Annotated in this window: 100 protein-coding genes and 1 pseudogene; 53 read left to right on the top strand and 48 right to left on the bottom strand. The window is 68.7% G+C overall.

Annotation, left to right across the window (positions count from 1 at the left end; translation table 11 throughout):
• Window positions 1–909 precede the first annotated feature (909 nt).
• From NE2_RS18295 to NE2_RS18285, 3 genes are all read left to right on the top strand, one after another.
• Window positions 910–1,755: an SDR family NAD(P)-dependent oxidoreductase gene (locus tag NE2_RS18295; protein WP_063027775.1), complete on the top strand. Its 846-nt coding sequence runs from the start codon at window positions 910–912 to the stop codon at window positions 1,753–1,755.
• Window positions 1,756–1,954: 199 nt separating this feature from the next.
• A complete protein-coding gene (locus tag NE2_RS18290; RefSeq protein WP_063027773.1) occupies window positions 1,955–2,533 on the top strand; it encodes a hemerythrin domain-containing protein in 579 nt (192 codons plus the stop codon).
• 108 nt (window positions 2,534–2,641) lie between these two features.
• Window positions 2,642–3,628: an FAD-dependent oxidoreductase gene (locus NE2_RS18285; protein ID WP_063027771.1), complete on the top strand. Its 987-nt coding sequence runs from the start codon at window positions 2,642–2,644 to the stop codon at window positions 3,626–3,628.
• Between the two features lie 65 nt (window positions 3,629–3,693).
• Here NE2_RS18285 and NE2_RS18280 read toward each other — a convergent pair whose 3' ends face one another.
• Window positions 3,694–4,110: a YkvA family protein gene (locus NE2_RS18280; protein WP_063027769.1), complete on the bottom strand. Its 417-nt coding sequence runs from the start codon at window positions 4,108–4,110 to the stop codon at window positions 3,694–3,696.
• 106 nt (window positions 4,111–4,216) lie between these two features.
• Window positions 4,217–5,158, bottom strand: a complete 942-nt coding sequence (locus NE2_RS18275) for an alpha/beta hydrolase (protein ID WP_146165321.1) — start codon at window positions 5,156–5,158, stop codon at window positions 4,217–4,219.
• Between the two features lie 177 nt (window positions 5,159–5,335).
• On the opposite strand from NE2_RS18275, the gene NE2_RS18270 reads away from it, so the two are divergent.
• Window positions 5,336–6,178, top strand: coding sequence for an HpcH/HpaI aldolase/citrate lyase family protein (locus NE2_RS18270; protein ID WP_063027765.1), 843 nt, complete (start codon window positions 5,336–5,338; stop codon window positions 6,176–6,178).
• Here NE2_RS18270 and NE2_RS18265 read toward each other — a convergent pair.
• Window positions 6,161–6,904 carry a maleate cis-trans isomerase family protein gene (locus tag NE2_RS18265; RefSeq protein WP_063027763.1) on the bottom strand — a complete coding sequence of 248 codons (744 nt, stop codon included), beginning with the start codon at window positions 6,902–6,904 and terminating at the stop codon, window positions 6,161–6,163. The genes NE2_RS18270 and NE2_RS18265 overlap by 18 nt on opposite strands.
• Window positions 6,905–6,938: 34 nt before the next feature.
• Window positions 6,939–7,505, bottom strand: a complete 567-nt coding sequence (locus tag NE2_RS18260; RefSeq protein WP_063027761.1) for a TetR/AcrR family transcriptional regulator — start codon at window positions 7,503–7,505, stop codon at window positions 6,939–6,941.
• A gap of 81 nt (window positions 7,506–7,586) precedes the next feature.
• Here NE2_RS18260 and NE2_RS18255 point away from each other — a divergent pair, with 81 nt between their 5' ends.
• Window positions 7,587–8,480 (top strand): DUF4437 domain-containing protein, encoded by an 894-nt coding sequence (locus NE2_RS18255; RefSeq protein WP_063027759.1) that lies wholly within the window; start codon window positions 7,587–7,589, stop codon window positions 8,478–8,480.
• A 46-nt stretch (window positions 8,481–8,526) separates the two neighbouring features.
• Here the strand turns inward: NE2_RS18255 and NE2_RS18250 are convergent, their stop codons facing one another.
• The 8 genes from NE2_RS18250 to NE2_RS18215 are packed head-to-tail and all read right to left on the bottom strand — an operon-like array spanning window position 8,527 to window position 16,205.
• The gene (locus NE2_RS18250; RefSeq protein WP_063027757.1) at window positions 8,527–9,270 is read right to left on the bottom strand and encodes a maleate cis-trans isomerase family protein; all 744 of its coding nucleotides are present in this window, start codon (window positions 9,268–9,270) and stop codon (window positions 8,527–8,529) included.
• A 24-nt stretch (window positions 9,271–9,294) separates the two neighbouring features.
• Entirely contained in the window at window positions 9,295–10,062 is a 768-nt protein-coding gene (locus NE2_RS18245; RefSeq protein ID WP_063027755.1) for an SDR family oxidoreductase, read from the bottom strand.
• Window positions 10,059–10,973 (bottom strand): hypothetical protein, encoded by a 915-nt coding sequence (locus tag NE2_RS18240; RefSeq protein ID WP_063027753.1) that lies wholly within the window; start codon window positions 10,971–10,973, stop codon window positions 10,059–10,061. Before NE2_RS18240 ends, NE2_RS18245 begins: the two co-directional genes overlap by 4 nt.
• A complete protein-coding gene (locus NE2_RS18235; RefSeq protein WP_063027751.1) occupies window positions 10,970–11,659 on the bottom strand; it encodes a hypothetical protein in 690 nt (229 codons plus the stop codon). The genes NE2_RS18240 and NE2_RS18235 overlap by 4 nt, the downstream gene beginning before the upstream one ends.
• Complete coding sequence (locus NE2_RS18230) at window positions 11,656–12,777, bottom strand: aromatic ring-hydroxylating dioxygenase subunit alpha (protein WP_063027749.1); 1,122 nt, start codon at window positions 12,775–12,777, stop codon at window positions 11,656–11,658. The genes NE2_RS18235 and NE2_RS18230 overlap by 4 nt, the downstream gene beginning before the upstream one ends.
• 10 nt (window positions 12,778–12,787) lie before the next feature.
• Window positions 12,788–13,729, bottom strand: a complete 942-nt coding sequence (locus NE2_RS18225; RefSeq protein ID WP_063027747.1) for an alpha/beta hydrolase family protein — start codon at window positions 13,727–13,729, stop codon at window positions 12,788–12,790.
• 2 nt (window positions 13,730–13,731) lie between these two features.
• Window positions 13,732–14,541 (bottom strand): oxidoreductase, encoded by an 810-nt coding sequence (locus NE2_RS18220; RefSeq protein WP_063027745.1) that lies wholly within the window; start codon window positions 14,539–14,541, stop codon window positions 13,732–13,734.
• Window positions 14,538–16,205: a carbon-nitrogen hydrolase family protein gene (locus NE2_RS18215; RefSeq protein ID WP_063027743.1), complete on the bottom strand. Its 1,668-nt coding sequence runs from the start codon at window positions 16,203–16,205 to the stop codon at window positions 14,538–14,540. Before NE2_RS18215 ends, NE2_RS18220 begins: the two co-directional genes overlap by 4 nt.
• Window positions 16,206–16,459: 254 nt before the next feature.
• Here NE2_RS18215 and NE2_RS18210 point away from each other — a divergent pair, with 254 nt between their 5' ends.
• From NE2_RS18210 to NE2_RS18195, 4 genes are read left to right on the top strand one after another with little or no spacing between them, the layout of a single operon-like run.
• Window positions 16,460–17,674 (top strand): hypothetical protein, encoded by a 1,215-nt coding sequence (locus NE2_RS18210; protein ID WP_146165322.1) that lies wholly within the window; start codon window positions 16,460–16,462, stop codon window positions 17,672–17,674.
• The gene (locus NE2_RS18205; RefSeq protein ID WP_063027738.1) at window positions 17,671–18,249 is read left to right on the top strand and encodes a neocarzinostatin apoprotein domain-containing protein; all 579 of its coding nucleotides are present in this window, start codon (window positions 17,671–17,673) and stop codon (window positions 18,247–18,249) included. The genes NE2_RS18210 and NE2_RS18205 overlap by 4 nt, the downstream gene beginning before the upstream one ends.
• An 18-nt stretch (window positions 18,250–18,267) precedes the next feature.
• Window positions 18,268–18,675 (top strand): neocarzinostatin apoprotein domain-containing protein, encoded by a 408-nt coding sequence (locus NE2_RS18200; protein WP_084494132.1) that lies wholly within the window; start codon window positions 18,268–18,270, stop codon window positions 18,673–18,675.
• Window positions 18,676–18,684: 9 nt separating this feature from the next.
• On the top strand, window positions 18,685–19,263 hold the full coding sequence (locus tag NE2_RS18195; protein ID WP_063027734.1) for a neocarzinostatin apoprotein domain-containing protein: 579 nt from the start codon (window positions 18,685–18,687) through the stop codon (window positions 19,261–19,263).
• 58 nt (window positions 19,264–19,321) lie between these two features.
• On the opposite strand, the gene NE2_RS18190 is transcribed toward NE2_RS18195, so the two are convergent.
• The 5 genes from NE2_RS18190 to NE2_RS18170 are packed head-to-tail and all read right to left on the bottom strand — an operon-like array spanning window position 19,322 to window position 24,999.
• Complete coding sequence (locus tag NE2_RS18190) at window positions 19,322–20,728, bottom strand: aldehyde dehydrogenase family protein (RefSeq protein ID WP_063027732.1); 1,407 nt, start codon at window positions 20,726–20,728, stop codon at window positions 19,322–19,324.
• Window positions 20,725–21,867: an FAD-dependent oxidoreductase gene (locus tag NE2_RS18185; protein ID WP_063027730.1), complete on the bottom strand. Its 1,143-nt coding sequence runs from the start codon at window positions 21,865–21,867 to the stop codon at window positions 20,725–20,727. The genes NE2_RS18190 and NE2_RS18185 overlap by 4 nt, the downstream gene beginning before the upstream one ends.
• A complete protein-coding gene (locus NE2_RS18180; RefSeq protein WP_063027728.1) occupies window positions 21,864–23,252 on the bottom strand; it encodes an aldehyde dehydrogenase family protein in 1,389 nt (462 codons plus the stop codon). Before NE2_RS18180 ends, NE2_RS18185 begins: the two co-directional genes overlap by 4 nt.
• Window positions 23,249–24,523, bottom strand: coding sequence for an acyl-CoA dehydrogenase family protein (locus tag NE2_RS18175; protein WP_228797469.1), 1,275 nt, complete (start codon window positions 24,521–24,523; stop codon window positions 23,249–23,251). Before NE2_RS18175 ends, NE2_RS18180 begins: the two co-directional genes overlap by 4 nt.
• Window positions 24,520–24,999: a flavin reductase family protein gene (locus NE2_RS18170; RefSeq protein ID WP_063027726.1), complete on the bottom strand. Its 480-nt coding sequence runs from the start codon at window positions 24,997–24,999 to the stop codon at window positions 24,520–24,522. Before NE2_RS18170 ends, NE2_RS18175 begins: the two co-directional genes overlap by 4 nt.
• A 124-nt stretch (window positions 25,000–25,123) precedes the next feature.
• On the opposite strand from NE2_RS18170, the gene NE2_RS18165 reads away from it, so the two are divergent.
• Complete coding sequence (locus NE2_RS18165; protein ID WP_063027724.1) at window positions 25,124–25,909, top strand: IclR family transcriptional regulator; 786 nt, start codon at window positions 25,124–25,126, stop codon at window positions 25,907–25,909.
• Here the strand turns inward: NE2_RS18165 and NE2_RS18160 are convergent.
• Genes NE2_RS18160 through NE2_RS18150 form a run of 3 tightly spaced genes read right to left on the bottom strand, consistent with a single transcriptional unit; the run spans window position 25,906 to window position 28,508 of the window.
• On the bottom strand, window positions 25,906–26,613 hold the full coding sequence (locus tag NE2_RS18160) for a hypothetical protein (protein ID WP_063027722.1): 708 nt from the start codon (window positions 26,611–26,613) through the stop codon (window positions 25,906–25,908). The two genes, NE2_RS18165 and NE2_RS18160, sit on opposite strands and share 4 nt — an antisense overlap.
• A 45-nt stretch (window positions 26,614–26,658) precedes the next feature.
• Window positions 26,659–27,285, bottom strand: coding sequence for an isochorismatase family protein (locus tag NE2_RS18155; protein ID WP_063027720.1), 627 nt, complete (start codon window positions 27,283–27,285; stop codon window positions 26,659–26,661).
• Between the two features lie 11 nt (window positions 27,286–27,296).
• The gene (locus NE2_RS18150; RefSeq protein WP_063027718.1) at window positions 27,297–28,508 is read right to left on the bottom strand and encodes a CaiB/BaiF CoA transferase family protein; all 1,212 of its coding nucleotides are present in this window, start codon (window positions 28,506–28,508) and stop codon (window positions 27,297–27,299) included.
• Between the two features lie 71 nt (window positions 28,509–28,579).
• Here NE2_RS18150 and NE2_RS18145 point away from each other — a divergent pair, with 71 nt between their 5' ends.
• Complete coding sequence (locus NE2_RS18145; protein WP_063027716.1) at window positions 28,580–29,533, top strand: hydroxymethylglutaryl-CoA lyase; 954 nt, start codon at window positions 28,580–28,582, stop codon at window positions 29,531–29,533.
• Window positions 29,534–29,587: 54 nt separating this feature from the next.
• Here NE2_RS18145 and NE2_RS18140 read toward each other — a convergent pair whose 3' ends face one another.
• From NE2_RS18140 to NE2_RS18130, 3 genes are read right to left on the bottom strand one after another with little or no spacing between them, the layout of a single operon-like run.
• Window positions 29,588–31,018, bottom strand: coding sequence for an MmgE/PrpD family protein (locus tag NE2_RS18140; protein ID WP_063027714.1), 1,431 nt, complete (start codon window positions 31,016–31,018; stop codon window positions 29,588–29,590).
• The gene (locus NE2_RS18135; protein ID WP_063027712.1) at window positions 31,015–31,833 is read right to left on the bottom strand and encodes a cyclase family protein; all 819 of its coding nucleotides are present in this window, start codon (window positions 31,831–31,833) and stop codon (window positions 31,015–31,017) included. Before NE2_RS18135 ends, NE2_RS18140 begins: the two co-directional genes overlap by 4 nt.
• A complete protein-coding gene (locus tag NE2_RS18130) occupies window positions 31,830–33,017 on the bottom strand; it encodes a CaiB/BaiF CoA transferase family protein (RefSeq protein WP_063027710.1) in 1,188 nt (395 codons plus the stop codon). The genes NE2_RS18135 and NE2_RS18130 overlap by 4 nt, the downstream gene beginning before the upstream one ends.
• A gap of 137 nt (window positions 33,018–33,154) precedes the next feature.
• Between NE2_RS18130 and NE2_RS18125 the strand changes: the two genes are divergently transcribed.
• Window positions 33,155–34,627, top strand: coding sequence for a dihydroorotase (locus tag NE2_RS18125; protein WP_063027791.1), 1,473 nt, complete (start codon window positions 33,155–33,157; stop codon window positions 34,625–34,627).
• Between the two features lie 121 nt (window positions 34,628–34,748).
• Window positions 34,749–35,300 (top strand): dihydrofolate reductase family protein, encoded by a 552-nt coding sequence (locus tag NE2_RS18120; protein ID WP_063027708.1) that lies wholly within the window; start codon window positions 34,749–34,751, stop codon window positions 35,298–35,300.
• A gap of 28 nt (window positions 35,301–35,328) precedes the next feature.
• Here the strand turns inward: NE2_RS18120 and NE2_RS18115 are convergent, their stop codons facing one another.
• Window positions 35,329–35,706: a VOC family protein gene (locus NE2_RS18115; protein ID WP_228831202.1), complete on the bottom strand. Its 378-nt coding sequence runs from the start codon at window positions 35,704–35,706 to the stop codon at window positions 35,329–35,331.
• 201 nt (window positions 35,707–35,907) lie between these two features.
• Here NE2_RS18115 and NE2_RS18110 point away from each other — a divergent pair, with 201 nt between their 5' ends.
• Window positions 35,908–36,759 carry an SDR family oxidoreductase gene (locus NE2_RS18110; protein WP_063027704.1) on the top strand — a complete coding sequence of 284 codons (852 nt, stop codon included), beginning with the start codon at window positions 35,908–35,910 and terminating at the stop codon, window positions 36,757–36,759.
• Window positions 36,760–36,783: 24 nt separating this feature from the next.
• Here the strand turns inward: NE2_RS18110 and NE2_RS18105 are convergent, their stop codons facing one another.
• From NE2_RS18105 to NE2_RS18060, 10 genes are all read right to left on the bottom strand, one after another.
• Window positions 36,784–38,145: a flavin monoamine oxidase family protein gene (locus NE2_RS18105; RefSeq protein ID WP_063027702.1), complete on the bottom strand. Its 1,362-nt coding sequence runs from the start codon at window positions 38,143–38,145 to the stop codon at window positions 36,784–36,786.
• A 101-nt stretch (window positions 38,146–38,246) separates the two neighbouring features.
• The gene (locus tag NE2_RS18100; RefSeq protein WP_233429818.1) at window positions 38,247–39,617 is read right to left on the bottom strand and encodes an MFS transporter; all 1,371 of its coding nucleotides are present in this window, start codon (window positions 39,615–39,617) and stop codon (window positions 38,247–38,249) included.
• A gap of 258 nt (window positions 39,618–39,875) precedes the next feature.
• Window positions 39,876–41,411, bottom strand: coding sequence for a flavin-containing monooxygenase (locus NE2_RS18095; RefSeq protein WP_063027789.1), 1,536 nt, complete (start codon window positions 41,409–41,411; stop codon window positions 39,876–39,878).
• Window positions 41,412–41,458: 47 nt separating this feature from the next.
• Window positions 41,459–42,313 carry an alpha/beta fold hydrolase gene (locus NE2_RS18090; protein WP_063027698.1) on the bottom strand — a complete coding sequence of 285 codons (855 nt, stop codon included), beginning with the start codon at window positions 42,311–42,313 and terminating at the stop codon, window positions 41,459–41,461.
• A 46-nt stretch (window positions 42,314–42,359) separates the two neighbouring features.
• Window positions 42,360–43,118 carry an aspartate/glutamate racemase family protein gene (locus tag NE2_RS18085; protein ID WP_063027696.1) on the bottom strand — a complete coding sequence of 253 codons (759 nt, stop codon included), beginning with the start codon at window positions 43,116–43,118 and terminating at the stop codon, window positions 42,360–42,362.
• Window positions 43,115–44,473 (bottom strand): M20 family metallopeptidase, encoded by a 1,359-nt coding sequence (locus tag NE2_RS18080; RefSeq protein ID WP_084494129.1) that lies wholly within the window; start codon window positions 44,471–44,473, stop codon window positions 43,115–43,117. The genes NE2_RS18085 and NE2_RS18080 overlap by 4 nt, the downstream gene beginning before the upstream one ends.
• A complete protein-coding gene (locus NE2_RS18075; RefSeq protein WP_063027694.1) occupies window positions 44,470–45,762 on the bottom strand; it encodes an amidase in 1,293 nt (430 codons plus the stop codon). The genes NE2_RS18080 and NE2_RS18075 overlap by 4 nt, the downstream gene beginning before the upstream one ends.
• A 1-nt stretch (window position 45,763) precedes the next feature.
• Window positions 45,764–46,636 (bottom strand): VOC family protein, encoded by an 873-nt coding sequence (locus tag NE2_RS18070; RefSeq protein ID WP_063027692.1) that lies wholly within the window; start codon window positions 46,634–46,636, stop codon window positions 45,764–45,766.
• Window positions 46,637–46,683: 47 nt separating this feature from the next.
• The gene (locus NE2_RS18065; RefSeq protein WP_063027690.1) at window positions 46,684–47,742 is read right to left on the bottom strand and encodes an FAD-binding oxidoreductase; all 1,059 of its coding nucleotides are present in this window, start codon (window positions 47,740–47,742) and stop codon (window positions 46,684–46,686) included.
• Window positions 47,743–47,746: 4 nt separating this feature from the next.
• Window positions 47,747–48,940: a Rieske 2Fe-2S domain-containing protein gene (locus tag NE2_RS18060; RefSeq protein WP_063027688.1), complete on the bottom strand. Its 1,194-nt coding sequence runs from the start codon at window positions 48,938–48,940 to the stop codon at window positions 47,747–47,749.
• Window positions 48,941–49,152: 212 nt separating this feature from the next.
• Between NE2_RS18060 and NE2_RS18055 the strand changes: the two genes are divergently transcribed.
• Complete coding sequence (locus tag NE2_RS18055) at window positions 49,153–49,785, top strand: winged helix DNA-binding protein (RefSeq protein ID WP_063017200.1); 633 nt, start codon at window positions 49,153–49,155, stop codon at window positions 49,783–49,785.
• Window positions 49,786–49,796: 11 nt separating this feature from the next.
• Here the strand turns inward: NE2_RS18055 and NE2_RS18050 are convergent, their stop codons facing one another.
• A complete protein-coding gene (locus NE2_RS18050) occupies window positions 49,797–51,209 on the bottom strand; it encodes an acyl-CoA synthetase (RefSeq protein ID WP_084494134.1) in 1,413 nt (470 codons plus the stop codon).
• 132 nt (window positions 51,210–51,341) lie between these two features.
• On the opposite strand from NE2_RS18050, the gene NE2_RS18045 reads away from it, so the two are divergent.
• Both NE2_RS18045 and NE2_RS18040 read left to right on the top strand, forming a co-directional pair.
• Window positions 51,342–52,076 (top strand): IclR family transcriptional regulator, encoded by a 735-nt coding sequence (locus NE2_RS18045; protein ID WP_063027785.1) that lies wholly within the window; start codon window positions 51,342–51,344, stop codon window positions 52,074–52,076.
• An 88-nt stretch (window positions 52,077–52,164) separates the two neighbouring features.
• Complete coding sequence (locus tag NE2_RS18040) at window positions 52,165–54,159, top strand: APC family permease (protein ID WP_063027684.1); 1,995 nt, start codon at window positions 52,165–52,167, stop codon at window positions 54,157–54,159.
• A 195-nt stretch (window positions 54,160–54,354) separates the two neighbouring features.
• On the opposite strand, the pseudogene NE2_RS37155 reads toward NE2_RS18040, so the two are convergent.
• Window positions 54,355–54,474 (bottom strand): annotated as a pseudogene (locus tag NE2_RS37155) (cytochrome P450); the annotation flags it as partial.
• Window positions 54,475–54,596: 122 nt separating this feature from the next.
• On the bottom strand, window positions 54,597–55,094 hold the full coding sequence (locus NE2_RS18030; RefSeq protein ID WP_063017208.1) for a MarR family winged helix-turn-helix transcriptional regulator: 498 nt from the start codon (window positions 55,092–55,094) through the stop codon (window positions 54,597–54,599).
• Window positions 55,095–55,214: 120 nt separating this feature from the next.
• Between NE2_RS18030 and NE2_RS18025 the strand changes: the two genes are divergently transcribed.
• The 4 genes from NE2_RS18025 (at window position 55,215) to NE2_RS18010 (ending at window position 60,700) form a co-directional block, all read left to right on the top strand.
• Complete coding sequence (locus NE2_RS18025) at window positions 55,215–56,159, top strand: NADP-dependent oxidoreductase (protein WP_063027680.1); 945 nt, start codon at window positions 55,215–55,217, stop codon at window positions 56,157–56,159.
• Window positions 56,160–56,254: 95 nt separating this feature from the next.
• Window positions 56,255–57,766 (top strand): aldehyde dehydrogenase family protein, encoded by a 1,512-nt coding sequence (locus NE2_RS18020; protein ID WP_063027678.1) that lies wholly within the window; start codon window positions 56,255–56,257, stop codon window positions 57,764–57,766.
• 21 nt (window positions 57,767–57,787) lie between these two features.
• Window positions 57,788–58,903, top strand: coding sequence for an NDMA-dependent alcohol dehydrogenase (locus NE2_RS18015; protein WP_063027676.1), 1,116 nt, complete (start codon window positions 57,788–57,790; stop codon window positions 58,901–58,903).
• Window positions 58,904–59,011: 108 nt separating this feature from the next.
• The gene (locus NE2_RS18010) at window positions 59,012–60,700 is read left to right on the top strand and encodes a sigma-54-dependent Fis family transcriptional regulator (RefSeq protein WP_063027674.1); all 1,689 of its coding nucleotides are present in this window, start codon (window positions 59,012–59,014) and stop codon (window positions 60,698–60,700) included.
• Between the two features lie 76 nt (window positions 60,701–60,776).
• Here the strand turns inward: NE2_RS18010 and NE2_RS18005 are convergent, their stop codons facing one another.
• Window positions 60,777–61,580 carry an SAM-dependent methyltransferase gene (locus NE2_RS18005; RefSeq protein WP_227463014.1) on the bottom strand — a complete coding sequence of 268 codons (804 nt, stop codon included), beginning with the start codon at window positions 61,578–61,580 and terminating at the stop codon, window positions 60,777–60,779.
• Window positions 61,581–61,929: 349 nt separating this feature from the next.
• Between NE2_RS18005 and NE2_RS18000 the strand changes: the two genes are divergently transcribed.
• The 8 genes from NE2_RS18000 to NE2_RS17965 all read left to right on the top strand — a co-directional run bounded on the left by NE2_RS18000 (window position 61,930) and on the right by NE2_RS17965 (window position 69,088).
• Entirely contained in the window at window positions 61,930–63,060 is a 1,131-nt protein-coding gene (locus NE2_RS18000) for a 4Fe-4S dicluster domain-containing protein (protein WP_063027783.1), read from the top strand.
• Entirely contained in the window at window positions 63,047–63,556 is a 510-nt protein-coding gene (locus NE2_RS37150; RefSeq protein ID WP_063027672.1) for a Crp/Fnr family transcriptional regulator, read from the top strand. The genes NE2_RS18000 and NE2_RS37150 overlap by 14 nt, the downstream gene beginning before the upstream one ends.
• Complete coding sequence (locus tag NE2_RS17990) at window positions 63,553–64,407, top strand: FAD/NAD(P)-binding protein (RefSeq protein WP_063027670.1); 855 nt, start codon at window positions 63,553–63,555, stop codon at window positions 64,405–64,407. The genes NE2_RS37150 and NE2_RS17990 overlap by 4 nt, the downstream gene beginning before the upstream one ends.
• A complete protein-coding gene (locus NE2_RS17985; protein ID WP_063017225.1) occupies window positions 64,407–65,180 on the top strand; it encodes an NADH-quinone oxidoreductase subunit B family protein in 774 nt (257 codons plus the stop codon). The genes NE2_RS17990 and NE2_RS17985 overlap by 1 nt, the downstream gene beginning before the upstream one ends.
• On the top strand, window positions 65,164–66,456 hold the full coding sequence (locus tag NE2_RS17980) for a Ni/Fe hydrogenase subunit alpha (RefSeq protein ID WP_063027668.1): 1,293 nt from the start codon (window positions 65,164–65,166) through the stop codon (window positions 66,454–66,456). Before NE2_RS17985 ends, NE2_RS17980 begins: the two co-directional genes overlap by 17 nt.
• The gene (locus tag NE2_RS17975) at window positions 66,453–66,944 is read left to right on the top strand and encodes a hydrogenase maturation protease (protein WP_063027666.1); all 492 of its coding nucleotides are present in this window, start codon (window positions 66,453–66,455) and stop codon (window positions 66,942–66,944) included. Before NE2_RS17980 ends, NE2_RS17975 begins: the two co-directional genes overlap by 4 nt.
• Before the next feature lie 90 nt (window positions 66,945–67,034).
• Window positions 67,035–67,847: an alpha/beta fold hydrolase gene (locus NE2_RS17970; protein ID WP_063027664.1), complete on the top strand. Its 813-nt coding sequence runs from the start codon at window positions 67,035–67,037 to the stop codon at window positions 67,845–67,847.
• A gap of 74 nt (window positions 67,848–67,921) precedes the next feature.
• On the top strand, window positions 67,922–69,088 hold the full coding sequence (locus NE2_RS17965; protein WP_063027781.1) for a PP2C family protein-serine/threonine phosphatase: 1,167 nt from the start codon (window positions 67,922–67,924) through the stop codon (window positions 69,086–69,088).
• Here the strand turns inward: NE2_RS17965 and NE2_RS17960 are convergent.
• The gene (locus NE2_RS17960) at window positions 69,075–69,932 is read right to left on the bottom strand and encodes an aldo/keto reductase (RefSeq protein ID WP_063027662.1); all 858 of its coding nucleotides are present in this window, start codon (window positions 69,930–69,932) and stop codon (window positions 69,075–69,077) included. The two genes, NE2_RS17965 and NE2_RS17960, sit on opposite strands and share 14 nt — an antisense overlap.
• A 261-nt stretch (window positions 69,933–70,193) precedes the next feature.
• On the opposite strand from NE2_RS17960, the gene NE2_RS17955 reads away from it, so the two are divergent.
• Both NE2_RS17955 and NE2_RS17950 read left to right on the top strand, forming a co-directional pair.
• Window positions 70,194–70,703 carry a DUF2231 domain-containing protein gene (locus tag NE2_RS17955; protein ID WP_063027660.1) on the top strand — a complete coding sequence of 170 codons (510 nt, stop codon included), beginning with the start codon at window positions 70,194–70,196 and terminating at the stop codon, window positions 70,701–70,703.
• Between the two features lie 87 nt (window positions 70,704–70,790).
• The gene (locus NE2_RS17950; protein ID WP_063909418.1) at window positions 70,791–72,992 is read left to right on the top strand and encodes an acyl-CoA dehydrogenase family protein; all 2,202 of its coding nucleotides are present in this window, start codon (window positions 70,791–70,793) and stop codon (window positions 72,990–72,992) included.
• A 9-nt stretch (window positions 72,993–73,001) separates the two neighbouring features.
• Here NE2_RS17950 and NE2_RS17945 read toward each other — a convergent pair whose 3' ends face one another.
• Window positions 73,002–74,345, bottom strand: a complete 1,344-nt coding sequence (locus tag NE2_RS17945; protein WP_063027656.1) for a cytochrome P450 — start codon at window positions 74,343–74,345, stop codon at window positions 73,002–73,004.
• A 99-nt stretch (window positions 74,346–74,444) separates the two neighbouring features.
• Here NE2_RS17945 and NE2_RS17940 point away from each other — a divergent pair, with 99 nt between their 5' ends.
• Window positions 74,445–75,056 (top strand): TetR/AcrR family transcriptional regulator, encoded by a 612-nt coding sequence (locus NE2_RS17940; RefSeq protein ID WP_063027654.1) that lies wholly within the window; start codon window positions 74,445–74,447, stop codon window positions 75,054–75,056.
• On the opposite strand, the gene NE2_RS17935 is transcribed toward NE2_RS17940, so the two are convergent.
• On the bottom strand, window positions 75,047–75,631 hold the full coding sequence (locus NE2_RS17935; protein ID WP_063027652.1) for a TetR/AcrR family transcriptional regulator: 585 nt from the start codon (window positions 75,629–75,631) through the stop codon (window positions 75,047–75,049). The genes NE2_RS17940 and NE2_RS17935 overlap by 10 nt on opposite strands.
• Window positions 75,632–75,730: 99 nt before the next feature.
• Between NE2_RS17935 and NE2_RS17930 the strand changes: the two genes are divergently transcribed.
• Entirely contained in the window at window positions 75,731–76,870 is a 1,140-nt protein-coding gene (locus NE2_RS17930) for an acyl-CoA dehydrogenase family protein (RefSeq protein WP_063027650.1), read from the top strand.
• 23 nt (window positions 76,871–76,893) lie between these two features.
• On the opposite strand, the gene NE2_RS17925 is transcribed toward NE2_RS17930, so the two are convergent.
• Window positions 76,894–77,841, bottom strand: coding sequence for an extracellular catalytic domain type 1 short-chain-length polyhydroxyalkanoate depolymerase (locus tag NE2_RS17925; RefSeq protein WP_063027779.1), 948 nt, complete (start codon window positions 77,839–77,841; stop codon window positions 76,894–76,896).
• A gap of 96 nt (window positions 77,842–77,937) precedes the next feature.
• Here NE2_RS17925 and NE2_RS37510 point away from each other — a divergent pair, with 96 nt between their 5' ends.
• Window positions 77,938–78,156 carry a DUF1345 domain-containing protein gene (locus NE2_RS37510; RefSeq protein WP_084494128.1) on the top strand — a complete coding sequence of 73 codons (219 nt, stop codon included), beginning with the start codon at window positions 77,938–77,940 and terminating at the stop codon, window positions 78,154–78,156.
• Here NE2_RS37510 and NE2_RS17920 read toward each other — a convergent pair.
• Window positions 78,087–78,830 (bottom strand): patatin-like phospholipase family protein, encoded by a 744-nt coding sequence (locus NE2_RS17920; protein ID WP_063027648.1) that lies wholly within the window; start codon window positions 78,828–78,830, stop codon window positions 78,087–78,089. The genes NE2_RS37510 and NE2_RS17920 overlap by 70 nt on opposite strands.
• A 292-nt stretch (window positions 78,831–79,122) precedes the next feature.
• Here NE2_RS17920 and NE2_RS17915 point away from each other — a divergent pair, with 292 nt between their 5' ends.
• The 17 genes from NE2_RS17915 (at window position 79,123) to NE2_RS17840 (ending at window position 94,486) form a co-directional block, all read left to right on the top strand.
• Window positions 79,123–79,500, top strand: a complete 378-nt coding sequence (locus tag NE2_RS17915; RefSeq protein ID WP_063027777.1) for a hydrogenase maturation nickel metallochaperone HypA/HybF — start codon at window positions 79,123–79,125, stop codon at window positions 79,498–79,500.
• Window positions 79,455–80,453 carry a hydrogenase nickel incorporation protein HypB gene (hypB, locus tag NE2_RS17910; RefSeq protein ID WP_063027646.1) on the top strand — a complete coding sequence of 333 codons (999 nt, stop codon included), beginning with the start codon at window positions 79,455–79,457 and terminating at the stop codon, window positions 80,451–80,453. The genes NE2_RS17915 and hypB overlap by 46 nt, the downstream gene beginning before the upstream one ends.
• An 82-nt stretch (window positions 80,454–80,535) precedes the next feature.
• Window positions 80,536–81,591 carry an NADH-quinone oxidoreductase subunit B family protein gene (locus tag NE2_RS17905; RefSeq protein ID WP_063027644.1) on the top strand — a complete coding sequence of 352 codons (1,056 nt, stop codon included), beginning with the start codon at window positions 80,536–80,538 and terminating at the stop codon, window positions 81,589–81,591.
• 12 nt (window positions 81,592–81,603) lie between these two features.
• Window positions 81,604–83,400 (top strand): nickel-dependent hydrogenase large subunit, encoded by a 1,797-nt coding sequence (locus NE2_RS17900; RefSeq protein ID WP_063027642.1) that lies wholly within the window; start codon window positions 81,604–81,606, stop codon window positions 83,398–83,400.
• Window positions 83,401–83,433: 33 nt separating this feature from the next.
• Complete coding sequence (locus NE2_RS17895) at window positions 83,434–84,333, top strand: NifU family protein (protein ID WP_084494127.1); 900 nt, start codon at window positions 83,434–83,436, stop codon at window positions 84,331–84,333.
• Window positions 84,330–84,971, top strand: a complete 642-nt coding sequence (locus NE2_RS17890) for a DUF5947 family protein (RefSeq protein WP_063027639.1) — start codon at window positions 84,330–84,332, stop codon at window positions 84,969–84,971. The genes NE2_RS17895 and NE2_RS17890 overlap by 4 nt, the downstream gene beginning before the upstream one ends.
• Window positions 84,968–85,615, top strand: coding sequence for a DUF6084 family protein (locus tag NE2_RS17885; RefSeq protein ID WP_063027637.1), 648 nt, complete (start codon window positions 84,968–84,970; stop codon window positions 85,613–85,615). Before NE2_RS17890 ends, NE2_RS17885 begins: the two co-directional genes overlap by 4 nt.
• Window positions 85,612–86,901 carry a hypothetical protein gene (locus NE2_RS17880; protein WP_063027635.1) on the top strand — a complete coding sequence of 430 codons (1,290 nt, stop codon included), beginning with the start codon at window positions 85,612–85,614 and terminating at the stop codon, window positions 86,899–86,901. The genes NE2_RS17885 and NE2_RS17880 overlap by 4 nt, the downstream gene beginning before the upstream one ends.
• 26 nt (window positions 86,902–86,927) lie before the next feature.
• Window positions 86,928–87,047 (top strand): DUF6893 family small protein, encoded by a 120-nt coding sequence (locus tag NE2_RS37685; protein WP_373862256.1) that lies wholly within the window; start codon window positions 86,928–86,930, stop codon window positions 87,045–87,047.
• Window positions 87,044–87,520, top strand: coding sequence for a hydrogenase maturation protease (locus tag NE2_RS17875; protein WP_063027633.1), 477 nt, complete (start codon window positions 87,044–87,046; stop codon window positions 87,518–87,520). The genes NE2_RS37685 and NE2_RS17875 overlap by 4 nt, the downstream gene beginning before the upstream one ends.
• 2 nt (window positions 87,521–87,522) lie before the next feature.
• Window positions 87,523–87,762 (top strand): HypC/HybG/HupF family hydrogenase formation chaperone, encoded by a 240-nt coding sequence (locus NE2_RS17870; RefSeq protein WP_063014200.1) that lies wholly within the window; start codon window positions 87,523–87,525, stop codon window positions 87,760–87,762.
• A complete protein-coding gene (gene hypF / locus NE2_RS17865) occupies window positions 87,759–90,056 on the top strand; it encodes a carbamoyltransferase HypF (protein WP_063027631.1) in 2,298 nt (765 codons plus the stop codon). Before NE2_RS17870 ends, hypF begins: the two co-directional genes overlap by 4 nt.
• 20 nt (window positions 90,057–90,076) lie before the next feature.
• Entirely contained in the window at window positions 90,077–90,412 is a 336-nt protein-coding gene (locus NE2_RS17860; RefSeq protein ID WP_063014128.1) for a HypC/HybG/HupF family hydrogenase formation chaperone, read from the top strand.
• A complete protein-coding gene (gene hypD, locus NE2_RS17855) occupies window positions 90,409–91,521 on the top strand; it encodes a hydrogenase formation protein HypD (RefSeq protein ID WP_063027629.1) in 1,113 nt (370 codons plus the stop codon). The genes NE2_RS17860 and hypD overlap by 4 nt, the downstream gene beginning before the upstream one ends.
• On the top strand, window positions 91,514–92,599 hold the full coding sequence (gene hypE, locus NE2_RS17850) for a hydrogenase expression/formation protein HypE (protein ID WP_063027627.1): 1,086 nt from the start codon (window positions 91,514–91,516) through the stop codon (window positions 92,597–92,599). Before hypD ends, hypE begins: the two co-directional genes overlap by 8 nt.
• A gap of 43 nt (window positions 92,600–92,642) precedes the next feature.
• On the top strand, window positions 92,643–93,731 hold the full coding sequence (gene nicT, locus NE2_RS17845; protein WP_218018623.1) for a Nickel transporter NicT: 1,089 nt from the start codon (window positions 92,643–92,645) through the stop codon (window positions 93,729–93,731).
• Entirely contained in the window at window positions 93,728–94,486 is a 759-nt protein-coding gene (locus NE2_RS17840) for a DUF6390 family protein (RefSeq protein WP_063027623.1), read from the top strand. Before nicT ends, NE2_RS17840 begins: the two co-directional genes overlap by 4 nt.
• Window positions 94,487–94,498: 12 nt before the next feature.
• Here the strand turns inward: NE2_RS17840 and NE2_RS17835 are convergent, their stop codons facing one another.
• Both NE2_RS17835 and NE2_RS17830 read right to left on the bottom strand, forming a co-directional pair.
• Window positions 94,499–95,329 (bottom strand): YihY/virulence factor BrkB family protein, encoded by an 831-nt coding sequence (locus NE2_RS17835; RefSeq protein ID WP_063014195.1) that lies wholly within the window; start codon window positions 95,327–95,329, stop codon window positions 94,499–94,501.
• Between the two features lie 190 nt (window positions 95,330–95,519).
• Window positions 95,520–97,454: a serine/threonine-protein kinase gene (locus tag NE2_RS17830; RefSeq protein ID WP_063027619.1), complete on the bottom strand. Its 1,935-nt coding sequence runs from the start codon at window positions 97,452–97,454 to the stop codon at window positions 95,520–95,522.
• A 274-nt stretch (window positions 97,455–97,728) separates the two neighbouring features.
• Here NE2_RS17830 and NE2_RS17825 point away from each other — a divergent pair, with 274 nt between their 5' ends.
• Window positions 97,729–98,670 (top strand): pentapeptide repeat-containing protein, encoded by a 942-nt coding sequence (locus tag NE2_RS17825; RefSeq protein ID WP_084494124.1) that lies wholly within the window; start codon window positions 97,729–97,731, stop codon window positions 98,668–98,670.
• Window positions 98,671–98,788: 118 nt separating this feature from the next.
• On the top strand, window positions 98,789–103,402 hold the full coding sequence (locus NE2_RS17820; protein WP_063027615.1) for a cation-translocating P-type ATPase: 4,614 nt from the start codon (window positions 98,789–98,791) through the stop codon (window positions 103,400–103,402).
• Window positions 103,403–103,408: 6 nt separating this feature from the next.
• Here NE2_RS17820 and dmpG read toward each other — a convergent pair whose 3' ends face one another.
• From dmpG to NE2_RS17805, 3 genes are all read right to left on the bottom strand, one after another.
• Window positions 103,409–104,434, bottom strand: a complete 1,026-nt coding sequence (gene dmpG, locus NE2_RS17815; protein ID WP_063027613.1) for a 4-hydroxy-2-oxovalerate aldolase — start codon at window positions 104,432–104,434, stop codon at window positions 103,409–103,411.
• Entirely contained in the window at window positions 104,431–105,411 is a 981-nt protein-coding gene (locus NE2_RS17810) for an acetaldehyde dehydrogenase (acetylating) (RefSeq protein ID WP_063027611.1), read from the bottom strand. The genes dmpG and NE2_RS17810 overlap by 4 nt, the downstream gene beginning before the upstream one ends.
• Window positions 105,412–105,416: 5 nt before the next feature.
• Window positions 105,417–106,050, bottom strand: a 634-nt coding sequence (locus NE2_RS17805; RefSeq protein WP_063027609.1) for a 2-keto-4-pentenoate hydratase, incomplete at its 5' end; no start/stop codon positions are given.

The raw sequence follows: 106,050 nt of genomic DNA, 5'->3' as shown, positions 1-106,050 counted from the left end.
TTGACCTGAGATTTCACCGCTCATGGCGTGCCCGCCGTAGCAGTAGGCGTGAACCCCAACGCTGCGGCGCGGCGGGCCTCCACCTTCGACAAGTTGCGTGCCGGACCCCACAGGCCGTATTCGACCGCGCGCGACGCACTGCGGGATGCTCGTCAGCACGACACACCGTGACGTGCAGCGCCACCTCACGCAGGCCGAGGACCGGGCCTGCGCAGCGAAATGCGGGAAGCCACTGCGAAATTCGAGTAGCGGTCTACTCGGGTCGGGCGCTCCGTCGGTGCATACGCTGACAGCAACGTAGAAAGTTGAATGTTCGGCGTGGCTGGATCGGATGAAAGTAACGACGTCACCGGCACCGCCCGAACCGGGGTTCGTTGCCGCAGCACATCGCGGCGACGGTCGGCGTGAACGGCGACCCGGGTTTCGTGGCGGCGGTGCGGCTCGGCTTATCGCCGCACAGCGTCGTCGGCGCTACACCACACCGGTACCGCTGTGGGCCGCCCCGGGGGTTCCTCGTTCGGTCGGTCGACACGATGTCCCCGGAGCCAGGTGGTGGACATCGCCGGTCTCGGTGGCATCGCGGTGGCCTATGTTGGGTTTGCGCTGACCCGGCCCGGGAGGTTCCGGGTGATGTTCGATCCGTCGATTCGCCGCGGTCGATGGCGCGATAGCAGGGGGCAAATACCTGAGGCGCGAGTAACGACCACGTCGGCTGGGTGCAGAGACGAGCGCCGATCGTCGACCGAATTCTAAGCTGGTGGCATACGGAAGTGCCGGGCGCTGACCCGGACACCCCGCCGAGGCAGGAGACGCCGATCGCGGTCACCGGCCGCGATCACGTCGGACGACCACACAATCGATGACAGCTCGCGCGGTTGTACGCCACGCATCCACCGACTGGAGACCCTGGTGACAGATAGCCGATCCTCGAACTCGCGACGCACGATCGTCATAACCGGTGCCAGCGACGGCATCGGAGCGGTGACCGCCCGGGCGCTGGCCGCCCCGGATGTCGACCTCGTCATCGTCGGCAGGTCGGCGCAGAAACTCGCCGCCGTGACCGCCGACACCGGTGCGACCGCCTTCACGGCCGATTTCGCCGTTCTCGACGACGTGCGCGGTCTCGCCGAGCAGATCGGTGACCATGTCGGCTCGATCGACGTGCTGCTCAACAACGCGGGCGGTCTCTTCGAGCCGCGACAGCGGACCGTCGACGGGCACGAACCCAATTTCCAGATCAACCATCTGGCCCCGTTTCTGCTGACCAATCTGCTGCACGACAAGCTCGCCGTCAACGGCGCGCTCGTGCTGAACACCGCGAGCGTCGGCAACCTGTTCGGGCACGTCGACATCTCCGACCTCGACTACCGGCGCCGCCGCGCCTTCGGATGGCGCGCCTACGGGACGAGCAAGCTGATGAACATCATGTTCACCCGCGGTATCGCGGAGCGGTGGTCGTCGGACGGAATTGTCTCCGCCGCAGTACATCCCGGGCCCGTGGCGTCGAGTTTCGGCCGCGACTCCCGCGCCGTCGGCCTGCTCTACCGCACCCCCCTGCGCCACGTCGGAACGATCACCCCCGCCCGCGGCGCCGAACCCCTGATCGAACTGGCCGGCCGCGGCGCCGACCCGGAAATCAACGGCGTCTACTTCCATCGGCACCGAGCGCGAGGCCCCGAGTCCCCGCAAGCACACAACCGCCGCCTCATCGACGAACTGTGGACTGCCTCGGCCGATCTCGTCGGCATCGGCTGAGCAAACATCGTCGAGAGTATCGCCGGCCCCGGTATCGAGGACTTGTTCGCCGCCGGGCGTTTTTTTCGGCGTGAACTGCAGGGAGATGTGAGCGTCGTCGGGTGCGTTATGGTCGGGTCCAGGGGACGTCCCGGCTACCTGCGCGGCAGCCGGTCCCCGGGTCCGGTACTTGCCTGCGATGCGGTGTCAGGGAGGAAATGTGGATATCACCCAGTTGATCCTCGATGACCATCACGAGCAGCGGCGGCTGTTCGCGATCCTGGAGCAGATCGATCGCGGGGACACCGGTGCGCTGGGCGCTATCTGGGACCGGCTGGCGGCGTTTCTCGAGCTGCATGCGCAGGCCGAGGAGGAGATCTTCTATCCCGCGCTGCTGCAGGTCGGGATCGCGGCGCGGCGTGCGAGCGGGGCGGAGGACGAGACACTCGATGCCATCCACGACCACAACGAGATCAGGGATGCGGTCGCCGACGTAGGGCGGCACCAGGTGGGCACCGACGAGTGGTATGCGGCTGTCGCGGCGGCGAACCTGGCCAACAGCGACCACATGGCCGAGGAGGAGCGCGAGGGGCTCACCGACTTTCGCCGCCTGGCCGGACTGCAGCGCCGCCATCAGCTCGCCGTGGCCTTCGCCGCGTACGAGGCGCGCAACTACGCGGGCGTCGTGCCCGTCGACAAAGATCCGGCCGGCTACGTCCGCGCGGCGGAGGCGGCGCTGCGCGGCGAGGGGAACGGATCGCTCGGTGTGGGCAGTTTGAAGCGAATTCCGCCCAGCTGAGGGGAGTCGATCAGTCCTCGGCGAATGTTCCGATGCGCGTGGCACTCTGGACAAGTGCCTCTTCCGGCGGATGGCCGCCGGCACGACAACGCCAGGAGGTCGCAGGACATGGTGAGCGTTATCGGTGGTGGGATCGCGGGCAGTTGCCTGGCCGGTGGTCTCGCGCGGCAAGGGCAGCGGGTCGCGCTCTACGAACAACAGCGCCCGGGTCCCGGAGCCGGGGCGTTTCTGTTCATCGACGGGCGCGGACACGAGGCGATGGAAGCGATGGGCGTCGATCGCTCGGCGCTGCACGAGGTGTCGTATCCGCTCGCGGGACTCGACTACGAGGACAGTCGCGGCCGTCGTAGCGAAATGCCCAGCCGCGGACATCGTTTCTGGTTGCGCCGCAACCTCATGGGCGTGCTGTCGGAGTTCGTCGCGGGCTCCGGCGCCGACCTGCGCTACGGCGAGCCGATCACCGACGTGACGGTGGGCGACGACGATCACGCGATCTGGCGGGGCTCCGACGTCGTCACCACCGAGGAGCTGCTGATCGGCGCCGACGGTATCGACTCCGTCGTCCGGGCCGCACTGGAACCCGCCCGCACACCGGTCTACGCCGGTGACGTCGTGCTGTACGGAATGACCGGCACGCCACTGGATCCGCCGCCGCCCACGACCCCCGCGGTTCTCCACTTCTTCGCCGAGGTCGCCGAAGACGGCAGTGCCGGAAGTACTTTCGGCCACATCTGGCGCCCCGAGGACCCCGCAGCCCTGTGGTTCGTGCGGATCCCGCGCGATCCCCTCCCCGGCACTCGCGACGATATCGGGATGCGTCCCGTCGACGAGTGGGCCGAAACCGTCCTGGCCGCAACGCCTTCCAGCCGGGCGCTGGTGTCGGCCTTCCTGTCGCGGACGGAACTCGTGCACGTCAGCAACGCCCGCAACGTCCCGCTGGAAGGCGCACGCGCACCGCAGGATTCGGTGATCCTCATCGGCGACGCCGACCACGCGATCACTCCGGCACCGGGGTGGGTGCCCGCGACGCGCTCGAGGACGCCCGTGCGGTCTTCGACGCGATCGTCGGCACCGCCTCTCCCGCCGAAGCGATGACACAACGCCGCAAGCAGATCGTCACCGACCGCGAAACCGCCCAGCGAGCGAGGCGCCGATGACTGTCACCGCGCCGGCAGGCCCGTGAGCCGGGCGAGCGCGGTATAGCCGTCGTCGGTGCCGGGCCAGTGGGCGCGGACGGCCTCCGGGCCCGCGGCCCGGACGACGCTGCGCAGGACCGCGGTGACGATGATGGCGTCGTCGGCGTAGCCGATGACGGGGATGATGTCGGGGATCAGGTCCAGGGGTGAGGCGAGGTAGGCCAGCACCAGCCAGAGCCGGATCCGCACACCGCGTGGCAGCGAGCGGTCGGCGGCCAGACGGCGAATCAGGCGCAGGGTGTCGGGCAGGATCCGCATCGCTTCCCGCAGCAGGTTGCCGCGTGGCCGGACGATGATCAACGCCGCGATCAGCGCAAACCAGCACACGATGAGCGCGGCGGCGACCGCGATCAGCAGATCCCACCACCACGACACGGTCACGATCGGTATCCCACCATCACGTGTCGTGTCGGTGGGCGGTGGGGTCCCCGGAGGTGGACGCCGACGGGGTCACGGGTCCGATCCAGCGGCGGTGACCTGTAGCCGCTTACGCCCCCGTGAGGGTCTCGACATGGAGACCGATGGTCGGCGAGGTCACCGAATAGTCGGTGGTGCCGGTGAAGTAGGCGCGTGTCCATGCCGTGGTGGTTCGTTCGAGCATATCCCAATTGGCGGGTTGCGGTGTGCCGCAGAGCAATTCGCCCAGTGCGTCGCTGGAGGGGCCTTCGGCGTCGGTGTGTTCGCCGGAGGTGAGGCGGATGCCGACGAACGGCCGGTGCAGGTGTGTTCGGAGGGCGGCGGTGCCGCCGGCGAAGTTGTTGCACAGGCCGGGCGGGCCGGAGATCGTGAGGATCGGCAGGGCGGTGGGGTCCAGATCGGCCAGAGCGGTGTCGGTATTGGTGCCGAGGAACGATTTCACCGGATCCAGCAGGATCAGTCCGCGCAGATCCGGCCAGGTCTGCGGCGCGCTGATGTGCAGGCGGTGGGCGACGTACTCGACTGCCTCGGCCCCGGCCGAATGGCCGATGAACACGAACGGCCGCGGCAGGGCGGGTGCGGTGACGCCGGCGTGCTCGGCGGCGGTGGCGAGGGCGGCGGCCAGCGGGCCGGCGGGATCGGTTGCGGTGGCGAACAATCGGGCCACCTGATCCAGGAACGGCGTATTGTCGCCGAGGTTCTGCAACGTGCAGCCCGAGAGGTTCATGAACGGCAGGCTCGGCGCGAAGACGAGGTTGCCGGCACCGGCCAAGCGAGCGGCGAGTGCGGCGACATTGCCGTCGGCGCGGGCGAACCCGTGCTGCAACCACACCAGTCCGCGCGGTGGGCCGGCGGGCAGATACCAGTCGGCATGCTGCTCGAGGGGCGCCCCGGCGCACGGTAGCGCGATCGTCCCCGGCACACCCGGCGAGTCGGCGGCCGCCGGGGCGAATCCGAGAGCGGCGACGCATGCCGCGGCCATGACGGTGAGGGCCGAAGTTCGACGGGCCATCGCGACTCCCTGTGCCGGGCAGCCGGTTTCGGCGCGGCGAGCCGACCGCGAGGGGATTCCTGAGGACCCCGATGGGTGGACAGCCCCGGGCCGAGACCGCTATGTTTCATTCACCGAAACGGTGTTTCTTCCAAGGAAATAGTACGGCGATTCCCGAGCCGGTGCGAGGGGTAGTTGATGAGATCGGCGCTCTATGTCCCGGGCAACCGTCCGGCACTGTTCGACAAGGCGTTGGCGGGACCCGCCGATGTGGTTCTGCTGGACCTCGAGGACTCCGTCCCGGCAGGGGAGAAGGCCCGCGCACGTGAACTGGTGTCGGCATGGCTGGCCCCGCTCCCGGCGGCGAGCCGCGAACGCATCTGGGTACGGGTGAATCCCGACGACGCCGACGATCTGCGCGCGGTGGCGGCCGCCGGACCCGCCGCGGTCTGCCTGGCGAAAACCGAATCGGCCGACCAGGTCCGCGCGGCGGCGGAACTCCTGAGCGGCTGTGAGCCGGCGCCGGGTGTCGTGGGAATCTGTCCGCTGCTCGAAAGCGCAACCGCGGTGCTCGCCGCCCGAGAGATCGCCACGGCCCCGCGGGTGCTGCGACTGCAGCTGGGTGAGGCTGATCTGTGCGCCGATATGGGGATGGCGCCAGGGCCGGACCGCGCCGAGCTGCTGGCGATTCGCACTCAGCTGGTGTTGGTGAGCGTGGCCGCTGGAATCGAACCGCCGCCGGCTCCCGTCAGCACCGACTTCCGTGATCTCGCCGCACTTCGCGAGAGCACCGAAGCGTTGGCGCGCTTGGGTTTTCGTGGACGGGCCTGTATCCATCCCGCGCAGCTGCCGGTTGTCAACGCGGTCTTCACTCCGTCCGCGGACGAACTGACGCGCGCCCGGGATCTGGTGGCACGCTTCGACGCCGCGGCCGGTGGCGTCGTGCTGGACGCCGACGGCCGAATGGTCGATCTGGCCGTCGTCCGCCGCGCCCGGCGACTGCTGGCGGACGCGGGCGACCGGTCACTGTTCGCGCAGTAGTCGGCCGGCTCCTTCGACGCGATCGTCGATCCCGTGCTCCCGCAACGCATGCCACAGCGTGGCGGCATTGATCGCGATCACCGGTTTGCCGAGTTCGCGTTCGAGTTCGTCGGCCGTGGCCACGAAGGACAGATTCGTGCCCACCTGCACGATCGCCTCCACGTGCGGCCCGTCCAGGCCCGCCGCCACCGTGCGCAGCCGGTCGGGCCGGACCTTGGCGATATCCATGGCGGTCGGGCAGCGCAGGCCGGTGATCGCGGCAACCTCGAAGCCGGCCTCGGTGAAGAACCGGCCCACCTCCCGGTCGGCGACCGGCTGATACGGCGAGAACACCGCGATCCGGCGGCATCCCAGGGCGTGCAGTGCCGCCCGGCACGAACTCGCCCCCGTCGTCACCGGCAGGCCGGTGCGTTCGCGCAGCCGCTGTTCGAAGGCCGCATTGCCCTCGATCCCGCCCCAGAACGTTTCCGCGGACATGCCCATGACCATGCGGTCCGGTTCGGCGGTGAGCACATCGCGCACCGCGGTATCGATGGAGGCGCGGATCTGGCCCAGGAGCGCGCGGAAGTCGTCGTCGTCGCCCATGACCGGGTCGGGAATGTACATCGAACCGGCCCGGTAGCTGATTCCCGGCAGCCCGGCCCGCCAATAGTCGTGTTCGACAACGGTATTCGTACTGGGCACGATGACGCCGAAGACGGCGCGGGTTCCCACGGCATTGGTCATCTCGAGGTCTCCTCGCTCGCTGCGATCGGCCGCCTCAACGACGACCGGAACTGGGTTCCATTGCCCGATCGACCGCGCGGTGTGCACGGTCACGGTCGACGGGGCCGTCCAGCAGCAGGACGTCCACGAGCAGCGGCGCCACGATGGACAGCGCGATCTCCTCGATCACCGCGTGCTCCCGCACTCCGGCCCGGCGCACCGCGGCGCGGAACGGCGCGAGCAGGTCGCTGACGTATCGGTGGCGCAATTCGGCGCATTCGGGGTCCGCGACCGAGGCGGTCACCAGGGCGCGAAGGAATGCCGCAACGGGCTTGTCGCGCAGTCGATCACAGAGCGAGTCGACCTCACCGTGCAGATCCGCGACCGGATCGCCGGTCGGCTCGGGGGAGGGGTGGGGTGCGACGGTGATGAGTGCGGCGAGGAAGTCCTTGGGCGCCGGCCAATGGCGATAGATGGTGGTGCGCGCGACGCCTGTCATGGCGTGCAGCCGCCGGGGTGTCAGGGCGGCCGCGCCCTCGGTGAGGACCAGTTCCAGCGCGGCGGTGAGCACGATCTCCGCGGTTTCGGTGGCCGGTCCGGAAGGACGTCCGGGTCTGTTCACGGTAATAAACGATACATCTTGTTTTGCTTATTGATAAGCACTACATTTCGTATCGGAAAGTCAGCTCCGGGAGGAGGACCCGTGCGTCCACATGTAGAGCTCATCGATGAAAAAGATCTGATCTGGCACCGCGCCGAGTTCCAGCGCGCCACAGGCAGTGCCGAACAACGCAACCTCAGTTACGACGAGGAGGACGGTTCGGCCTCGCTGAAGGTTCGGTTCACCAGCGACTGGTCCCGGCCTGCGGGCGTGCACGTGGCCGACACCGAATGGTTCGTGCTGTCCGGTCGAATAACCGTGGGCGACGACGAACTCGGCCCCGACGGCTACTGGACGGCGCCGGCCGGGGTGTGGACGCCGCCGATCCGGGCGGTGGGCGGCACGGAAATTCTGCTGTTCCGGGAGGGCGGCGGCTGGGGGTTCGACCTGGCGGACGGTGATCGCGACTTCGTGCGTCCCGACCAGGAACTCGTCGTCCTGGATACCGCGTCGATGCCGTGGATCGATGTGAAGGACGGCAGCCCGATGCGGTTCGATCTGGGCGGCACCCCCGTCCCCGGGCTCTACATCAAACTGCTGCACCGCGACGAGAAGACCGGCTTCTACACCCGTCTGATCAAGGCGAAGCCGGGATGGCGAGAGGTGCCGCTGGCGCATCATCCGTGCAGCGAGGAAGCCTATTGCCTCGATGGCGGTTTCGAGTACAACTTCGGCACCATGTGGCCGGGTACCTACTTCTGGCGCCCGCCGTACATCCGGCACGGTGACTTCACCGCCGACGCCGAGCGCGGCTGCACCTGGATCATCCGCTCGGACGCGGATCTGGTGGATTGGTACACCGAGAATGCGAGCGTGTCGATGGCGGGTGATGCCACCAATTGGGGACCGGACTTCCCGGAGACAGCGGCGCCGCGGTTCATCGAACCGGTCCGGTCGAAATCCATCGGCGCGTGGGCGAATCCGAGCTACCAGTAGGCCGCGACCCGTGCCCCTCCATGGCGCCGGAAGGGGCACGGGACCGTCAGTGGTCGCGCAGCAGTGATCCCGCGCCCTCGATCCGATCGGTGAACCCGTTGTCGCGCAACGCCATCCACCAGGTCGCCGCATTGATCGCCAGCACGGGTTTGCCCAGCCAGCGCTCGGCCTCGTCGGCCAACCGCACCATCGACAGGTTGGTTCCGCACTGCACCAGCGCGTCCACGCCGTCACCGTCGACCTCGCGCAGTGCGGACCGCAGCTCGTCCTCGGTGACGTGGGCGATGGAAACCGCTGTGGGGCAGCGCAATCCCTTGATCGCCTTCACCTCGAACCCCAGCTCGCCGAAGAACCGCACCACATTCTCGTCGCCCACCGGCTGATAGGGCGTGACCACACCGATACGGCGCGCTCCGTAGAGCGCCAATGCGCGCCGGCACGCCTCGGCGCCGGTGGCGACCTCGAGACCGGTCACCTCATGGATCTGGCGCACGAAGCGCCGGTTGCCCTCGACGCCGCCCCAGAACGTCTCGGCCGACATTCCCATGACCATGTAATCGGGTTCGCAGGTCAGCACCCGCTCACACGCGGCGACGATTTCGTCGCGAATCTGCTCGAGCAGCCGGCCCATTCCGGCGTCGTCGCTCATATCCTGGTCGCGGATGTGGATGCGGCCGAAATGCGCGGTCACCCCGGGCACACCCAGGCGGGCGAAATCGGGCTCGACCACGGTATTGGTGGACGGGGCGAGGACCCCGAATTTGGCTCGCCAGCCGAGGACGTCGGGCATCGAACCAACTCCTTCTGCAATCGGCTACGCGGCGAACGGGTCGCGGGTGCGAAACGGTGCCGCGGCGAAGCGGCGGATCACCTTGCTCGTGGTCAGCCACTCGACTCGCGCACCGTTGCGGGTGCGAGTGACGGCCCGCTCGGCCAGCCAGGGCGCGACGGTGTCCACCGGATCGGCGAGAATGGCGAAGATCCTGCGGGCCTTGGCCAACTCGTCCGGGTCGGTGTATCCGTGGGTGAGCAGATCGGTGGTGACCATGCCGGGGCTGAGTACTCCGACCGAGACGCCGGGCGGGACCTCCTTCGCCAGCGCCGCGGTGAGGTAGCCGACCGCACGCTTGCTGGCCCCGTAGACGCCGAGTCCGGGTACGGTGCGTCCGTCGCTGCCCAACCCCTCCATATTCCAGATGTGGCCGCCGTGCTCGGACATGCCGGCGACCGCGACCGCGCACCCGTTGAGGACGCCGATCAGGTTGGTGTCGATCACCTTTCGCACTACGGCGTCCGGCAGCTCCCACATCGGTGCGCGGGTCTGGGAGACGCCGGCGTTGTTGATCCAGATGTCCACGGCGCCGAATCGTCGCGCCGCCGCATCCCACAGCCGGCGCAGATCGTCGCGATCGGTGGTGTCGGCGGCCAGCACCACCGCCGCCTCCCCGAGTTCGGCGCGTGCCGAGTCGATCCGCTGCGGGTCGGTGCCGCAGACCGCGACGCGATGGCCGCGGGCCAGCAGCGCCCGGGCCATCCCCAATCCGATACCCCGGGTGCCGCCGGTGATGACCACGTTGCTCATTGTCGCTCCAGAACGCCGTGCATGATCATTGACAGCCGGTTGTGCTCGAACAGCTGATAGGCGACCGCGAGAGTGGACCCGGCGCCCATCCCCGGTTCGGCGTCCATCATGAATTCCCGGCCGATCAGCCGGCGGCCGTCTCGGTGGTGCAGCCGCACGAAATTGGCTCGGCCGCATGCTAATCCGTTACCGAACGCATCGGGGCCCTCGTGGAATGTGCGGGCACCGTCGCGACGGACGACGATATTGATCTCGGATTCGAGCGGTCCCGCGAGCTCGAGTCGATGCGCTGCGGTGAGCAGGTCGCGGGGCGCGACGGTGCGGGTCATGCGAGCGGTGCCGAGGGTGCGCTGCTCCACCGACCACAGTTCCAGATCGCCGGCATAGCGACTGTCGTCCTTGGTGGAAAAGGTGAATGTCACTCCGCCGCAGCGAGTTTCGGTATCCACTCGCTCCTCGGCGAGGCCCGGATCGCGGGTGTAGAGGCCGGTGAACACGCCGACCATCGCCGGGCCCTGATACAGCACCGACGAATACACCTGGGTGTCGTCGATCGTCTGATTCCACGTGTTCAGCGACACCTGCCAGCCGGGACCGTAGTAGTGGGCGTCGACGAATCCGCCGTAGGGCTGTCCGGAGCCGTAGAAGTCGGGCCCGGTGTAGATGCGATCGCCGTCGGAGTCCAGGACGCCGAATTCGAACGGGGCGCCCAGGGCGAACCGCCCGGCCAGCCGCCCGCCGCCGGTGAGCCCGCCGTCCATGTAGTAGGTGGTCGTGCCGTCCTCGAACACCGAGGACCGGCGGATATCCTCGAATCCCAGCCAGACGCCCTCGGCGTCGAACAGCGAGGGCCGCCCTACCCATTCGCCCGCGATGCGCTGCTGCCAGCGGCTCGGCTCGGCGCTGCTCATCCCCGCAACTCCCGGCGCACCTGTTCGGATTGCTCGGCGCCCAGCAGGCGGGTCACCTGATGCCACACCGGATCGACCTCGGGGCTGAACAGGTTGGCGCGGTTCGCGCGATCGCGGGCCGGCAGATCGGCATCCGGGGTCGGAACTCCTCTGTCCAGCAGGGTGAGCCAATGGTGGAGATACGCGTCGACGGTCTCGGTGAGCTGCTCGAATGCCGGTTCGCTCGCGCGGCACACCACCATCCACGGCGACATCAGCGCCCGCTGCCGGGGACCGATGGCGGCCGGTGAGACACCGTCGAGCTGCCAGGCCGCATCCAGCAACGGTGTCAACGGCACATAGGCGGCGTCCAGATAGTCCAGATTCACCGCCAGATCGGCACGCGGAATCAGGTCCAGATGCATGGCGTAGTACTCGCCGCCGTAGACCGCGTCGAGCGTGAAATGCGGCACCGCGGAATCAGCCGCGGTGAACGCGAAGATCATATGGCTGTCCAGGCCGATGGGCGGCACCACCAGATCGACGGTCACCACCTTGTCGATCGGACCGCCGCGCAACACCCGCAGCCTGCCCACCGGTTCGGGTGACATGGGGCTGGTCAGCGCTCTGTCCTCGACGACGGTCGAACCCGTTGCGCTGGAAAGTGTTTCGAGGACCCGCTTACTCAGCGTGGTGGGCAGGCTCATCGCTGATCTCCTCCCTGGCGGGCCTTGTGCACCCAGGCGGCGGCGAGTTCGGGATCGTCCAGGCGCGCCGGCGAGGCGATGACGGTGGCCCTGCGCCGCGGCGAGTCGCCGGTGATCACATCGTCGCCGCCGAGCCACCAGCCGTCCTTGATCAACTGGGCGCGGCGCCGGCGGTAGGCGACCTGCAGGGCATCACTGCGCACATGCAGCTCGTCGGACAAGTCGAACGGAAGCAGTTCCGGGCGTTGGGATTCCACCACCGGCCTGTCCTGCAGCAGGATTTTCTCGATGCGTTTGCGGGCGTTGCCGTCGGCCCAGGCGCCGGTGAAGAAGTTGCGGAAGCCGAGAATCTTGATCAGTGTGCGGTTCTGGGAGAGCGGAATGTTGAAGTCGTAGAGCATCAGATCGCCGATCGGCAGCCGCACATGCAGTTTCACGATATTCGGCAGATACCAGGCATTGGTGACGGTCACGTGCTCCGGCATCGGCTTGCCGCGAAACAGCAGGCCCCACAGCCCCTTCGGTGGTGGTGGGCTCAGCGGGATATCCGCCTCCGCCGACCAGTCCGTCTGCCGTATCCGGAAATCGGGGATCTGTGGCTTGTCCGGGTTGCCGAACGCGGTGCCGTGCACGAAGGGCGTGTGTGAGGCGTCCACCACGTTCTCGAAGGCCCGTTCGTAATTGGCGTCGATGACCATTTCGTACTGCACGGCCCGGAACGCCGGATCCTCCCACTGCGGAATCTCCGGAATCGGGGGGCGCTGCGCCTCGGGCAGATCGCCGAGGAACGCCCAGACCATGCCGTAGCGCTCCACCGCCGGATAGGCGTCGACTCGCGCCTTGCGGGGGATGGCCCGTTCGGGCGCGTTGGCGGGGATGCGGACGCACACGCCGCTGGAGTCGTATTGCCAGCCGTGGTACGGGCAGGTGACGCAGTCCCCGCTCACCGTTCCCAGCGACAGGGCGCCGCCGCGGTGCACGCACAGATCCGACAGGCAGACCGGCGCGCCGGACTCGGTGCGGTAGAGCACGAAGTCCTGGCCGAGGCAGGTCGCCCGGCGTGGTGTGCGCCCGACCTTGTCCGCGAATTCCAGTGCGTACCAGAAGTTCTTGAGCACCGTGATCTCCTCAGCGCCGCTTCAGCAGCAGTCCGTCGTCGAAACCCGACAGTTCGTCGTGGGCGGTCGCCGAATCCTTCAGGTGGGCGTTCAGGAACAGTGTGGTCAGCCGCGCGAACCGGGGCAGGGCATCGGACTCCGCGGGGCCGTCGAGGAATGCGCGGGCCGCGGTCGGATCGGCGTCGGCGATGCCGAAATGGTTCGCGCCGGGCACGATCGCGAGCAGATGATCGCCCTCGGGCAGTGCCTCGGCGAAGGTGCGGGCTACCGGATCCGGACGATCCTCGCCCTCGCCGTAGCGGTCGGCGCTGCTCTTGATCACTCCGTCGTTGCCGCCGACACCCAGCAGCACCGGGCAGTTCACCTGCGCGGGGAGCACCGTACCCGGGTCCCAGCCCAGCATGGTGGCGACCATGGTGTGCGCACCCCACGCGAAAACCGCTCGCACGCAAGGGAAGTATCGCGCCGACTGCAACACCACGGTGCCGCCCGCCGAATGCCCGCCCAGTGCGACGCGCTCCAGATCGAGTGCGCCGCGCAACGGTCCGGTGTCGTTCAGTTCGGTCAGCGCGTCCAGGACCGCCGGAATGGTCGGACAGGTGGGTCTGGTTCCGTAGGTGCCGGGGCGCGCCGCGGCCAGATCGACACCGGGCGTGAGCCCGCGCTGCCCACCGAACAGATCGGCGACGCGATCGAAGGTGACCACCACATAACCGGATTCGGCGATCGCGGTCGCGAATCGGCGATAGCTGTCCTGCCCGACATTGACGCCGGACAGGAAAACCACCACCGGATAGGGTGCGCCGGCCGGATCGGGGGCGAAGACCCCGGTGAGCCGCTCGGCATCGTCGCCGGAGGCGACGGCGGGGTAGTAGAGCTTGAGGTGGGCGGTGTCGAAGGGTGCGTCGCCGTCGGTGCGCGCGGACCACCACAGGGAGCGGATCAGGCTCATGTTCACCCCACCGGCCGCGGCAGCACCCGGTCGCCGCCCCAGAGGGCGCGTACCAGTCGCTGGGTGAGTTCGGGTCCGAACATGCGCTCGCCCATGACGTTCGCGGGATCGCGTTCGGCGATGTTGCGGCGGATCCGCAGATCCCGGGCCACGAGGTCGGCGCGCTCGTCGTCGGGCACCGGTTCGGCGGCGTCCACCCACCTCAGCCATCGGTCGACCTTGACGGTGAGCAGTTCGGCCACGGTGTCGAGATTGGGGCGGGTGGGCGGGAAGGAATAGCAGTAGGCGACCGGTGAGAGGCTGGTGCGGATGAATCCGGTGCGGCTGGTGAACCAGGTGAAGTCGGGATGGTCCGCCTTGAACGCCAGCCACGGCTCCTCGGCCTCGGCGTAGTAGCGGTCGTAATAGTCACCGTCGCCCACCAGATCACCGCGCGGCACCGCATCCACGTAGAACCAGCCCTGCGGCCACAGCAGCAGCGCCGACGCCAGATGCGGTACCCGTACCTGCGGCCCGAGCCACGCGGTGAGGTGCATATTCACGAAACCGGTGCGGGGATCGCCGATCCAGGAATGCACCAGCCAGTCGATCTCGGGTCCGGCGTAGGCGGCGAGGCGGCCGGACGGCCCTGTCGCCGCGTCACCGTAGGAGTCGAGGTCGGCGGTGCTGGGGTCGCGGGTCAGCTCGAACCGGCCGGCGATCTCGGCCTGCAGTCCGGCCAGCAGCTCCTGCCATTCCGAAAATGTCTCGGTGACATCGGTTCTGGGGTTCTCGTCGACCATCTGCTCGACATGTTGCACGGTTTCACTCATGGCAGCTCCGGTTCGGTTGTCGCGGTGGCGGGTTCGCGCAGGAGGGCGGACACGGCGGCAGCGGGACGTCCCGCGACCAGATCGGTGCCCCGGGATACGGCGCGGTTCACGGCTTGGGCCGGTCGGATGTCGGCCTGCACTCGGTCCGCGCCGGGCGGGGCGGAGGTCACCTGCGGGGTGCTGATCACGCCGGTGAACGGCCCGCTCCAGGCCGTCCACAAAGTGAAATCCGGGCTCAGCGCGTAGATCGAACCGGCCAACGCCCCGGTCGAATCCACGGCGGCGGCAACAATATTGAGCCGATTCTCGGCCGCCCTTTCCGGCAGGCCGAGCCGCGTTTCCCAGGGTTCGCCGAGAGCGTGCGGCACCGCCACCACATCGGCGTCCCGGACCGCGGCCAGGCGAAAGGTTTCGGGGAACAGCGCATCGTCACCGACCACGAGAGCCATTCGGCCCCAGGACATGTCGAATATCTCGAGCGCGTCGCCCAGATCCGACAGCCATGGATGGCGTTCGGTGCGGTGCAGCTGGCGCTGATATCCGACCACACCCTCCGCGTTCACCAGCACTCCGACATGGGCGTCGCCGTCGCGCAGGGACAGCACGACATGCGCCGCCGTCCCCCGCAGCGCCGCCGCCACCTCCGGAATCGACACCGTCGCGGGTGCAGGCTCGGCCGACGCCGTGCCGGTCAGCGCCGGCAGCACGATCAATGCGGCGCCGCTGTGGGCGATATCGCCGATGAGGCCGGGATCGGCGAGGGCCGCGGCCGCGGGGATGGTCTGCGCACCGGCAGGTGCGCGCCGGGGCGAGATGTCGAGCAACGGGGCGTAGAGCCGGGGGCGGCGGGCGGCGAGCACATCGGTTCCGTCCGGGCGCCGTTTGTCGTCGGCGAGACCGATATCGATATCCGCCACGATCACCGCCTCACCGCGTGCCGGTGCGCGCGCCACCGTTGTCCCGTCCGGTGCGACGATCTGGCTCTCGCCGGCGCCGTGCAACCGATCCGGCGGCACCCCCAGCCCGGCCGCGATCGAAGGCAGCTCGTCTTCGGGCAGCAACGGGCCGACCTTGTTGGCCGCCACCACCCAGACCTTGTTCTCCGCCGCGCGCACCGGAATGTGCAGGCTCGCCTCGTCGGTGGCGAAGGAATTGAGGCTGTTGAGCAACAGCTGCGCCCCGCGCACCGCGAGCGACCGGGTCACCTCGCAGATGACGCCCTCCATGCAGGCATACAGGCCGATGCGGCCCAGCGGGGTGTCGACGATCTCGGAATCGGAGTCGCCGGGGTCGAGGTGATCGTTCTCCGCGCCCATCAGAATCTGCTTGTCGGACTGTCCGAGCAGTGCGCCGTCGGGCCCGAACAGCAGGCTGGTGCCGGTGGTGCGGCCGTCCTCGCGGGCCAGTGTCACCCCGATCTTGACGTACATCCGATGCCGCGCGGCGCGTTCGGCGATCGCGCCCAGGAATCGATCACCGATCCGGCACGCCATTCGGTGCGCATGGTCGCGGTCGGCGTACCACGATAGGTGGTTACAGAACTCGGGCAGGACCACCAGGTCCGGCGCGTGGGCCGCGGCGTCGTCGATGAGGCGCAGGCAGGTGGCGAGGTTGACCGCGACATCGCTGCCGGCGGCGAGCTGGACGGCGGCCACTCGCGTCATGAGCGCGCACCTCCTTGTCGAACCCGTTTCGTACAACGAAACACTGTTTCCAGTAGTTGCGATTCTGTACCGGTGCCGCGCATCTGTCCAGTGGGCGATGGAGATTTCTGCCGCAATCCTTGCCGGATCGCGAAAATCGGCTGTTTCCACGCCGTTACGTGCTTGTTCTCGCTTGACAGCCATCGTTGCCGACGGTTCAATATGGCAACTGCGAAACCGTGTTTCTTTCTGCGAAACGCGGGCGGAGGTGAGGAATGACGACACCACCGGCGGGAGCGCGGCCCGGGTCCGGAGCCACGCAAGCTGAACTGCTCCCCGCGAGCCGGACCGGAATGTGGCTGCTCGCCCTCGCCGCGGCGGCGACCGGGCCGATGACGGGCATCGAGATCGTCTTGCTGAGCAAACCGCTCGGTGGTGTGGTCGGGCTGCCCGGCGTAGTCGTGGGGTATATCGCCCTGACCGCGGGTGTGCTCGGGGGACTGACGGTGGTGCCGGGTGTGCGGCTCCGGTTCACCGCATCGAGTCGCCGCGCCGGCGCGCTCGCCGTCCTCGGTGGCGTGGGAATACTTGTCGCAGCGCTGTTTTCGTCGGCGCCCGCGTTCCTGTGCGGTGTGCTCGTGGCCGGTGTGGCGGCGGGACCGCTGCTCGTGACCGCTCGGGCCGTCGCGGGTGTCCGAGTCTGCTACGCGGCAGTGACGGTCGCGTCGCTCGCCGGTGCGGTGCTGGCCGGCGCGTGCGGCGGACAACCGGGCATGGCGCTGTTCGTGTCCGGGAGTGTGGTGATCGCGGCCGGATCGCCGATGTCGGTGCGGAACACATCGTTCGGCGGTGTCGCGGGCGGCCTGCGCGTGGCCGGTACCGCGCTGGGCGGATGGACGGGATATGCCGCAGTCGGATTCGCACTGGGGGCGACGGTGCTGCCGGCCCTGCATCTGCTGCTGTTTCGCTGGAATGTGCTCGACGCCGATCACCCTGCGCGCCTGGCCGTCGCGATGGTCCCGGCGGTGCTCGTGGTCGCCGTGCGCGGATACCGGCTCCGTGCGGTGCCGCCGCTGCTGATACTCGCCGCCGGTGGCCCGGTGCTGGTAGCGACGGCACCGGGCGCATGGCAGTCGATGGCCGGTGTCGCGGTCACCGCCACGGCGGCGATCCGTTGCCTCTCGGTGATGGATCACGAGCTGCGACAGCGACTTCCGGGCAGTGAACAGTGGTGGAGTGCCGTGACCGGACTCGTCGTCGCGGTCGGTGGGATCTGTGGCCTGGGCGCCGCCGTCGCCTGCGGCCGGCTGTGGGGGACCGGCTCCGCGCTGACCTCGGCCGGCGTGCCGGTGCTGCTGGCGGCGCTCGCGATCGCGCGCACGCCGGCGGGCGGCAGCCGAACCGAGACCGTCGACCGCCGCGCCGATGCGGACGCGCGTCCCACCGCCCCACAGTCCAGCGAGATCGCCGTCGAAGGAGGCGCCCGATGAAACGCGCACTACTACGGGGCGGACTGAGCCTCGCGTTCGCTGCCGCGATCGCGGCACACGCCGCGGCCGATACGGTCGCCGCCTTGCACATCGACACCACCACGGACCTGCGGGAGGGGCAGCGAGTCACGGTGGGTGGCAGTGGTTTCCAGCCCGGCCTCGCGGCGGTGGCGGTGGGGCTGTGTAAACAGGGCTATACCAACGGGTTGAACGATTGCGATCTCGACGGCGGCGCCACCTTCGTCAATATCGCCTCCGACGGGACCTTTCCGACGCTCGTGCTCACTCTGCATCCGCAGTTCGAGAACATCGATTGTCTGCGCCAGCAGTGCGTGATCGCGGCCGCGCCGCTGCCCGGTACCGAACCCGCCGGAGTCATCGCCGCCAATTCCGCCGTGACCCCCGTGGTTTTCGCGGGCTCGAGCCTCCCACCGCCCGCGGCTGTGCCGGTGGCAGGCACGGTGGCGGCGGGCTCCACCGACACGCGCGGACCGTCCGCGGTGCTGTGGTCGCTGACGGCGGCACTGCTGGTCGTCGTCGCCGCAATCGCCCTCGCCGACCGGCGGCGGCTCTAGGAAATCCAGGAGGAGCACATGTTTCGAACCAGAAACCTGGTGAGCGCGGTCTTCGCGGGTCTCGCCGCCGTCGCGATGTTCGGTGGGGCGCCCGCTCAGGCTGCCACGATCGCGGTGAGCCAGTCCGGTGGTGTCGCGGTCGGACAGAGCATCAGCGTCTCGGTGAGCGGGCTGGCGCCCGATCTGGCCTCGGTCGCGGTCGGGCAGTGCACGGCGAACATCTCCGGCCCCTCGGACTGCAATCTCGCCGGCTCACTGCTGGGCACAGCCGACGGGCAGGGCAATTGGGAGGCGGGCAGTATCGCCCTGGTCGGCTCGGTCGGTGGCGTGGACTGCACGGCGGAGGCGGGAGCGTGCACGATCGCGGTCACCAGCCTGACCGATCCGACCAATATCCTCGCCTCGATTCCCCTCAGTTTCGGATGAGGTGAAACCATGAGACGCAACATCTTTCGCAGTGCCGTCGGCGCGGCGGCAACTGCCGTCGCGTTGCTGGCGACGGCCCCGCTCGCCGCGGCCGGACCCACCCTGCATCCCTCGCCGACCGGCGATGTCACCGTCGGTGAGGTCGTCACCGTCGCCGTGGACGGGCTGCCACCCAATCTGGCTCAGGTGGCGGTCGGCCAGTGTAAACCGCAGGTGGTCGCGCCCACCGACTGCAATCTCGGCGCCTCGCTGCTCGGCTCCGCCGACGCGCAGGGCGCCTGGCAGCCCGGAATGCGCGGCACCACCATCACACTGACCGCGTCGGTCGGTGCGGTGGACTGCACAGCGGCGCCCGGCGCCTGCACTCTGGCCGTTACCAGCCTTACCGACCCCGGCCATATCCTCGCCTCGGTGCCGCTGACGTTCGGCCATGCGCCCGCGGTTGCCGCGACGACACCGAAAGCCGCCGCAGCGGACAGTGATTCATCGGGTTCGCAGACGACGGCGATTGTCGTCGCGGTCGTGGTGATCGTCGTCGTGGTGCTCGCGGTGGCCGCGTTGCTGGTGCGGCGGCGACGTCGTACCTGAGCCGGGTGAGTGCTCGCCCCTGTGCGGGTGTCCGCGCAGGGGCGAGCACGTATGCGGATCAGTGCGGGTAGGCACGAGCGGACAGCCCCGCACCGCCGGCGCGGAACGCTGCGGGCAGGTGGGTGACGGTGGTCTGCACGTATTCACGTAGTCCCTCGTCGCCGTATTCCCGGCCGTATCCGCTGCGTTTGGTCCCGCCGAACGGGGCGCGCAGTGCCATTCCGGTGCGGTTGTGGGTGTTGACGAAGGTGAAGCCGGCTTCCAGTCGGGCGGCGAAGTCGAAGGCGCGCTCCTCGTCGGCCGACCACACCGACGCTGCCAATCCGAGCGCGGAATCGTTGGCGCGAGCTCGGACTTCGTCCTGGGTGCGGTAGGTGAGCAGCGGTACGGCGGGCCCGAACTGTTCGGTGCACACGAGCGGGGCATCGTCGGGCAGATCCAGGACGATCACGGGGTCGACGAAATAGCCTTCTCCCACCGGACCTGTCGCCAACGGGATCACACGTCCGCGGCTGCCCGCCTCCACGATCAGCCCCCGAAGTCGTTCGGCGGCGGCGCGCGTCACCACCGGGCCCATGGTGACCCCCTCGTCGACCGGATCGCCGACCCGCAGAATCCGCTGGGCCGCAGCGGTATACGCCTCCAGGAACTCCACCGCCCGCTGTTCGGGCACGTAGAGCCGCTTGGCGGCCATGCACACCTGTCCGGAGGTGGCGAAGGAGGCCAGCACCAGGCGCTCGTAATCGTCCGGTGAGAGCGCGAAATCATCGAGGAAGACCGCCGGATCGTTGCCGCCGAGTTCGAGCACCACCGGTGTCAGCGCCTGCCCGGCCGCGGCGGCGATACTGCGCCCAGCGCTCTCGCCGCCGGTGAAGGCGACCTTCCCGACCGCGGGATGGGCGATCAGCTCCCGCACCAGCTCCGGCCCGCCGTGCACCACGGTGGTCTCCGGCAGCGCGCCTGCGACCGCCGATACCGCGAGCGGCGCCAGCGGTGAAGGCTTGAGCAGCACCGTATTTCCGGCGGCCAAAGCGGGGCCGAGTTTCACCACCGCCAGAATGATCGGAGCGTTCCACGGTGTGATCGCGGCGATCACCCCGAACGGGCGCGATGCGATCCGCAACCGTCCTTGTGCATCGTCGATCTCGGTGTCGGCGAGGACCGTCGGGGCCCGACCGCAGAGCCAGCGCAGATACGTGACCGCGAAACCGATTTCGCCCCGGCAATCGGCGATGGGCTTGCCGGACTCCCGGGCGAGCAGGAGCGCCAGCGCCTCCCGGTTCGCCGCGACGTCGTCGGCGGCGGTGCGGAGGCGATCCAGCCGTTCGTTCAACGACCGCCGCGACCAGTCGCGAACCCTCCGTTCCGCTTGCCGCACAAGCGCATCCACCTGCTCCGGTTCGGTGACCGGTACGGATCCGACGATCTCGGCCGGATGAGCCGGATTCTCGCGTTCGATCCTCACGCCGTCGGCTCCAGGCTGTCCATCAGGCAGGCGCGGCGCAGATAGACGCGGGTCGCAGCGCGATCGGCCGCCAATTCTCGTAGACCACGGCGGTATTCGGCATCGTGGGTGCGCAAGCTCGTCCAGTTGGCCCGGCTGGTGCGCTGCACATGGTCGACCGCCACCCTCCGGCGCTGCAGAGCCGCCCGCTCCAGCAGCTCGTCGGGCGCGCCGGCCAGCACGTCGGCGAGAGCGGACGCCATCCGTACCGCGTCGTGAATGCCGCTGTTCATCCCCAGCCCACCGAGCGGATTGTTCACGTGCGCGGCGTCGCCCATCAGCAACACGCGGCCATAGCGGAACCGCGGCGCCACCCGCTCGTGCACGTGATACAGCGAGGCGTGCGCGATCCGCCACGGCCGGCCGAGGTCGGCCACCCGCGCCAAACGTTCGGGCAGACAGCGCAATTCGAGATCGTCGGCGGTATCCGCGGGCGTCGGCAGCAGCACTCGCCAGTGGTCGGGCGTGCGCAGCAGCACCAGCCACTCGTCGGGGTCGAACACGTAGTTGATCGGGGCGATACCCGGCAGCGCCCCGTCGAGTTGTTCGTCGACCGAGGCGACCAGGAACCGCTCCGGATAGGTACTGCCCTCGAACTCGGCGCCGATCCCACGCCGTACCGCCGAATGCGCCCCGTCGGCGCCGATCAGCCAGTCACACCGCACCGGACCGCCCGAGGTGGACACCCGCACGCCCTCGGTTCCCGCCTCGACGCCGTCGACGGTATGCCCGAATCGCACCCGCGCCGAGCCGGGCAGCGCGTCGAGCAGGATCGGGGTGAGTTTGCTCTGTTCACACTGCAGCCGGAACGGGAAATCGGTGTCACCGGCCAGCACCCCGAGATCGAGGGTGGCCACCGGGTCGCCGCCACGCTCGCGGTAGTGAAAGGTGGGCGCTACCAGTCCTTTTCGCAGCAGAGCGTCGACAACGCCGAGGTCGCGCAGCATCTCCAGCGTGGGCGGATGAAAGGTCGACGCGCGCGATTCGTGCGCCAGACCCGGACCCTGCTCGAGGACGGTGACCTCCACACCGCGGCGGGCCAGCACCAGGGCGGCGGTGAGCCCGACCGGACCGGCGCCGGCGATCGCCACCCTACTCATGACGTGTGCAGCGCGAAGCGCCCCTCGACGCCGACGACCCGTGCGCCGGTGAAGAACTGCAGGGTCTCGGACGTCCCCTCTTCGCCGAGTCCCGATATGCCCCAGGCAGGGCGTGGGGTCATCGGATGCAGGCTCATGATCGAGGAGCCGTTCACCTTCACCTCACCCGCTCGGATCCGGCGCGCGACCGCGAGCGCGAATTCGGTGTCCGTCCCGCAGACGTAGCCCTCCAAGCCGTAGGGCACGGCGTTCGCGATGTGCACCGCATCCTCGACTCGGTCGTAGGTGACGACCCCCGCGACCGGACCGAAGATCTCCTCGGGCGAGTCACCGTCCAGAAATGCTGGAGCGCAATAATTTCCAGACTCCGGCACCAGGCCGTACGCGTGGTGTCCGCTGCGGTCCAGCACGGCGCGGATCGCGGCCACATGCCGTGAGTGCACGAGCGGTCCCATGTCGGTGCCGGGATCCAGTGGGGGGCCGATGGACAGCGTCGCGAGCTCCTTACCGATGGCCTCCCTCAATTCGCCGGCGCGGGCGGCGGGCACGATCAGCCGTCCCAGCGCCCGGCACCATTGCCCGTTGAGGGTGGTGAGCAGTTCGGCGGCCATCCGCGCCGTGGTCCGGGTGTCGGCGTCGGGGAGGACGACCAAAGGATTGTTCCCGCCCAATTCCAGCTGGCACGGCCGCAACAGCGGCGCCGACGCGCCCGCCACTGCCCGCCCGCCCGCCACACCACCGGTGAACGACACCGCCTTGATCCGGGCATCGGCGGTGAGCCGGGCGCCGGTGTCCGCATCGCCGTGCACCAGCTGGAACATGCCCGCCGGTACCCGCTCGGCGATCACCTCGGCCAGTATCACAGCACTGTAGGGCGCCGATTCGCTCACCTTCAGGATCACCGGGCAGCCGGCGGCGAGGGCGTTGGCGACCTTGTGCGCGGCCATCGGCGCGGGCGCGTTCCACGGCACCAGGCACAGCGCCGGCCCCAGCGGCAGCCGATGCACTTCCACGCCGTCGCGATCGGCGCGCAGTGCGCCGGCGCGAATCCGGTCGGCGGCCAGGCGGAACGAACCGGCGACGATCGCCCCGAGCGGCCGGGTCTGCCGCAGCGGCACCCCCGTCGCGAAGGCATCCAGTTCGGCGATGCGTTCCAGACATGGTTCGAGGTCGTCGGCGATCGCCTCGAGGGTTTCGGGCTCGATGCGTCCGGCGGCGTGGTCGGACACCGCGAGAGCGCGCTCGAGCCGGTCGGCGGTGGTGGCGACCGCACGGCTCAGTACCTGCCCGGTGGCCGGATCTTCCAGCGTCCCATCGAGTTCCGTGCCGGGGGTTTCCCAGGCGTCGTCGATCAGATCGCGAATCGCGGGCAGGTGCATCGTCATTTCGCGGCCTCCGCCGGCGCGGTGGCGAACAGGTCGTTGGCGCGCGCGTCGGTGACGATCCGCGCCACCTCCAGGAGTCCGCGTTCGGCCGGGAAGGTCATGACCAGCCCCATGGCCAGATCGCGCAGTGCGCGGCCGGCGACACCGTTCATCGACGCCGCCGATGTCCCGCCCGCCTTCAACGCGCCCAGTGCCACCTGGAAGCACGCCTCGGTGACCGCGCCCTTACCCAGCCGCCACTGCGCGAACACCTCCTGCTTCGGCTTGAACGGCACCTCCGCGGTCTCCACCGCGAGCTGATAGCGCAACCACAGGTACGCGGTCTCCAGCTGGCGGGTCATCTCGCCGAACAGCACCTGATGCACCGGTGAGGAGGCGATCGGCTCGCCGGTATCGGCGAAGGTCTTCGTCGTTGTCGCGGTGAGGATTTCGTCGTACACCCGCTGCGCGCATCCGGTGTAGACCGCGGCGATGGCGAGCTGATTGCCGACGAAACTGCCGCGGCTCATGGTCAGCATCTTGGTGAAGGCCCCCGGCACACCGAGCGCTTCGTCGTCGGGGATGAACACGTTGTCGAGCCGGATGCCGTTGTTGGCGGTCGCGCGCATTCCCAGACCGTCCCACGGTGCCCGCACACTCACCCCGTCGGCGGCGCGTGGCACGAAGAAGGTGGCCAGACCCTCCGCGGTATCGTAACCGTCCAGTTTCGCGGAGGTCAGGTAGTAGTCGGCGACGCCGGTCGCGCAGCCGAAAGATTTCTCTCCGTTGAGAATCCAGCCGCCGTCGATCTTGGTCGCGGTCGTCGCGATGGTGATGTTGGCGGCGGAGGTCTTCACCGATTCGGAGGCGAAATTGGCCAGCCACACCCCGTCGGCCATCCGGGTGAGCACCTTCTCGGCGAAGGCGCGCACCACCGGAATCTCCGCGTCGTCGAACAGTCCCGCGTCGATGGCCTCCAACGGCAGCAGCCCGCGCGAGGCGCTGGTGTTGTGGAAGAAGTAGGCCAGTGCCGTGGACGGGCAGGCGGTGCCCATGGCGTAGGTGGCGGCGGCGAGATCGCGCAGTGTGCCGCCGAGGCCGCCGAATTTTTCCGGCACCACCAGCCCCAGCAGGCCGGCGTCGCGGAGCAGCGCGATATGCGAGACCGGGAAGGTGGCGGTGCGGTCGGCCTCCTCGGCCGCCGCGCGCAGCGCCGGTAGCACCGATTCGACGCGGCGGGCGCGGTCACGCTCCGCGGCGGTCATCTGTTCGACGAGTCGTTCTCCGATCATCGGGCAATCCCCTCGTGGTAGCAGCGGTCGTGGTAGATGAGCGGTGCGGCCGGACGTGGGGTGGCCGCATCCTGGACCAGGCCCAGGATGATGGTGTGGTCGCCGGCCGGATAGCACGCCGCGACAACGCAATCCACCCATGCGACCGCGTCGGCGAGCACGGCCGCACCGGTGGCCGCCGTCTGCCAGCGTCCGGTCGCGAAGCGGTCACCCGACGCCGGGGCGGAGAAACGGCGTCCGATCTCCTGGTGATCGCTGCCGAGCATGTTGACCGCGAAGACGCCGCTGTCGTGGATCATCCGGCAGGTGGTGCCCTGCGATACCACACAGATCGAGACGAGCGGCGGATCGAGCGCCACACTGGTGAAGGAACTGGCGGTCATGCCGTGTCGCCCACCGCCGGCGGCGGGGGTGGTGATCACCACGACCCCGCTCGCCCACTGGGCCAGCACCGTACGGAGATACTGCGAATCCATCTCTACTCCGTTTCGGTAGTGGAAACGCTGTAACGCACAAGGTAACGCTATGGACCTGGTCGCGCAAGGGGAACGCATGGGGATGGTGTTTCCCATGGGGAAATCCGCCGCCTAGACTGGCCCGGTGACCGTTACCGAATCCGACAGTCAGAGCCGGTCCATCGCCGCGGTCGAACGCGCTATGGACGTGCTGCTGCTCTTCGGCCGCAGCGGCCGGCCCGATCTCGGTGTCACCGAGATCGCCAACGAACTCGGCATCACCAAGGCGGCTGTCCACCGCATTCTCACCGCGCTGCGCAGCCGCGACCTGATCACGCTGGAGCCGACCACCCGCCGTTACGCGCTCGGGCATGCCGCGATGGCACTGGGGCGGGCGTATCTGGCGCGTACCGATCTGCGGGTGATGGCCGGTCCGGAATTGCGGCGGCTGGCGACGCTGACGGGGGAGACCGCGACCCTGTCGATCCGGCGTGGCGACACGCGCATGTACGTGGACCAGGTGGTGCCGGATCAGGAATTGCGGATGGAAGTGGCGCTGGGACAGCCGTATCCGCTGCATGCCGGCAGCTCCTCGAAGGTGATTCTGGCGCATCTGCGCAAGCAGGAGATCGACGACTATCTCGAACGGCACGAGTTGACCGCGCTCACCGACGCCACGGTGACCTCGCAGCGCAAACTGCGCGCCGAGCTGACCGCGATTCGCAAGCGCGGCTATGCGGTATCGCTGGGGGAGCGGCAGGTCGGGGCGGCCTCGATCGCCGCACCGATTCTCGACCACGACGGCGGGGTGGTCGCGGCCATCAGTGTGTGCGGGCCGCTGTCGCGCTTCGAGCCGCGTATGGACGAATGTGTTCCGTTGCTGCTCAAGGCATCCGGTGCGCTGTCGACCCAACTGGGGTATTCGGGTTAGAGATTCGCGCCCGGCTTGAGGACGCCGAGCGCCGCGGCGGCCAGCACGCTGCCCCAGATCACCCAGACGTAGGGCAGGCAGCCGTTCACGCTGCCGCGCAGGACCGACTCGATGTCCGGGCTCGAACCCTCGGATTGGAGCCGGCCGAAGGCGGGGCCGAAGGGTCGCAACGTCATTCGGATCCCGAGGCCCGCGGCGACGGCGGCGGTGTAGAGCAGGATCTTGCCACCCAGCCATCGGGGATCGGTGGTGACGCCGAACGGATCCTCGGCGACCAGGGTGTAGGCCCCGGCGGTGGCCGCCGCGGCGATCACCGCGATCCGGATGGTGAGATCGGCGCGGTGGACGACGACGATGCGGCCGTGAGTGCGGTGCGCGGTGATCGCCAGCACCAGCCATCCGGTCGCGAACACCCAGACCAGCACCACGAACCACCACGGGAACAGGGCGATTCCGAACAGGGTGGCGCCGTGCGGATCCAGCGCCATGAGGGTGATGCCGCTCGGCAGGAAGAGGATCAGGCAGATCTTCGGCCCCAGATCCAGACCGCTCATGATGGCGAGGGCGGTGGCGCGGGCGGGCGGCGTGCGCTCGGGGTCGATGACGAAACGGCTGGAGTAGAAGACGCCGAGATCACCGCCCAGCCAGAAGACGAACAGCACCAGATGCAACAGGATCCACCAGCCGTGCGGATGCGGGCCCATAGTCTTCCTCACGATCGAGTCGAACAATGATGTGGCAGTGAATGTTCAGCGGCCTGCGCCGAGGACCGACAGCGCGCCCGCGAGGTCGACGACGTCGGCGTACTTGGCATCCAGATCGAGCAGATTGGCCTCGTGCAGGCGCGGATCGCGATCACCGCAGGCATCGGCGACCACCAGCGGGCGGAAGCCGTGCTGCAGGGCATCGGTCGCGCTGGCGCGCACGCAGCCGCTCGTGGTCAGGCCGGTGATCACGACGGTGTCCACGCGCTGCGCGGTCAGGGTCGCCGCCAGCGAGGTGCCGTGGAAGGCGCTCGCATACTGTTTGGTGACGACCACCTCGCCGGGTTCGGGCGCCGGGCTGTCGAGGAATGCGGCGAGCGGATTACCTTCCTCGAAGGCGTCGAGCGCCGGCACTTTCCGGCGGAACAGGCCGCCGTCCGCGCTGCCGGGGCGATAGCGCACGCGGGTGAAGATGACGGGGTGCGCGGCGGCGCGAGCGTGCGTAACCACTCGGTCCGCGGCCGCCACGGCCGCTTCCACGGGGGCGCGCAGCGGCGAGCCGTCGGTCAGGTACGCCGCGCAGATGTCGACGACCAGCACGGCGAGCCGCTCGCCCGCACCCAGGCGTGCGGCGAATCCGTGCCGGAGATAGTCCTCGGCGAGGTCGGACATGGGAAAGCCCTTCAAACGATGCCGTTTTCGGCCAGCCGGCTCAATTCGTCCGAGCCGATGCCGAGCAGCCGCTCGTATATCTCGGCATTGTGCTCACCCAGTTCGGGCCCGGAATGGCGCACGCTGCCCGGGGTTTCGCTCAGCTTCGGGAAGACGTTCTGCATGGGAATCTCGCCCAGTTCGGGATGAGCCAGGCGCACGATCGCTTCGCGGGCGGCGAAGTGCGGGTCGGCGAACATGTCGCGGGCGGTGTAGATGCGCCCGGCGGGCACACCGGCGGCGTGCAGTCGGTCCAGAAGTTTGTTCGCCGGCACCGTGCGGGTCCACTCGCCGATGATGTCGTCGAGTTCGGCCATATTCTCTCCGCGCGTCGAATGCGTGGCGAACCGTTCGGTCGTGGCGAGTTCGGGGCGGCCCATCACCGTCGCCAGCCGTCCGAACACCGTGTCCTGATTGGCCGCGATGAGGACCAGATCGCCGCCGGCGGCGGGGTATACGTTGCTCGGCGCCACATTGGGCAGCACCGGACCGGTGCGTTCGCGTTGGTAGTGGGTGATATCCCATTCGGGCAGAAGCGATTCCATCATCGCCAGCACCGCCTCGTAGATCGCGGAATCCACCAGCTGGCCGCGTCCTGTGCGCTCACGGTGGTGCAGTGCGGCGAGCGTTCCGATGGTCGCGAAGACCGCGGCCAGGGAATCGCCGAGGGAGATGCCGGTTCTGGCGGGCGGATGGCCGGGATCGCCGGTGGTGTAGCGGATTCCGCCCATCGCCTCGCCGATGGAACCGTATCCGGCGCGCGGTGCGTAGGGGCCGGTCTGGCCGTAGCCGGTGACCCGGGTGAGGATCAGGCCGGGATTGCCGGCGCGCAGGGTCTCGAAGTCCAGGCCCCACCGCTCGAGGGTGCCGGGGCGGAAATTCTCGACGACGATATCGGCCTGCGCGATGAGTTCGCGGGCCAGCGCCTGCCCGCGCGCCGTGCGCAGATTGCAGGTCACCGACTTCTTGTTGCGCGCCACCACCGGCCACCACAGCGATCGGCCATAGGGCTTTTCCCGGCCCCACTCCCGCATCGGATCGCCGCGGCCCGGGGCTTCGAGTTTGATCACCTCGGCCCCGAAATCGCCCAGCAGTTGACCGCAGAACGGGCCCGCCAGCAACTGACCCATTTCGACAACCCGCAGGTCGGCCAGCGGACCCGCCGCGGCGTGATGGTCTGGCATCGGGCCAACTCCGTTCTGTCGCAGCGCCCGCGGCCGGAATCCGGCCGCGCGGCTACCTGAGAATGGATACAATGTATCCCGTAGCGAAACGCTCGGCAAGATCGGGAAACGGAGGAGCCGTGGACATCACGCTGGTCGAAGTCGCGCCGCGGGACGGACTGCAGAATGAGCCGGAGCCGATCGCGACGGCCGACAAGATCGAGCTCATTCGCCGGTCGGCCGACGCCGGGCTGCGCCGGATCGAGGCGGTGAGTTTCGTGCATCCCGACCGGGTGCCTCGCATGGCCGATGCCGAAGCGGTACTGGCCGGTGTGCCGCGCGACGGCGAAACATTCTATGCCGGACTGGTTTTCAATGACCGCGGACTGGATCGTGCGCTTGCCGCGGGCGTCGACGAGATCAATGTGGTGGTGGTCGCGACCGATACCTTCAGTCGTCGCAATCAGGGCTGCGACACCGGCGAGGGAATTGCTCGCTGGGCGCGACTGGCCGCCCGCGCCGCGGAGGCCGGCCTGTGGCGCACCGTCACCATCGCCGCTGCCTTCGGCTGCCCGTTCGAGGGGGAGGTGCCGGAGGCGCACGTGCTGGACCTCGTCTCCCGCGTCGCCGAATCTCGCCCCGACGAGATAGCGCTGGCCGACACCATCGGCGTCGGCACCCCGGACCGTGTGCGACGCCTGGTCTCCGGCGTGCGCCGCCGGGCGCCCGCGGTCGCGACTCGCTGCCATTTTCACAACACCCGAAACACCGGCTACGCCAATGCGATAGCCGCTCTCGACGCCGGCGTGCACGTTCTCGACGCCAGCACCGGCGGGATCGGTGGCTGCCCGTTCGCCCCCGCCGCTACCGGCAACATCGCCACCGAAGATCTGCTCTACGCCCTCGACCGCATGGGCGTCACCACCGGTGTTCGCATCGAGCCGGTCATCGAGACGGCGACCTGGCTCGGCGGAGTGCTCGGCGCGCCGGTGCCCGCCCTGCTGGGCCGAGCCGGAGTATTCCCCGGCGCGCCCGTAGCGCCCTGAGCGCGCCCCGCAGCGTTCTCGATCGCGCGCTCGTCCGTCGCCGGGCGACGGCGGTCATCGAGCGACCCGCGCTGCTCCGATTCCGCGCAGGGGTTCCAGTAGCGGGTCGAGGGTCGCGGCTCGGGCGAGGTCGTAGGCGGTCTCGCTGAGACTGTTCGCGGCCGTGGGGGAGAGCACGCGCTCGGTGTTGAGGCGGAACTTGAGGGCCAATTCTTCCGGGGTGAGCGGATTGCCGGGACCTCCGCGGTTGGATTCGACCCGTTCGGTGAGGGTGCGGCCGTCGTGCAGGTGGGCGGTGAGGACCGCGGGGAACTGCGTGGGAAAGATGTCGTCGCTGCGGGGATCGGCAACGCAACGCACGCGGGCGGCCAGGTCGAGGCGGGCGGGGTTGCGGGCGGCGGTGTCGGTGAAATCCTCGTGGAACACCCCGAGCCCACCGCCGCCGGTGAGTGCCGCCGCGACCGTATAGGGTCCGGAAAACGCGGCGTGATAACCGGATTCGGGACGAGACTTCAGCTCCGGCGGATAACCGATGGTGCGCAGTGCCGCGGCGGGTGCGCCCAATTCCAGGTCCGCGATGTCGTCGGGGCGCACACCCCGCGCGCGCAGGCGCAGGGCCGCGTCGATGCCGGCGTGGGTGAAGTGATTGCAGGGATAGGGTTTGAAGCACACCTCGGGGAGCCGCCACCGGTCGCCGAGCTCGTCGACCAGTGCGTCGGGATCGGCCTGATCGCCGCAGAAGGCGTGCAGCAGACCGAATCCGCCTTCGAAGACCGTCGGTGGTCCGGTGAGTCCGGCGCGTGCCAGACCCGCGGCGACCACCGCCGCATGTGCCGCCCATCCGCAGTGCACGCGCTTGACGGTGCCGCCGGTGCGATTGGCCTCCAGCAGACCCGAGCCCATACTCGCCGCGATCGCCATGGCATGGGCGATACCGTCCGCGTCGAGACCCGAGAGCATCGCCGCGGCCGCCGCACCACCGACGGCGCCGCAGATGGCGGTCGCATGCAACCCGCGTTCGAAGAACACCGAATTGCGCAGCGCCGCACTGTATCCGGCCATACCTGCGCGCACCGTGATCTCGATTCCCACCGCCACCGCGTCGAGCAGGGCGGGACCGCTCGCCTCGCGGGATTCGGCGACCGCGAGCGCCGCGGGCACCACCGACGCCGACGGATGCAGCACCGAGGGCAGGTGGGTGTCGTCGAAATCCAGAGCGTGCGCGAGCGTTCCACCCAGCAGCGCGGCGCTGGGCGCGGGATATCCGCCCGCCAGTCCGAGCGCGGTCGCACCGGCACGCCCGCCCCATTCGGTGATCACCGCGCGCACCGCCACCGCGGGCGGGGTGTCCAGTGCCGCAATGCTGTTGCCGAGCACATCCAGCACCCGGCGCGACGTATCGGCGCGCAGTTCGGCTCCGACTCCGCTGTCTCGCGCGGCCGCGGCGAAGTCGGCGAGCCGGGCGAGGATCGTCTGCTCGGTCATCGGCTCACCGCCGCGAGCGGACGCACCGGCGATCCGGTGCCGCCGACGATCCGCAACGGCGCCAGCAGGAAAGCGAATTCCGGAAGCTGCTCGGCGGCAAGCTCTTCCAAGGCCAGATGCTCCATGATGTATATCCCCGACTCCACCAGCAGTACCCGGTGCACCGGCAGCACACTGTGCCCCGCTCCGGGCCGGATGCATTCGTAGGCCGTGGTGTCGCAGCCGGTCGCCACCACCCCCCGGCGCGCCAGCCAGTGTGCCGCCTCGACCCCCACGCCCGGCACGCCGGTGGCCGCACCGAGATAGGCATCGCCTTCGTCGAACAAACGCGACCACCCCGTCCGGATCAACGCGACATCCCCGGGCTCGGGTTCCGATCCGATCGCTTTCGCCGCCCGCCGCAGATCCTCGACCGTGATCTCGTACCCGCCCGGCAGCGTCGGCCCCCCGTGCACGCGAGCGACGTCGAGCAGCACCCCTCGCCGCAGCAGTCCCGGCAGATGCTCGGCCCCGAGCTCGCCGAAGAGGCCGCCCTGCTGTGCCTGTGCGGCATCCACCCCGCCGTGCAGCCGCCCCGCGTGGCTGACGTGGCTGAGCGCATCGATATGCGTGCCGACATGCCCACCGGTGACGATGATCTCGTTGGCGGCCGAACCACCGTCGGAACGCATCATGTCGCCGTGGCGGCGGATGAGAGTCATGCGGAAACCGGGATGATTCGGCGAACACGGCATCCCGGTGAAGAACGGCTGGCCCAGGTCGATCAGTCGAACGCCGCCGGCGACCACCGCCACCAGCGGATCCCGCGCGCTCATCGGATCACCCCCGCTGTGCGCAGCCGGGCCATGTCCAGTTCGCCGACTCCATAGGTGCTCAGGACCTCCTCGGTATGGGCGCCCAGCGGTGGTCCGGTCCACCGGATGCGGCCGGGGGTGTCGGACAGCCGGAACAGGACGTTCTGCATGCGCAGCGCACCGAGTTCCGGATCTTCGAGGGTGATGATCGACTCCAGTGCGCGGAACTGCGGATCGGCGAGGATGTCGGCGGCAGTGTAGATCGGGGCGACCGCGGCCTCGGCCTTCTCGAACGCGCGCACCACCTCGTCCGTGGCCCGGCGGGAAATCCATTCCCCGACAGCGGCATCCAGTTCGTCGGCGTGCGCGGCCCGACCGGTGCCGGTGGCGAACCACGGCTGCTCGATGTATTCGGGCCGTTCGACCACACGCATCACCCGTTCGGCGATCGACCGGGCGCTGGTCGACACCGCGACCCAGCCGCCGTCGGCGGTGCGATAGGTGTTGCGCGGTGCGTTGTTGGTGGAGCGGTTGCCGGTGCGCTGGGCGATCTCGCCGAGTTGATCGTAGGCAAGGATATGGGGGCCGAGCAGGGTGAGAATCGGCTCGATGATGGCCAGATCGATCTGCTGGCCGTGACCGTCGCGATCGCGGGCCCGCAATGCGGACATGATCGCGAAAGCCGTGGCGAGAGCGGCGATCCCATCGGCCAAGCCGAAGGGCGGCAGCGTGGGTGGCCCGTCGGGGTCGCCGGTCATCGCCGCGAAACCGCTCATCGCCTCGGCCAGGGTGCCGAATCCGGGGCGGCGAGCATACGGACCCACCTGCCCGAACCCGGTGACCCGGGCCAGAACGAGGCCCGGATTGTGTTCCCGTAGTGCGGAATAGCCCAATCCCCACCGTTCCAGGGTGCCGGGCCGGAAGTTCTCGATCACCACGTCGGCGTCGGAGGCCATCCGCCGGAACAGCTCCTGGCCCTCGGCCGAGCCGAGATACAGGGTCACCGACTTCTTTCCGCGCCCCAGCATCTTCCACCACAGACCGACACCGTCGCGCTGCGCACCGTGCCCGCGCACCGGATCGCCCTCCGGATGTTCGATCTTGATCACCTCGGCGCCGAAGTCGGCGAGCAGCGTCGCCGCGAGCGGGCCCGCGAACAGTGTCGCCGTGTCCAGGACCCGGATTCCCGACAGTGGTCCCGCCATCGCCGAACTCCTCATCGATCATGTGTTTCTCAGAGCGAAACATATTCAGTCACCGTACCGATTGACTGCCTGCGAATAGTACTGCGATGATCGCTTGGTTGGTAAGTATGTTTCGCAGGACGAAACTGGAGAAGGTTGTGGCGGAGATCGAGCTGCTGATCCGGAATGCCCGCGTGGTCCACCCCGATGGCGACGCCGAGGTGCCCGAGCCCGTGGATATCGCCGTCACCGGAGGAGCGGTCCGGCGCATCGCCCGCGACATCCAGGCCGGGCCGGCGACCGATGTCGTCGATGCCCGTGGGCTCCTGGCCTTTCCGGGGGTGGTCGATGCTCATCAGCACTGGGGCATCTATTCCGACCTGGCCGCGGACACCGAATCCGAGAGCCGGGCGTGTGCCCAGGGCGGGGTTACGACGTCGTTGAGCTATCTGCGCACCGGCCGCTACTACCTCAACCGCGGCGGCCCCTACCGCGACTTCGTTCCCGAGGTGCTCGACCGTATGTCCGGGCGTTCGTATGTGGACTTCGGTGTCCACCTGGCGCCGATGACCCGAGAGCACATCGGCGAAATCCCCGCACTGGTCGAGAATTTCGGTATCACGTCGTTCAAGATCTTCATGTTCTACGGTGGTCACGGCTTGCACGGACGCTCCGGCGACCAATCCGAATTCCTGATGATCGGCCCGGACGAACGCTACGACCTGGCGCATTTCGAATTCGTCATGCGTGGCCTCGCCGAGGCAAGGGAACGCTACGGCGATGTCATCACGCTGTCGCTGCACTGCGAGACCGCCGAAATCATGGCCGCTTACACCGAACTCGTGGAACGCGACGGCACACTCGGCGGGCTGCGCGCCTACAGCGCCTCCCGCCCGCCGCATTCGGAAGGACTGGCCATTACGATGGCCGCCTATCTCGCCCACGAAACCGGTTTCCCCACTGTCAATCTGCTGCATCTGTCGTCGGCGAAAGCGGTGGACGCCGCGCTGCGGATGGCGAAAGCCTTCCCGCACATCGATTTTCGTCGCGAGGTGACCATCGGTCATCTGCTGGCCGATGTCGACAGCGCACACGGAATCGGCGGCAAGGTGAATCCGCCATTACGCGAACGGCGCGACGTCGAGGCGCTGTGGCAGCATCTGCTGGCCGGCGATATCGACTGGGTGGTCAGTGATCACGCCTGCTGCCGCGACGAACAGAAATTCGGCACCGACCGCGCCGACGTCTTCCTGGCCAGATCCGGATTCGGCGGCGCCGAGTACCTCCTGCCCGGCCTGGTGAGTGAGGGAACCAAACGCGGACTCTCCCTGGCCCGGATCGCCGCTCTCACTGCCACCGAACCCGCTCGTCGCTACGGCCTCACACGCAAGGGACGACTCGCACCCGGCTACGACGCCGACATCGCCCTCGTCGACCTCGGCGCCCACTGGACCGTCCACGCCGAATCCTCCGAATCAGCCCAGGAATATACGCCTTTCGAAGGATTCGACATGTCTGCCCGCGTCACCGACGTCTTCCTGCGCGGTCGGCGAATACTGCGCGACGGAGTAGTCTGCGGACCCCCGCGCGGTGAGTACCTCCGTCGCGCAGCGCCCGACGAGCCGCGGTAGCGGATCGATGTCGGTGATGGGGCCGAGGCGGTTCGACCGGCGGGTTCGCAATGTAATGGTCGAGTGATGAGCGTTCGCCATTCACCGATGAATGTCGAACGTAGGCGGCGTCTATTCCGTTATGAGGAAACTGAGCTATGGGATCAGCATGTCCCTGGACGGCTACATCAACGACCGCGACGGCAGCATCGACTGGTCGAATCCGGACGACGAGTTGCACCAGTTTCACAACGACCGGTATCGGGACATCGAGATTTCGCTGCACGGTCGTCGCCTGTACGAGCTGATGGCCGAGTACTGGCCGCATGTGCCCGAGGACGCGCCCCCGATCCAGCGTGAATTCGGCAGGTTGTGGACGGAGAAGCCGAAGGTCGTCTTCTCGCGGACACTGACCGAGGTGCACTGGAACAGCACGCTGGTCAGCGAGAACGCGGTGGAGCAGGTGCGCAGGCTGAAGGCCGAGGGCGACGGCGTCATGGAGGTCGGCGGCGCGAATCTCGCGGCCTCGCTGATTCCGCACGGGCTCGTCGACGAGTACCAAGTGTTCGTCCTGCCCGTGGTGCTCGGCGGCGGCACACCGATGTTTCCCCTGCTGGACAAGCGAATTCCGCTCCGTCTGGCGGAGACGCGGCATTTCGACACGGCGGTGATGCTGCGCTACGTCGTCGACTGAGGACGGTCCGGCTCGAGGTCCGCGAACGTCACCCAGCGGGGCCCAACCGACTGGCGATTTGGTAGACGTTCCCGAACGGGTCGCGAACCATGGCGCGGCGGTCACCGTACGGCGTGTCGAGCGGTGCCTCCAGTGTGACCGCGCCCGCGGTGACCGCACGCTGGTAGGTGGCCTCGACGTCGTCGACGTAGATGTAGAGAAAGGCCGGAAACGGCTCGCGCTCGCCGGATTCCGAGACCATGATCAGCGAATCGCCGACGCGGACCTCGGCCGGCCGGTTCGGCTCCACGTCGCCGGTCGCCCCGAATACGTTCCGCAGAAAGGCTATCGCCGCGGGGTGGTCGGCGACCACCATGCGTGGTGTCACCGAACGAAAGCCCGGCGGGGGAGCAGAAGCCGCAGCCATGACACGAGTCTGGCACGCGATCCTCGACCGGGGTGCCGTGTCGGCGGGAAACGTTCGCCGACCTGCGCTGTGGCTCCCGTGGGGCTCGGTCGCCATTGTGCACGCGCTCGCACTCGGGCACAGTTCGGTGCGGCGGTGCCGGGTCGTCGGCCGCCGGTTGGTGATCGTTCGAGGCTCGGTTAGCGGAAAGCAGGCGATGCGGTGGGTGTGTACGTGGTGACCGGGGCGGCGTCCGGAATGGGGCGCGCCGCGGCGGAGAAATTGCGTGAGCGGGGCCATACGGTGGTCGGTGTCGATCTGAAGGACGCGCAGGTGGTCGCGGATCTGTCGACGCCGGCCGGCCGCCGCACCGCGATCGAGGGTGTGCTCGCGGAGGTGGACGGGCATCTCGACGGCGCGATACTCGCCGCGGGGGTGGGGCCGGCGCCCGGTGCGGACTGGGCGCGGCTGATCTTCGAGGTGAATTACCGCGGCGTCGTCGAACTGCTCGACGGGTGGCGCTCGGCCCTGGCCCGGGCGGACGAGGCGAAAGTCGTTGTGTTCGGCAGCAATTCGACGACCACCACCCCGTTGGTGCCGCGCCGGGCGATTCGTGCGCTGCTGGCGGGCGACACGGACAGGGCGCTGCGGGCGTTGCGGATCTTCGGCCGGAACGCGCCGTCGATCGCCTACGGCACTTCGAAGATCGCGGTGAGCCACTGGGTGCGCCGCCACGCGACGACCGCGCAGTGGGCCGGCGCGGGAATCCGGCTCAACGCGCTGGCACCCGGCGCGGTGCTGACGCCGCTGCTGGAAAAGCAGCTCGCGACTCCGGCCGAGGCGAAGAACATCGAGCGTTTCCCGGTCCCGATCGGCGGCTTCGGCGATCCGGGCGATCTGGCCGAATGGGCGGTGTTCATGCTGTCGCCGGCCGCGCGATTCCTGTGCGGCAGTATCGTTTTCGTCGACGGCGGCAGTGACGCCTACTTCCGTGCCGACGACTGGCCACGCGCTGTCCCGTTGCGCAAGCTGCCCGGTTACCTGTGGCGATTCTTCGGCTCGGGTCCGCGCTGAACGTTGCCGACCGTGTCGGGCGCCTCAGACGGCGGCGAGTTCGTGCCGCAGCACCTCGCTCGCGGCGCGTTCACCCGAGCGAACCGCGCCGTCGACCCAGCCGCACATCACGGCCGAGGTCTCGGTGCCGGCCCAGTGGATACGACCGCACGGTTCGCGCAGCGCGCGGCCGAACTGGGTGAGCACGCCGGTCGGCGTGTGACTGAGCATTCCGCCACCGGAATACCGTTCGGCGCTCCAGTCCTGCTCGACGTAGTCCTCCGGGGAACCGGCCTTCGTCCCGAACCTGCCGGCCAGTTCACGCAGGATGGCCGTTCTGCGGTCTGCGGCGTCGAGGTGGCCGATCCGGCGGGCGGTGGGCCCCTCCGTGATGACGCACAGGATTCCGGGCCGGGCGGTGTCGGTGCAGGCGTCGAGAGTGACGGTGGCCGGCGACCCCGGCGCGGCCGACTGCCCGGACAATCCGTCGTGCCGCCAGAACGGTTCGTCGTAGACGACGGAGGTCTTGATGATCGAGCCGCTCGGCACACGCTGATGCAGCAGTGAGCGATCGACCGGCAGCATCGGCTCGTACCGGATCTGACCGGCGATCGCCAGCGGGACGGCCACGATCGCCCGATGGGCACGCAGCGCCGACCGACCGGCGTGCACGGTCACTCCGGCATCGTCCTGCTCGATGCCGTGCACCGGCTGCGACAGCCGAATCGCCTCACCGAGCTCGGCCGCCATCGCACCGTAGATCGCACCCATGCCGCCCACGGGCCGGGAGTCCTGGGAACCGCCCCTGACGCTGAACATGAAGTTCGGCCCGCCCCCGGACGCCATCTGATACAGCGCGAAGAGCATCGACACCTCCGAGGCGGCCGAGGTGTAGCTGCCCGCGATGGCGGTCTCGAGCAGATCGTGGGCGGCCTTCGACCGGACGGTGCGGTTCAGCCACTGCGCCAAGGTGATTCGATCCCATTTCTCGGCGTTCTTCGCATCCCACGGTGCGTAGAGCGGAATCGACTTGCACAGGTAGGCCAGGGAGGCGAAGCCGGCGCCGAGATTGATCGAGGCCCAGGGACTCATCGTCCACGGGATCGTGCCGGTGTAGCGGTACTGCTTGCCGTCGACGACCATCAAGGCCTGGCCGTCGGTGTACTGGCGGTAGCTTCGCACGCCGAACTCGTTCATCAGGGCGCGGACCCGGTCCTGGCCGGGCCCGAGCCAGGCGCCGCCGCGGTCGATCCAGCAACCGTTCCCGCGCACCTCGGTGAACGTGCGCCCGCCGAGCCGGTCGCGAGCTTCGAGCACCGCTACCGATCGGCCCGCCTGTTTCAGTCGCAGCGCGGCGGTCAACCCTGCGAACCCGCCGCCGATTACGCAACAGTCCACATCCGTCATCGAGAGCCGCCTTCGTGTCGACGTTCACTTCGGTCGGATCGGCACCTCAGGTGGGCAATTTTAGAGCAGATCGGGGAGGTGGCGGACCGTAAACCCCGCACCTACCACCGGCGGCCGGTCGCGACGGGTTTCGGGGAGCCCTCGCGCGGAACGAGCACGACGCGCCGACCCGACATCCGCACTCGCAGGCCGGCGGCGCGGGCGACGACGACACCGATCACCGCCGCCGAGAGAGCGGAGACCGCTCCGCAGGCGAACAGGCCGAACCGGGGCCCGAACTCCTCGGTGAGCCATCCGACGATCGGGCCGCCGATCGGGGTGCCGCCGGTGAAGACCATCATGTACAGCGACATCACCCGTCCGCGCATGGCCGGGTCGGTTTCCAGCTGCACCATCGAGTTGCCCGAGGTGTTGAAGGTGAGTCCGAGCAGGCCCACCACGGCGAGCAGCGCGGTGAACAGCCAATAGTCCGGGGCGAAGGCCGCGACCGCCTCGAGTGCGCCGAAGCCGACGGCGGTGCCGACCAGCATCCGCATCCGTACCCGCCCGCGGCGACCGGCCAGCAGCGCGCCCGCGAGCGAACCCGCTGCCAGCGCGGTGTTGAGCAGCCCGTACTTGCCGGCGTCGACATCGAAGACGTGATAGGCGAAGCCCGACAGCACGGTCGGGAAGTTGTAGCCGAAGGTGCCGATGAAGCCCACCATGACGATCGGCCAGAGCAGTTGCGGATGGGCGCTCACATACCGGAGGCCTTCGCGCAGTTGCCCTTTCCGGCGCGGCAGGCGCGGCACCGGTGTCAGCTCCGCCGGTCGCATGGCCAGCAGACCGGCGATGACGGCGACGAAGGAGCAGGCGTTGATCGCGAAGGCCCAGCCGGATCCGACGGCGGCGATCAGCGCCCCCGCGACCGCCGGCCCGACCAGTCGCGCGGCCTGGAAGTTCGCGGAGTTCAGACTGACGGCGTTGCGCAACCGCTGCCGGCCGACGATCTCCGGGACGAACGACTGACGAGTCGGATTGTCGACCACGGTCACCATGCCCAGCAGCAGCGCCAGCACGTAGACGTGCCACACCTCGACCGTGCCGGTGAGCGTCAGGACCGCGAGGACCGCGGCGAGCAGTCCCATGGTGGCCTGGGTGAGAACCAGAAGTCCGCGCTTGGGGAAGCGATCGGCGATGACGCCGCCGTAGAGACCGAACAGCAGCATCGGCAGAAACTGCATGGCAGTGGTGATGCCGACCGCGAACGCGCTGCCGGTGAGACCGAGCACCAGCCAGTCCTGCGCGATCCGCTGCATCCAGGTACCCGTATTGGAAACCACCTGGCCCGCGAAGTAGTAGCGATAGTTCGGCACGATGAGGGAGGCGAACATCCCACCGGGGCGCTCCGGCGGTGCCGGCGGTGGGGCGGGCGGATCGGGCGGAAGTGAATCGGTGGTGGTCTCGTAGTCGTCGGTGCGAGTCGCGGTCAAGACTGCCTTTCCTGCGGTCAGCTCCTTGTTCGGTGAAGAGCAACGTTCGGTTGCTGCGGATGGGCTCGGAGAGTGGATGCGGCGCGACGCCGGGTGAGCGGGGTGGCGGTCCGCCGATCCACGTTGTTTAGCCTATCTAATCAATTATACTGCGGCGCAGCCGATGATCTCTGTGCGGTTGGCAACAGGAAGACGGTCTCGGCTGGTGGCCCGGGTGATCGTGGCGCCCGAATCACCCGGACCACGCCGATGGTCTGATCAGTGCGCCGAGGATGCCGGGATCTCCGCACCGACGGCATCGGCGCCTGCGCGGGGGTAGCGCCGATGGAGTGCCGCGGTCGCGGACCGATACGCGGCCGGCTTCACCGGAAGCAGCCACTGCCGCAGCCTGGCCACGGGGCCGATGTTCACCCCGATCTCATCCAGGATCTCGTCGACGTGGCGAATCGAGAACGGGATGATGTTGGTGCCGCGGGCTTGTTTGCCCTCGGTGCGTTCGATCATCCAGTTCAGGCGGCGCCGGGCGAATTCCCGTCGGTGTTCGGCCGAGGGCAGGCCGGTGCCGCCACCCGCCAGGTAGTCGACCACCCACATCGCGGACGCCTCGGCGGCGATCGGGCTGACCAGCGACGAGCTGTAACCGACGAAGAACAGATTCGGCACATCCAGTGGCAGGATCTGGCGATACAACAGGAAGTTGCCGTCGCCGTCGGTGAGCCGATCCTGCACCGAGGGACGCAGGAACGGCACGCGCTGAATGAAACCGGTGGCGCAGACCACGATGTCGGCATCCCGCAGCGTGTCGTCGGACAGTGCGATGGTCGGTTTGCCGTCCTTTTCGTGCAGTCGCGTGATGACCGCGCCGCGGTGCAGGGTGATGACGCCGTCGCGGATCTTCTCGTAGAAGTTCTCGGTGGCCAGGCTCACCGCGTGGCGGACCACGCGCTCGAAGGGACCGTCGGGCACCAGTCCCAGCCGGTCGAGCATCAACTGCCGGCGCACGATCGAACCCATGCCACCGAGCAGCGCGTTGCGCAGGAAACGTCCCGGTCCGGTCAGGAATCGGGCGAAACCGCGCTGGTCGATATGGTCGAACAGCGCTTCACTGAACCGGGTGAGCAGGATGTATTTGTAGGTCACCAGCCCGGCGAACCGCCGCGGCACCTTCCACGTCACCTCCCGGGCCACGACCGTGGTCGAGCGAGCGACGTCGCTGAGCGCCTCTGCGATATCGCAGGCGGATTTGCCATAACCCACCACGACGACATCCTTGCCGGCCGCGTCGTCGAGTCGGGTGAAATCCGATGCGGCGCAAACTCTTCCGCCGGCGCGTTCGAAATCCTCCCGGCCCGGATATTCGGGAACGAACGGATCGCAGAAGATGCCGGTTGCCACGACGAGGTGGTCGAAGACCGCCGGTGCCTCCGTCCCGGAGGTGAGGTCCCGGACGATCAGCGTCCAGGTCCCGGTCCGCTCGTCCTGGGCGGCATCGGTCACCTCGGTCCGCAGGCGGATGAGGCGATGCAGATCGAACCGGGTCGCGTAGTCCTCGAGATAGCGCTGCACCTGTGCGCCGCTGGGAAATTGCGGATAGGCGCGCGGCATCGGGAAGTCGGAGAACGCGTAGGTGCCCTTGTTGTTCTGCGTGGTGACGCCCGGATACCGGCGGGTGCGGCTCCACACCCCACCGACGTCGGGGGTGCGGTCGTAGACCGTGACGTCGAATCCGAACTCGGTCAGCAGTTTCGCGGCACACAGTCCGGAGACCCCGGCTCCGATGACAGCGACTTTCACGGAGGGTTCACCTCTCGCGGCCTCGGTTCCGGCATCGCCCGGCGCGCTCACGCGGGCACTCCGGCCGTGCTGCGTGCTTCCTGGAAGAAGGCGGACACCAACTGCTGGAAGCGCTGTGCGTGCTCGATCTGTGTCCAGTGCCCGCAGTGGCCGAACACGTGCAGCTGCGCGTTCGGGATCGTGGCGAACATGTGCTGTGACGCCTCCAGCGGTACCACGCGGTCTTCGCGTCCGTGCAGCAGCAGCACCTCGTGCGGGATGGCCGCGAGTTGTTCGTCGGGCACGATCTGGGCGTCCAGCCAGCGCGCCCGCGGGGGCGGGAAAACCTTCTCGAAGGCTTCCTGCGCGCCGGGCCGGATAGTGGCGCGGTAGCGCAGTTCGGCCAGCTCGTCCGTCACGAGCGACCGGTCGTAGGCCATGATGTCCATGATGTTCTTCATGTTCTGCACCGACGGGGTGTAGCCCCAGAGCTGGTCGAGCTCGTCGGTGAAGCGCATCTTGACTCCGCCCGCGCCCATCAGCGCGATCCGGTTCAGGCGCTCGGGATGCCGGGTGGCCAAGTGCAGGGCGAGCCCGCCGCCGAAGGAATTTCCGACCACGTGTGCCTTCTCGATACCGAGGCCGTCGAGCAGGGCCGATATCTGATCGATCCAGGTGTCGAAGATGTGGAAGTCGGCCGGTTCGGGAAGTCCGGTATAGCCGAAGCCCACCAGATCCGGGGCAACGACGCGAAAATCTTGGGCCAGCACCGGAATCAGGCCACGCCAGTTCGCCCAGGCGGAGACTCCGGCGCCGGAGCCGTGCAGCAGCAGCACCGGGTCGCCGGTCCCGACGTCGTGGTAGTTGGTATCGAAGGTGCCGGTGCGCATGCTCCGGCCGATTTCGGGATTCTCGGCGGTCATCGTGTACTTCCTCCGGTTGCCTGAGTGGTTCGGTACGTCGGGTGATTCAGTGGGTCGCGGCCAGTGCCGACAGCAGGTCGTCCTGCACGAGAGCGGGAGACGGGAAGGCGCGTTTGCTGTGGCTCAAGCCGGTCACCACCAGCAGCTCGCAGAGTTTGTAGGCCACCACGCCGGGATTGAGGACCGGCACATCCAGCACACGCGACAGGTAGGCATGAGACTGATGCATCGTGGTCGAGCCGAGCACGATCACGTCGGCGCCGTCGTCGTCGATCGCGGCGCGTGCCTCCCGTTCGAGAGCCGCGAAGACGAAATCCTCTTTGCCGGCGAGCAATTCGGCCGTATCGGGCGCGACGCCGATATCGCGGACGGAGGCCATGCGGGCACCGAGCCCTTGCTCGCGGGCCGCCTTGTGGTACAGCTCGTGCCACTGCGGCCACATGGTGATCACCGAGAACTTCTTGCCCAGCAACGAGGCCAGCAGCATGGAGGCCTGGCTCGGTGCGACCACCGGAATGGTGAGCCGGGAGCGCAGCGCCGCCAGCGCCGCATCGCTCATCGAGTTCACGCACACCGCCGCGTATCCCTGTTCCTCGGCGCGGGATCCGGCCTCGAGGACGAAGGCGTCGGCCAAGGTCGTTTCGTAGGCGCTGTCCAGTGTGGTGCCGCCGGCGCGGGCGCTGACGAAGACGTTCTCGAATCCGGGATGCACGATGTCGTCCGGGATCTGGGCGGCGAAGGCGGCCAGCGCCTCCGGCGGTACCGGTACGGGAACGATGTTGAGTACCTTGCGTTCTGGGCTCACAGTCCCACGTCCTCTCGGGTTCGGGTGAGGGTGTCGACGACGGCGTAGGCGACGGCGCGCACCGCGGTCATCACGTCGGAGACCGACGCGACGCCCATGCCGCCCAGGCCTTCGTTCAGTTCGGCGGGTGCGGTCGCGGGCGGCCAGGGATAGCCGATGCGCGCGCAGGGCACGCCCATGCGGCGGATGAGGGTTCCGTCGGTCTGGCCGCCGAGTAGTGGTGTGGATTCGTAGGGACGGCCTTCCACCTCTTCCCAGCCGCGCCGGCAGGACCGGATGATCCAGTTGCCGGGATCGGTCATGCCGCCGGGCAGCGACCCGTACATCTCCCAGTCGAGGTCGATATCGGGCTCGGTCGCGCGAATGTGGGAGATCAACCGGGCGAACTGGTTTCGCACCTCGCCCGGAGTGGTTCGGGGGTTGACCCGGACGTCGAGGTAGATCTCGGTGGTCGCGGAGGGGAATGCCGGCTTGTCCGGGTTTCCGGAACGCAGGGCCGAGATCCACCCCTCGGGAATGGTGGAGCCGGAGGTGTTGCGCGCGGTGTATTCGGGCAGCCAGGCCTCGATATGTTCGACCACGCGCGCGGCCGGCACGATCGACGAGCGGAACCCCGGTGTGCCCCTGCTGATTCCGGCATATCCGAAGGTGCCGCGCACGGACACCTTGAACCAGCACATGCCCGGTTCCTCCGGGTAGACGGCCCACCACGGTTTCAGGACGATGGCGTGATCGGGCATCGCGCCGTGGGTGAGCAGGTGGAACACCCCGCTGCTCATGCCCACGTTGTCGCGGTCGCTCATGGTGACCGGCATTCCGCCGCCGGCGAAGCCGATGGCCAGATCGCCGATCAGGGGCACACCGGCGTCGGCGACGGCGTGGACGACCTCGGTCAGCCCGGCCACCATGCATTTCGGATTCGAGGCGCCGAGCCCGATCACCAGATCACCGTCCACCCGCGCCCGCGGCACCATATCCGGACGCAATCGCGGTCCGACCCACGGCACGTCGGCCTCGGGGTCGATGTGAGTGTCGATCGGCGCGTACAGCAGTAGCCGGCTGCCGCCGCCGGTGCCGCGCATCTCGCCCAGCACATTGCCGGTGTGCTCGCTGACCGGTCGATAGGCGGCGTCGATGCCGACCGCGTGGCGCAGATGGTCGGCCATGAATTCCGAGGCCGCGCGTTCGCGTCCGGTGGGGCTGTGGATGTCGACCAGCGAGACGAGCAGATCGCGGAAGCGGTCGGGGTCGAGTCGGTCGCAGACCGCCTCGTACATCGCGCGCCGGTCGTCGTCCAGCGGTAGGTCCTGGATCGATTCCGCCGCGCCCTCCGCGCTGATGATGGCGTCGTTCATCGCTGTTCCTCCGGTAGCGGGCACCGGGCGGCCAGCCCGATCCGGTCGGTCAGACAGGTCGCGATGCGCACGAGCGAATGGTCGGTGCCGGTGGGGCCGATGAGCTGCACGCCGAGCGGCAGTCCGGTGGCGCCGGTGCCGGCCGGCAAGCCGACCGCGGGCAGCCCGGCGACGCTGGCGAGCTTGTTGAACACCGGGTCGCCGGTGCTGTCCAGGCCGTGGGGCGCCTCCCCGGTCGCGGCGAGGGTCAACAGAACGTCGGCGCGGCGGCGCGCACCGTCGACGAAGCGCCGGGTAGCGCGAAGAATGCTGCGCGCGTGCTGAATTCGGCTCGGCTCCGCGGTGCGGCCGCGGGTGAGGAATTCGGCCAGCCGGGCGCTGATCCCGTCGGTTCCGTCGCGGCCGACGCGGTCGCGGAGCGCCGCGGCGGCCTCCGCGGCCATGATCAGCGTGTGTGCGTCGTCGAGCTCGGCCAGCTCGGGCGGAACAGCGATTTCGGTGACGGTGGTGCCGTGGGCGCGCAGGCCGGCGGCGAACGATTCCAGGCGCTCCAGTGCGTCGGTCCCGGCGCGGTCGTCCCACGGCGGGCGCAGCAGACCGACGGTGAGGTCGCGGGTGGCGGGCAGCACCGCGGTCTGTGCCTGCTCGGTGAGGACCTGGTCGACCGCTCCGAGCCACACCGGATGCCGCGCGAACGCGCCGAGGGTGTCGAAGCTCAGCGCCACCGGCAGCACGCCGTCGAACGACCATCGGCCGTAACTGGGTTTGAGCGTGAAGACGCCGCAGTAGGAGCCGGGACGCAGCACCGATCCGGCGGTCTGGGTGCCCAGGGCGATGGGCACCTGGCCGTCGGCGACCGCTGCCGCCGAGCCGCTCGACGATCCGCCCGGTGTGTGCTCGAGGTTGTGCGGGTTCCGGGTGCGGGCCGGCTCGTAGGTGGCGAACTCGGTGGTGGCGGTCTTGCCGAAGATCAGCGCGCCTGCCGCGCGCAGCCGGCCTACCGCGTCGGCATCGCGGCCGGGGCGATGTCCCGACCAGAGGGGGCTGCCGTAGGCGGTCGGCTGATCGGCGGTGTCGATGATGTCCTTGATGCCCACCGGGATTCCGTGCAGCGGCGAGCGGGGCGTTTCGGCATCGAGTGCGCGGGCCTGCGCGCGAGCCCGGTCCGGATCGAGAAAGGCCCAGGCACGGACGGATTCGTCGCGTTCGGCGACGCGCTCCAGATAGCGTTCCACCGTCGTGATGCTCGAGGTCTCGGTGTGCTCGCCGGTGGTGGCGTCCACGGTCATCTCAGCTCACCTTCTTCCGGACCTCGTGGCCCCAGCGCGCCGGGGCGTCGTAGGTCTGCACGACCCAGTCCTCGTCGACAACGCTTCCGCCCCAGCCGATTTCGATGCCGAAGCCGGACGGCGTGGAGAGGTAGAACGAGGTGACCCCGTCGTTGGTGTGGCGACCGAGCGTCATCTTCAGATCGATGCCCGCGGCGGTGATCCGGTCGTAGGCCCGGCCGACGTCGTCGAGCGTGGCGGTCTCGATCATCAGATGGTTGAGGTCGCCGCCGCGCATCCCGAAGCATTCGTTCATCAACGCCAGGCTGTGGTGGCGTGAATTGCAGTGCAGGAAGGTGGCATCCGCGCCGTCCCAGACGATGTAGTCGGTGAGCCGGAAACCGAGGACGCGGGTGTAGAAGTCCACCGCCGCCGGATAGTCCGAGCACATGTAGACCACATGCCCCAGACCCAGTTCACCGGTGACGAACCCGCTGATCACCCCGCCGGGCCGTACCGGGTGGTGGTCGGTCAGCACGCCGTAGCCGATCTCGGTGGGAAACCCGTCCAGATCGGCGAACCGGATGGCGGCGGCGACATCGAACGCGTCGCCGGCGGCCACCCGCTCGACCTCGATACCTTCGGCCTCGACCGCCTCGGCCAGCGTTTTCAGCTGCTCGGGAGTGTTCACCTCCCAGGTGACCCGCCGGACGCGGTCTTCGGTACCGGGATACAACGCGATGCGGTGGTGGCGGTCGTCGAGGCGGATCAGCAGCGGATCCGCCGATGAGGTGCGGGGCCGGGCATCGAGTTCGAGAAGGTCGACCAGCAGATGCTGCCAGGCGTCGATATCGGCGACCTCGACGGTCAGAGCCCCGAGTCGGGCGATGCTCATGATGATTCACAATCTGTGCGCACCGGCGGCCGGACCGCCGGTGGTGATCAGCTGGGGAGGAATTGCTCGGCGTGGATCCGCTCGGGCGGCAGGCCCAGTTCGCTCAGCCGGACGCGGGCCGCATCGAGCATGGCCGGGGGACCGCACAGGTAGGCGCTGGTGCTCGGGTCGGCGACGTCGGCCGCGGTGAGCACGCTGACCGGATTACCGGTGAGCACGTCGGGATGGTCGAACGGCTCGTCGACCACCACCCGCACCGACAGCCCCGGGGTGAAACTGCGCCGTCCCGCGAGCTCGTCGAGGTGGAACAGATCGGGTCCGCGGGTGCAGCCGAAAACCAGCTCGATGCGGTCGCGATCGCGTGCGGTCTGCAGCGCGTCGAGCATCGACAACATCGGGGCCAGCCCGGTGCCGCCCGCCACCATGAGGATCGGACCGGGTTCGGGACGCAGTCCGAACGACCCCATCGGGCCCTCCATCTCGAGCTCGTCGCCGACGGCGGCGCGCTCACGCAGATAGTGCGACATCGCCCCGGACGGCAGGACGCGCACGGTGAAGGTGAGCCGGCGCTTCTCCCGTTCCCCGGAAGCCATGGAGTACGAGCGCCATTCGCGGGTGCCGGGCACCCGCAGCCGCACGTACTGTCCCGCCCGGAAGGAGAATTTCGCCGACTTCGGCAACCGGATCTGCAGTTCGACCACGGAATCGGCCAGCCAGGTGAGGCCGGCGACCTTGGTGGTGGTCGTGATGATCGGGTTCTCGTCGAGCAGGGCCGCCGGATAGTCGAGGTCGATCTCGGCGTCGGAACGGGCACGCGCCTGGCACAGCAGCCGCATGCCCGCCGCCGATTCGTCCGCGCGCAACGGATAGACGCGGCCTTCGGGCATGACCACGTCTCCGGCCGATATCCGGCCGATACAGGTGCCGCAGGTGCCGATCCCGCATTGATGGGCCAGCCGCACGCCGGCGGCGGTGGCGGCGTCCAGCACGGAAATGCCGTCCGGTACGTGGATCTCCTTCACCGTGTCGGTGTAACGCAAACGGACACAATGGGTTCCGGTGTCCGCGCGGTCGGTGGAGCGGATTTCGCTCGGAGACATGGTCATGCGGTCAGTCCTCGTCCCGATACGGCGATTCGAAGTATCCGCGCAGGTGACGGGCGGCCATCTTGCGCCACGCGATGATGGAATAGTCCATGTCGCAGAGCATTTCGTTGTTCCAGCCGTCGAAGCGGGTGTAATGCTCCTCGGTGGCCTCGCGGGCGAACACGTCGCTGTTGTTGAAGCCTTCGAGCGCGAGCGGCTTGAAGAAATGTTCGAACTTGAAGTCGAATTCGGCCCGTTCCTCGTCGGTGTGGGCGCGGGTCGCCACGACCTCCCAGTACTCGTGGTGGTGGTCGTCGATCGGGACGTAGAACTCGTACTGCACGACGTCGGTGATCGGCCAGTGCTCCACCATCAACACGCCCGGCACCCACAGCGAGGTGCGGAAGTAGTGCTGAACAGTGCCGCGGGCCTTGATGTCGACCTTCGGGTTCTCCAGCACCGGCTGATACAGATCGGGCCGGTCGTAGCGGTTCATCACGCCCTTGGGCCCGTTGGGGATGTCGATCTCCTCGGTGGCGTCGTCGGTGAGAGCATTGACGCCGAGCGGCAGGGCACGGTCGAGGGCCACCAGGATCTGGTTGTCCCAGTGCACCAGCAGATGTCCCGGATCCAGGCCGTTCTCGGCGGCCAGGCGCCAGTTGCCGACCAGCTTGCGGTGGATGCCGCGCACGATGATGTTGTCGTCCATCAGGTGGGCGACGGGAGAGTTGTTGGGGTCGTTGGTGACTCGCATCGGCAGATCGCTCTCGAGCGGCGGCGGGGTGCCGTAGTCCGCGTCGCCGACGAAGACGAAGATCATGCCGTTGACTTCTTCGACCGGATAGGTCCGGATCGCGGCCCGCCCGATCAGCGAATCGTCGGGATTGCCGACGATGGTGGTGAGGCTGCCGTCGTCGACGCTGTAGGTGTAGCCGTGGTACCAGCAGGTCACGGTGCCCTCGGACAGGCACATGGGCTTCGCCGACAGTTTCACGCCGCGGTGGATACACCGATCCGACAGTGCGTAGGCCTTACCCGCCGACCGGCGCAGGGCGATGTCGTGGCCGCCGATGGTGACGCCTTTGACGGTGCCGTCGGCGAGTTCGGTGGAGAACAGTGCGGGATACCAGTGGTTGGCATAGCCCCAGTCGGCCTGGACGTAGGGGGCGTAGTGCCGGGTCACACCGGCCGAGGTGCCGTTGTAGTGGTCAGCGGACATCGAGAAACCTCCATCGAGGTGGGGACCACGCGGTGTGTGCGTGGTTGATCTGTGATGAGGGCGCGGCGGGGAATGCGGCGCGGAATGTGGGCTGGACACCGTGGTGTCCTGAGACACATTACAGAATCTTCGTGGACTATCAATAGACTTTCAACGTAAATTTCATGTTCCACGTTGCGGTCGGCCGTGTTACCCGTGTTGGCTGGTGTCCTATGACCGCCACCGAAGCCGCCGGCGCCGACCGGCCCGCGAATCTGGATCCGGAACGCCGCTGGCATCTGGCCGAGAACACGCACGAAGAGGCGATGACCGCCTTCGAATTCGCCCTGTTGCAGGTCGAGGGCGCGTTCGAGCGGTTCGCCGTGCAGGCGTTACGGATCGCCGGGGATGTGGATCTGGCCTTCAACGAAGTCGTGGCGCTGCATGTCGTGCGCATGCAGGAACGCGCCAAGGACACCGCGACCATCGCGCAGTTGACCAATCGCGAGGATCTGCCCAATCTGCAGTACAACCTGCGGAAGCTGGTCAGCCTGGGGCTGCTCGAGCGCACCAAGTCGGGCACCTCGTCGGTATTCCGGGTGACCGAGGCCGGGCGCGAGATCTCCGATCGCTATGCCGCGCTGCGGCGTGAACTGCTCACGGCCAATCTGGCCGAATTATCCGATGTGACAACGAAAATGCGGCATGCGGTCCGCACGATGCACATCCTGACCGGCCTCTACGCGGCGGCCAGTCGTGATTTGGCCACCATCAATCCGGCGGTCATGTTCCCGGCCGAGGGCGACGAAGCCGAACCCGAACCGGCCGCGAAGCGGCGCCGGCGGCGCGGTGACGGAGCCGGGTGAACGGTGTCCGGTCAGTGCGGGGTGTGATCGCTGAGGAGCGTCTTCTTCTGGATCTTGCCCATCGCATTGCGTGGCAGCGCCTCGACCATGCGAATCTCACGCGGCCGCTTGTGTATCGCCAGTGATCCGGCGACGAAATCGATGAGGGCGTCGTGGTTTCCGGGCTCGCCGACGACATATGCCACGATGCGCTGGCCGAGATCGGCATCGGGGACACCGACCACAGCGGCCTCGCGCACGCCCGGATGTGACAGCAGTGCGTGTTCGACCTCGCCCGCGCCGATCCGGTAGCCGCCGGATTTGATCATGTCGACCGATTCACGACCGACGATGCGGTGGAAGCCGTCCGGATCGATCACGGCGATGTCGCCGGTGTCGAACCATCCGTCGGGCGACATGACCTCGTCGGTCTTGGCCTTGTTGTGGAGGTAACCGTCGAACAGTGTGGGCCCGGCGATTTCGAGGCGGCCCAGAGTTTCGCCGTCGTGGCCGACGGTATCGCCGGAGTCCGAGCGGAGCCGGGTTTTCACTCCGGTCACCGGTAGTCCGACCCAGCCGGGACGGCGCTCACCGTCGTATCGCGTGCTGAGTGTGATGACGGTTTCGGTCATGCCGTATCGCTCGATCGGCGCGCTGCCCGTGAGCGCCCGCAACCCCTCGAACACCGGAACCGGCAGCGGCGCACTCCCCGAGACCAGCAGGCGAGCGGAGGCGAGCGCCCGCGCGGAATCCGGATCGGCGCAGACCCGCGACCAGACCGTCGGCACGCCGAAATACAGCGATCCGCCCGCCGCGGCGTATCGGTCGGGGGTCGGGCGAGTGGTGTGGACCAGCGGCGATCCGGTGCGCAGGGCGCCCAGCACACCGACCACCAGGCCGTGCACGTGGAACAGCGGAAGCCCGTGGACGACAACGTCGTCGGCACTCCACTGCCACGCGTCGCGCAGTCCGTCCAGGCTGGCGGCGATCGCGGCGCGCGACAGCACCACTCCCTTCGGCGCGCCGGTGGTCCCGGAGGTGTAGACGATCAGCGCCGTCGTAGCCGGATCGGGTTCGGGGCCCGTCCAGGATTCGGAGGCGCGCGGGTCGACCGTGACCGCGGGCAGGGAGATATCGGAATCCGTTGCGCCGAGCCATAATTCGGCGCCGGAGTCGGTGAGGATGTGGCGGCGTTCGACCGCGCCGGAATCCGGGGGAACGGGGACCGCGGGCACGCCGGCCAGCAGGCAGCCCACCACGGCGATCACGGTGTCGACGCTGGGGCGGGCGTCGATGGCGACACATCCGGCGCCGGCGAGGCGATGCGCGAGCGCGCCCGCCGCGCCCAACAGCGCATCGGGCCGCAAGGCGGTGTCGCCGATCGTGACGGCGGGGCGGGACTCGGCCGTTGCGGTCTGCAATGCGGTGAGAAGAGGAACTGGCATGAGGGCCACTTTCTCGTGTACGGTCCACATTGTGGACCGATGTGCTACATTATGGACCAGTGACGGTATTAGCTCCAGGCGACTCCGTCAACAACGGGTGTGCCGCCGCGCGTTCGGCGCAAGGGCGCGGTCGTGAACAGCGTGCTGACCGCCCTGCGGGTATTCGAGGAGGTGGCGCGGCTGCAGCCCGCGGGTCTCAGCGACCTCGCCCGGCGGCTGGAGGTCCCGAAAAGTACGGTGCAGCGCTGTCTGAAAACCCTCGAGGAGGCCGGGTGGGTGCGGTCGTCACCGGAAGGACGATGGGAGATCACCGGTCTGGCTTTCCGGGTGGGTAGTGCGGTCGCGGGTCGCGACAATCTGCGTGAGGTGGCGCTGCCGGAGCTGTCCGCGCTGCAGATGTCGACCGGTGAGACAGTGCATCTCGCGGTTCCCGACGGCGACGAACTGGTGCTCATCGAACGTCTCGACAGCTCGCACCAGGTGCGCGCGTTCATGGCACTGGGCACCCGGCTGCCGCTGCACGCCGCCGCGACCGGAAAGGCGTTCCTCGCGACCCTGTCCGACGAACGGATCGCGGCCTACCTGTCCCAAACCCCCGCCAAGACCACCGAACACACCATCACCGACGTGGACGAACTCTGGGAGGAGATCGCTCTCATCCGCCGACGGGGATACGCCACCACGATCGAAGGGCTGCACGACGGTATCTGCGCGGTCGCGGTGGCCCTGCGCGGGCGCTACGGGCCGGCCCGCGCATGCTTCAGCATCTCCGGGCCGTCGTCGCGGCTGACCCCTGCGCTTTTCGAGGATTACGGAGCCCGGGCTCTGGCGACCCGTGCCGCCGTCGAACGGCTGCTCGGCGAGTGAGGTCGCCGGCCGCGGCGCGGGATTTTTACGTTTTCCCTACGCCTCGCGATCACTAAGTTCGGGTTTGCCGGATTTAGGCTGATTAATCGTGGTTTCACCGATCGACGTCGCCAAACGGGTGGTGCTGGGACGACCGTTTCGCAGCGATCGGCTCGGGGAGACGCTGTTGCCGAAGCGGCTGGCATTACCGATTTTCGCCAGTGATCCGCTGTCCTCGGTGGCGTATGCGACTCAGGAGATTCTGCTCATCCTGACGCTGGGCGGGCTCAGCTATCTGTATCTGACACCGTGGGTGGCCGGTGGTGTCGTCGTGCTGCTGGCGGTGGTCGCGTTGTCGTATCGCCAGGTCGTGCGCGCCTATCCGTCGGGCGGTGGATCCTATGAGGTCGTCGCCGAAAACCTCGGGGCGATACCGGGTTTGGTCGTCGCGGCGGCGCTGCTGGTCGATTACGTGATGACGGTGGCGGTATCGGTCGCGGCGGGGGTGGACAACGTCATCTCCGCGGCGCCGGCGCTGAACCCCCATCGGGTGCTGATCGATATCGGGTTCATCGTGGCGCTGACCGCGATGAACCTGCGTGGGGTGCGAGAATCCGGCCGGGCGTTCGCCGTGCCGACCTACGCCTTCGTCGCCGGCGTCATGGTGATGATCTCGATCGGTGTGGTCGAGACGCTGATCGGGCACGCACCGGTCGCCGAGAGCGCGCACTACCAGATCAACGCCGCGCACGCCGGCCTCGGTACGGCCGCGGTGGCATTTCTCGCGCTGCGGGCGTTCTCCTCGGGGTGTACGGCGCTGACGGGGGCCGAGGCGATTTCCAACGGCGTCCCCGCGTTCCGAAAACCGAAGTCGCTCAACGCGGCCCGGACCATGACCGCGATGGGTGTGCTGGCGATCGCCATGTTCACCGGTGTCACCGCGCTGGCGATGATCACCCACACGCGCGTCGCCGAGAACACCTGCGACCTGATCGGCTTTCCGGGCGATTGCCGCACCGACGCCCAGAAGACCGTCATCGCGCAGATCGCGGGGGCGGTCTTCGGCGACAGCAGCCTGGGCTTCTACTACCTGATGGTCACCACCGCGCTGATCCTGATCCTCGCCGCGAACACCGCCTACAACGGGTTCCCGCTGCTGACCTCGATCCTGGCCCAACATCGTTACCTGCCACGCCAATTGCACACGCGCGGAGACCGGCTCGCCTACTCCAACGGCATCGTCCTGCTCGCCGCGGTCGCCGCCGGGTTGATCTACGCCTTCGACGGACAGACCACCAGGTTGATCCAGCTCTACATCGTCGGCGTGTTCACCTCGTTCACGCTGTGCCAAACCGGCATGGTCCGGCATTGGAATCGCGAACTACGCGCGGTGACCGCGCCGGGGCAACGCCGGCGCATCCACCGGGCCCGGGCGATCAACGCGTTCGGTGCCTGCTTCACCGGCGTCGTGCTGGTCGTGGTCATGATCACCAAATTCGGTCACGGCGCCTACCTAGTGGTCATCGCGATGCCACTGCTGGTGCTGATGATGTATTCCATCCACACCCACTACGCGACGGTGCGCGCCGAACTCGACATCGACCCCGACGAGGAGACGACGCTGCCCGGCCGGGTGCATGCGATCGTGCTGGTTTCGGACTGGCACAAGGCAACTCAGCGGGCTGTCCAGTTCGCGCGCGCCACCCGCCCCGACACCCTCACCGCCGTCACGGTCAACGTCGACGACACCGACACCCGGGCGCTGACCCAATCGTGGGAGCGCCACGACGTCAGCATTCCGTTGAAGGTCGTCGAGTCGCCCTACCGCGAAATCACCCGTCCCGTCGTCGAGTACATCAAACGGGTCCGCCGATCGCGGCCCCGGGACGTGGTCAGCGTCTACATCCCCGAGTACGTCGTCGGACACTGGTGGGAGAACCTGCTGCACAACCAGAGCTCGCTCCGGCTCAAAGCACGCCTGCTGTTCGAACCGGGTGTCATGGTCACCAGCGTTCCCTACCAACTGCGCTCCTCGCGAAATCGCAAGCCGCCCACCGTCACACCGAGCCCCGGTCAGGTCCGCCGAGGCATCGTCGCCCCCTGATCGGAGGCTTCCGCCGCGATCATCGATCGGCTCGACCGGCGATGTGGTCGACGTCGATGAGCAGATGTCGTGGCCCCCGGAAGATTGGCTGCGCCGATTCGGTGGCGGATCGACGACCAGCCGCGGTGTCACGACGCGGCGTAGGAAGATCTCCAGTGCGAGATCGACTTCCGATCGCGCGAGCGGGCCGCCCGGGCAGGTGTGGATGCCGCTGCCCCAGCCGAAATGCTCGTTGTCGGGCCGTCGGATGTCGAAGCGGTTCGGATCGGTGAACCGGTTCGGGTCGCGGTTGGCGGCGGCGTAGACCAGATGCACCGCGGGCCGATCGGCGCTGATCTCCGCGAGGGTCGACGTGAACCCCTACCGGGGGACCGTCCCGGAATGCCCGGTGCAGTGCGGGCACCTCAGCAACGATTCGTAGCGGCCGGGCGGATCGGTTATCGCCGGCGGCGGGGTGTTGCCGAGCGGGGTGGCGCAGCACGCATGTGGTCGCGCACCGGCGACAGCAGCTCGGCCAGGGCCTTGGTGTCCGCGCGGGACAGCGGTTCGAAGAGCTGCTGGTTGACGACCTCGGTATGGCCGGGAAGGACCTCGGCGAGCAGTGCCCGGCCGGCATCGGTGATCGTGACCGTGACGCCGCGCTCGTCGTCCGCGGAGGGCGCGCGCGTGACCAGCCCCGCCTTCTCGAGCAGACCGGCCTGATAGGTCAATCCGCTGCGGCTGTAGACGACGCCGTCGGCCAGGTCGGTCATGCGCTCACTGCCGGTGGGGGAGTCGAGACCGAGCCGCGCCAGCAGCTGGAACTGCACGTAGCTCAGATCGCCGGCGTCTCGCAGCTGCTGCTCGACCGCGTGCCGGAGCAGGCCGGCGACCTCCATGAGGGCGAAATACGCGCCCAGCTGCACGGCGTCCAGGGGCCGCGGGGTCTCGGACATGGCACGACTGTACAACTCTTGCTTCGATTTCGAAACTCTTGCTTCGAATTCAAAGCACTGCTACCGTGGCCAATGTGCTTCGAACTCGAAGCACATCACCATCGAGAGTGAGGCACCACGATGAAGGCGGTTCGATTCCACGAGTACGGCGATCCCGAGGTCCTTCGCTACGAGGACGTCGACCGGCCGGTTCCCGGTCCCGGCCAGGTCCGGGTACGCGTCGCGGCGACATCGTTCAACGGCGTCGACGGCAACATCCGCGCGGGATTCATGCAGGGCCCGATGCCCCTGGCGCTGCCGCACATCCCCGGCCTGGACGTCGCCGGAACCGTCGACGCGCTCGGCGAGGGCGTCGACGAGCCGAAGGTCGGTGACCGGGTCGTCGGCTTCCTGCCGTTCACCGACGACGGCGCCGCGGCGGAGTACGTGCTCGCGCCTGCGCAGAGTCTGGCGGCGGCGCCGGCGAGCATCCCGCTCGCAGATGCGGCCGCGCTGCCGCTGGTCGGACTCACCGCGTGGCAGGCGCTGTTCGACCACGCCGAACTGAAGCCCGGGCAACGGATTCTGATCAGTGGCGCCGGGGGAGCCGTGGGTGGTTATGCGGTACAGCTGGCCAAGGCGGCCGGCGCCCATGTGATCGCCACCGGCAGTCCGCGCAGCCGCGAGCGCGTCGAGGCGCGGGGCGCCGACGAGGTCGTCGACCACACCACCGCCGAGGTGACCGCCGCGGTGACCGAGCCGGTCGACGTCCTGCTCAACCTCGCGCCGATCGATCCGGCCGAGTTCGCGGCGCTGGCCGGACTGGTCCGCGACGGCGGCGTCGTGGTCGGCACCACCGTGTGGATGCCCGCCCCGGCCGACGCGGCGCGCGGCGTGCGCGCTGTCGACGTCTACGTCCGCAGCGACGCGCGGCAACTGGCGGAACTCGTTGCGCGCGTGGACCTTCGCACGTTGATCGTCGACGTCGACGAGCGTGTCCCGCTGGCAGAGCTGGCATCGGTGCACACCCGGGCGGCCGCGGGAACGTTGCCGGGCAAGGTCGTCGTCCTCCCGGCCGCGAACTGACGCGCCGGACCGGTGTTCAGAAACTGGACACTTCCCGATGCTCGATTCATCCCACTATGGCTTGCATCACATCAGGTTGTAGCCAGGAGGTTTCGATGACGGTCGTCTCCGAGTTCCCGGTCCGGGCGGACGTTCGGGCGGTACTCAGCGGTCGAAAGCAGCTGCTGATCGACGGCGAATGGACCGATGCCCAGTCGGGTCGGACATTCGCGACGCACAATCCCGCCGACGGCAGTGTGCTGGCGGAGGTGGCCCACGGCGAGGCGGCCGACGTGGACCGCGCCGTCCGCGCCGCCCGCCGTGCCTTCGACAACGGGCCGTGGCAGTGGATGAAACCCAATGAGCGCGAACGGCTGCTGTGGCGGGTCGGCGATCTTCTCTCCGAACGCGCGGAGCAGTTCGGCGAACTCGAGGCGCTGGACAACGGTAAATCCGCGGCGGTCGCCACCGTCGTCGACACCGCGTGGGCGGCCGACGTCTTCCGGTACTACGCGGGCTGGGCGACCAAGATCGTGGGCAGCACGGTCGATGTGTCGATGCCGTTCGCGCCGCCCGGCAGCCGGTTCCACGCGTACACCCTGCGCGAGCCGGTGGGCGTCTGCGGGCTGATCGTGCCGTGGAACTTCCCGCTGTTGATGGCGGCCTGGAAGCTGGCCCCCGCGCTGGCTGCCGGAAATACGGTGGTGCTCAAGCCCGCCGAGCAGACTCCGCTGACCGCGCTGCTGCTGGGAGAGGTGTTCCAGGAGGCCGGATTCCCGCCCGGCGTGGTCAATATCGTGACCGGATTCGGCGATGCCGGCGCCGCCCTGGCCGCGCACGACGGCGTCGACAAGGTCGCCTTCACCGGATCCACGGAGGTCGGCAAGCTGGTCGTCGACGCTGCCAAGGGCAATCTGAAGAAGGTGTCGCTGGAGCTGGGCGGCAAGAGCCCCAACGTGGTGTTCGCCGACGCGGATTTCGAGGCCGCGGTCACCGGCTCGCTCAACGCCTGGCTGTTCAATCACGGCCAGTGCTGTGTCGCGGGGACGCGACTGTATGTGGAGGACAAGATCTTCGGCGATTTCACCGCAGCGGTGGCCGAGGCCGCCTCGCGGGTGAAGATCGGTCCCGGCTTGGACCCGTCCACCGAGCTGGGCCCGCTGGTGTCGCAGGAGCAGTTCGACCGCGTCACCGCCTATCTGCAGGCCGGTCTCGCCGACGGGGCGAAGGCGCTCACCGGCGGGGGCCGCCACGGCGACACCGGATACTTCGTGCAACCGACCGTATTCGTCGACGTGCGGCCCGAATTCAGCATCGTGCGCGAGGAGATCTTCGGCCCGGTCGTGGCGGCGCTGCCGTTCGACGCCGACGAAGGGATCGCGGCCGCCGCGCACCAGGCCAACGATTCGATCTACGGCCTGGCCGCGGGCATCTGGACCCGTGACATCTCCAAGGCCCACCGGGTGGCCCGCGAGCTGAAAGCCGGCTCGGTGTGGATCAACCAGTACAACGGCTTCGACACCGCGATGCCCTTCGGCGGTTACAAGCAGTCCGGCTGGGGCCGTGAACTCGGCCCGGACGGCCTGGACCTGTATTTGCAGACCAAGTCGGTCAACGTCGCCCTCTGATTCCAGCGCAGGAGAACTTTCGTGAAGACAACAGCAGCAGTACTCGTCGAGCCCGGCAAACCCTTCGAACTGATGGAACTCGACCTGGACGGGCCCGGCCCCGGCGAGGTCCTGATCCGCTACACCGCCGCCGGACTGTGTCATTCCGACCTGCATCTCACCGACGGCGATCTGCCGCCGCGCTATCCGATCGTCGGCGGGCACGAGGGCTCGGGAATCATCGAGGAGGTCGGTCCCGGCGTCACCAAGGTCGCTCCCGGCGACCACGTGGTGTGCAGTTTCATTCCGAACTGCGGCACCTGCCGGTACTGTTCGACCGGTCGGCAGAACCTGTGCGATATGGGTGCGACCATCCTGGACGGCTGCATGCCCGACGGGACGTTCCGATTCCATTCCGGCGGAATGGATTTCGGTGCGATGTGCATGCTGGGCACCTTCTCCGAGCGGGCGACGATCTCCCAGCATTCGGTGGTGAAGGTCGACGACTGGCTGCCCCTCGAGACCGCGGTCGTCGTGGGTTGCGGGGTGCCGACGGGGTGGGGCAGCGCCGTCTACTCGGGCAATGTGCGCGCCGGTGACATCACCGTCATCTACGGCATCGGCGGGCTGGGCATCAATTCGGTGCAGGGCGCCGTCCATGCCGGGGCCAAGTACGTCGTGGTGGTCGACCCGGTCGGCTTCAAACGCGAGACGGCGCTGAAAATGGGTGCCACCCATGCCTTTTCGACGTCCGAGGAGGCGGCCGAGAAGGTCGCCGAACTGTCCTGGGGGCAGGGCGCCGACCAGGCGATCATCACCGTCGGCACGGTGACCGAGGAGGTCGTGTCGGCCGCCTTCGCCGTCATCGGCAAGGGTGGGACCGTGGTCGTCACGGGCCTGGCCGATCCGGCCAAGCTCACCGTTCACGTCTCCGGCGCCGAGCTGACGCTGAACGAGAAGACCATCAAGGGCACGCTGTTCGGATCCGCCAACCCGCAGTACGACATCGTGCGGCTGCTGCGGCTCTACGACAGCGGCCAGTTGAAGCTGGACGAGCTGATCACCACGCGATATTCGCTCGAAGATATCAATCAGGGCTATCAAGACCTGCGCGACGGCAAGAATATCCGTGGTGTGGTGATCCACGCCGGATCGTAGGTCCGCCCCGCGGCCGCCGCCACGGGGGCGGCCGCGGTCCCGCCCGGGACCGCGGAAGGCGAACCGCGACCGACGTGGGTATGCACGGCAGACAGGAGGTAGCACCGGATGGCGACATCGCAGTGTGGCGAGGCGACGGCGTCGGCGCCGCGCCGGGAGATCGAGTTGTCGTGGCGGCGCTCGAAGCTGTCCGGCGTACCACCCGAATTCGACGGATTCCCCGATCTGCCCGCGGTGGAGGTCGATCCGCGCAGCCGGCTGCTCGAGGCCGCGCGGCCGGTTCTCGATCAGATGGCGGTCGCCCTCGCCGACACCGCCTACAGCCTGCTGCTGGCGGATCGCGAGTGCCGGCTGGTCTACCGGTGGTTCGGCGATCCGCGCTTCGAACGGGCGCTGGACACGCTGGGCATCCGGAGCGGAACCAGCCTCGCCGAGGACACCTTCGGCACCAATGCGCTGGGTACCGCGCTCGAAACCCGCCGCGGCATCGCCGTCAACGGCTCCGAGCACTACATCGAGCGCTTCAAGGGATTCACCTGCTACGGCCACCCGATCCTGCATCCGGTCACCCGCCGCCTGGTCGGCGCCTTGGACATCACCAGCACCAACACCCACGCCGATCCGCTTCTCGGCCCGTTTCTGCAGCGGGCGGCACAGGATATCGAACAGCGACTGCTGGATCAGGCCAAGGCGTCCGAACGTGCGCTGCTGGCCGCGTTCCAGACCGTTTCCCGGCAGCGGCGCGCCATCGCCGCGGTCGGTGACGACATCGTGCTGACCAACAAGAGCGCGGTGGATCTGCTCGGCCCGTCCGACTACGCGCTGTTGCGTCTGCTGGCGGAGCGGACCGCCGCCCATCCGCGCGTCACCGAGGTCCGGCTCGCGTCCGGTGCGGCGGTGCGCATTCATCTGTCCCAGGCGCCCGGCGCCGGCACCGGCATGCTGTTCCACTTCGAACCCATCGAAGAGGCGGCGACCGTGACGAGGGTGCGCGCGGGCGCCACCGGGCACCGGGCGCTGGAAGGGGCGACGACGGGACCGGTTCTGATCGTCGGCGAACGGGGTTCCGGGCGCAGTAGCGAGGCTCGGCGGATGGCGCGCGGCGAAGACGTCGAATTCCATCAGTGCGCGGACGTCGCGGCGGACGGCGCCCAGCACTGGCTCGACAGGCTGCGGGAGAACTTGTCCGGCCCCGGCGGCGCCGTCTGCGTCGACGGGGTCGATGCCCTGCCGGAGCCGGTGGTCGACCAACTGATCGATGCGATCGACGCCGCACGCGGGCGCAGAGTGTTGCTCACCTCGCTGCCGCTGCGCACTACCCACGGCGCGCATGCCGCGCTGGCGGCCAGGTGTGTGCAGCGGGTAGACGTGGCGCCGCTGCACGAACGCGCCGCCGAACTGCCCGCGATCACGAAAACCCTGCTGCACGAGCTCGATCCGTCCGCCGATGTGCGGCTGCTGCCGAGCGTGATCGAATTGCTCGCCACCCACCCGTGGCCCGGCAACCTGCACGAACTCAAGGCCGTCCTGGCGCATGTGCTGCGGCATCGCCATCGCGGGGACGTGACGGTAGCCGACCTGCCGGATCGTTACCGCGTGTCCTCGCGGGCCCGCCGCCTTTCCGGTCGCGAGCGCGCCGAGCGCGATGCCATCGTCGAGGCGCTACGCCGCAATCAGGGCAACAAGCTCAAGACGGCACACGAACTCGGCATCAGCCGCACGACGCTGTACGCCCGGCTCAAGGCGCTGCGCATCACCGACGGCCGATCGTCGCTCGGCCGTCCCGCGTGCCGATAGCGCGGGACGGCGTTCGGGACCAGCTGCCGCCGAAACCGTTGCGGCACAGCCTGTTCCGGACCAAGTGGGGACCGGGCTACTTGCGTGCGACGGCCGCGTAGGCGGACACCTGCACGTCCATCTTCTTCGCGGGGGCGACACCGTCGGGGCGCCAGCGGTGCGGTACCTCGACACCCGGTTCGATCAGCTCCATGCCGTCGAAGAAGCGCGCGAACTCGTCGCGGCTGCGGACCTGGCACGGCAGACCGCTGCGGCGGTAGATCTCGACCACCGTCGCTATCGCCGTCGGATCGAAGTCCGGGGTGACATGCGTCATCACCAGGTACGAGCCGGGCACGAACCGCTTCATCAGCGTCTCGATGATTCCGTAGGCGCCGTGCTCGTCGGGCACGAAATGCATCAGCGCGTTGAGGCTGACCGCGACCGGCTGGGTCAGGTCCAGCGTCTCGTGCAATCCCGGGGCGTCGAGAATCGCTTCGGGGGTGGTGACGTCGGCGGAGATGTAGTTGGTGCGTCCCTCCGGGGAGCTGATCATCAACGCCCGGGCGTGGACGAGCACGATCGGATCGTTGTCGACGTAGACGACTCGTGAGTCGGGGGCGACCTGCTGGGCCACCTGATGCAGATTCGGCTCGGTGGGGATACCCGTTCCGATATCGAGGAATTGACGAATCCCCGCGTTCGCCAGGAACCGTGTCACACGGTGGATGAACGCCCGGTTCTGCTGCGCGGCCACCCGCACTCCGGGCCAGGTCGCCACGACCTTCTCGGCCGCTTCCGCATCCGCGCTGTAGTGGTCCTGGCCGCCGAGGTAGTAGTCGTACATGCGGGCAGTGTGGGGCTGGTTCTGTCGCAGGTCGACAGGGGAGCCGGATTCCACGTCGCAATCCTTTCCGAGACGAAGCGGCAACGGCGATATGCGGAGTGCCGTGTCGAACGTGTTGCGGGCAACGGGAATCGGCGACCGAGGCCGATTCCCGCACGCGGCGAAAGTCTACCCGGCACTCTCGGCGCGAATCCGGTTCTCGGCGATCTTGTTGCCCGGCCGGTCGACGATCCGGCGCCGGGGACCACCGAGGACAACGGCGCCGGTTGCCGTGGATCGATCCGATTCGGGCCTTCCGGCCCCCCGGCCGGGACCTTCGGCGCTCCCGGTCGGGCACCCCCGCGACGAGGCTGGAATGCGAACCGGCGACGAATACCGACTCTGCGGCGAACAGAGGCTCCACATGACCATCGGCGACAACGTGACGATCGACCGGGCGGGCCTGGATCGGCTCGTCGCCGTCCTCGTCGAGCACGGCTACCGGGTCATCGGCCCGCAGGTCCGCGATGGGGCGATAGTCCTCGACGAGCTCGATTCCGGCGCCCGGCTGCCCGGGGGCTGGGGTGTGCACACCGAGCCGGGGCGATATCGGCTGTTCCGGCGCGACGACGAAGCCGTCTTCTCGCATTCGGCCGGCCCGGGATCGTGGAAACAATTCCTCCAGCCGCCTCATCGCCGGATCGCCCGGTTCGACGCGGATCTGAATTCCGAACCGGTGCAGGATATTCCGACGCCGACCGCATTTCTCGGCGTGCGCGGCTGCGATATGGCCGCGATCGGCGTGCTCGGGCAGGTGCTCGGCGGCGGCGCCCATCCCGACTCGGCGTTCGCGGCGCGGCGCCGGGAGCTGTTCATCATCGGCGTGAACTGCACCGAGCCCGGCGGCGTGTGCTTCTGCGCGTCGATGCACACCGGCCCGGACGTGTCCTCCGGCTACGACCTCGCCCTCACCGAACGCATCGACGACGCCGGGCACCGGTTCCTCGTCGACGTGGGTACCGAGGCGGGTGCGCGCATCGCCGCCGAACTGGTCGGTGAACCGAGTTCGGAGGCGGAGATATCGGCGGCGCGAGCCGAGGTCGCGGCGGCGGCGGACCGGATGGGACGAAGTATGCCTGCCGTCGATATCCGCGACGTGCTCAGCCGCTCCCGCGAATCGTCTCATTGGCAGGACGTCGCGAGCCGCTGCCTCACCTGCGCCAACTGCACCATGGTGTGTCCCACCTGCTTCTGTACCACCACCGAGGACGTCACCGATCTCACCGGCACACATGCCGAGCGCTGGGAGCGCTGGGCCTCGTGCTTCGAACTCGACTTCTCCCATCTGCACGGCGGCAGTGTGCGGCAGTCGGGCGAGAGCAGGTACCGGCAGTGGCTGACCCACAAATTGAGTACCTGGTACGACCAATTCGGCAGTTCCGGCTGCGTCGGGTGCGGCCGCTGCATCGCATGGTGCCCCGCGGGTATCGACTTGACCGTCGAGGTCGCCCGCCTGGCCGAAACGGTCGAAGGAGGCGACGATGACCACCGCTGAGGAACTGTCCGCCTTCGCGCCGCTCGCCACGCTGGACCGCGGCAAACTCGACACGCTCGCGCGAGCCGGGCGAAACGTCGGCTATCCCGCCGGGCAGCGGCTGATCACGGAGGGCCGCCGAGCCGACCGATGCTGGCTCCTCCGATCGGGATGTGTGGCCGTGGACGCGGCGCTTCCCGGCCGCGAATCCTTCGTGGTGCAGACCCTCGGACCCGGTGATCTGCTCGGATGGTCCTGGCTCGTGCCGCCGTACCGCTGGCATTTCGGCGCCGTCACCACCGAGCCCGTGCAGGCGATCGAATTCGATGCGGCCCGCCTGGCCGACATCGCCGATGCCGACCCGAAATTCGGCTACACGCTCACCTTGCTGCTCTTCGAGGCGCTGGTGGACCGGCTGCAGGCCACTCGGGCGAGGTTGCTGAACCTCTACCGCAATCCGGGCGAGGCGGCCACGACCGCCCCGCTGCGCCGGGGGGAGAGCGGAGGTGGGCGGTGAGCAGCGCGCCGGCCGCGGCAGTGATCGCCGACCCGGACACCACGCTCCGTTATCGGGTGGTCGAGCGCATCGCGCAGACCGCCGATACCGCGACCTTGGTCCTCGCCCCGATAGATGATGCGGCACAACGGTTCCGGGCCGGCCAGTTCATGATGCTCTACCGATTCGGCGTGGGCGAGATCGCCATCTCGATCAGCGGAAATCCTTGTGCCGCAGACGATTTTCTCGAGCACACCATCCGCTCGGTCGGTGCGGTGAGCGCCGCGCTGTACGACTCACCGCCCGGTGCCGTGATCGGGGTGCGCGGGCCGTTCGGCACCGGATGGGATCTCGATTCCGCCGTCGGCCGCGATCTGGTTGTCGTCGGCGGCGGAGTCGGCATGGCGCCGCTGCGTCCGATCGTGCTGGAGGCGCTGGCGCGGCGAGCCGAATACGGCCGGATCGTGCTGATCACCGGCGCGCGATCCCCTGGTGAGATCCTCTTCCGGGACGATCAGCGCGCATGGCAGGCCGACGGCCGGCTCGAGCTGTACCGGACCGTCGATCACCCGGCTCCCGGCTGGACCGGAAGGGTCGGCTTCGTCACCGAACCCCTCGGCGCGCTCGTCGTCGATCCCGCACGCACCACCGCGTTCCTGTGCGGGCCGGAACCGATGATGCGGTTCTGCGCGCGGACGCTCATTCGGCGCGGCATGGCACGCGGCGACATCCGGCTGTCGATGGAGCGCAATATGCAGTGCGGCGTGGGCCGATGCGGCCACTGTCAGCTCGGGCCGCTGCTGATCTGCCGGGACGGACCCGTCGTCGACTACGCGGTGGCCGGACCGCTGATGACGGTGCGGGAGTTGTGATGACCGTCCCGACACTCGCGGTATGGAAGTTCACCTCCTGCGACGGCTGCCAGCTCACCCTGCTGGACTGCGAGGACGAGCTGCTGACGCTCGCGGGCCGGATCCGGATCGCGCATTTCACCGAGGCGTCCAGTGCGGTCGAACCCGGGCCCTACGACGTGTCGCTGGTCGAGGGATCGGTCTCGACGCCCGAAGAGGTCGATCGGATCGCCGAAATCCGTTCGCAGTCACGCATTCTCGTCACGATCGGCGCCTGCGCGAGCCACGGCGGCATTCAGGCACTGCGCAACTTCGCCGATATCGGCGACTTCACCTCGATCGTGTACGCGAGCCCGGAGTACATCTCGACGCTGGACACCGTGACCCCGATCGCCGCGCATGTGCGAGTGGACTACGAACTGCGCGGCTGCCCGATCGACCGCCGCCAGCTCCTCGACACCCTCTGCGCCCTGCTGGCCGGACGCGCACCCGATCTGCCCGACACCAGTGTGTGCACCGAATGCAAGCGTCGCGGCAATACCTGCGTCATGGTCGCCGACGGCATACCCTGCCTGGGCCCGGTCACCCAGGCCGGCTGCGGCGCCCTGTGCCCGTCGTATCACCGCGGCTGTTTCGGATGCTTCGGGCCGATGGCCCGCCCCAATATCGGTGCGCTGCTTCCGATCCTGCGCGTCAACGGCATGTCCTACGACGATGTCGATCGGGTGTTCGCCACGTTCGCCGCGGCCGCACCGCCGTTCGCGGAAAGGGGGCGAGATGAGCCACCGCAGTAGGCGATTGACGGTGAATTCGCTGGCTCGGGTGGAGGGCGAAGGAGCTCTGCGGGTCGTCGTCGAGGGCGACAAGGTCACCCGCGCGGAACTGAACATCTACGAGCCGCCACGGTTCTTCGAGGCGTTCCTGCGGGGCAGGGCCTACACCGAGCCGCCCGATCTCACCGCCCGCATCTGCGGAATCTGCCCGGTGGCCTATCAGACCAGCGCGTGTAACGCACTCGAACAACTCTGCGGTATCCGCCTCGACGCGCCGCTGGCGGCGTTGCGGCGGCTGCTGTACTGCGGTGAGTGGATCGCCAGCCACGCCCTGCACATCTACCTGCTGCACCTGCCCGATTTCCTCGGCTATCCCGATGCCGTCGCGCTGGCCGCCGACCACCGGGAACTGGTGGAACACGGTCTGGCGGTGAAGAAGGCGGGAAACAGCCTGCTCGAACTCGTCGGGGGTCGCTCGATCCATCCGATCAACGTCCGGATCGGCGGCTTCTACGCGGTACCGGATCGGGCCCGGTTCGATCCGATCGCCGAACAGCTGCGTCGCGCGCGGGACTACGCCGTCGAAACCGCCGCATTCGCCGCGGGATTCGACTTTCCCGACCTCGAACTCGACCACGACCTGCTCGCCCTCACCTCGCCGGACGGGTACGCCATCGAAGACGGCACCCTGCGCAGCGACACCGGAACCTCTTTCACCGCAGCCGATTTCGGTGCGCACGTCGTCGAAGGGCAGGTGCCGCATTCCACCGCGTTGCACGCCCGGTTGGACGGCCGGCGCTACCTGGCCGGGCCGCTCGCCCGCTACAGCCTCAACTCCGCGCAGCTGTCACCGCTGGCCCGCGAGGTCGCGGCGGCCGCAGGCCTGCGCGCGCGGTGCCGTAACCCCTTCCGCAGCATCCTCGTGCGCGCCGTCGAACTCGTCTACGCCCTCGACGAAGCGCTCCGGCTGATCGACGACTACGAGCGACCCGCGCGACCGGCGGTCCCGGCGCGGCCACGTGCCGGTGTCGGCCACGGCGTCAGCGAGGCTCCCCGCGGAGTGCTCTACCACCGATACGAAACCGACGATGCCGGAATCGTCAGCGCGGCCACCATCATTCCGCCCACCTCGCAGAACCAGGCCGCGATCGAGGACGACCTGCGCCGGGTGGTCGAGGCCAACCTCGGACTGGACGATGCGGCACTCACCCACCTGTGTGAACGCACGATCCGCAACTACGACCCGTGTATCTCCTGCTCGGCGCACTTCCTCGAGCTCGACCTGGTGCGCCGATGACCGGACCGCGGGCCGTGGTGATCGGCGTCGGGAACGACTACCGGCACGACGACGGCATCGGCCCCGCCGTGGCCCGCCGCCTCGAATCGCTGCGCATCCCCGCCGTCAGAGTGGCGCAGTGTGACGGCGAACCCACCGGCCTTCTCGACCTGTGGGCCGGTCTCGAGCTCGCGGTGGTCGTGGACGCGGTCCGCCGCGATCCCCCGGCTCCCGGGCGGGTGTGGCGCACCACGGTCGAGGCCCTGCGCGGGTGCCCTCGCGCCGCCGGCTCGCACGCGCTGGGCGTTGCGGACGCGCTGCCGCTCGCGCGAGTCCTGGGCCGGGCCCCGGCCGAACTCGTCGTCGTCGCGGTCGAGGCACAGTGCCTCGATCCGGGTGTCGGCTTGTCCGGCCCGGTAGCGGCGGCCGTCCCGGACGCCGTCGCGGCCGTGCTGAGCGAACTCGCGCGCCTCGGGCTGCGCCCGGCCGGAGCAGGGCCGCCGGACTGAACGTGCACCGCGTCCGGTGCCGGTGAGGGCTTCGGCACGCGAGGCCCCGAGGAGAAGGTCGGCCCGGCGCCGGCGTGGTAAGCATGTCGGGTGGCAGTGCGTGACAGGAACAACGTGGTCGTCCTCGGCTCGGCGGAGGGGCCGACGCTGCTGCTGGCGCACGGATTCGGCTGTGATCAGAACATGTGGCGCCTGGTCACCCCGATCCTGGCGCGGCGTTTCCGGGTGGTGTTGTTCGATCATGTTGGTTCGGGCCGCTCGGATGTCCGGGCGTGGTCGGCCGACCGGTACGGCGACCTGCAGGCCTACGCCGACGACATCATCGATATCTGTGCCGAGCTGGATCTGCGTGATGTGGTGCTGGTCGGCCATTCCGTGTCGGCGATGATCGCGGTGCTGGCGGCGAATCGGGCGCCGGAACGGTTCGCGAAGCTGGTGCTGGTGACGCCCTCACCGCGGTATATCGACGACGGTGACTACCGCGGCGGATTCAGCCGCGCCGATATCGAGGAATTGCTCGACGCCCTCGAGGCCAACTATCTGGGCTGGTCGGCGTCCATGGCCCCGGTGATCATGGGCAATCCGGACCGGCCGGAACTGGGCGCCGAGCTGACGGAGAGTTTCTGCCGGATGGATCCGGCGATCGCGCGGGTTTTCGCGCGCGCCACCTTTCTGTCCGACAATCGTGCCGACCTGCGGCAGGTGAGCGTGCCGACGCTGATCCTGGAAACAGCGCAGGATCCGATCGCCCCGCGCGAGGTGGGCCGATTCGTTCACGACCGGATCCGGGGCAGTGAACTGGTCACTCTCGACGCCACCGGGCACTGCCCGCAACTGAGCGCCCCCGAACTCACCGCCGCCGCCATCGAAGCGTTCGCGAGCCGGCCCGCGATGAGCCGATGATGATGTGCCGGCAGGGCGAGGCCGACCGTCGCGACAGCGAGCGGTCACCAGATGCCGACCCCGCCTTCTCGGCGATGCTGGAGGACAGCGCCGAGGACCTCTACGACAACGCGCCGTGCGGATACGTGTCCACCCTGATGGACGGCACGATCGCCAAGATCAACAGCACCCTGGTGGGCTGGCTGGGCTACGAGCGGTCCGAGCTGATCGGGCGCCGCGCATTCACCGATCTCCTCGCGGTGGGCGCGCGCATCTACTACGAGACCCATATGGCGCCGATGCTGGCCATGCATGGTCACGTCAACGGCCTGGCTCTCGACCTGCGTTGCGCCGACGGGACGAGGTTGCCGGTGCTGGTGACGTCGGTGGTGAAACGCGGCTCCGACGGCACGGCGCAACTGATCCGCACCACGATCTTCGATGCCCGCGAGCGCCGCGCCTACGAGCAGGAACTCCTGCGCGCTCGCCAGGCCGCCGAGCATGAACGAGAGCGGGCGTTCACCCTGGCCGCGACCCTGCAGCGCAGTCTGCTGCCGTCCGAACTGCCGGCGGTGCCGGGTATGCAGGTCGCCGCCTACTACCATCCCGCATCCACCGACGAGGTCGGCGGCGACTTCTACGACCTGTTCCCGCTGACCCCGGACACCTGGGGATTCTTCCTGGGCGACGTCTGCGGTAAAGGCGCCGACGCCGCGGTGGTGACGTCCTCGGCGCGATACACGATGCGCGCCGCGGCGGTCTACGACCCGGACCCCATGGCCGTGCTGGCACACCTCAACACGGTGTTGTGTCGCGAATTCGACACCGGCACACCGCGTTTCTGCACCGTGGTCTACGGCTCCGTGCGCCCCGCTCCCACCGGCGCGACGCTCACCCTGGCCGCCGGCGGGCATCCGCCACCGGTGCTGATCCGGGCCGAGGGCGCCACCGAATTGCTCGAGACTCCGGGCGGCATGCTGGTCGGGGCACTTCCGGATGCGGTATTCGCCGGGCGCGCTGTACATCTCGCACCCGGCGATACCCTGCTGCTCTACAGCGACGGCCTCACCGAGGCCCGCGTCCGCGGGCGCGAACGCCTCGGTGAGGAACGTCTTCGCGAATTCATCGATGCCCTCGGCCCGGTGTCGGCGCCCGCGCTGATCGCCGCGTTGACCGAGCTGCTGGCGGGATTCGACGGCGTCGACGACGACACCGCCCTGCTCGCACTCGGCATCCCGCCCCTCGCGGCTACCGGCCGCTGAAAACCGGGAACCTGCTGGACTCGCCGTAATCCTGGAACTGCTCCATGTTCCGCAGCGCGCGCATGTCGTCGTCGGCGATCACGAAATCGACCTTGGCGTTGCTTCGCATGTGATCCGGGTTCGCCGTTTTCGGCAGCGGGAGCGTGCCGAGTTGCAGGGTGTAGCGGATGCACAGTTGCGGCACGGTCACTCCGTAGCGGTCCGCCATCGCGGCGAGGTCCTGATTCTCGAGAATTTCCCCGTGCGCGATGGGGGAGTAGGCCTCCACGAGGATGTTCTTGTCCTCGCAGTAGGCGATGAGGTCGGCCGGAGTGTTTCCGACGTGGACGAGCAGTTGATTCACCTGTGGCGCGACGGTGCAGGCCGAGAGGATGTTGTCGAGGTCGTGCTGTTCGAAGTTGGACACGCCGATGGACCGCAGCTTGCCCGCTCGATACGCGTCCTCGAGGGCGCGCCAGGCCTCCCGATTGCCCTCCGCGTAATCCCCGCCCCGGAAATCGGCCCAGGGCTGCGGACTGTGGATCAGCATGAGGTCGATGTGGTCGAGCCCCATCGTTTCGAGCGAACGATCGATGGCGGCGGCCGCGTCGGAGTAGTTCTTGATCTCCGCCGCCAGTTTGCTGGAGACGAACAGATCGTCACGCGCGACGCCACTGGTACGGATCCCTTCCCCGACGCCGCGTTCGTTTCCGTACGCCTGCGCGGTGTCGATATTGCGGTATCCGATGTCGATGGCGTCGGCCACTGCCCGGGCCGCTTCGTGGTCGTCGATGAACCAGGTGCCCAGCCCCAGCTTGGGCACCGGCACACCGTTGGACAGCGTGTACGTCTCGTTCAGAACCATCGATTTCCACTCCTTCGATCGTCGAATAGATTGCGGGAGAGAGTTTTTCGGTCGGTCGCGCGCAGATCCGGCCCGGCAGCAGGGCAGCAAACATTCGCCTACAGCCGTCGACTACCCACTGCGGCCCGGCTGTACCGCCGCCGACATCGGCGGGGTCGACGGCAGTGTCACCTTCATCACGACGGCATCGCGGCTCAGCGATTTCACAGCATGGTCGTGGAACGCTGGCGCGCGTTCGTCCGTCCGAAAGAAAGACCTTCGATGTCGACTCTCAATGGGCTGCCCGCTCATGTCCTTCTGGTCCATTTCGTGGTGGTGCTGGTGCCGCTGACCGCCGTGCTCACCATCGCGTGTGCGCTGTGGCCGGCGGCGCGCCGGCGGTTCGTGTGGCTGAACCTGGCGCTGGCGGTGGTGGTCCTCGTCCTGACGCCGATCACCACCGAGGCCGGTGAATGGCTCGAGCGCCGGGTCGGTGCCAACCCCGATCTGCGTACCCACACCCAGCTCGGCGACACCTTCCTCTACTTCGCCGTCGCGTTGCTCGTCGCGGCGGGCCTGATCGCGGTGGTTCATATGCGTGCGACCCGTGAGCGCGGGCTCTCCCGTCTGGTGGTCGGCGCGGTGGCGGTCGTCGCGATCGCCGCGAGCGTGGCCGCGACCGTGCAGATCTACCGCATCGGCGAATCCGGGGCGGGTTCGGCCTGGCACGGGGTGGCGTCGCGGCCCGCGCACGCGCGCGCTGCGACGCAGGGCGTCACGTCCTCGCGGTGAACCGCCCCGCACATCGCTGCGAACCTGTTCTAATCGGGGTGCGCGGCCGGGAGCCCGGACCGTATCGACGCCGAGCGGAGTGAGATCGTGCCCCTAGCCTTGACCGCGGATCAGGCGGCGCTGGCGCAGGCCGTCAGCGGATTCGCCGACCGCCACCACACCCGCGAATACACCCGCAAGCACACCGATCGCCTCGCTGCCGGCGAACGGCCAACCTTCTGGGCCGACCTGGTCGCACTGGGTCTGCCCGGTGTGCATCTGCCGGACGAGGTGGGCGGACAGGGCGGAACTCCGGACGAGATCGCGGTGGTGCTCGCCGAAGCCGGGCGGGCGCTGCTGCCCGGCCCGCTCCTGCCCTCGGTGATCACCAGCGCCATCGTCGCGTCGGCGGAATCCGTTGCGGCGGTGAGCGATACGTTGCGACGTTTCGCCGAGGGCGGGACCGGTGCGACCGTGGATGCCGGGCACGGGGTGCGGTTCGCCGACGGCAGGGCGAGCGGTACCACCGGCCCGGTCCTGGGCGCCGCCGCGGGCGACGTACTCCTGGTGGCCGCGGCCGACGGCGACCGGACCCGCTGGCTGCTGGTGGAACGTGGCGCCGCCGGCGTGCGGATCGAGCCGTGTGCCGGATCGGACCTCGGCCGCGACCTCGCCGTCGTCCGCCTGCACGATGTCGCCGGAATCGAGCTCACCGGCATCGACACGGGCTACGCCGAGGCGGTCGCCACCGCCTTCATGGCCGCCGAAGCGGCCGGGGTGATCCGCTGGTGTTCGGACACGGCCATCGAATACGTCAAGGCCCGCAAGCAATTCGGCCGCCCCATCGGCTCATTCCAGGCCGTGCAGCACCGCGCCGCGCACCTGCTGATCACCAGCGAGCTCGCCACCGCGGCGGCCTGGGACGCGGTGCGCGGTCTCGCCGACGAACCGGCTCAGCGCACGCACGCCGCGGCCGGCGCCGCGCTCACCACGCTCGGCAACGCCGTGCACGCGGCCGTGGAATGTCTGTGCCTGCACGGCGCGATCGGTTTCACCTGGGAGCACGATCTGCACCTGTACTGGCGGCGGGCGATGTCGCTGGCCGGTCTCGGCGGTTGCGCGGAGAGCTGGGAACGCCGCCTCGGCGAGGTCGCGCTCGGCGGTCCGCGCACATTCGCGGTGCCGCTGCCGGAAGCCGATTCCTCGTTCCGCGAATGGGTTTCGGAGATTCTGGACCGAGCCGCCGCCCTGGACAATCCGAATCCCGGCAAGATCGGTGACCACGACGCCACCAATACCGGCCCCCGGCGGACCCTGCTCGCCGACTCCGGGCTGGTCTCGCCGCCGATGCCGAAACCGTGGGGGATCGAGGCCGGTCCGCTGGAACAGCTGATCCTGCAGGACGAATACGACAAGCACGGAATCGCCCAGCCCTCCATGGGAATCGGCCAGTGGGTGGTGCCGATCGTGCTGCAGCGCGGCACCCCTGAACAGCTCGCCCGGCTGGCCGCGCCCGCCCTGCGCGGCGAGGAGATCTGGTGCCAGCTGATGAGCGAACCGGAGGCGGGTTCGGATGTGGCGTCGCTGAGCCTGCGCGCCACCGAGGACGGCGACGGCTGGCGGCTGAACGGGCAGAAGATCTGGACCACACTGGCGCATCGCTGCGATTGGGGTCTGCTGCTGGCCCGCACCGATCCCGAGGCCGAACGCCACCGCGGCCTGACCATGTTTTTGGTCGATATGCACGGTGCGGGGGTGACCGTCCGGCCGATCACCCAGTCCAGCGGTAACGCCGAATTCAACGAGGTGTTCTTCGACGACGCCTTCGTCCCCGGCGACATGGTCCTCGGCGAGGTCGGACAGGGCTGGGCGCTGACGCTGGAAACCCTTGCCCAGGAACGGCTTTTCATCGGTGGCGTCCGCGACCCCGGGCACAACTCCCGCATCGTCGGCATCATCGAGCGCGGAGAGTACGCGAGCAGTCGCGACAACGCCCTGCGTGTGCTGGGACGGATCAGTGCCCGCGGAGCCGCCATCTCGGCGATGAACCTGCGCGAGACCATCCGCCGCCTCGACGGTCACGCAATCGGCCCGGCCACCAGCATTTCCAAGGCCGCGGCCTCCATGCTGCACACCGACGCCGCGGCCGCCGCGCTCGAACTCGTCGGGCCGGCCGCGGCGCTGAACGAGAAGGACTGCGAAGTCGTCCTCCACGAACTCGACATCCCCAGCTGGGTGATCGGCGGCGGGACCCTGGAGATCCAGCTCAACACCATCGCCACCCTGGTGATGGGCTTGCCGCGGAAATAGCGGGCGTGCTCAGTTGCGGACGAAGGTGATGGGCAGGCCGTCCTTGGGATAGGGCAGGGAGTGGTAGTCCAGGGGGGCGACGTAGGCGGGATCCACCTGCCAGTGGTAGTCGCGCAGCAGGCGATGCATGATCGACTTCACTTCCAGCCCGCCGAAATGCATGCCGATGCATTTGTGCGCGCCCCCGCCGAAGGGCTCCCACGCGAAGCGATGGGATTTGTCCTCGCGGCGTCCGGGGCCGAAGCGGTCGGGATCGAAGGTGTGCGGGTCGGTCCAGTACTGCGGCATCAGATGGGTGAACTGGATTCCGACGACCACATCGGTGTCGGCCGGGATTCGAACCCCTTGGATCACCGTGTCTTTCACCGCGTAGCGGACCAGGACCGGAACCGGGGCGCGCAGTCGCAGCGCCTCGCGCATGACCAGATCGATGGACTCCAGGCGCTCTAGTTCGGCCATCGACGGTGCGGGGCCCAGCGTCGATGCCTCACTGCGGCAACGCTGCTGCCATTCCGGGTGTTGTCCGAGATACTGCAGGATCGTCGAGGTGGTGATGGTGGAGGTGTCGTGGGCGGCCATCATCAAGAAGATCATGTGGTTGACCACGTCGTCGTCGCTGAACCGCGCGCCGTCCTCGTCTTCGATGTGGCACAGCACCGAGAAGATGTCGTCGGTCTGCTCGGCGCGTTTCGCGGGCAGATAGTGCCGCAGAAAATCTTCGAGCACTCGCCGGCCGCGATAGGCCCTGCCCCAGCGGGTGAACGGCACGTTGCCGCGCACGATTCCGGCCGCGGCCTGCACACACGCGATGAACGCCTTGTTGATCCGCTCCATCTGGGCCGGTGAGGTGTCCGCGGCGCCACCCATGAACAGATCGGCGGCGATATCGAGGGTGAGTTGCTTGAGTTTCCAGTAGGCGGGGAAGGATTCGCTCTCGCCCCACTGCGCGACACCCTGTTCGATCGCCGGATGCAGGCGCTCGGTATAGGCCTGCAGGCGGGGGCGGGTGAATGCCTGCTGCATGATTCGCCGATGCCGTTTGTGCTCGTCGAAATCGATGAGCATGAGCCCGCCGTGGAAGAACGGGCCGACGAGCCGCGACCACGCCGGACCGTTGGCCAGCGCCCCGTCCTTGTTCAGCAGTGCCTCGCCGCACGCGTCGGGGCCGAGTAGCAGGGCCGCGGTCCGGCCGAGTGAGTACATCGGGGCGACCGGCCCGTAGTGATCCCATTCGCGCTGGAACAGAGCCAGCGGGTCCTGGGCGTATTGCAGTACTTGCCCGAGTACGGGGTAGCCGCGATCCTCCCGCCGCTGCGTCGGGATGGGCCTGGTCTGCAGTGCGTCGGCCGTCATCGCACACCTCGTCTCTGTGATGTCGCTCACGTCACAGCCTGATTCAGGAAGGACGTCCTGTCAATCTTCGTGCGGAACTCGCTGTGGCATGCTGGGGCCATGGCCGTGCAATCAGGGGTCTATCGCGGAGCGACCGCCGCCGAACGGGCCACCGAACGCCGGTCGCGCCTGCTGGACGCGGGGCTCACGGTGTGGGCCGAGGCGGGGACACGGACGACGATGACCGCGGTCTGTGCCGTGGCCGGACTCAGCGAGCGCTACTTCTACGAGAGTTTCACCGGACTCGACGCCCTGCTCGAGGCCGTGCTCGACGAGATCGCCGTCGACATCGAGGACACCAGCCGCAGCGCCGCCGACGCGGCGGGAACTGATCCGGAAGCCCGCATGCGGGCATCGATCGGCGCGTTCGTGCGGCTGCTGGTCGAGGATCCGCGCAAGGGTCGCGTCGCGATCGTCGAGTCGGTGGCATTTCCGCACTTGCGAAGGCGGCGAACGGAATTGCTCCGGCACCTGGCGCACGAGTCGGCCCTCGAAGTGCGAACGTGGCTCGGCGATTCCGGCCGCAGCCGGGCCGCCGACGAAACCTCCGGTCTGCTGTTCATCGGCGGTATGGCCGAACTGGTCACCGCCTGGCTCGACGGTGCGATCGAGGTGACCGCCGACGAGATCGTCGACGCGGCGTGCCGGGCGCTGCGCGGTCTCTACCGCTGAATGCCGGTAGTGAGGATGGCCGCGAGTTCGCGGTAGGCGTCGGCGTCGTCCAGGCCGGTTTCGGTGCGGACGCCGCCCTGCTGAATGCGGACCATCATGGTGGCGGCGAGGTTGGCGGCGAAAGCGGCGTGTACTTCCCGGAATTCGCCGGCCGCGACTCCGTCGTCGACCAATTCGCGGACTCTTCTCGCCGCGAGACGGGTGTTCTGTTCGTAGACCTCCCGGGCGGGTGTGAAGGCGTCCAGGTCGGTCATGAACTGCTGCGATGCGGCGCCGAGGACGGCTCCGACGGCGGACAGATAGGCGATGATGCGTTCGCGGGCACCGGTGGTGGTCGCGATGCGTTGCTCGACATCGTCGGTGGCGCGCCGGAAGAAGTGCACGGTGGCGGCGCGGACCAGCTGTTCCTTGCTGCCGGCGAGGGTGTAGAGCGTGCTCTTGGAACAGCGCAGCCGCGCGGCGATCTCGTCGAGGGTGAGATGGGCGAAGCCCTCGGTCAGGAAGAGGTCGACGAGTGCGTCGAACAGTTCGGTACGCCGCCGGGTGCCGAAACCGCTGCGAGTCGTCTGCGCCATGCCTGAATAGTACTCAAACGAGTGTTGCAGTACTGTTCGGCGGACAGTACTGTGGCCGATAACAGAGTACTGTCAGGCGTAGCCGAGAGGGAGGATGTCGTGGCTGTCGATCGATTGCTGCCCACCGACGAGGCGCACGAGCTGATCCAGCTCACCCGTGACATCGCGGACAAGGCGCTCGCGCCGATCGTCGATGAGCACGAGCGGTCGGAGTCGTATCCGAGCGGTGTCTTCGCCACGCTCGGCGAGGCGGGATTGCTCAGTCTGCCGTATCCGCAGGAGTGGGGCGGTGGCGGCCAGCCCTACGAGGTGTATCTGCAGGTGCTCGAGGAGATCGCGGCGCGGTGGGCGGCCGTCGCGGTGGCGGTGAGCGTGCACAGCCTCGCGTGCCATCCGCTGATGGCGTTCGGGACCGAGGAACAGCAGCGCCGCTGGTTGCCGGAAATGCTCGGCGGCACCACGATCGGCGCCTACAGCCTGTCCGAACCGCAAGCGGGATCGGATGCCGCCGCGGTGGCGTGCAAGGCCGTGCCCGCAGACGGCGGTTATCGGCTCAACGGCACCAAGGCGTGGATCACCCACGGTGGGATCGCAGACTTCTACAACGTGTTCGCCCGTACCGGTGAAGGTTCGCGCGGGATCTCGTGCTTCCTGGTGCCGAAGGACCTCGAGGGTTTGAGTTTCGGCAAGCCCGAGGAAAAGATGGGCCTGCACGCGGTGCCGACGACGACCGCGCATTACGACGACGCGTACCTGCCCGCGGAGCGGCGGATCGGCGCCGAGGGGCAAGGTCTGCAAATCGCTTTGAGCGCCTTGGATTCCGGGCGTCTAGGGATCGCCGCGGTGGCGACGGGGTTGGCGCAGGCGGCGCTCGACGAGGCCGTCGGCTATGCGAAGGAGCGCAGCACCTTCGGCCGCAAGATCATCGATCATCAGGGCCTGGGGTTCCTGCTCGCCGATATGGCCGCCGCCGTCGACTCGGCCCGGGCCACCTACCTCGACGCCGCGCGCCGTCGCGATGCCGGACTGCCCTACTCGCGGCAGGCCTCGGTCGCCAAGCTCGTCGCCACCGACGCCGCGATGAAGGTGACCACCGACGCGGTGCAGGTCTTCGGAGGCTACGGCTACACCCGCGACTTCCGTGTCGAGCGGTATATGCGGGAAGCCAAGATCACGCAGATCTTCGAGGGCACCAACCAGATTCAGCGTCTGGTCATCAGCCGCTCACTCGCGAAGTAGCCGCCTGCCACGGACTCGGGGCGTTATCGGCCGCTGAAGAACTGCCAGATGACGGTGGCGGCGTCGAATTGCCGGCTGACCTTGCCGACGAGGGCGGCAGGCAGATATTGCGGGCCGCCGGGCCAGGTATGGCCGCCGTTGTCGATCGAATACGCCGCTACCCGAGTGTTGTCGGCACACGCGGCGGTCGCGGTGTGGACGGTGGTTCCGTCGTCGGTGGTATGCGGCAGATCGGCGGTGGTGACTGGGCCGCATCGGTCTTTCGTGCGCCACAGCTGCTGCGTGGCCTCGACCGACAGGACGGGGCTGGTGCCGGGGCCGTGGCGGCCGGAGGTCACCCGCACCACACCGCCGTCGTAGGGGACGATCGGGTCCGCGGTGCCGTGGATTTCGAGCACCGGCAGCGGATGCGTGGGCGCGCAGTCGGCGGCATCGGCGGCGGGCAGCGGTCCGGCGACCGGCGCGATCGCGGCGATCTCGGCCGAGAGCCGGCAGCCGAGATACTCGGTGAACATCGCGCCGTTGGACAGGCCGGTGGCATAGACGCGGGTCGGATCGACGTCGTTGTCGGCGACGAGGCGGTCGATGATCGCGGAGACGAAGGCGACATCGTCGATCCGCTTCGCGCCCGCGGTGGTGTCCGCGCCCCGGCCGTCGTTCCAGCTCTTGTCGGAGCCGACGGGGTAGACGGCGACGAAACCCTCGGTGTCGGCCAGGGCATCGAAACCGGTTGTGGCGGCCATGTTTTCGGCTGTTCCGCCGCCGCCGTGGAAGATGAGGACGGCCGGTCGTCTCCCCGGCCCGGGCGGTGACGGTTCGTGGATCAGATACTGCCGTGGCAGACCGCTCGACTCCACTGTGACCGCCCGATCCCCGGCCGGAGCGGCGTGCAACGGAGCACATCCGCTCACCGCGGCGAGCAGACCGGCTGCCGCGACGACGGCCGGAATCGGTGCGAACGGCTTACCCATCGCACCACCGTAAACCGGATCCGTCGCCGCGTCGGCCGCGCGAAGCTGAGGATCTTCTGAAAGCCGCAGGGGCGGGGGGACGTAACGCGACGTGGGGTGTCCTTCGCGGTCTCCGATGTCGCGACCCACCATCGCGACATCCGCGCACAGGTGCTGGCGCATTCGGTGCTCGGATTCTTCTACAACGCCGCGGTCATCGGTGTCGCGGTCGGCGTGGTGACCAGCCCGACCGCACATGCGTCGAGCTATGGCGCGGGCCAGATCTCACGTAGTCGTGCGGCGGCGACCGCGCTCTGGCGCAGGCCTGCCTCGTAGGCGGGCCGGAGTGCGGCCGGATCGAAGACGTCCGCCCCGGTGGCGGCGATGGCTTGGGCGTCGGGGGACAGGGAAACCGTTGTGGCCGAGGCGAGTTCGTGGTCGGTGTCGGCTCGGGGGTAAAGATGGGCGCCCGGTTCCAGGATCACGATCGTCTCGGCGCCGGCCGCGAGGTCGGCGTTGATCGGGGAGCGCACGCCGCCGTCGGCGTAGCGGCCGCCGTCGATCGGGATCGGCGGGAACACTCCCGGCACCGCCGTGCTCGCCGCGACCGCCTCCGCCACGGACGCCGCATCGGTTCGGGTCCACGCCCGCAGCTCTCCGGACTCGGCATCGACCGAGGTGATGATCAGATCGCGGTTCGGCCAGTGCGGCATCGTCAGCAGGGCTTCCATTCGCGCCACGTGTTCGGCAGCGTCGGCAGGGACGGCCGGGGCGGGTTCCTGCCCCGGCTCGGGCGGGGTGAGCAAGCGGGCGATGTCGCCGCCCTCGGCGAGAACCGCGGCGACGACCGCGCCGGCCGAGGTGCCGACGATGCGGTCCGCTCGCGCGAGGTCGATCCCAGCTTCCCGCAGGCCGACCAGCAGCCCGACTGTCCACACGGTGCCGACCGATCCACCTCCGCCCAGCACGAGCGCGGACCGAAAACCGTTGGGCTGCAGAGCGGAAGTCACGCGTCGAGCCTACCGGCGACCCGCAGGGCGGTGCTCCCACAGCCGGGGCCCGGTGTCGGCACACGGGGCCACGGTGTGACGCGCAGCAGGTGAGCGCGGAGGGCCTCCGGAAGGGCCGGACCGCAACGGGCGGACGTGTCCCGGGACCGCAGAAGGGGGCGGCGCCGAGTGATCGCCGGGGCAGCCGGGACGAGTGGATCTCCTGGTAAGCGGGTTGTGCGGGAAAGTTGCCGGAGTACGCTGAGTGGGTCGGCCTGCGATGAATCGGCGCATCGATGAATCGAGAGAACTCATGCACGAGCTGGCAATCGCGCAGGGGATCGTGAGCGGCGCGTGTGAACACGCTGCCGGGCGGCGGGTGTACCGCGTGACCGTCGCGATCGGGATGCTCTGCGCGGTGGTTCCGGATTCCCTGCACTTCTGTTTCGGCCTCGCGGCCGAAGGGACCCTCGCCGAGGGCGCCGAACTCGTGATCGAGGAAGTTCCGGGCCGGGCGCGCTGCCGCACCTGCGGCGCCGAGTTCGCTCTGCCCGATCCGATCCCGCTGTGCGCGTGCGGCAGCGCCGACGTCGACATCCGCGCCGGGCGGGAGCTGCGAATCCGCTCCATGGAGGTGAGTGACACATGTGCGCAACCTGCGGATGCGGCGGCGACGACACCCAGGTGGTGATCACCGGCCCGCACGAGCACGAACATCCGCACGACGGCGACCACGGCCACGGCCACTCGCACGATGCCGGTCACGACCACGACCACTTGCACGATGCCGGTCACGACCATGACCACTCGCACGACGGCGGTCACGACCATGACCACTCGCACGACGGCGGTCACGGCCACGACCACCCCCACGACGGCAGCCACCCGCACGAGCACGGTCCCCGCCGAGGCGACGGGCACGATCACGATTCCCAGCACGAGGACGGTCGTCCGCCGACCGCGACGGTGACACTGGAACAGAAGGTCCTGGCCAAGAACGACCAACTGGCACAGGAGAATCGGCGCTGGCTGGCCGAGCGGGACATCCTGGCATTGAACCTCACCAGCTCACCGGGCGCGGGCAAGACGACGCTGCTCGAACGCACCATTCGGGAATGCCCGGGCATGCCGATCGCCGTCGTCGAGGGCGATCAGGAGACGCTGCTGGACGCGCGGCGGATCGAGTCCACCGGCTGCCCCGTGGTGCAGATCAACACCGGCGCCGGCTGTCATCTGGACGCGCAGATGACCCGCGGCGCGCTCGACTCGCTGGCCCCGGCGCGCGGCAGCGTGGTCTTGATCGAGAACGTCGGCAATCTGGTGTGCCCGGCGCTGTTCGACCTCGGTGAGCGCGCGAAGGTCGTGATCGTCTCGGTGACCGAGGGGACCGACAAGCCGCTGAAATATCCGCATATGTTCGCCGCGGCCGGGCTCGTGCTGATCAACAAGATCGACCTGCTGCCCTACGTCGACTTCGATCTCGCGACCTGTACGCGCTACATCCACACGATCAACTCCGGGGTGCCGGTCCTCGCGATATCGGCGACCAGCGGAGAGGGCCTCGACGGCTGGTACGGCTGGCTGGCCGGGCAACGCCCGTCCGCGGTCGGCGCACCCATTGAGGTTCATATGTCACGCGACTAACATCTGTGTGGTCTGTATCACAGATTGAGACGGCTTCGAGCCGGATCGGCCAGCCCCCGCCCGGCTCGGGAAGGCGGCATCCATGCCAACCCAGGAAGCAGTTCGGGCCGAAGAGACGCTGATACACGTCCTGTGGATCAACGCGGGCCTCAGTTGTGACGGCGATTCGGTGGCGTTGACTGCCGCCACCCAGCCCAGCGTCGAGGAAATCGCTCTCGGAGCGCTGCCCGGCCTGCCCAAGATCGCCGTACATTGGCCGCTGATCGATTTCGAATGCGGTCCGAACGGGGGAGCCGACGACTTCCTCGAATGGTTCTTCAAGGCCGACCGCGGCGAACTCGAACCCTTCGTTCTGGTGGTCGAAGGCTCGATCCCGAACGAACAATTACACGCCGACGGCTATTGGTGCGGTTTCGGCAACAACCCGGAGACCAACCAGCCGATGACCACCAGTGAATGGCTCGACCGGCTGGCGCCCAAGGCCACCGCGGTGGTGGCGGTCGGCACCTGCGCCACCTACGGCGGTATTCACGCGATGGCCGGTAATCCGACCGGAGCGATGGGAGTTCCGGATTATCTCGGCTGGGATTGGAAGTCCAAGGCCGATATTCCGATCGTCTGCGTGCCGGGTTGCCCGATCCAGCCGGACAACCTGTCCGAAACACTCACCTATCTGCTGTACATGGCCACCGGCCAGGCGCCGATGATTCCGCTCGACGAGGCGCTGCGCCCGAAGTGGTTGTTCGGGGCGACCGTGCACGAGGGATGCGATCGCGCCGGATATTACGAGCAGGGTGATTTCGCCGAGGAGTACGGCTCGCCGAAGTGCATCGTGAAATTGGGGTGCTGGGGCCCGGTCGTGAAATGCAATGTGCCCAAACGCGGCTGGCTCAACGGCGTCGGCGGATGCCCGAACGTCGGCGGTATCTGCATCGGCTGCACCATGCCGGGATTCCCGGACAAATTCATGCCGTTCATGGACGAACCACCCGGCGGGAAACTCTCGTCCTCCGCATCGGGGCTGTACGGATCGGTGATCCGCAGTCTGCGTCACATCACCGGCCGCACGGTCGACAAGGAGCCGCACTGGCGGCACAAGGGGGAGAAACTCGATACGGGCGCGACTCGCACCTGGTAGGAGGATCTCGCGATGACACAGATCATCCCGGAGGCGTCGCACAAGAAAATCGAGCCGGAGTCGCTCGTCGAAATGGCGTGGGACCCGATCACCCGTATCGTCGGCAGCCTCGGTATCTACACGAAGATCGATTTCGAGAATCGCGAAGTGGTCGAATGTCACAGCACGTCGTCCATCTTCCGCGGCTATTCGATATTCATGCGCGGCAAGGATCCGCGCGATGCGCACTTCATCACCAGTCGCATCTGCGGAATCTGCGGTGACAACCACGCCACCTGTTCGTGCTATTGCCAGAACATGGCCTACGGCGTGAAGCCGCCGCATCTGGGCGAGTGGATCGTCAATCTCGGCGAGGCCGCGGAATACATGTTCGACCACAACATCTTCCAGGAGAATCTGGTCGGGGTCGACTTCTGCGAAAAGATGGTGGCCGAGACCAATCCCAGCGTTCTCGACGCCGCTCGCAAGGCCGAGGCGCCGCACGCCGCGATGCACGGCTATCGCACCATCGGCGACATCATGGAAGCGCTCAATCCCTTCACCGGTGAGTTCTACCGCGAGGCGCTGCAGGTGAGCCGGTATACGCGAGAGATGTTCTGTCTCATGGAAGGCCGGCACGTGCATCCCTCGACGCTGTATCCCGGCGGCGTCGGCACGGTCGCCACCGTCCAGCTGATGACCGACTACATGTCGCGGCTGATGCGCTACGTCGAATTCATGAAGAAGGTCGTGCCGATGCACGACGACCTGTTCGACTTCTTCTACACCGCGGTGCCCGGCTACGAGCGGGTCGGGCTGCGGCGCACCCTGCTGGGATGCTGGGGCTCGTTCCAGGATCCGGAGGTCTGCAACTTCGAGTACAAGGATATGGAGGACTGGGGCCGGCGGATGTTCGTGACGCCGGGTGTGGTGGTGGATGGCAAACTCGTCACCACCTCGCTGGTCGACATCAATCTCGGGATCCGAATCCTTTTGGGCAGTTCGTATTACGACGACTGGACCGATCAGGAGATGTTCGTGAAGACCGATCCGCTGGGCAATCCGGTGGACCGGCGCCATCCGTGGAATCAGCACACCAATCCGAAGCCGCAGAAACGCGACCTCGACGACAAGTACAGCTGGGTGATGTCACCGCGCTGGTTCGACGGCAAGGACCATCTGGCCCTCGACACCGGCGGCGGCCCGCTGGCCCGGTTGTGGTCGACGGCGCTGGCCGGGCTGGTCGACATCGGCTATGTGCGCTCGACCGGGCACAGCGTGCAGATCAACCTGCCCAAGACCGCCTTGAAGGGGCCGGTGGAACTCGAATGGAAGATTCCGGAGTACGGGAGCAACACCATCGAGCGCGATCGTGCACGCACGTACTTCCAGGCCTACGCGGCGGCGTGCGCACTGCATTTCGCCGAGCAGGCGCTCGCGGAGATCCGGGCCGGGCGGACCAAGACGTGGGAACACTTCGAGGTGCCCGACGAGGGGATCGGCTGCGGTTTCACCGAGGCCGTGCGCGGGGTGCTGTCGCATCACATGGTGATCCGCGACGGCAAGATCGCGAATTACCACCCCTATCCGCCGACGCCGTGGAACGCCAACCCGCGCGACAGCTTCGGCACGCCGGGACCCTACGAGGACGCGGTGCAGGGACAGCCGATCTTCGAGGAGAACGACCGCGAGCACTTCAAGGGCATCGACATCATGCGCACCGTGCGCAGTTTCGATCCCTGCCTGCCCTGTGGCGTGCACATGTATCTCGGGAAGGGCACGACCCTGGACCTGGTGCATTCACCGGCACAGATATCGACCGCCGGATAGCGGGAGATCCGGTCCCGGCGGCAGGAGGAGGCGATATCCACGCGTCCTGACGGTGAGTCCGCTGCGACGGTCGGCGACGACCGGTGGCGCAGCGCGGGCGATCGCATCGAGACTCTGCTCGATGCCAGTTCCGCGGGCGGTGCGGCGGCTCGGGAACGGGCCGAGGCGCTGGTCGGCGAGGTGGTCGACCTGTACGGCGCCGGCCTGCGGCGAATCCTCGCCGTCCTGGACGACGCCACGGTGCAGCGACTGCTCGACGACGACCTGATCGCCAGTCTGCTGCTGGTGCACGGCCTGCATCCGCACGATGTGGCGACCCGGGTCGCCGGCGCGCTCGACAGTGTGCGGCCGTATCTGGGATCGCACGGCGGCGACGTGCGATTGCTCGAGGTCACCGCGGAGGCGGTGGTGCGGCTGGAGCTGACCGGAAGCTGCCGCAGTTGCCCGTCGTCCTCGGTGACACTGGAACTGGCGGTGGAGGACGCCGTGCGCGCGGCCGCCCCGGAGATCACCGCGATCGAGGTGGTCACCGCCGAGGCGGGCGCCGACGCCGCGGTGATCGCCCCGGAGACGCTGTTCGCGCACGTGCGATCCGGCGGAAACTGGATCGGCGCACCGGAATTGGCGGGACTGGCCGCCGGTGAGGTCGGTGGATTCGCGCTGGCCGGGCTGAGTGTGCTCGCCTGCCGGGTCGGCGACGAGATCTACGTCTACCGCGATCACTGCCCGAATTGCGATCGGACGCTGGCCGGTGCGGTTCTGCACCGCGGGGTCCGCGGCGATCCGGTGCTGCGCTGTCCCGGTTGCCGCGCCCACTTCGACGTCGTGCACGGCGGCGCCCGGCTCGACGGGGCCGGTCATCTCGAGCCGCTGCCGGTGCTGGTGCGTGACGGCGAACTGTCGGTGGCGATTCCGGTGGGGGTGGGCGGATGAATCCGACCGTGCGCGCCCTGCGCCGCCTCGCGGCCGAACGCCCGCCGACTCCGATCGCGGGGGAGCGGTGCGAGATGTGCGCGGAACCAGTCGGCGCGGACCATCCGCACGTCGTCGACACCGAGAGCCGGCGCATGTTGTGCGTCTGCCGGGGCTGCTCTCTGCTGTTCACCGATCAAGGTGCGGCCCTGCGCTACCGGGCGGTCCCGCGGCGATACGTCTCGTTCCCGGATTTCCGGATGAGCCTGCCGGAGTGGGACGGCCTGGAAATCCCTGTGGGCCTTGCCTTCTTCTTCCACAGCTCGTCGGCCGGGCGCACCGTCGCGTTCTATCCGGGACCGGCGGGAGCCACCGAATCCGAACTGCCCCTGGACAATTGGGCGACATTCCTGGAGCGGCATCCGGAATTCGGCGATCTCGCCGACGATGTCGAGGCGCTGCTGATCCAGGTCCCCGACGGCGACGTGCCCGCACGCTGCCTGCTGCTGCCGATCGACGCCTGCTACGAGTTCGTGGGCCGGATCCGCCTGCTGTGGCGCGGTTTCGACGGCGGTGCGGACGTGCGCGACTACATGGCGCGATTCTTCGCCGAGACGACGGCGCGGGCCCGGGCCTTCGATCCTGGGGAGGCGCCGTGAGCCCCGCCTACGCCACCACCTTCGCGGTGCTCGGGTTGAAGCCCGAACCGTACACGGTCACTCCGATCCTGTCCGCGCGGATCGGAATCGCCTCCGTCGGTGCCGAACCCGTCCACGCCATCGCGCTGCGCGCCCAGGTGCGCATCGAACCGAACCGCCGGACCTATACCGATGCCGAGAGCGCGGGACTGCTGGATCTGTTCGGTCCGCGCGACCGCTGGGACCACACCCAGCGCTCGTTCCTGTGGATGCACTGCGCGACCACGGTTCCCGGCTTCACCGGCGGCGCCGAGGTGGATCTGCCGATGCCGTGCACCTACGACCTCGAGGTCGCCGGATCGAAGTATCTGCACGCGCTGCGCGACGGCGACGTGCCGCTGCTGTTCCTGTTCAGCGGGACCGTATTCATCCGTGGCAGCAACGGTTTCGCCGTGCAGCAGATCCCCTGGGACCGAGACGACCGCTACCGGATGCCGGTCTCGGTGTGGCGGGAACTGATGGCGGCCCACTTCCCGGCCACGGGTTGGCTGCGGCTGCACGAGGACACCCTGGCCGCGCTCGCGGCCTACAAGGGCGAGCACGGGCTGCTCGGTTTCGACGAGACGGTCGCGCGGTTGCTCGCGAGCGCGCAGGAGTCGGCGTGAGTACCGCGGGATCGAGCCGAGCACGAGCCCGCGCGGTCGCCGACGCGGTGCTCTACGAGGGCTATCTGCTCTACCCGTACCGGGCCGACGCGCGAAAGAACCGCTGCCGCTGGCAATTCGGCGTCCTCGGTCCGGTCGGCGCGCACGGGTCCGGATTGGGGGAGGAGTCCGAACTCGCCGGGCAGATGCCGATAGCCCCGGACGGCGACCCGGTCCTGCGGTTCACACTGCGGTTCCTGCAGCTGCAACATCGCGCCGCCGTGGGCACCACCTGGCCCGACTGGGACGAGGCCGTCGAACGGGAGATCACCGTCGGACCGTGCGCTCCGGTCGCCACGACGGTGCCGTTCGAGATTCCGGGAGGTCGCGACACCGAACCCCTCGCCGATCCGGCGACCGGGCGCGCGGACATCGTGCGTACTCGCCGGCCGCTGCGCGGCGAATTCGAGCTCGCCGTCGCGACCGAGGGCGGATATCCGATTCTCACTGTGACCGTGCGCAATACCGGGGAACCGGCTACCGACCGTCGCGACGCCCTGGCTCGCTCGATGCTCGGCGCGCACGTGATCGCCGAGGCCGGCGGCGCGGAATTCGTCTCGCTGCTGGAACCGCCGCCGGACGCCGAGTCCGCCGTGGCGCGGTGCGTCCAGCATCGCTGCTTCCCGGTACTGGCCGGCCCGCCCGGCGACCGCAGCTTGATGCTGATTTCGCCCATCATCCTCTACGACCATCCCGAAATCGCCGAGCAGAGCCAGGAATCGCTCTACGACGCCACCGAGATCGACGAGATCCTCACCCTGCGCGTCATGGCCATGACCGACGAGGAGAAGGCGGCCGCGCGGGCCACCGATCCACGCGCGGCCCGCATCGTCGACAGCTGTGACGCGATGACCGCCGAGCAGATGGCGCGACTACACGGCGTGCTGCGCGACCCGGGCGGGGAGCAGAACCGGCTGGTGCCGGAGATCCCGCCCGGGACGGACTGGTGGGATCCGGTGGCCGACGGTGCGGTGCGGCCCGATTCGGACGCCGTGCCCATCGCCGGGACGCTGGTGCGCAAGGGGAGCATGGTCCGGCTGCATCCGGCCCGGCGCGCCGACATCCACGACATGTTCTTCGACGGCAGGGACGCACGGGTCACCTCGGTGCACGCCGACGTCGACGGGCGCACCCATGTCGGTGTGGTCATCGCCGACGATCCCGGAGCCGATCTGCACGAATGGTACGGGCGCTACCTGTATTTCGATCCCGACGAACTGGAACCGCTGGACGGACCGGGCGAGTAGCGCGGCCGGAGGAAAGGACGGATGTCATGGAGACGGTGGGAATGGTGGCGACGGGAGTCGTCGCGGCGGCGGTCGTCGTCCTGGCGCTGATCGGAATCCGCTCGATTCCGGATATGCGCCGCTATCTGCGAATGCGGCGCATGTGAACAGCCGGGTGCTGGTCGCCGGAATCGGCAACATCTTCCTCGGCGACGACGGATTCGGCCCCGAGGTGGTGCGGCGGATACCGCCGGACCGCGAGGACGGCGTGCGGGTGGTCGACTACGGCATCCGCGGTATGCATCTGGCCTACGACCTGCTCGATCCCTGGGATGCGCTGGTCCTGGTCGACGCGGTCCCGAATCGGGGCGCGGCGGGCCGCATCGAGGTGCTGCGCGCCGAACCGGACCAGGAGGCGCCGGCCGGTCTGGACGCCCACGGGATGGATCCGGCGGCGGTGTTCGCGGGGGTGCGGGCGCTGGGCGGGGTCGTGCCACCCACCGTGGTCGTGGGCTGTCAGGTGCTGTCGACCGATGAGGGGATCGGCCTGTCCGAACCGGTGGCGGCCGCGGTCGACGAGGGCGCCGAGACCGTGGCGCGGCTGGTCGCGCAACTGCGGATGTCGCGAACGGAGGTGTGATCGTGTGCCTCGGAATTCCGGGCCGGGTCGTGGAGATCGTCGACGGCTACGCGGGTCAGCTGGCTCTCGTCGATGTCTCCGGCGCCGAGCGCAAGGTGAATATAGGCCTGCTGGAAGACGATCCGGTGGGACCGGGTGACTGGGTGATCATCCACATGGGCCTCGCGGTCGAGCGCACCGACGAGGCGGGTGCCCGCGAGGCGCTCGCCGGACTGCGACTGCTGAGCCGGGGCGAACCGTGAGTACCGAGGCGGCGCGAGTAGCCGACGCCGGGCGCGCTCGGTGCCGGCTGGTCGTGCGCGGTGTGGTGCAGGGCGTGGGATTCCGGCCCTTCGTCTACAGCACCGCCGCCGAACTCGCGCTGACCGGCAGTGTCGCCAACGACAGCGACGGGGTGATCGTCGACATCGAGGGAACACCCTGGGCACTGGCCGAATTCACCGATCGGGTGCGCCGCCGGCCGCCACCGCTGGCCGTGGTCGACTCCGTGGAGCGCACCGATCTGCCGGTGCGCGGCGGAACCGGATTCCACATCGCCGGCACGACCCGTGGCAGCGGCCGCACCCTTGCCTCGCCCGATGTGGCGATCTGCGCCGACTGTGCGCGGGAGCTGGCCGATCCCGCCGATCGCCGCTACCGGCATCCGTTCATCACCTGTACCAACTGCGGGCCGAGATTCACCATCATCGCGAGTCTGCCCTACGACCGCGAGCGGACGTCGATGGCCGAGTTCGCCATGTGCGAGCGCTGCGCGCGCGAGTATCACGATCCCGGTGATCGCCGCTTCCACGCCCAGCCGATCGCCTGCCCGGAATGCGGGCCCACCCTGCGCTACTCCGGTCCGGGAACCGGTGATCCCGTGGCCGCCGCGCGAAAGACGTTGCGCGAGGGCGGAATCGTGGCGGTCAAGGGGATCGGCGGCTATCACCTCGCCTGCGCCGCCGACGACGAGGATGCGGTGACGCGGCTGCGCGTGCGTAAACGCCGCGGCGCCAAACCCTTCGCCGTCATGGTCGCCGATCCGGCCGCGGCCCGCGCCGTCGCACACGTCGACGCGGCCGCCGCGGCGGTGCTGAGCGGACCCCAGCGCCCGATCGTGCTGCTGCCGCGGCGCGGGCACGTGCTGACGGATGCGGTGGCGCCGGGCCTTCGCGATCTCGGGGTGATGCTGGCCTACACTCCGCTGCACCTGCTGCTGTTCGGACTGCCCGGCGACTCGCCCGGACCATTCGCGCTGGTGATGACCTCGGCCAATCTCGGCGGCGAACCTCTCTGCTACACCGACGAGGACGCCGCGCGGCGGCTGCCGGAACTGGCCGACGCCGTGCTGGACCACGACCGCCGCATCCTCGTGCCCTGCGACGATTCGGTGGTCCGGCTGGTCGACGGCATCGAACTGCCGATCCGCCGCTCCCGGGGGTACGCGCCGCTGCCACTGGCGCTGCCGCAGGAGTCGGCGCCCGTCCTCGCGGTCGGCGCGGATGTGAAGAACACCTGCGCGGTCGCCGAGGGCCGGTACGCATGGTTGAGCCAGCACATCGGCGATATGGACGATCTGGCCACGCTGCGCGCATTCGGCGCCGCCGAACACCATCTGGAGGAACTGACCGGAGTGCACCCGGCGCGGCTGGCGGTCGACGCCCATCCCGGCTACCGCTCCAGCGCCTGGGCGCGACGGGCCGCGGCCGGACGGCCGGTACACACCGTGCAACATCACCACGCCCACATCGCGGCGGTGATGGGGGAGCACGGCCTGCCCGGCTCGTCGACCGTCCTCGGAATGGCTTTCGACGGAACGGGTTTCGGCCCGGACGGGGCGATCTGGGGCGGTGAGGTGCTGGCCGCCGGCTACAAGGGGTTCCGCCGCCTGGCGCATCTGGCCTACGTCGCGCTACCGGGTGGTGACGCCAGCGTGCACCGGCCCTACCGGATGGCGCTGGCCCATCTGCACGCCGCCGGCATCCCGTGGGAGGAATCCCTCGCCTCGGTCGCCGCGTGCCCGCCCGCCGAGCGCCGGGTCCTCGCACACCAACTCGGCACCGGGCTGGGCTGCGTTCCCACTTCGAGTATGGGACGGCTGTTCGACGCGGTGGCGTCGCTGGCGGGCGTGCGCCACGTGGTCGACTACGAGGCCCAAGCCGCCATCGAATTGGAGGCCCGCGCCCGCGACGCGGATCTCGGCCACGGCTACCGATTCGCGCTCGGAGCGGCGGATCCCGACGGCGCCGCGCGAATCGATCCGGCTCCGGTGCTGGCGGCGGTGGTCGCCGACCTCGCGGCGGGAGCCGGTGCGGACCTCGTCGGCGCGCGCTTCCACGTCGCGGTCGCCGAACTCGTGGCCGCCCTGGCGCATCGGTTCGGTGAACCGGGTGTGCCGGTGGCCCTCTCCGGTGGCGTGTTCCAGAACGCGCTGCTGCTCTCACTCTCGCGAAAACGGCTGCGGGACGAGGGTTTTCAGGTCATCACTCATCACAGAGTGCCACCCAACGACGGCGGCCTGGCATTCGGGCAGCTGCTCGTCGCCGGGGCTCGATGAGCGAAAGGAAGGAACCGATCATGTGCCTGGCAGTCCCGGGGAAGGTGCTCGACCTGTACGAGCGCGACGGCACGCTGATGTCGGTTGTCGACTTCGGCGGTGTCCACAAAGACGTATGCCTGCAATACATTCCGGATGCCGCGGTCGGCGACTACGTCGTCGTGCACGTCGGATTCGCCATTCAGCGCCTCGACGAGGAGTCGGCGCTGGCCACTCTCGCCGAATTCGAACACCTCGGTGTGCTGAACGAGGAATTCGGCGACGGATTCGCCATCGCCGCCCGGCAGTCCGGCCTTCCCGATCCCACCTCCGGCGCACCGTCGGAGTCCGCCCGCGACGACGAGGTGAACCGATGAAATACCTGGACGAATTCAGCAATCCCGAACTGGCTCAGCGTCTGCTCGAACGCATCCGCGCCGCGACCTCGCGCCGCTGGTCGATCATGGAAGTCTGTGGCGGGCAGACGCATTCGATCATCCGGCACGGCATCGACCAGCTGCTGCCGGACACCATCGAGATGATTCACGGCCCCGGCTGCCCGGTCTGCGTCACACCGCTGGAGGTGATCGACAAGGCGCTCGAGATCGCCGCACGCCCGGAGGTCATCTTCTGCTCCTTCGGCGACATGCTGCGGGTGCCGGGCAGTTCCAAGGATCTGTTCCGGATCAAGAGCGAGGGCGGCGACGTACGAGTGGTGTATTCGCCGCTCGATGCCCTCACCCTCGCCAAACAGAATCCCGATCGGCAGGTGGTGTTCTTCGGGATCGGATTCGAGACCACCGCCCCGGCCAACGCCATGACGGTGTATCAGGCCCGGCGGCTGGGCATCGAGAACTTCTCGCTGCTGGTCTCGCACGTGCTGGTCCCGCCGGCGATCGCCGCGATCATGGAATCCCCGGATTGCCGGGTCCAAGCATTCCTGGCCGCCGGTCACGTGTGCTCGGTGATGGGTATCGGCGAATACCCGCCGCTGGCGCGGAAGTATCGAGTTCCCATGGTGGTCACGGGATTCGAGCCGCTGGACATTCTCGAGGGTATCCGCCGCACGGTGCTCCAGCTCGAACAGGGACGCTGCGACGTCGAGAACGCTTACCCGCGTGCGGTACCGGCCGAGGGCAATCCGGCCGCGAAGGCCATGCTGCAGGACGTCTTCGAGGTCACCGACCGTGGTTGGCGCGGCATCGGCGTCATTCCGCGCAGCGGGTGGCGGCTCTCGCCGCGCTATCGCGACTTCGACGCCGAATACCGATTCAGCGTGGGCGATATCCACACCGCCGAATCGTCGGTCTGCCGCTCGGGAGAGGTTCTGCAGGGGCTGATCAAGCCGACCGATTGCGCGGCGTTCGGCACCCGCTGCACACCGCGTAATCCGCTGGGCGCCACGATGGTGTCCTCCGAGGGCGCCTGCGCCGCCTACTACCTGTATCGCCGCCTGGATCTGCCGGCGGAGGTGGCTCATGCTTGACCACGCCGGAACCTCCACCCCGGCACCGGTATTCGACGCCGACAGCTGGGTGTGCCCGCTGCCGCTGCGGGATTCGCCGACCATCGTGATGGCGCACGGCGGCGGAGGTGCGATGTCGGGCGAGCTGATCGAGCATCTGTTCCTGCCCGCCTTCGGCGCCGCCGCCGACGCCGCGCTCGGGGATGCGGCGGTGGTCGAGGTCGGGGCCGCCAGGCTGGCCTTCTCCACCGATTCGTTCGTGGTGAAACCGCTCGTCTTTCCCGGCGGCACGATCGGTGAGCTGGCGGTCAACGGCACCGTGAACGATCTGGCCATGGCCGGTGCGCAGCCCCTGGTGCTGTCGACGGCGTTCATCCTGGAAGAGGGCACCGACCTGGCCGATATCGCGCGGGTCGCCGAAGCTATGGGCGCCGCCGCCGTCACCGCCGGGGTGAAGCTGGTGACCGGCGATACGAAAGTGGTCGATTCCGGCCACGGGGACGGCATCTTCGTCAATACCGCGGGCATCGGGCTGGTGCCCGCGGGGGTCGACATCCGCCCTGAGCGCGCCCGGCCCGGCGACGTCGTGCTGGTCAGCGGTGATATCGGCGTGCACGGGGTGGCGGTCATGAGTTGCCGGGAGGGCCTGGAATTCGGCACCACCGTGCGCAGCGACACCGCCGCGCTGAACGGTCTGGTGGCCGCGATTCTCGAGACCGGCGCCGACGTGCACATGCTGCGCGACCCCACCCGCGGCGGGGTCGCGGCGACGCTGAACGAGATCGCGAAAGCGGCGCATGTCGGTGTGCGGCTGGACGAACGCGCACTGCCGATTCCGGACGCGGTCCGCGATGCCTGCGGATTGCTGGGACTGGATCCGCTGTACGTGGCCAACGAGGGGAAGGCGATCGCCTTCGTCGCCGCCGACGACGCGGACCGCGCGCTGGCGGCCATGCGGGCCCATCCGCTGGGCGCGCGGGCCTGTGCGATCGGCGTCTGCGTCGACGAACATCCCGGGATGGTGGTCGCGCGCACCGCCCTCGGCGGTACCCGGGTGGTGGATCTGCCCGCCGGCGAACAGCTTCCGCGGATCTGCTGAGCGTCCGGTGGGGGCGCGAGCGGGAGATACGATGCGGCCGACGATGACGGTATCGCCCCCTCGGGAGTGGGCGCGAGAACAGCGCGCCCGGCGCCGCGGCGTGACCGGTATGGCGGTGACGGTGGTCGCGCTGCACGTCGCGGGCTGGGGGCTACTGGCAGCCCTGGTCATCCCGAACCACTACGCGGTGGGGAACGTGGTGTTCGGTGCCGGCCTGGGTGTGACCGCCTACACGCTGGGGATGCGGCATGCCTTCGACGTCGACCATATCGCCGCGATCGACAACACCACCCGCAAGTTGGTGGGCGAGCGCAGGACCCCGGTGTCGGTCGGATTCTGGTTCTCGCTCGGCCATTCCACCGTCGTCTTCGTCATGGTCGGTGCGCTGGCACTGGGCGCGCGGGTGCTGGCCTCCGGCGTCGAGGACGACGGCTCCGGACTGCGGCGCTGGACCGGTACCTTCGGCAGCGGCGTCTCGGGAACCTTCCTGCTGCTCATCGGTGTGCTGAACCTGGTGTCGCTCATCGGTATCGGGCGGGCACTGCGCGCGGTGCGCCGAGGGGAGGGTGACGAGCGGGACCTGGATTCCCGGCTGTACGCGCGCGGGGCGCTGAACCGGGTGCTGGCGCCGCTGGTGCGCGCGGTGCGCAAGCCGGGGCAGATGTATCCGATCGGTGTCCTGTTCGGGCTGGGATTCGACACGGTGACCGAGGTGAGCCTGCTGGTGCTCGCGGGCGGCGCCGCGGCCGACACCGATCTGCCGTGGTACGCGATCGTGGTGTTGCCGCTGCTGTTCTCAGCCGGTATGACTCTGTTCGACTCGCTGGACGGGGCGTGCATGAACGCGGCCTACGGCTGGGCCTGCGCCGCGCCGGCCCGCAAGATCTACTACAACCTGCTGGTGACCGGGCTGTCGGTCGCGGTGGCCCTGCTGATCGGCGCCCAGGAGATCGTCTCCGTGGTCACCGGCGCATTGGGCATCACCTCCGGCCCGCTGGCCTGGATCGGCGGTCTCGATCTGGGAGCGATGGGTTTCGCCGTGGTGGCGCTGTTCCTCGCGACTTGGCTGCTGGCGCTGATCCTGTGGCGGCGCGGGCAATCCCCGCGTGCGGCCCACGAGGGCCCGACATGAGCGGGCCGCAGATGTTCGCGCGGTACACCTACGCGCCGAACGCGCTGGGCTACTGCGGCCCGGCCGACGCCCCCGCGCTGGCCGGCGGGACCGATGCCGAGATCCGGGCCGTGGCACGGCGCTTCTCCGGAGCCTGGCCGTATCTGCGGGTGCTGTCGTCGATGACCGGGATCGGCGATCCGCTCGACCCGCGACTGGTCGAATCCTATTGGCTCGGTGGGGGAGTCGGCGCCGGCATCGACCGCGCGGAATTCCTGTCGGAGCTGTTGTCGATGATCGGACCGATCGCCGGCGGGTACTGGCGCCATCTGGGCCCGGAGCTGGCGCCGGAAAGTGCGCCCAACCACAACTTCCACGTGTTCGGCATCTATCCGTGGACCCGTCTGCTCGACCGAGGTCCCGCGGACCTGCCGCTGCGCGTGCTCGACAACTGCCGGATCAGCTGGGCGCGGGTCCACGCGCGCGACGCCACCACCGCGACGGTTTCCGTGCGCCGGCTGCGCTGGAGCGATTCGCACTTGTCGCTCTCGGCGGCGATGCCGCGCCGCATCGAGCTGGCCGGTGCGGGCATCGATGCCGCCGATTTCGAGGTGGGCGACCATCTCGCGCTGCACTGGGACCACATCTGCGGCCGGCTCGACCCCACCCGGGTCGACCGGCTCGAGGCAGCGACGGCCTGGCAACTGGCGGCCACCAACCGCCGGCTCGACCCGCACTCCGCGCCACCGGCCGCCGGGCGGTCGCGAGCCTCGTGACCGCGGTGCCGATCACGGCCCCGGGTGCTCGCGCAACATTCGCTGCCGGGTGATCTGGGCATCGACGACCGCGCCGAGCAGAATCGCGAAGTTGGTGAGCCACAACCACATCAGCAGGACGATCGCCGCGGTCAGTGACCCGTACACGCGATTGAGCGAGTCGAAATGCGCGGCGTACAGGGCCAGTCCGGCCGACCCCGCGATCCAGATGCCCACGGCGATCACGCTTCCGGAGGTGAGCCAGCGCAACCGCTGGCCCTCGGTGTTCGGCGCGACCCAATACAGCAGCGCCAGTGCGACACTCACCAGCAGGGCCAGCAGCGGCCACTTCACGATCGACCAGACGAGCAGGCCCGCCGAACCCATGCCGATCCGGTTGCCGGCGTGTTCGGCGAGGCCGGGAGTGATGGCGAAGCCGAGCACGGTGACGACCACGGCGACCACCAGCACCAGACCCAGCGCGAAGCGCAGCGGCAGTGTGCGCCAGAGGGATCGGCTCTCCCGCACACCGTAGAGGGCGTTGGCCGCCCGGATGAACGCCCCCAGATAGGTCGATACGGTCCAGAACGCCGACAACAGGCCCACGACCGCCATCGGACCGGACAGCGACTTGACCGACTGCAGATGATGAATCGACTCGGCGATCAGTGAGGTGCCGCCGCCGGGCCCCAGCCGCCCGGCCGCGCCCGCGAGCGAGTCGGCGGGGGCGGGGCCGGCGATGCTCAGCACCACGATGGCGATCAGCAGGGCGGGAAACAGCGACAACATGCTGTAGTACGTCAATGCCGCCGCCCAATCGGACAATTCATCCGACCACGCCGCCCGCACGGTACGCAGGAGCACCCTGACCTCGGCCCGGCGAAACACCCGGTACCGAAGCGCGGGCTCCGATCCGACCGCCACAGTCGCTACCTCCCAGCAGTTTTCGATCCGCGCACAGTCGGATCGCCGGCGCCTGGTATCGGAATACCACTACCGCATCCCGCCACGCACCGCTGCCCGCGATCGCGGAGAGGGCACGGCCGGCGCTCGCCTATTCCGTGTCGGTGGTGGATGCGGCGGCGACGCGTTCGAGTGCCCGCAGGTCCTTCCCGATGACCTCGTAGCACACGTAGGCGAGGATGAAGCAGATGATGCCGCCGACGCACAGGATGCGGATCGCCCAGATGATGGATTCGATATCCGGCGCCGGCAGGAACGTGATGCCCGTGACACCCACCAGCGGTACGGCGGCGGCCGCGGTGAGGTAGATGCCGGTACGCCGGGCGAGCCGGCGCAGGTGTTCGACGTCGGCGGCGGCGGACCGTCCGTGGGCCAGGAAGAGCGGGTACAGGAACCGCACCACGTACCAGGTGATCGCGAAGTACGGGTAGGTCAGGGCGACCGCACCGCAGACGACCAGGGACAGCAGGAAATGCGTGTAGGTGCCGCGCGGCACGCCGCCGGCGACGAGATTCAGCATCACCGGAAATATCACGCCACCGGCGAACCAGAACACGAAAGCGATGGCCGCCACCCGGTTGCCGAGCCGCAGCGCATCGATGCGAGCGCTCGTGAGAACGGCCTCGGGATAGTCACGCCCATTGTGCAGTCCGATGGACACCTCGATGAGACGGCGCGCGATGTAGAGGATCAGGAGCGTGGCCGCCACGATGGCCAGCGGATACAGCACCTGGGCCACATCGTGGAAGGAGCGCTGGATCTCGGGCGTGAGTTTGCTGACGATCAGCGTCTTGTTGTAGTAGTAGTTGTACCACGCAGCGGCCAGATTGGGCACGGCGATCGCGACCGCGAGAATCGGTATCGGCCACAGCGGCCCGCGCGGGCGGTGGCTGTCCGGCGGCGCGTCGACCAGCTCCCGGGCCCGCGGGTCGAGGCAGAGCTCGAATTGCTGGGCCAGCTCCGCGCCGTTGGCCCAGCGATCGGTGCGCCGCGGCGCCAGGCAGGTCAGCAGCACGCGGCGCAGCGAGGCCGGGCAGTCGGCGGGAAGGTCGTCGAGGAATTGCTGCGCGATCGGGCGGCGCCGCATGTCGAGGAGCTGTTCGACCGAGTCCTGCGAATTTTTCGCCGCGGTCTGCGGAAACGGGCGTCGCCCGGTCAGCAACTCCCAGAGCATGACGCCCAGAGCGTAGATATCGCTGCGCGTGTCGAGGTCGTCCACCGTGCCGGACAGCTGCGGGTGGCTCGCCTCGAGATGTTCGGGAGACATGTAGGCCAGCGATCCGCCGAAGTACGCCACCGGACTGCTGCCCGCGATGTGGTTGCTGAAGCTGATGTTGAAGTCGGCCAGTTTGGGTGCGGCGTCGGCGGAGAGCAGGACGTTGGCCGGTTTGATATCGCGGTGCAGCACACCGCGTCGTTCGGCGTAGTCGAGGGCTTCGGCGAGCCGGCGGCCGAGCCAGGCGAGGGTTTCCGGCCAGGACAGGGCCGCGATCTCGTCGCGCGCGCGGCTGCTCGAGGTGGGGATCTCGCCTTTGTCCGCCAAGGCCTCGTCGACCGCGTCCAGTAGCAGCCGCCCGCTGCGTCGCTCCGGCGCGGTCGCGCGGACCCGCGTCAGCACCGCGGCCAGCGTGCCACCCGGAACGTATTGCATGTAGAGCAGTTTCAGCCCCCGGTCCGGCAGCACCCGCTGGTCGTACACCCGGACGATGGATTCGTGATCCAGCTGAGCCAGGGTCTGGGGTTCGGTGCCGTGGTCCGCGGAGATCTTCACCGCCACCAGTCGCTGCAGCGACCGCTGCCGGGCCAGGAACACCTGGGCGAACGCGCCGCGGCCGAGCTCGAGCAGCAGATCGAAATCGTCGATCCGGTCGCCGGGCTCGAGATCGGCGGCGGGGGACGCGTGCGGGCGCGGCCTGGTCGCGCCGGCGGACTGCTCGGCCGCGGTGGGTTGCGGCGCAGTATCCACCGCCCGATCGGCCGACGGGTCGAAGGCGGCCGTGGCATCGCCTTCCGGTCGAGCGCCCATGTGCTGGTCACTCCGGGATGAGACATCGAGACATGGCGAATTTTATCGCGCTCCGGGCTGGGAATCGGCCGGTCTCGAATGAGGCGGCGGGACGGTTATCCGACAGCGATTTCCGTCTGCCACGAGCGTCCCGATCCCGCGCAGGTCGACCGGCGCGCCGTAGCCGGTCGATTACTTTTCGGTGACGATTGTTATGGCGAATGTCGAGCGGTTATACCGTCGTTACAGCGAGTGAAGAGCTTTTCTGGGCGTTGCAGGCGTTTAGGAGGTTCGAATGGTAGTGCTCGTACAACGCCGGCCGGCACCGGTGGCCGCGGCGGCGAATCTATTGCTCGACAGCGACGCGAATTCGGTGAATTCTTTTCGGCGCAAGCGTTTCCGGTGGCCGTGGCAACTGGCCGACATGTTCGTGTCGGCGGCGGCGCAACTCTATGCCGGTGAGGGCGGAGCGCAGATCTCCGCCGTGCGCACGCTGGCCGAGATCGCGGACGCGTCCGCGGCCACACCGCGCCAGCAATGCGTGGACGTACTCTGCGGTTATCTTCGACTGCCCCGCGTGGCCGGCCGGCTCGGCGGATACGACCGGACGGTTCGGCGGACCATCACGTCCGTCATCGCCGACCACCTCCGCCGCGGCGCGCGCCGAAGCTGGTCGCGCGCAACCTTCGATTTCCGCAATGCGCGAATCGAGGATGCCGATTTCACCGGTGCGGTTTTCGGCGGCTCCGCGAATTTCGAACGCGCGAACCTGTCGGGCAACACTCGATTCGACGGCGCGACATTCTCCGCCGACACTTATTTCCAGGCGGCGACCTTCGATACCGTGTGGTTCCGGGAGGCGGTGTTCACCGATCGCGCCAGATTTTTCGGCGCCCGATTCGAGCGGGCCCGCTTCGACGGAACCACCTTCCGCGGCAGCGCCCAATTTCCACTGGCGATCTTCTCCGGCGACGCCCGATTCCATCGGGCGGCCTTCCGCGGCGGGGCGTATTTCGACAGCGCGCAGTTCCGTGGCCATGCCGACTTCGGCGCGGCAGGCTTCATCGGGCCGGCCCGGTTCGACGGTGCCGCGTTCACCATCGACAGCTCTTTCGAACGCGCCCGATTCCTCGACCCGATGCCCGCGGAGCAGCCATCGGCCGAAGCGGACCCGTCGTTCACCGCACCCGCGCAGCACGGCCCCGCCCACCGGATACCGGTCGCCGCATGCCTGTAGCCGCACCGCGTCGGCCGTGGAAACAATCGGCCCCGCTCAGGCTCCCGATATCGCGGTTGGCTTCCCCGATCCTGGGTAGTAGCTGGGACGACGGTACTCGTACGGGCTGGGAGGTCCGGTGTTTCAGGCGTTGATCGGTGTGGTGTCAGGAGCCGGCCGGACCGGGACGGCTCTCATCGGCGGCTCGGCGCGGCTGCCCGTGCGTGCGGTGGCGGCGGCGCAGACCGCGCTGCGGCTGACCGAGGTGGCCGACGATATCGCCACGCAGCTGCAGCGCGACGTGCGGTCGTTGCTGAACCCTGCGCTGCGCCGGGACGGCAGACGGATCGCCGCCGTCGAGGATCGCGTGCTCGTGGAGGTGCGCGGCCTGCGTTCGGAGCGCAGCGAGCGAGTCGCGGAGGCCGTGCACCGGAAGGTGGGCTCGCTGCCGGGTGTGCGCTGGACGCGGGTGAACGCGGTGACCGGGGATGTGGTGGCCGCGGTTCGCGACGATGATGTGGTGCCCGGACTGCTGGACGCGATCGCCGCGGCAGAGGAGGACGCCGGCGTCGCCGATACCGTCTGGGATCCGACTGCGGAACATCCCGCCGATCTGGAACCCGTTGTGTCGGCGGCGATTTCACTGGCCGGTGATCTGATCTCGGCCGGTGTCACCTTCGTCGGATCGGCCATTCCCGGGCGCAACGGCGTGGAGACGCTGCAGTCGCTGGTCGCGCTGGCGGACTCGCAGCCGCGCATCCGGCGGCTGTTGGAACAGCGTCTCGGCCGGGCCCGCACCGATCTGCTGCTGACCACCGCCAACGCGCTGGCGCAGGCCGCCGGTGACAGCCCCGCGAACGTCCTGGTCGATGCGCTGCACCGAGCGCTGGCCGTCACCGAACACGGTGTGCGCCATGCCCGTTGGCGCTTGTGGGAGGTCGAGCACGGCCACCGACGGGCCCGCGATATCTTGCACGCCCCGCCACAACGGGAGCGTCCGGTCGTACTGCCGCCCGGCCCGGTCGAACGGTGCGCGGACGAGGCGTCGGCCGCCGCGGCCGCCGGAGCCGCCGCCGTCGCCGCCGGCCAGGGCCTGTCCTCGGTCGGCCGCGCCTTGACGATCGCCGCGCCGAAGGCCGCGCGGGCGAGCCGGGAGAGCTTCGCGGCGACGGTGTCGTCACTGCTGGCCGCTTCCGGCGTGCTGACGATGGATTCGTCGGTGTGGCGGCGGCTGGATCGGCTGAGCGCCCTGGTGATCGACGGCGCTGTGCTGTACGGAAGCGGCCGCCTGGTACTCGATGTCGAAACCGCCGCCGACACCGGCGAAACCGGACCGGGAGATGCCGAGAAGTCCGAATGGACCACGGCCCGGGTATGGAACGCCGCTCAGCGACTGTTGTGGTCGAGCCCCGGCGCGGCCGGACCTGCGCCACCGGATACCGGCGACCTTCGGCTGCGACCGGATCCGGACCGCAACCGCACCGACTCGATTCCCGGCTGGTACGACGTCTGCGACGGAACGGACGTGGTGGGACGGGTCCTGATCGGCCGCGAACTCGACCCCCGCGCGCGGACGCTGATGCTCACCGCCCGGGCCTCGGGCCTGAAGGTGGTCGTGCGCGGACAACGCGACGCGGTCGAATTGCGTTCCCTGGCAGACGAATTCGTCGAGCGGTCGCGGCAGGCGGCGGAGTTGGTGCGGCGGTTGCAGTCCGACGGACATGTGGTGGCGCTGGTCGCCACCGATGCCGCCGAGGATCTGAACTGCGCGGATGTGGCCATCGGCGTGAGCCGGATCAGCGCCGGCGAGGTCGAGGCGATGCCGTGGGTGGCGGATGTGGTCTGCGGCGATCTCGATCAGGTGATGCGCGTGCTGCTGACGGTGGCTCCCGCCCGGCAGGTCAGCGAGCGCGGTCGCGTCCTCGCGCTCTCGGCGTGTTCGCTCGCGGGCCTGCTGCTGGCCGCGGGTCGTTCCCGCGACGCGTGGCCGGTGACCGCGGCGCAGGCCAGCGGGCTGATGCAGGGTACGTGGGTGGGCGTGCAGGCCGCGCGCGGACGGCTCCCGGAGTCGGGCGCACCGCTGGTTCCCTGGCACAGTCTCGAACCCGACGAAGTGTTGACGCGGCTGCCGGAACCCGAACGCGACGAGCTACCTCCCGCGCGGTCGTGGACCGCACCGCTGACCCGCATTCCCGCGCACCTGTCTCCGGCCACGCGTTTTCTCGCCACCGTGCGCCGCGAGCTGGCCGATCCGCTCACCCCCATCCTCGGTGTCGGCGCCGCGGCCTCGGCCGTACTGGGCTCACCCGGCGACGCCGCACTGGTGGCCGGCGTGGTGGCGGTCAACGCGGTGGTGTCGGCCTTGCAGCGGCAACGCGCCGAGAACGCGCTGCGCGACCTGATCGCGCACGAGCGCATCACCGGTCGCCGCGTCGATCGCGCCGCGCTCGACCACGATCCCGAGCCGCCCAGCGAATCCGTGCCCGGGACGGCCCTGGCGGTCGGCGACGTGATCGCACTGCGCACCGGCGACGTCGTTCCGGCGGATGCGCGGCTGCTGCGAGCCGAGGACCTGGAGGTCGACGAATCGGCGCTGACCGGGGAATCGGTCACGGTGACCAAGGACAGCCCCGCCACTCCCGGAGCGGAGCTCAACCAGCGGCGCTGCATGGTGTACGAGGCCAGCACGATCGTGAACGGCGCCGCGGTGGCGGTGGTCGTCGCGGTCGGGTGCGATACCGAAACCAACCGCGCCGCCGCCGTCGCCGTGCCGCCTCGCCTGGGCGGAGTGCAGGCGCAGCTGCGTGCGCTCAGCGATCAGGCCCTGCCGCTGACACTCGGCGGCGGTTCCCTGGTCACGGCGCTGGGATGGTTGCGGGGACAGCGTATTCGCTCGGCCATCGCCGACGGAGTCGCGGTCGCGACGGCCGCCGTGCCGGAAGGACTTCCGCTCGTCGCCACGGTGGCGCAGCTGGCCGTCGCCCGGCGCCTGTCGCGTCACGGCCTGCTGGTGCGGGCCAGCCGGACGGTGGAGGCCCTGGGCCGGGTGAACACCATCTGCTTCGACAAGACCGGAACGCTCACCTTCGGCCGCCTGCGGCTGACCACCCTGGCCGACCTCGATCACCAGTGGTCGCCGGAGGACGACGACCCGCGTGCCCGCCTCTTGCTGCGGGCCGCGGCCCACGCCTGCCCCGATCCTGCCGAGGGCCCGATCGTGCACGCCACCGATCAGGCGGTGCTCGACGCCGCCGAGCAGCTCGACTCGGACGAACGCTGGGACACGATCGAGGAACTGCCCTTCGAATCGAATCGCGGATACGCCGCGACGCTGGGTCAGACGCGGCGGCGGCGCTGGCGGCTGATCGTGAAGGGGGCCCCGGAAATCGTGCTCGCCCGCTGCACCGCGATCCGGACCCGGCACGAGGGTGACGATCGCGACGAACCGATGTCCGCCGCCCATCGCCGCGCCGCCGACCGCATGATCAATCGCATGGCCGAGCGCGGGCTGCGGGTGCTGGTCGTCGCCCGGCGGGATCTGTCCGCGGCACCGGGTGATGTGGTGAGCGCGGTCGAGAAACTCACCCTGCTCGGCTTCATCGGGCTCGCCGACACCGCGCGTCCGCAGGCGCGTCCGCTCGTCGGCGCGTTGCAGCGCAACGACATTCGCGTGCGGATGATCACCGGCGACCATCCCGTCACCGCCTCCGCCATCGCCGCCGATCTGGGCATCGACGCCGAGCCGGTGGTGACGGGGAGCGATCTGGCCGACCTCGACGATGCCGCCCAGTCGGATCTCATCGCGCGCAGCAGTGTCTTCGCCCGCGTCAGCCCGCAGCAGAAGGTCCGCATCGTCACCACCTTGCAGCGGCGCGGCGAGGTGGTGGCCATGGCCGGGGACGGCGGCAACGACGCGGCCGCGATCCGCACCGCCGACGTCGGCATCGGACTCACCGCCCAGGGGTCGACCGCCGCGCGCAATGCCGCCGATCTGGTGCTGACCGATCCCGACCCGCTGGTGCTGCTGCACGCGCTGATCGAGGGCCGCGGCATGTGGCGGCGCGTCAGCGATGCGGTCGGCATCCTGGTCGGCGGCAACGCCGGTGAGGTCGCGTTCACGGTCCTCGGCACCGCGCTCGCGGGCCGGGCCCCGCTGGGCACCAGGCAATTTCTGCTGGTCAACATGCTCACCGACATGTTTCCGGCGATGGCCGTCGCACTGTCGACCGAGCGGTCCGGCGACGAGGAGCCGACCGGCAACCAGGAGCGCGCCGATCTGCTCGCCGAACAGCTCGCCTCCCGCCCGCGCACCGATATCGCGGCCGATCTGCGTCGCACGATCGTGATCCGCGGCTCCACCACCGCGGCCGCCTCCACCGTGGCGTGGTCGATCGCCCGCTGGACCGGTACCGAGCGCCGGGCGGCGACCGTCGCCCTGGTCGCGCTGGTGGGCACACAGCTCGGGCAGACCGTTCTGGCCGCGCGCCACAGCCCGCAGGTGTGGCTCACCGCGGCCGGTAGTGCGGCCTTCCTGGGCACGGTCGTCATGACACCCGGACTGTCGACGTATTTCGGTTGCCGTCCCCTCGGGCCGGTGGGCTGGGCCACCGCGCTCACCTCGGCGGCGACCGCGACCGCCGCTGGCGCCCTGCTGCCCTCCCGCCGGCCGACCGAGCCGGACGAGCCCACGGTCGTGCCGGAACCGCAGGAATTCGTCCTCGAGGCCGAAAGTGTTGTGGTGCCGGCGAATTGATATCTTTCAGGCGGTCGCGGCGCTGGTTTCGCCCGCGAGATCCAGTGCGATGTCGACGATGAGATCTTCCTGACCGCCGACCAGTCCGCGCCGGCCGACCTCGAGCAGGATGGTGCGCGCGTCCAATCCGTAGCGCCGCGCCGCGGCCTCGGCGTGGCGCAGGAACGACGAATACACACCGGCGTACCCCAGGGTGAGCGTTTCGCGATCCACCCGCACCGGGCGATCCTGCAACGGCCGCACCAGATCGTCGGCGGCGTCCTGAAGGGCGAACAGATCGCAGTTGTGCTTCCAGCCGTACAGGTCGGCGACGGCGACGAACGGTTCGATCGGGCAGTTGCCCGCCCCCGCGCCGTGCCCGGCCAGCGAGGCGTCCACACGGGTGACGCCTTCCTCTACGGCGACAACGGAATTGGCGACCGAGAGCGAGAGATTCTCGTGCGCGTGGATGCCGATCTCGGTGGCCGGATCGAGGACGCGGCGATAGGCGCGCACGCGGTCGCGGACGCCGTTGAGGGTCAACCGGCCACCGGAGTCTGTGACGTAAACACACTGTGCGCCATAGCTTTCCATCAGCTTGGCCTGTTCGGCGAGCTGCTCGGGTTCGGCCATATGCGACATCATCAAGAACCCGGAGACGTCCATGCCGAGTTCGCGGGCTTTGCCGATGTGCTGGGCCGAGACGTCGGCCTCGGTGCAGTGGGTGGCGACGCGGACCGAGCGGACGCCGAGCCGGTAGGCCTGCTCGAGATGGTCGATGGTGCCGATGCCGGGCAGCAGCAGGGTCGTCAGCCGGGCGTGGGTGAGGTTGGCGGCCGCGGCCTCGATCCACTCCCAGTCGGTATTGCTGCCGGGGCCGTAGTTCAGGCTGCCGCCGGCCAGGCCGTCCCCGTGGGCGACCTCGACGGCGTCGACTCCCGCCGCGTCCAGCGCCGCCACGATCGCGCCGACGTCGTCGGGAGTGATGCGGTGGCGTACGGCGTGCATACCGTCGCGGAGCGTGACGTCTTGGATGAACAGTTGCGTGGTCATCGCGAGGCTCCCTGTTCTGCCGGGGCGGCGATCGTGTCGGCGACCGATTCGGCATAGCGCATCGCCGCGGAGGTCATGATGTCGAGATTTCCCGCGTAGGCGGGCAGATAGTGCGCCGCACCCTCCACTTCCAGGAAGACGCTCACCTGGTGCGTCGGCGCCGGACCGCGGTCGGAGTGCTGCAGGGTGTGCACCGGCTGGTCCGCAGGTATCGGGGTGATCTGGATCTGCTGTTTGAGCCGGTAGCCCGGCACATAGGTGGCGACCCGCGCGATCATCTGCTCGATCGATGCGCGAATCGCCTCCTGCGTAGCGGCGTCCGGTGCCGTGGTCAGACAGAGCACGGTGTCACGCATGATCATCGGCGGTTCGGCCGGATTGAGGATGATGATCGCCTTGCCCCGGCGGGCCCCGCCCACGGTCTCCACCGCGTGCGCGGTGGTCTCGGTGAACTCGTCGATATTGGCCCGCGTCCCCGGGCCGGCGGACTTCGAGGCGATCGACGCGACGATCTCGGCGTAGGCGACCGGTGCGACGCGCGAGACCGCGGCGACGATCGGGATGGTGGCCTGCCCGCCGCAGGTGACCATGTTGACGTCGGTCGCGTGCCGGTGTTCGTCCAGGTTCACCGCCGGGACGACGAACGGTCCCAGCGCGGCCGGAGTGAGATCGACGAGGCGTTTACCGAGCGGCTCGAGGACCGCCGCGTGGGCCGCGTGCGCCTTGGCCGAGGTCGCGTCGAAGATCACCTCGATCTCGTCGAAGTTCGGCAATCGCAACAGCCCCTGCACGCCCTCGGAGGTGGTGGGCACGCCCAGCCGCCGGGCCCGGGCGAGACCGTCGGATTCCGGATCGATGCCGACCATCGCGCCCATTTCCAGCACGGTCGAATGCCGGATGACCTTGATCATCAGATCGGTGCCGATATTGCCCGATCCGATGACGGCCACCTTGACGGCGCCACGTTCGTCGCTCATGGTTGTCACTCCTCGATGAAGACGGCGGTCACCGAGCCGAGCCCGGAGATGTCGGCCGTGACGGTTGCGGGGGCGGTGATCGGGGCCATCGGGCCGAGCGCGCCGGACAGGATCACCTGGCTGGCACGCAGCGGTTCGCCGAATTCGCGGGCGGTGCGCGCCAGCCATGCCAGCGCGCGCAGCGGGTCGCCCAGGCAGGCCGCCCCGGTCCCGGTGGACACCTCGACGCCGTCGATGGACATGGTCATCCGCGCCGATACGGGTTCGAACTCGTCGAGGGTGCGGCGCTGCGATCCGAGGACGAACAGTCCGCTGGAGCCGTTGTCGGCGACGGTATCGCCGAAAGTGATGTCCCAGTCGGCAATTCGGCTGTCGACGATTTCCAGCGCGGCCACGGCGTAGTCGACCGCGGCGCGCACCTGGTCGTCGTCGAGTGGACCGTCGGCGAGGTCGTGAGCGAGCACGAACGCGATCTCGGCTTCGGCCTTCGGTTGCAGCAGACGGCTCGCGGGGATGGGCGTGTCCTGCCGGAAGCGCATGTCGTCGAACAGGACACCGAAATCGGGTTGGTCGACGCCGAGTTGCCGCTGCACCGCCGGTGAGGTCAGCCCGATCTTGCGGCCGACGATCGTGGCGCCC

The sequence above is a fragment of the Nocardia elegans NBRC 108235 genome, from assembly GCF_001612845.1.
Taxonomy (GTDB): domain Bacteria; phylum Actinomycetota; class Actinomycetes; order Mycobacteriales; family Mycobacteriaceae; genus Nocardia; species Nocardia nova.
This window is presented reverse-complemented; position numbering and strand designations above follow the sequence as displayed.

Bases quoted from the DNA above. Each gene is read 5' to 3' on its own strand.
- NE2_RS18070 (WP_063027692.1), bottom strand. From the start codon at position 46,636: ATGAGCATCGCCCGACTCGGGGCTCTGACCGTCGAGGTCGCCGATATC.
- NE2_RS18155 (WP_063027720.1), bottom strand. From the start codon at position 27,285: ATGTCCGACCTCGCCGAGGACTATCTCCGGCACGGATTCGCCGCACGC.
- NE2_RS18170 (WP_063027726.1), bottom strand. From the start codon at position 24,999: ATGGATTCGCAGTATCTCCGTACGGTGCTGGCCCAGTGGGCGAGCGGG.
- NE2_RS18275 (WP_146165321.1), bottom strand. From the start codon at position 5,158: ATGGCCCGTCGAACTTCGGCCCTCACCGTCATGGCCGCGGCATGCGTC.
- NE2_RS18215 (WP_063027743.1), bottom strand. From the start codon at position 16,205: ATGACGCGAGTGGCCGCCGTCCAGCTCGCCGCCGGCAGCGATGTCGCG.
- NE2_RS17840 (WP_063027623.1), top strand. From the start codon at position 93,728: ATGAGCGGGCCGCAGATGTTCGCGCGGTACACCTACGCGCCGAACGCG.
- NE2_RS18150 (WP_063027718.1), bottom strand. From the start codon at position 28,508: ATGCCAGACCATCACGCCGCGGCGGGTCCGCTGGCCGACCTGCGGGTT.
- NE2_RS18225 (WP_063027747.1), bottom strand. From the start codon at position 13,729: ATGAGCCTGATCCGCTCCCTGTGGTGGTCCGCGCGCACCGACGGCGAC.
- NE2_RS18245 (WP_063027755.1), bottom strand. From the start codon at position 10,062: ATGAGCAACGTGGTCATCACCGGCGGCACCCGGGGTATCGGATTGGGG.
- nicT (WP_218018623.1), top strand. From the start codon at position 92,643: ATGACGGTATCGCCCCCTCGGGAGTGGGCGCGAGAACAGCGCGCCCGG.
- NE2_RS37150 (WP_063027672.1), top strand. From the start codon at position 63,047: ATGACCACCGCTGAGGAACTGTCCGCCTTCGCGCCGCTCGCCACGCTG.
- NE2_RS18120 (WP_063027708.1), top strand. From the start codon at position 34,749: ATGAGGAAACTGAGCTATGGGATCAGCATGTCCCTGGACGGCTACATC.
- NE2_RS18090 (WP_063027698.1), bottom strand. From the start codon at position 42,313: ATGACCGCCGAGAATCCCGAAATCGGCCGGAGCATGCGCACCGGCACC.
- NE2_RS18020 (WP_063027678.1), top strand. From the start codon at position 56,255: ATGACGGTCGTCTCCGAGTTCCCGGTCCGGGCGGACGTTCGGGCGGTA.
- NE2_RS18130 (WP_063027710.1), bottom strand. From the start codon at position 33,017: ATGGCGGGACCACTGTCGGGAATCCGGGTCCTGGACACGGCGACACTG.
- NE2_RS18265 (WP_063027763.1), bottom strand. From the start codon at position 6,904: ATGACCAATGCCGTGGGAACCCGCGCCGTCTTCGGCGTCATCGTGCCC.
- NE2_RS18175 (WP_228797469.1), bottom strand. From the start codon at position 24,523: ATGATCGGAGAACGACTCGTCGAACAGATGACCGCCGCGGAGCGTGAC.
- hypD (WP_063027629.1), top strand. From the start codon at position 90,409: ATGAAATACCTGGACGAATTCAGCAATCCCGAACTGGCTCAGCGTCTG.
- NE2_RS18205 (WP_063027738.1), top strand. From the start codon at position 17,671: ATGAAACGCGCACTACTACGGGGCGGACTGAGCCTCGCGTTCGCTGCC.
- NE2_RS18030 (WP_063017208.1), bottom strand. From the start codon at position 55,094: ATGTCCGAGACCCCGCGGCCCCTGGACGCCGTGCAGCTGGGCGCGTAT.
- NE2_RS17960 (WP_063027662.1), bottom strand. From the start codon at position 69,932: ATGGTTCTGAACGAGACGTACACGCTGTCCAACGGTGTGCCGGTGCCC.
- NE2_RS18050 (WP_084494134.1), bottom strand. From the start codon at position 51,209: ATGCCAGTTCCTCTTCTCACCGCATTGCAGACCGCAACGGCCGAGTCC.
- NE2_RS18140 (WP_063027714.1), bottom strand. From the start codon at position 31,018: ATGACCGAGCAGACGATCCTCGCCCGGCTCGCCGACTTCGCCGCGGCC.
- NE2_RS17860 (WP_063014128.1), top strand. From the start codon at position 90,077: ATGTGCCTGGCAGTCCCGGGGAAGGTGCTCGACCTGTACGAGCGCGAC.
- NE2_RS18200 (WP_084494132.1), top strand. From the start codon at position 18,268: ATGTTTCGAACCAGAAACCTGGTGAGCGCGGTCTTCGCGGGTCTCGCC.
- NE2_RS17985 (WP_063017225.1), top strand. From the start codon at position 64,407: ATGACCGTCCCGACACTCGCGGTATGGAAGTTCACCTCCTGCGACGGC.
- NE2_RS18240 (WP_063027753.1), bottom strand. From the start codon at position 10,973: ATGAGCAGCGCCGAGCCGAGCCGCTGGCAGCAGCGCATCGCGGGCGAA.
- NE2_RS18000 (WP_063027783.1), top strand. From the start codon at position 61,930: ATGACCATCGGCGACAACGTGACGATCGACCGGGCGGGCCTGGATCGG.
- NE2_RS17945 (WP_063027656.1), bottom strand. From the start codon at position 74,345: ATGACGGCCGACGCACTGCAGACCAGGCCCATCCCGACGCAGCGGCGG.
- NE2_RS18195 (WP_063027734.1), top strand. From the start codon at position 18,685: ATGAGACGCAACATCTTTCGCAGTGCCGTCGGCGCGGCGGCAACTGCC.
- NE2_RS18145 (WP_063027716.1), top strand. From the start codon at position 28,580: ATGTATCCCGTAGCGAAACGCTCGGCAAGATCGGGAAACGGAGGAGCC.
- NE2_RS37685 (WP_373862256.1), top strand. From the start codon at position 86,928: ATGGAGACGGTGGGAATGGTGGCGACGGGAGTCGTCGCGGCGGCGGTC.
- NE2_RS18055 (WP_063017200.1), top strand. From the start codon at position 49,153: ATGACCGCCACCGAAGCCGCCGGCGCCGACCGGCCCGCGAATCTGGAT.
- NE2_RS17940 (WP_063027654.1), top strand. From the start codon at position 74,445: ATGGCCGTGCAATCAGGGGTCTATCGCGGAGCGACCGCCGCCGAACGG.
- NE2_RS18210 (WP_146165322.1), top strand. From the start codon at position 16,460: ATGACGACACCACCGGCGGGAGCGCGGCCCGGGTCCGGAGCCACGCAA.
- NE2_RS17975 (WP_063027666.1), top strand. From the start codon at position 66,453: ATGACCGGACCGCGGGCCGTGGTGATCGGCGTCGGGAACGACTACCGG.
- NE2_RS18270 (WP_063027765.1), top strand. From the start codon at position 5,336: ATGAGATCGGCGCTCTATGTCCCGGGCAACCGTCCGGCACTGTTCGAC.
- hypB (WP_063027646.1), top strand. From the start codon at position 79,455: ATGTGCGCAACCTGCGGATGCGGCGGCGACGACACCCAGGTGGTGATC.
- NE2_RS17980 (WP_063027668.1), top strand. From the start codon at position 65,164: ATGAGCCACCGCAGTAGGCGATTGACGGTGAATTCGCTGGCTCGGGTG.
- NE2_RS18115 (WP_228831202.1), bottom strand. From the start codon at position 35,706: ATGGCTGCGGCTTCTGCTCCCCCGCCGGGCTTTCGTTCGGTGACACCA.
- NE2_RS18025 (WP_063027680.1), top strand. From the start codon at position 55,215: ATGAAGGCGGTTCGATTCCACGAGTACGGCGATCCCGAGGTCCTTCGC.
- NE2_RS18180 (WP_063027728.1), bottom strand. From the start codon at position 23,252: ATGACGATGCACCTGCCCGCGATTCGCGATCTGATCGACGACGCCTGG.
- NE2_RS18285 (WP_063027771.1), top strand. From the start codon at position 2,642: ATGGTGAGCGTTATCGGTGGTGGGATCGCGGGCAGTTGCCTGGCCGGT.
- NE2_RS18010 (WP_063027674.1), top strand. From the start codon at position 59,012: ATGGCGACATCGCAGTGTGGCGAGGCGACGGCGTCGGCGCCGCGCCGG.
- NE2_RS18135 (WP_063027712.1), bottom strand. From the start codon at position 31,833: ATGAGCGCGCGGGATCCGCTGGTGGCGGTGGTCGCCGGCGGCGTTCGA.
- NE2_RS17955 (WP_063027660.1), top strand. From the start codon at position 70,194: ATGTCGACTCTCAATGGGCTGCCCGCTCATGTCCTTCTGGTCCATTTC.
- NE2_RS17890 (WP_063027639.1), top strand. From the start codon at position 84,330: ATGAATCCGACCGTGCGCGCCCTGCGCCGCCTCGCGGCCGAACGCCCG.
- dmpG (WP_063027613.1), bottom strand. From the start codon at position 104,434: ATGACCACGCAACTGTTCATCCAAGACGTCACGCTCCGCGACGGTATG.
- NE2_RS18220 (WP_063027745.1), bottom strand. From the start codon at position 14,541: ATGAGTGAAACCGTGCAACATGTCGAGCAGATGGTCGACGAGAACCCC.
- NE2_RS17915 (WP_063027777.1), top strand. From the start codon at position 79,123: ATGCACGAGCTGGCAATCGCGCAGGGGATCGTGAGCGGCGCGTGTGAA.
- NE2_RS17825 (WP_084494124.1), top strand. From the start codon at position 97,729: ATGGTAGTGCTCGTACAACGCCGGCCGGCACCGGTGGCCGCGGCGGCG.
- NE2_RS17925 (WP_063027779.1), bottom strand. From the start codon at position 77,841: ATGGGTAAGCCGTTCGCACCGATTCCGGCCGTCGTCGCGGCAGCCGGT.
- NE2_RS18250 (WP_063027757.1), bottom strand. From the start codon at position 9,270: ATGCCCGACGTCCTCGGCTGGCGAGCCAAATTCGGGGTCCTCGCCCCG.
- NE2_RS17935 (WP_063027652.1), bottom strand. From the start codon at position 75,631: ATGGCGCAGACGACTCGCAGCGGTTTCGGCACCCGGCGGCGTACCGAA.
- NE2_RS17905 (WP_063027644.1), top strand. From the start codon at position 80,536: ATGCCAACCCAGGAAGCAGTTCGGGCCGAAGAGACGCTGATACACGTC.
- NE2_RS17810 (WP_063027611.1), bottom strand. From the start codon at position 105,411: ATGAGCGACGAACGTGGCGCCGTCAAGGTGGCCGTCATCGGATCGGGC.
- NE2_RS17965 (WP_063027781.1), top strand. From the start codon at position 67,922: ATGCTGGAGGACAGCGCCGAGGACCTCTACGACAACGCGCCGTGCGGA.
- hypE (WP_063027627.1), top strand. From the start codon at position 91,514: ATGCTTGACCACGCCGGAACCTCCACCCCGGCACCGGTATTCGACGCC.
- NE2_RS17830 (WP_063027619.1), bottom strand. From the start codon at position 97,454: ATGGGCGCTCGACCGGAAGGCGATGCCACGGCCGCCTTCGACCCGTCG.
- NE2_RS18105 (WP_063027702.1), bottom strand. From the start codon at position 38,145: ATGACGGATGTGGACTGTTGCGTAATCGGCGGCGGGTTCGCAGGGTTG.
- NE2_RS18235 (WP_063027751.1), bottom strand. From the start codon at position 11,659: ATGAGCCTGCCCACCACGCTGAGTAAGCGGGTCCTCGAAACACTTTCC.
- NE2_RS18075 (WP_063027694.1), bottom strand. From the start codon at position 45,762: ATGACCGTGGACGCCACCACCGGCGAGCACACCGAGACCTCGAGCATC.
- NE2_RS18080 (WP_084494129.1), bottom strand. From the start codon at position 44,473: ATGAACGACGCCATCATCAGCGCGGAGGGCGCGGCGGAATCGATCCAG.
- NE2_RS18060 (WP_063027688.1), bottom strand. From the start codon at position 48,940: ATGTCCGCTGACCACTACAACGGCACCTCGGCCGGTGTGACCCGGCAC.
- NE2_RS18065 (WP_063027690.1), bottom strand. From the start codon at position 47,742: ATGACCATGTCTCCGAGCGAAATCCGCTCCACCGACCGCGCGGACACC.
- NE2_RS18160 (WP_063027722.1), bottom strand. From the start codon at position 26,613: ATGGGCCCGCATCCGCACGGCTGGTGGATCCTGTTGCATCTGGTGCTG.
- NE2_RS18185 (WP_063027730.1), bottom strand. From the start codon at position 21,867: ATGAGTAGGGTGGCGATCGCCGGCGCCGGTCCGGTCGGGCTCACCGCC.
- NE2_RS17900 (WP_063027642.1), top strand. From the start codon at position 81,604: ATGACACAGATCATCCCGGAGGCGTCGCACAAGAAAATCGAGCCGGAG.